This is a genomic window from Streptomyces canus, from assembly GCF_001514145.1.
In the GTDB taxonomy this organism is placed as follows: domain Bacteria; phylum Actinomycetota; class Actinomycetes; order Streptomycetales; family Streptomycetaceae; genus Streptomyces; species Streptomyces canus.
The window spans coordinates 1-115,343 of sequence record NZ_KQ948667.1 but is presented as its reverse complement, the minus strand read 5'-3'; the positions used below and the strand labels follow the sequence as shown (position 1 = coordinate 115,343).

Annotated in this window: 96 protein-coding genes, 1 tRNA gene and 3 pseudogenes (1 of these 100 running past the window's edge); 45 read left to right on the top strand and 55 right to left on the bottom strand. The window is 70.0% G+C overall.

Annotation, left to right across the window (positions count from 1 at the left end):
• The 3 genes from AQJ46_RS32920 to AQJ46_RS32910 form a co-directional block, all read right to left on the bottom strand.
• Positions 1-161 carry the 5' end (the start) of a polyamine aminopropyltransferase gene (locus tag AQJ46_RS32920; RefSeq protein ID WP_059209222.1) on the bottom strand. 1,480 nt of this gene lie to the left of the window's left edge, so the window shows 161 of its 1,641 coding nt (coding positions 1-161); it begins with the start codon at positions 159-161; its stop codon lies beyond the left edge, outside the window.
• 88 nt (positions 162-249) lie between these two features.
• Positions 250-774, bottom strand: coding sequence for a DUF2617 family protein (locus AQJ46_RS32915; protein ID WP_059209031.1), 525 nt, complete (start codon positions 772-774; stop codon positions 250-252).
• A 431-nt stretch (positions 775-1,205) separates the two neighbouring features.
• The gene (locus AQJ46_RS32910; protein WP_059209030.1) at positions 1,206-1,508 is read right to left on the bottom strand and encodes a hypothetical protein; all 303 of its coding nucleotides are present in this window, start codon (positions 1,506-1,508) and stop codon (positions 1,206-1,208) included.
• A gap of 129 nt (positions 1,509-1,637) precedes the next feature.
• On the opposite strand from AQJ46_RS32910, the gene AQJ46_RS32905 reads away from it, so the two are divergent.
• The gene (locus AQJ46_RS32905) at positions 1,638-2,831 is read left to right on the top strand and encodes a pyridoxal phosphate-dependent aminotransferase (protein WP_059209029.1); all 1,194 of its coding nucleotides are present in this window, start codon (positions 1,638-1,640) and stop codon (positions 2,829-2,831) included.
• A gap of 106 nt (positions 2,832-2,937) precedes the next feature.
• Here the strand turns inward: AQJ46_RS32905 and AQJ46_RS57510 are convergent.
• Positions 2,938-3,027 (bottom strand): annotated as a pseudogene (locus tag AQJ46_RS57510) (DNA-binding response regulator); the annotation flags it as partial.
• Positions 3,028-3,388: 361 nt separating this feature from the next.
• Positions 3,389-3,913, bottom strand: coding sequence for a YbjN domain-containing protein (locus AQJ46_RS32900; protein WP_059209028.1), 525 nt, complete (start codon positions 3,911-3,913; stop codon positions 3,389-3,391).
• Positions 3,914-4,053: 140 nt separating this feature from the next.
• Between AQJ46_RS32900 and AQJ46_RS32895 the strand changes: the two genes are divergently transcribed.
• Complete coding sequence (locus tag AQJ46_RS32895; protein WP_059209027.1) at positions 4,054-4,542, top strand: hypothetical protein; 489 nt, start codon at positions 4,054-4,056, stop codon at positions 4,540-4,542.
• Positions 4,543-4,578: 36 nt separating this feature from the next.
• On the opposite strand, the gene clpB is transcribed toward AQJ46_RS32895, so the two are convergent.
• Positions 4,579-7,176, bottom strand: coding sequence for an ATP-dependent chaperone ClpB (clpB, locus tag AQJ46_RS32890; RefSeq protein WP_059209026.1), 2,598 nt, complete (start codon positions 7,174-7,176; stop codon positions 4,579-4,581).
• A gap of 128 nt (positions 7,177-7,304) precedes the next feature.
• Here clpB and AQJ46_RS32885 point away from each other — a divergent pair, with 128 nt between their 5' ends.
• Positions 7,305-7,718 (top strand): pyridoxamine 5'-phosphate oxidase family protein, encoded by a 414-nt coding sequence (locus tag AQJ46_RS32885; RefSeq protein WP_059209025.1) that lies wholly within the window; start codon positions 7,305-7,307, stop codon positions 7,716-7,718.
• A 128-nt stretch (positions 7,719-7,846) separates the two neighbouring features.
• Here AQJ46_RS32885 and AQJ46_RS32880 read toward each other — a convergent pair whose 3' ends face one another.
• Positions 7,847-8,182, bottom strand: coding sequence for a Rieske (2Fe-2S) protein (locus tag AQJ46_RS32880; protein WP_028809089.1), 336 nt, complete (start codon positions 8,180-8,182; stop codon positions 7,847-7,849).
• A 289-nt stretch (positions 8,183-8,471) separates the two neighbouring features.
• On the opposite strand from AQJ46_RS32880, the gene AQJ46_RS32875 reads away from it, so the two are divergent.
• From AQJ46_RS32875 to AQJ46_RS32860, 4 genes are read left to right on the top strand one after another with little or no spacing between them, the layout of a single operon-like run.
• Positions 8,472-9,512, top strand: coding sequence for a helix-turn-helix domain-containing protein (locus AQJ46_RS32875; protein ID WP_079072513.1), 1,041 nt, complete (start codon positions 8,472-8,474; stop codon positions 9,510-9,512).
• The gene (locus AQJ46_RS32870) at positions 9,509-10,492 is read left to right on the top strand and encodes a helix-turn-helix transcriptional regulator (RefSeq protein WP_059209023.1); all 984 of its coding nucleotides are present in this window, start codon (positions 9,509-9,511) and stop codon (positions 10,490-10,492) included. Before AQJ46_RS32875 ends, AQJ46_RS32870 begins: the two co-directional genes overlap by 4 nt.
• Positions 10,489-11,487, top strand: coding sequence for a helix-turn-helix transcriptional regulator (locus AQJ46_RS32865; protein ID WP_059209022.1), 999 nt, complete (start codon positions 10,489-10,491; stop codon positions 11,485-11,487). The genes AQJ46_RS32870 and AQJ46_RS32865 overlap by 4 nt, the downstream gene beginning before the upstream one ends.
• A complete protein-coding gene (locus AQJ46_RS32860; RefSeq protein WP_059209021.1) occupies positions 11,484-12,476 on the top strand; it encodes a helix-turn-helix transcriptional regulator in 993 nt (330 codons plus the stop codon). The genes AQJ46_RS32865 and AQJ46_RS32860 overlap by 4 nt, the downstream gene beginning before the upstream one ends.
• Here AQJ46_RS32860 and AQJ46_RS32855 read toward each other — a convergent pair.
• The gene (locus AQJ46_RS32855) at positions 12,439-13,467 is read right to left on the bottom strand and encodes a helix-turn-helix transcriptional regulator (RefSeq protein WP_059209020.1); all 1,029 of its coding nucleotides are present in this window, start codon (positions 13,465-13,467) and stop codon (positions 12,439-12,441) included. The genes AQJ46_RS32860 and AQJ46_RS32855 overlap by 38 nt on opposite strands.
• A 307-nt stretch (positions 13,468-13,774) precedes the next feature.
• On the opposite strand from AQJ46_RS32855, the gene AQJ46_RS32850 reads away from it, so the two are divergent.
• The 3 genes from AQJ46_RS32850 to AQJ46_RS32840 are packed head-to-tail and all read left to right on the top strand — an operon-like array spanning position 13,775 to position 17,105.
• Positions 13,775-15,316 carry a circularly permuted type 2 ATP-grasp protein gene (locus tag AQJ46_RS32850; protein WP_057614679.1) on the top strand — a complete coding sequence of 514 codons (1,542 nt, stop codon included), beginning with the start codon at positions 13,775-13,777 and terminating at the stop codon, positions 15,314-15,316.
• Positions 15,313-16,245, top strand: a complete 933-nt coding sequence (locus AQJ46_RS32845; protein WP_059209019.1) for an alpha-E domain-containing protein — start codon at positions 15,313-15,315, stop codon at positions 16,243-16,245. Before AQJ46_RS32850 ends, AQJ46_RS32845 begins: the two co-directional genes overlap by 4 nt.
• Positions 16,246-16,247: 2 nt before the next feature.
• Positions 16,248-17,105, top strand: a complete 858-nt coding sequence (locus AQJ46_RS32840; RefSeq protein ID WP_059209018.1) for a transglutaminase family protein — start codon at positions 16,248-16,250, stop codon at positions 17,103-17,105.
• Between the two features lie 39 nt (positions 17,106-17,144).
• On the opposite strand, the gene AQJ46_RS32835 is transcribed toward AQJ46_RS32840, so the two are convergent.
• Positions 17,145-18,248, bottom strand: a complete 1,104-nt coding sequence (locus AQJ46_RS32835) for a sugar ABC transporter substrate-binding protein (RefSeq protein WP_059209017.1) — start codon at positions 18,246-18,248, stop codon at positions 17,145-17,147.
• 240 nt (positions 18,249-18,488) lie between these two features.
• Here AQJ46_RS32835 and AQJ46_RS32830 point away from each other — a divergent pair, with 240 nt between their 5' ends.
• Together AQJ46_RS32830 and AQJ46_RS32825 are read left to right on the top strand one after the other, a co-directional pair.
• Positions 18,489-20,243 (top strand): fibronectin type III domain-containing protein, encoded by a 1,755-nt coding sequence (locus AQJ46_RS32830; RefSeq protein ID WP_059209016.1) that lies wholly within the window; start codon positions 18,489-18,491, stop codon positions 20,241-20,243.
• A gap of 5 nt (positions 20,244-20,248) precedes the next feature.
• Positions 20,249-22,633, top strand: coding sequence for a PA14 domain-containing protein (locus AQJ46_RS32825; protein WP_059209221.1), 2,385 nt, complete (start codon positions 20,249-20,251; stop codon positions 22,631-22,633).
• A gap of 58 nt (positions 22,634-22,691) precedes the next feature.
• Here the strand turns inward: AQJ46_RS32825 and AQJ46_RS32820 are convergent, their stop codons facing one another.
• From AQJ46_RS32820 to AQJ46_RS32800, 5 genes are all read right to left on the bottom strand, one after another.
• Complete coding sequence (locus AQJ46_RS32820; RefSeq protein WP_057608848.1) at positions 22,692-23,138, bottom strand: heat shock protein transcriptional repressor HspR; 447 nt, start codon at positions 23,136-23,138, stop codon at positions 22,692-22,694.
• 5 nt (positions 23,139-23,143) lie between these two features.
• Positions 23,144-24,325, bottom strand: coding sequence for a molecular chaperone DnaJ (gene dnaJ, locus AQJ46_RS32815; RefSeq protein ID WP_059209015.1), 1,182 nt, complete (start codon positions 24,323-24,325; stop codon positions 23,144-23,146).
• 45 nt (positions 24,326-24,370) lie between these two features.
• Positions 24,371-25,018, bottom strand: a complete 648-nt coding sequence (grpE, locus tag AQJ46_RS32810) for a nucleotide exchange factor GrpE (RefSeq protein ID WP_059209014.1) — start codon at positions 25,016-25,018, stop codon at positions 24,371-24,373.
• A complete protein-coding gene (dnaK, locus tag AQJ46_RS32805; RefSeq protein ID WP_057608851.1) occupies positions 25,015-26,862 on the bottom strand; it encodes a molecular chaperone DnaK in 1,848 nt (615 codons plus the stop codon). Before dnaK ends, grpE begins: the two co-directional genes overlap by 4 nt.
• Positions 26,863-26,956: 94 nt before the next feature.
• Positions 26,957-27,988, bottom strand: coding sequence for an MraY family glycosyltransferase (locus AQJ46_RS32800; protein WP_059209013.1), 1,032 nt, complete (start codon positions 27,986-27,988; stop codon positions 26,957-26,959).
• Positions 27,989-28,183: 195 nt separating this feature from the next.
• On the opposite strand from AQJ46_RS32800, the gene AQJ46_RS32795 reads away from it, so the two are divergent.
• Complete coding sequence (locus tag AQJ46_RS32795; protein WP_059209012.1) at positions 28,184-30,466, top strand: (Fe-S)-binding protein; 2,283 nt, start codon at positions 28,184-28,186, stop codon at positions 30,464-30,466.
• A 67-nt stretch (positions 30,467-30,533) separates the two neighbouring features.
• Here AQJ46_RS32795 and AQJ46_RS32790 read toward each other — a convergent pair whose 3' ends face one another.
• Both AQJ46_RS32790 and AQJ46_RS32785 read right to left on the bottom strand, forming a co-directional pair.
• Positions 30,534-31,025, bottom strand: coding sequence for a nucleotidyltransferase domain-containing protein (locus AQJ46_RS32790; protein ID WP_208617023.1), 492 nt, complete (start codon positions 31,023-31,025; stop codon positions 30,534-30,536).
• Positions 31,026-31,033: 8 nt separating this feature from the next.
• A complete protein-coding gene (locus AQJ46_RS32785) occupies positions 31,034-31,990 on the bottom strand; it encodes a hypothetical protein (protein ID WP_159064087.1) in 957 nt (318 codons plus the stop codon).
• 114 nt (positions 31,991-32,104) lie between these two features.
• On the opposite strand from AQJ46_RS32785, the gene AQJ46_RS32780 reads away from it, so the two are divergent.
• The 3 genes from AQJ46_RS32780 to AQJ46_RS32770 all read left to right on the top strand — a co-directional run bounded on the left by AQJ46_RS32780 (position 32,105) and on the right by AQJ46_RS32770 (position 36,034).
• Complete coding sequence (locus AQJ46_RS32780) at positions 32,105-33,454, top strand: FG-GAP repeat domain-containing protein (protein ID WP_059209009.1); 1,350 nt, start codon at positions 32,105-32,107, stop codon at positions 33,452-33,454.
• A gap of 76 nt (positions 33,455-33,530) precedes the next feature.
• On the top strand, positions 33,531-34,964 hold the full coding sequence (locus tag AQJ46_RS32775; protein ID WP_225887449.1) for an FG-GAP repeat domain-containing protein: 1,434 nt from the start codon (positions 33,531-33,533) through the stop codon (positions 34,962-34,964).
• 113 nt (positions 34,965-35,077) lie between these two features.
• Positions 35,078-36,034, top strand: coding sequence for a Yip1 family protein (locus AQJ46_RS32770; protein WP_079072512.1), 957 nt, complete (start codon positions 35,078-35,080; stop codon positions 36,032-36,034).
• A gap of 69 nt (positions 36,035-36,103) precedes the next feature.
• Here the strand turns inward: AQJ46_RS32770 and AQJ46_RS32765 are convergent, their stop codons facing one another.
• The gene (locus tag AQJ46_RS32765) at positions 36,104-36,574 is read right to left on the bottom strand and encodes a hypothetical protein (RefSeq protein ID WP_159064086.1); all 471 of its coding nucleotides are present in this window, start codon (positions 36,572-36,574) and stop codon (positions 36,104-36,106) included.
• The gene (locus AQJ46_RS58520) at positions 36,571-40,476 is read right to left on the bottom strand and encodes a polymorphic toxin-type HINT domain-containing protein (RefSeq protein WP_263972886.1); all 3,906 of its coding nucleotides are present in this window, start codon (positions 40,474-40,476) and stop codon (positions 36,571-36,573) included. Before AQJ46_RS58520 ends, AQJ46_RS32765 begins: the two co-directional genes overlap by 4 nt.
• A 555-nt stretch (positions 40,477-41,031) precedes the next feature.
• Here AQJ46_RS58520 and AQJ46_RS32755 point away from each other — a divergent pair.
• From AQJ46_RS32755 to AQJ46_RS32740, 4 genes are all read left to right on the top strand, one after another.
• Entirely contained in the window at positions 41,032-41,508 is a 477-nt protein-coding gene (locus tag AQJ46_RS32755; RefSeq protein ID WP_225887448.1) for a hypothetical protein, read from the top strand.
• A gap of 55 nt (positions 41,509-41,563) precedes the next feature.
• Entirely contained in the window at positions 41,564-43,780 is a 2,217-nt protein-coding gene (locus AQJ46_RS32750) for a trypsin-like serine protease (protein WP_107117376.1), read from the top strand.
• A gap of 305 nt (positions 43,781-44,085) precedes the next feature.
• Positions 44,086-44,883, top strand: a complete 798-nt coding sequence (locus tag AQJ46_RS32745; RefSeq protein ID WP_059209005.1) for a hypothetical protein — start codon at positions 44,086-44,088, stop codon at positions 44,881-44,883.
• A 183-nt stretch (positions 44,884-45,066) separates the two neighbouring features.
• Positions 45,067-45,300 carry a hypothetical protein gene (locus AQJ46_RS32740; RefSeq protein ID WP_059209004.1) on the top strand — a complete coding sequence of 78 codons (234 nt, stop codon included), beginning with the start codon at positions 45,067-45,069 and terminating at the stop codon, positions 45,298-45,300.
• Here AQJ46_RS32740 and AQJ46_RS32735 read toward each other — a convergent pair.
• Entirely contained in the window at positions 45,272-45,451 is a 180-nt protein-coding gene (locus AQJ46_RS32735) for a hypothetical protein (protein ID WP_059209003.1), read from the bottom strand. The two genes, AQJ46_RS32740 and AQJ46_RS32735, sit on opposite strands and share 29 nt — an antisense overlap.
• A gap of 69 nt (positions 45,452-45,520) precedes the next feature.
• Positions 45,521-45,685: a hypothetical protein gene (locus tag AQJ46_RS55605; protein WP_159064085.1), complete on the bottom strand. Its 165-nt coding sequence runs from the start codon at positions 45,683-45,685 to the stop codon at positions 45,521-45,523.
• A gap of 421 nt (positions 45,686-46,106) precedes the next feature.
• Here AQJ46_RS55605 and AQJ46_RS32730 point away from each other — a divergent pair, with 421 nt between their 5' ends.
• Entirely contained in the window at positions 46,107-46,667 is a 561-nt protein-coding gene (locus AQJ46_RS32730) for a potassium channel family protein (RefSeq protein WP_225887447.1), read from the top strand.
• Between the two features lie 19 nt (positions 46,668-46,686).
• Here the strand turns inward: AQJ46_RS32730 and AQJ46_RS32725 are convergent, their stop codons facing one another.
• From AQJ46_RS32725 to dcd, 3 genes are all read right to left on the bottom strand, one after another.
• On the bottom strand, positions 46,687-47,025 hold the full coding sequence (locus AQJ46_RS32725; protein WP_059209002.1) for a carboxymuconolactone decarboxylase family protein: 339 nt from the start codon (positions 47,023-47,025) through the stop codon (positions 46,687-46,689).
• A 484-nt stretch (positions 47,026-47,509) separates the two neighbouring features.
• Positions 47,510-48,025: a phosphoribosyltransferase gene (locus tag AQJ46_RS32720; protein ID WP_059209001.1), complete on the bottom strand. Its 516-nt coding sequence runs from the start codon at positions 48,023-48,025 to the stop codon at positions 47,510-47,512.
• Positions 48,022-48,597, bottom strand: a complete 576-nt coding sequence (dcd, locus tag AQJ46_RS32715) for a dCTP deaminase (RefSeq protein WP_057608862.1) — start codon at positions 48,595-48,597, stop codon at positions 48,022-48,024. The genes AQJ46_RS32720 and dcd overlap by 4 nt, the downstream gene beginning before the upstream one ends.
• A 498-nt stretch (positions 48,598-49,095) precedes the next feature.
• Here dcd and AQJ46_RS32710 point away from each other — a divergent pair.
• Positions 49,096-49,169, top strand: a tRNA-Gly gene (locus AQJ46_RS32710).
• A 101-nt stretch (positions 49,170-49,270) separates the two neighbouring features.
• Here AQJ46_RS32710 and AQJ46_RS57485 read toward each other — a convergent pair.
• The 6 genes and pseudogenes from AQJ46_RS57485 to AQJ46_RS57480 all read right to left on the bottom strand — a co-directional run.
• Positions 49,271-49,693 (bottom strand): annotated as a pseudogene (locus AQJ46_RS57485) (hypothetical protein); the annotation flags it as partial.
• 78 nt (positions 49,694-49,771) lie between these two features.
• Positions 49,772-50,893 carry an FAD-dependent oxidoreductase gene (locus AQJ46_RS32705; protein WP_059209000.1) on the bottom strand — a complete coding sequence of 374 codons (1,122 nt, stop codon included), beginning with the start codon at positions 50,891-50,893 and terminating at the stop codon, positions 49,772-49,774.
• 293 nt (positions 50,894-51,186) lie between these two features.
• On the bottom strand, positions 51,187-51,630 hold the full coding sequence (locus tag AQJ46_RS32700) for a PIN domain-containing protein (protein WP_059208999.1): 444 nt from the start codon (positions 51,628-51,630) through the stop codon (positions 51,187-51,189).
• On the bottom strand, positions 51,627-51,893 hold the full coding sequence (locus AQJ46_RS32695) for a ribbon-helix-helix domain-containing protein (protein ID WP_059208998.1): 267 nt from the start codon (positions 51,891-51,893) through the stop codon (positions 51,627-51,629). The genes AQJ46_RS32700 and AQJ46_RS32695 overlap by 4 nt, the downstream gene beginning before the upstream one ends.
• Before the next feature lie 541 nt (positions 51,894-52,434).
• Positions 52,435-53,556, bottom strand: coding sequence for a hypothetical protein (locus AQJ46_RS32690; RefSeq protein WP_159064084.1), 1,122 nt, complete (start codon positions 53,554-53,556; stop codon positions 52,435-52,437).
• 226 nt (positions 53,557-53,782) lie between these two features.
• Positions 53,783-54,074 (bottom strand): annotated as a pseudogene (locus AQJ46_RS57480) (IS5/IS1182 family transposase); the annotation flags it as partial.
• Between the two features lie 286 nt (positions 54,075-54,360).
• Between AQJ46_RS57480 and AQJ46_RS32685 the strand changes: the two are divergent.
• Together AQJ46_RS32685 and AQJ46_RS32680 are read left to right on the top strand one after the other, a co-directional pair.
• Positions 54,361-54,570 carry a hypothetical protein gene (locus AQJ46_RS32685; protein ID WP_225887446.1) on the top strand — a complete coding sequence of 70 codons (210 nt, stop codon included), beginning with the start codon at positions 54,361-54,363 and terminating at the stop codon, positions 54,568-54,570.
• A gap of 43 nt (positions 54,571-54,613) precedes the next feature.
• Positions 54,614-55,501, top strand: a complete 888-nt coding sequence (locus tag AQJ46_RS32680) for a ribonuclease BN (protein ID WP_404828490.1) — start codon at positions 54,614-54,616, stop codon at positions 55,499-55,501.
• A gap of 160 nt (positions 55,502-55,661) precedes the next feature.
• Here AQJ46_RS32680 and AQJ46_RS32675 read toward each other — a convergent pair whose 3' ends face one another.
• Positions 55,662-56,930, bottom strand: coding sequence for a hypothetical protein (locus AQJ46_RS32675; RefSeq protein WP_225887456.1), 1,269 nt, complete (start codon positions 56,928-56,930; stop codon positions 55,662-55,664).
• Between the two features lie 1,150 nt (positions 56,931-58,080).
• Complete coding sequence (locus AQJ46_RS32670; RefSeq protein WP_059208995.1) at positions 58,081-58,407, bottom strand: hypothetical protein; 327 nt, start codon at positions 58,405-58,407, stop codon at positions 58,081-58,083.
• Between the two features lie 110 nt (positions 58,408-58,517).
• Here AQJ46_RS32670 and AQJ46_RS57475 point away from each other — a divergent pair, with 110 nt between their 5' ends.
• On the top strand, positions 58,518-60,611 hold the full coding sequence (locus AQJ46_RS57475; RefSeq protein WP_225887444.1) for an AfsR/SARP family transcriptional regulator: 2,094 nt from the start codon (positions 58,518-58,520) through the stop codon (positions 60,609-60,611).
• Positions 60,500-61,816 (top strand): tetratricopeptide repeat protein, encoded by a 1,317-nt coding sequence (locus tag AQJ46_RS57470; RefSeq protein WP_225887443.1) that lies wholly within the window; start codon positions 60,500-60,502, stop codon positions 61,814-61,816. The genes AQJ46_RS57475 and AQJ46_RS57470 overlap by 112 nt, the downstream gene beginning before the upstream one ends.
• Positions 61,817-61,989: 173 nt before the next feature.
• Here the strand turns inward: AQJ46_RS57470 and AQJ46_RS32660 are convergent, their stop codons facing one another.
• The gene (locus tag AQJ46_RS32660; RefSeq protein ID WP_059208994.1) at positions 61,990-62,400 is read right to left on the bottom strand and encodes a PIN domain-containing protein; all 411 of its coding nucleotides are present in this window, start codon (positions 62,398-62,400) and stop codon (positions 61,990-61,992) included.
• On the bottom strand, positions 62,397-62,618 hold the full coding sequence (locus AQJ46_RS32655; protein ID WP_059208993.1) for a type II toxin-antitoxin system VapB family antitoxin: 222 nt from the start codon (positions 62,616-62,618) through the stop codon (positions 62,397-62,399). Before AQJ46_RS32655 ends, AQJ46_RS32660 begins: the two co-directional genes overlap by 4 nt.
• 413 nt (positions 62,619-63,031) lie before the next feature.
• Between AQJ46_RS32655 and AQJ46_RS32650 the strand changes: the two genes are divergently transcribed.
• Positions 63,032-66,298 carry an FG-GAP-like repeat-containing protein gene (locus AQJ46_RS32650; protein ID WP_107117375.1) on the top strand — a complete coding sequence of 1,089 codons (3,267 nt, stop codon included), beginning with the start codon at positions 63,032-63,034 and terminating at the stop codon, positions 66,296-66,298.
• 494 nt (positions 66,299-66,792) lie between these two features.
• On the opposite strand, the gene AQJ46_RS32645 is transcribed toward AQJ46_RS32650, so the two are convergent.
• Positions 66,793-69,861 carry an FG-GAP-like repeat-containing protein gene (locus tag AQJ46_RS32645; protein WP_059208992.1) on the bottom strand — a complete coding sequence of 1,023 codons (3,069 nt, stop codon included), beginning with the start codon at positions 69,859-69,861 and terminating at the stop codon, positions 66,793-66,795.
• A gap of 298 nt (positions 69,862-70,159) precedes the next feature.
• Here AQJ46_RS32645 and AQJ46_RS32640 point away from each other — a divergent pair, with 298 nt between their 5' ends.
• Together AQJ46_RS32640 and AQJ46_RS32635 are read left to right on the top strand one after the other, a co-directional pair.
• Complete coding sequence (locus AQJ46_RS32640; RefSeq protein WP_059209216.1) at positions 70,160-71,536, top strand: MFS transporter; 1,377 nt, start codon at positions 70,160-70,162, stop codon at positions 71,534-71,536.
• A 75-nt stretch (positions 71,537-71,611) separates the two neighbouring features.
• Positions 71,612-72,448 (top strand): class II glutamine amidotransferase, encoded by an 837-nt coding sequence (locus AQJ46_RS32635; protein ID WP_059208991.1) that lies wholly within the window; start codon positions 71,612-71,614, stop codon positions 72,446-72,448.
• Between the two features lie 12 nt (positions 72,449-72,460).
• Here the strand turns inward: AQJ46_RS32635 and AQJ46_RS32630 are convergent, their stop codons facing one another.
• On the bottom strand, positions 72,461-72,763 hold the full coding sequence (locus AQJ46_RS32630) for an amphi-Trp domain-containing protein (protein WP_057608869.1): 303 nt from the start codon (positions 72,761-72,763) through the stop codon (positions 72,461-72,463).
• 183 nt (positions 72,764-72,946) lie between these two features.
• On the opposite strand from AQJ46_RS32630, the gene AQJ46_RS32625 reads away from it, so the two are divergent.
• From AQJ46_RS32625 to AQJ46_RS32600, 6 genes are all read left to right on the top strand, one after another.
• On the top strand, positions 72,947-75,628 hold the full coding sequence (locus tag AQJ46_RS32625; protein WP_079072508.1) for a LuxR C-terminal-related transcriptional regulator: 2,682 nt from the start codon (positions 72,947-72,949) through the stop codon (positions 75,626-75,628).
• A 110-nt stretch (positions 75,629-75,738) separates the two neighbouring features.
• Complete coding sequence (locus AQJ46_RS32620) at positions 75,739-76,266, top strand: hypothetical protein (protein WP_059208990.1); 528 nt, start codon at positions 75,739-75,741, stop codon at positions 76,264-76,266.
• Between the two features lie 141 nt (positions 76,267-76,407).
• Complete coding sequence (locus tag AQJ46_RS32615; protein ID WP_057609413.1) at positions 76,408-76,605, top strand: hypothetical protein; 198 nt, start codon at positions 76,408-76,410, stop codon at positions 76,603-76,605.
• A gap of 173 nt (positions 76,606-76,778) precedes the next feature.
• Positions 76,779-77,441, top strand: coding sequence for an HdeD family acid-resistance protein (locus AQJ46_RS32610; protein ID WP_059208989.1), 663 nt, complete (start codon positions 76,779-76,781; stop codon positions 77,439-77,441).
• A 314-nt stretch (positions 77,442-77,755) separates the two neighbouring features.
• Positions 77,756-78,217, top strand: coding sequence for an SHOCT domain-containing protein (locus AQJ46_RS32605; RefSeq protein WP_059208988.1), 462 nt, complete (start codon positions 77,756-77,758; stop codon positions 78,215-78,217).
• 30 nt (positions 78,218-78,247) lie between these two features.
• Positions 78,248-78,739 carry a DUF7144 family membrane protein gene (locus tag AQJ46_RS32600; protein WP_059208987.1) on the top strand — a complete coding sequence of 164 codons (492 nt, stop codon included), beginning with the start codon at positions 78,248-78,250 and terminating at the stop codon, positions 78,737-78,739.
• 11 nt (positions 78,740-78,750) lie between these two features.
• Here the strand turns inward: AQJ46_RS32600 and AQJ46_RS32595 are convergent, their stop codons facing one another.
• Positions 78,751-80,088, bottom strand: coding sequence for a hypothetical protein (locus AQJ46_RS32595; RefSeq protein ID WP_225887442.1), 1,338 nt, complete (start codon positions 80,086-80,088; stop codon positions 78,751-78,753).
• A gap of 176 nt (positions 80,089-80,264) precedes the next feature.
• Here AQJ46_RS32595 and AQJ46_RS32590 point away from each other — a divergent pair, with 176 nt between their 5' ends.
• Both AQJ46_RS32590 and AQJ46_RS32585 read left to right on the top strand, forming a co-directional pair.
• The gene (locus AQJ46_RS32590) at positions 80,265-80,687 is read left to right on the top strand and encodes a DUF6325 family protein (RefSeq protein WP_057609416.1); all 423 of its coding nucleotides are present in this window, start codon (positions 80,265-80,267) and stop codon (positions 80,685-80,687) included.
• Between the two features lie 37 nt (positions 80,688-80,724).
• Positions 80,725-81,015, top strand: a complete 291-nt coding sequence (locus AQJ46_RS32585; RefSeq protein WP_059208986.1) for an SHOCT domain-containing protein — start codon at positions 80,725-80,727, stop codon at positions 81,013-81,015.
• Between the two features lie 26 nt (positions 81,016-81,041).
• Here the strand turns inward: AQJ46_RS32585 and AQJ46_RS32580 are convergent, their stop codons facing one another.
• Entirely contained in the window at positions 81,042-84,059 is a 3,018-nt protein-coding gene (locus AQJ46_RS32580; protein WP_059208985.1) for a hypothetical protein, read from the bottom strand.
• Positions 84,060-84,259: 200 nt separating this feature from the next.
• Between AQJ46_RS32580 and AQJ46_RS32575 the strand changes: the two genes are divergently transcribed.
• A complete protein-coding gene (locus AQJ46_RS32575; protein WP_225887441.1) occupies positions 84,260-87,112 on the top strand; it encodes a PKD domain-containing protein in 2,853 nt (950 codons plus the stop codon).
• Between the two features lie 26 nt (positions 87,113-87,138).
• Here AQJ46_RS32575 and AQJ46_RS32570 read toward each other — a convergent pair whose 3' ends face one another.
• The 18 genes from AQJ46_RS32570 to AQJ46_RS32485 all read right to left on the bottom strand — a co-directional run bounded on the left by AQJ46_RS32570 (position 87,139) and on the right by AQJ46_RS32485 (position 105,912).
• Entirely contained in the window at positions 87,139-87,768 is a 630-nt protein-coding gene (locus tag AQJ46_RS32570) for a hypothetical protein (RefSeq protein WP_059208983.1), read from the bottom strand.
• Positions 87,765-88,460, bottom strand: coding sequence for a hypothetical protein (locus AQJ46_RS32565; protein ID WP_059208982.1), 696 nt, complete (start codon positions 88,458-88,460; stop codon positions 87,765-87,767). The genes AQJ46_RS32570 and AQJ46_RS32565 overlap by 4 nt, the downstream gene beginning before the upstream one ends.
• Positions 88,457-89,743 carry a WXG100 family type VII secretion target gene (locus tag AQJ46_RS32560; protein WP_059208981.1) on the bottom strand — a complete coding sequence of 429 codons (1,287 nt, stop codon included), beginning with the start codon at positions 89,741-89,743 and terminating at the stop codon, positions 88,457-88,459. Before AQJ46_RS32560 ends, AQJ46_RS32565 begins: the two co-directional genes overlap by 4 nt.
• 3 nt (positions 89,744-89,746) lie before the next feature.
• The gene (locus tag AQJ46_RS32555; RefSeq protein ID WP_057608879.1) at positions 89,747-90,070 is read right to left on the bottom strand and encodes a hypothetical protein; all 324 of its coding nucleotides are present in this window, start codon (positions 90,068-90,070) and stop codon (positions 89,747-89,749) included.
• Between the two features lie 126 nt (positions 90,071-90,196).
• Positions 90,197-90,955, bottom strand: a complete 759-nt coding sequence (locus AQJ46_RS32550) for a 4'-phosphopantetheinyl transferase family protein (RefSeq protein WP_059208980.1) — start codon at positions 90,953-90,955, stop codon at positions 90,197-90,199.
• Positions 90,948-92,108, bottom strand: a complete 1,161-nt coding sequence (locus AQJ46_RS32545; protein WP_059208979.1) for an acyl-CoA dehydrogenase family protein — start codon at positions 92,106-92,108, stop codon at positions 90,948-90,950. Before AQJ46_RS32545 ends, AQJ46_RS32550 begins: the two co-directional genes overlap by 8 nt.
• Positions 92,105-92,749: a hypothetical protein gene (locus AQJ46_RS32540; protein ID WP_059208978.1), complete on the bottom strand. Its 645-nt coding sequence runs from the start codon at positions 92,747-92,749 to the stop codon at positions 92,105-92,107. Before AQJ46_RS32540 ends, AQJ46_RS32545 begins: the two co-directional genes overlap by 4 nt.
• Complete coding sequence (locus AQJ46_RS32535) at positions 92,746-93,642, bottom strand: beta-ketoacyl-[acyl-carrier-protein] synthase family protein (protein ID WP_059208977.1); 897 nt, start codon at positions 93,640-93,642, stop codon at positions 92,746-92,748. Before AQJ46_RS32535 ends, AQJ46_RS32540 begins: the two co-directional genes overlap by 4 nt.
• A gap of 6 nt (positions 93,643-93,648) precedes the next feature.
• Complete coding sequence (locus AQJ46_RS32530) at positions 93,649-93,957, bottom strand: acyl carrier protein (RefSeq protein WP_059208976.1); 309 nt, start codon at positions 93,955-93,957, stop codon at positions 93,649-93,651.
• 34 nt (positions 93,958-93,991) lie between these two features.
• Positions 93,992-95,287: a type III PLP-dependent enzyme gene (locus AQJ46_RS32525; protein WP_059208975.1), complete on the bottom strand. Its 1,296-nt coding sequence runs from the start codon at positions 95,285-95,287 to the stop codon at positions 93,992-93,994.
• Entirely contained in the window at positions 95,284-96,681 is a 1,398-nt protein-coding gene (locus AQJ46_RS32520; RefSeq protein ID WP_059208974.1) for a preATP grasp domain-containing protein, read from the bottom strand. The genes AQJ46_RS32525 and AQJ46_RS32520 overlap by 4 nt, the downstream gene beginning before the upstream one ends.
• Before the next feature lie 16 nt (positions 96,682-96,697).
• Positions 96,698-97,630, bottom strand: coding sequence for a 3-oxoacyl-[acyl-carrier-protein] synthase III C-terminal domain-containing protein (locus AQJ46_RS32515; RefSeq protein ID WP_059208973.1), 933 nt, complete (start codon positions 97,628-97,630; stop codon positions 96,698-96,700).
• The gene (locus AQJ46_RS32510) at positions 97,627-97,914 is read right to left on the bottom strand and encodes an acyl carrier protein (protein WP_059208972.1); all 288 of its coding nucleotides are present in this window, start codon (positions 97,912-97,914) and stop codon (positions 97,627-97,629) included. Before AQJ46_RS32510 ends, AQJ46_RS32515 begins: the two co-directional genes overlap by 4 nt.
• Positions 97,915-97,927: 13 nt before the next feature.
• Positions 97,928-99,649 carry an acyl-CoA dehydrogenase gene (locus AQJ46_RS32505; protein ID WP_225887440.1) on the bottom strand — a complete coding sequence of 574 codons (1,722 nt, stop codon included), beginning with the start codon at positions 99,647-99,649 and terminating at the stop codon, positions 97,928-97,930.
• The gene (locus AQJ46_RS32500; protein WP_059208971.1) at positions 99,646-101,361 is read right to left on the bottom strand and encodes an acyl-CoA dehydrogenase family protein; all 1,716 of its coding nucleotides are present in this window, start codon (positions 101,359-101,361) and stop codon (positions 99,646-99,648) included. The genes AQJ46_RS32505 and AQJ46_RS32500 overlap by 4 nt, the downstream gene beginning before the upstream one ends.
• Before the next feature lie 262 nt (positions 101,362-101,623).
• A complete protein-coding gene (locus AQJ46_RS32495) occupies positions 101,624-103,399 on the bottom strand; it encodes a fatty acyl-AMP ligase (protein ID WP_059208970.1) in 1,776 nt (591 codons plus the stop codon).
• 79 nt (positions 103,400-103,478) lie between these two features.
• On the bottom strand, positions 103,479-104,765 hold the full coding sequence (locus AQJ46_RS32490; RefSeq protein WP_059208969.1) for an alpha/beta hydrolase: 1,287 nt from the start codon (positions 104,763-104,765) through the stop codon (positions 103,479-103,481).
• A gap of 79 nt (positions 104,766-104,844) precedes the next feature.
• Positions 104,845-105,912: a LacI family DNA-binding transcriptional regulator gene (locus tag AQJ46_RS32485; RefSeq protein WP_059208968.1), complete on the bottom strand. Its 1,068-nt coding sequence runs from the start codon at positions 105,910-105,912 to the stop codon at positions 104,845-104,847.
• A 480-nt stretch (positions 105,913-106,392) separates the two neighbouring features.
• Here AQJ46_RS32485 and AQJ46_RS32480 point away from each other — a divergent pair, with 480 nt between their 5' ends.
• From AQJ46_RS32480 to AQJ46_RS54490, 7 genes are all read left to right on the top strand, one after another.
• Positions 106,393-107,748 carry an ABC transporter substrate-binding protein gene (locus AQJ46_RS32480; RefSeq protein ID WP_059208967.1) on the top strand — a complete coding sequence of 452 codons (1,356 nt, stop codon included), beginning with the start codon at positions 106,393-106,395 and terminating at the stop codon, positions 107,746-107,748.
• Positions 107,749-107,841: 93 nt separating this feature from the next.
• Positions 107,842-108,837 (top strand): carbohydrate ABC transporter permease, encoded by a 996-nt coding sequence (locus tag AQJ46_RS32475; protein ID WP_079072506.1) that lies wholly within the window; start codon positions 107,842-107,844, stop codon positions 108,835-108,837.
• Positions 108,834-109,736, top strand: coding sequence for a carbohydrate ABC transporter permease (locus AQJ46_RS32470; RefSeq protein ID WP_059208966.1), 903 nt, complete (start codon positions 108,834-108,836; stop codon positions 109,734-109,736). Before AQJ46_RS32475 ends, AQJ46_RS32470 begins: the two co-directional genes overlap by 4 nt.
• A gap of 54 nt (positions 109,737-109,790) precedes the next feature.
• Positions 109,791-111,296 (top strand): arabinosylfuranosidase ArfA, encoded by a 1,506-nt coding sequence (arfA, locus tag AQJ46_RS32465; protein WP_059208965.1) that lies wholly within the window; start codon positions 109,791-109,793, stop codon positions 111,294-111,296.
• A 104-nt stretch (positions 111,297-111,400) separates the two neighbouring features.
• Positions 111,401-113,446, top strand: a complete 2,046-nt coding sequence (locus AQJ46_RS32460) for an RICIN domain-containing protein (protein ID WP_059208964.1) — start codon at positions 111,401-111,403, stop codon at positions 113,444-113,446.
• A gap of 93 nt (positions 113,447-113,539) precedes the next feature.
• Entirely contained in the window at positions 113,540-115,201 is a 1,662-nt protein-coding gene (gene araB, locus AQJ46_RS32455) for a ribulokinase (protein ID WP_059208963.1), read from the top strand.
• A gap of 13 nt (positions 115,202-115,214) precedes the next feature.
• Positions 115,215-115,343 (top strand): hypothetical protein (locus AQJ46_RS54490; RefSeq protein ID WP_159064083.1); only part of this gene is annotated, 129 nt, incomplete at its 3' end.

Below are 115,343 nucleotides of genomic sequence, written 5' to 3'. Positions count from 1 at the left end.
AGAGCGACCAGTTCGAGCTCGTACACCAGTCCGCAGGCCGCGCAGACGAAGACACAGGCGAGGACGAGGAAGCGGCCCGTGCCGGGATGGACGGGCAGCCGCGCGGGCCCGGCCCAGGACGGCGGAGCGCCGGGCGGAGCGGGGGCGTGCGGCTCGATCACGTTGCGACCGTACGTCACTGATGTGGCACGCTTCGTCACCCACACGTGTGGAACTGAGGAGCAATCGGGAAACAGGTGTTTGTGTCGCTCAGCCCGACGTCCCGACCGGGACCCGGATCCCGACCCGCGTCCGCGTGGCCACCAACTGCCCGTCCTGCGGATACGCGTGCCAGGTCCGCCAGTGCACCTGCCCGTCGTACCGCTGGGCCAGCAGCGCCGTGAACGCGTGCGGGCTGCCCGGAAAAACCCCCGCGAGTCCGTTCGGATGGTCGGACACCAGCGCAAGCAACTCCTGTGCCCGTCCGGCGAACTGACCCGGCGACAGCGCCTCGACGCGTGCGGCGAACTCGTACTCCCAGTCGCCCACCCGCTTGGCCACGCCCAGGGGCAGCGGCGTACTGCTGCCGGCGATGCACGCGACCGTCTCCGAACAGGTGCCGCGGTCCTCCTCCAGGAGTACTTGGTGGGACGCGCCGAGGAGTCTCAACTGAAGCTGCGCCCCGCCGATTTCCAGGTCGAGCGTGGCCAGGGCGGGCAGCGGCTCGCGCCCCAGGGCCCAGGCGAGGTCGGCCGCGCGCGTGTCGGTGTACGAGGTGTTCAGGGTCGTGAGCATGGGTCGGCTCCGCTAGCACGCAAAGAAAGGGTGGTGTGGGGTTCCGGCACGCCCGGGCGACTGTGGGGGGGGGGGATCGGCCCGGTCAGCCCAGTCGGGAGGTCAGGACCTGTCCGTAGGACGTCCGAGGGGCTGCGTTGGTGATTTAGAGGGAATCATGAACAGTGGCGCCACCACAGCGTTTTTACCCAACTTCGTGGGGTTTCCATCCCTCCGTGGGCTCTCCAGCTCATCTGTTCAACTACGGCGTGCGCCACGGCGGCCGGAGCGTGCGCCGGAGCACCGGAGTGAAAAGGCGACAAGCGGGGGCATGCGTCAATACGACAAGCGGGGGCGTGCGCCCCGACCCAGGTCCGGACCCACGCCCCCGCGTTCCCCCGCTCCCCCGTCTCCGGATGCGGTTCCCCCTGCCGGAGCTCAGCTGCCCCGTGTCAGCTGCCTCCCCCGCATCCGCCCCCGCCGCCGCAGGACGACCCGCCACCACAGGACGACCCACCGCCGCAGGAGTGCCCACCGGAGTGACCGCCGGAGTCGCCGCCCGACGAACCGCAGGACGAGCCGGCGCCGCCCGCCCCGCCGCCGGCCCACCAGCTGTCCCGGTGCGCCCGGGACCGCCCGCCGCGGGGCACCCTGACCGGCTTGCCCAGCTGGACGCGCTGCTTCCTGTTCGCGGCAGACACCAGGGCCCCTACGAACAGGACCGCGAACACCGCCAGGATGATGCCGATGACCATGGCTCACCCTCCTTCCGTTACCCCCCGAAGCGACCCCCCGTGGGCGCCTCGCCGGTTGCGTGAGCTGGAGATGCCCTTCTGTCTCACGGGCCAAAGCAGAGTTGAGGAACTCCAGAGCTTGGGCGCAGGATGACCGGCATGACCTCCAGCGCGCGCCCCCTCCTCAACCGCCGTCTCGCCGAGTTCGGGACGACGATCTTCGCCGAGATGTCCGCCCTGGCCCTGCAGACCGGATCGATCAACCTGGGCCAGGGCTTTCCGGACACGGACGGCCCCGACGAGGTCAGGGAGGCGGCCGTGCGGGCGCTGCGGGACGGGCGGGGCAACCAGTACCCGCCGGGCCCGGGCGTCCCGGAGCTGCGCACAGCGGTCGCCGCGCACCAGGAGCGCCGCTACGGCCTGGCCTACGACCCCGACACCGAGGTCCTGGTCACCGCCGGAGCCACGGAGGCCATCGCCGCCGCGCTGCTCGCCCTGGTCGAGCCCGGTGACGAGGTCGTCGCCCTGGAGCCGTACTACGACTCCTACGCCGCCTGCATCGCGATGGCGGGCGGGACCAGGGTCCCGGTCACCCTGCGGCCGCACTTCGAGGGGAGTGCCGGCTTCCGTCTCGACCTCGACGAGCTGCGCGCCGCCGTGACCGACCGGACCCGGCTCCTGCTCATCAACACCCCGCACAACCCCACCGGCACCGTCCTCACCCGCGAGGAGCTGACGGCGATCGCCGAGCTGGCCGTGGAGCGGGATCTGCTGGTGGTCACGGACGAGGTGTACGAGCACCTGGTCTTCGACGAGGCCGAGCACCTGCCCCTCGCGACCTTCCCGGGGATGCGGGAGCGCACGGTCTCCATCGGTTCCGCCGGCAAGACCTTCTCCTTCACCGGCTGGAAGGTCGGCTGGGTGACCGCGGCCCCGGCCCTCACCGCCGCCGTCCGCTCGGCGAAGCAGTTCCTGACCTATGTGGCGTCCGGCCCCTTCCAGTACGCCGTCGCCGAGGCGCTCCGGCTACCGGACTCGTACTTCGACGGCATCCGCGCCGACCTCCAACGCAAGCGCGACCTGCTCGGCGACGGCCTGCGCGCGGCCGGGTTCGAGGTGTACCAGCCCCAGGGCACGTACTTCATCACCACCGACATCACCCCCCTGGGCGAGAAGGACGCCTACACCTTCTGCCGCACACTCCCCGAACGCTGCGGCGTCGTCGCCATCCCCAACTCCGTCTTCTACGACGACCCCGACGCCGGCCGCAGCCAGGTCCGCTTCGCCTTCTGCAAGCGGGACGACGTCCTTCAGGAGGCCTCGGCACGCCTCCAGCGATGGTGATCACCGGGCTGCGACGCGCGGAATGTGACCTCAACCCATCGATGATCGTGCCGCTCGAACCACTCGGTTCCGTGGCCGATCCTCCTGCCGATGGGGAACCTCGCGTCTTGGTGAGGTAGTCGTCGGCCCCCAGGTCCAGGCCGAGGAGCATGTCCTCCTCGGTGCTGCGTGCGGTCAGCAGCAGAATCGGAAAATCCGGATGAGACGAGATTGTTTTTCGTCATCTTCGGCGACCAGGATGCGCGCGCTCAACGATTCTCCTCAGCGGGGCCCTGCACGATTCCAGCACCGTTGATATCAACGCGCCTGCGGAATTCCCACCTCCGGTAAATCCCGGGCCGACCGCATTCGCCGCACAGTATCGCGAGCGGAAGCCGGAAGTTATCCACAGCCTGTGGACGGGCGCCGCACTCGCCCCGGCCTCGAAGCCGCGCTTCCTGGACGGCGACAGCCCGGCCCCGGCACACGGCCGTGGTGGCCGCGTGCCCTGGCCGGGCTGTCGTTCGCCTGCGGTGCGTACCTGGTCGCGCCGGTACGCCCCGGTGGCGGGAGGACGCCTACTCGTCGTCCTCGGGCTTCTCGGCGTCGTTGACGTCCTCCTCGAGGCCGAGCTGTTCGACGAGCCACTTGTCGAACTCGATGGCGGCGCGCACCCAGCTGACGGTCGAGGAGACGAAGTGCTCCAGGCTGACGCCGGTGCCGATGAGCATCTGCGCCTCGCCGATCAGACGGACGGTGCCGTCGTCATGGGTGTGGCTGTAGACCTTGGGCCACAGGGTGCGCCGGTTCCAGTCGTCGATGGACTCCAGAAGCAGCGGCTTCTCGTCGATCTGGTGGGGCCGGTCGTAAAACGTCCGCACCGAGAAGACCTGCTGGTCGCCCTCGCCGCGGAACATGAAATACGTACGGAACTGCTCCCACGGCGCCGCGAGGTCACCCTCGTCGTCGACGACATACTTCAGCTCCATCTGGTCGAGGAGCTGCTTCACAAGATCCTGATCCGGGACGACGGGGCCCGCCGGTCCTTGCTGCGGCTCGGGCTGGCCCCCGAAGTTCGGAATCGAGGACGGGTCGATGGTCACCGTGAATTTCCCTTCGTACGGATTACGCCATCCTCCCCCATCCGGGGAGGGGGGTGGCAAGCCCAGACGGAACCTGTCCTCCCAGGGCTGACATGATCCGGTCAGCCACAGAAAACAGCGGCCGAAGAAACGGGGAACACATGACACAGGCGGAGACCGAAACGGTGCCGGAGCCGGTCCTGCCCGGCAGGACCAGATGGGGCGTTTTCACGGCGATCCTGGCCGTACCGACCCTGGTGGTGGCGGGCCTGATCGCACTGCTGGTCGCCTGGCTGTTCACGGACGACTCGGTCGACACGGGCGTCCGGAAGGTCTCGTGCGCCGAGGCGTTCGCCTACGGCGGGGCGAAGCCGCCGGCCGGGGCGCGCGACCTCGCGTGTGTGCTGGAGGCCGCGCAGGACCCCCGGTACGAGGCCCGCTTCCGGCTGCGGAGCGCCGAGGTGAGCGCCTGGGCGGCGGCGAGCTACCCGGACGGGCCCGGACTGCGGAACGTGCAGTGCGACGGCGCCGACGTCTACGCGTGCATGAACCGGGGTCCGGTCGCCGGGCAGAGCGCCTCCGTGCAGCTGGAGGTCACCCACGACGGGCCGAACTGGTCCGAGGTGCGGTTCGTGGCGTTCACGCTGTGACGAGGGGGCGCCGCCGCCCCCTCGTCACCACCGTGCTCAGAGCGTCTTGCCGGTCGCCGGTCCCACGATCAGGCCGTCGCCGAAGGCGTCCACCCGGACCGTGTCGCCGTCCTTGACCTCGCCGGACAGGATCTCCTTGGCGAGGCGGTCGCCGATGGCGGTCTGGACGAGGCGGCGCAGCGGGCGGGCGCCGTAGGCCGGGTCCATGCCCTCCACGGCGAGCCAGTCCAGCGCCGCGTCGGTGACCTCCAGGGTGAGCCGGCGCTCGGCGAGACGCTGGGCGAGCCGCTCGATCTGGAGCCGCGCGATCCGGCCGAGCTCGTCCTTGCTGAGGGCCGAGAAGACGACCAGGTCGTCGAGCCGGTTGAGGAACTCCGGCTTGAAAGAGGCCCTGACCACCTCAAGGACCTGTTCCTTCTTCTCCGTCTCGCTGGTGATCGGGTCGACCAGGAACTGGCTGCCCAGGTTGGACGTCAGCACCAGGATCGCGTTGCGGAAGTCGACCGTACGGCCCTGCCCGTCCGTCAAGCGCCCATCGTCCAGCACCTGGAGCAGGATGTCGAAGACCTCCGGGTGCGCCTTCTCCACCTCGTCGAGGAGCACGACGCTGTACGGCCGCCTGCGTACCGCCTCGGTCAGCTGACCGCCCTCCTCGTAGCCGACGTAGCCGGGGGGCGCGCCGACCAGGCGGGAGACGGTGTGCTTCTCGCCGTACTCGCTCATGTCGATGCGGACCATCGCCCGCTCGTCGTCGAAGAGGAAGTCGGCGAGGGCCTTGGCGAGTTCGGTCTTGCCGACGCCGGTGGGGCCGAGGAAGAGGAAGGAACCGGTGGGCCGGTCCGGGTCGGAGATCCCGGCCCGGGTGCGCCGCACGGCGTCGGACACGGCCCGCACGGCCTCGCTCTGGCCGATGAGCCGCTTGCCCAGCTCCTCCTCCATGCGCAGCAGTTTCTGCGTCTCGCCCTCCAGCAGACGGCCCGCCGGGATGCCGGTCCAGGCGGCGACGGTGTCGGCGATGTCGTCGGAGCCGACCTCCTCCTTGACCATGGTGTCCTTGGAGACCTCCTCCTCGGCCTCGGACGCGGCCTCCAAGTCCCGTTCCAGGGTGGGGATCTCGCCGTAGAGCAGCTTGCTGGCGGTGTCGAAGTCGCCGTCGCGCTGGGCGCGTTCGGCCTGACCGCGCAACTCGTCCAGCTTTTCCTTCAGTTCACCGACCCGGTTGAGGGACTGCTTCTCCTTCTCCCAGCGGGCGGTCAGGCCCCGCAGCTCCTCCTCCTTGTCGGCGAGGTCGCGACGCAGCCGCTCCAGGCGTTCGAGGGAGGCCGGGTCGGTCTCCTTGACCAGCGCGAGCTCCTCCATCTTCAACCGGTCGACACCGCGCTGGAGTTCGTCGATCTCCAGGGGCGAGGAGTCGATCTCCATACGGAGGCGTGAGGCCGCCTCGTCGACGAGGTCGATGGCCTTGTCGGGCAGGAAGCGGGAGGTGATGTACCGGTCGGAGAGGGCCGCGGCGGCCACCAGCGCGCTGTCGGCGATCTGGACCTTGTGGTGGGCCTCGTAACGCCCCTTGAGCCCGCGCAGGATGGCGATGGTGTCCTCGACCGTCGGCTCGGCCACCAGCACCTGCTGGAAGCGCCGCTCCAGGGCGGGGTCCTTCTCGATCCGCTCGCGGTACTCGTCGAGGGTCGTCGCACCCACCATCCGCAGCTCACCGCGGGCCAGCATGGGCTTGAGCATGTTGCCGGCGTCCATGGAGGAGTCCCCGCCGGCGCCCGCACCCACCACCGTGTGCAGCTCGTCGATGAAGGTGATGATCTGCCCGTCGGAGTCCTTGATCTCGGCGAGGACGGTCTTCAGCCGCTCCTCGAACTCACCGCGGTACTTGGCGCCGGCCACCATGGCGCTCAGGTCGAGCGAGACGAGCCGCTTGTCCTTGAGCGACTCGGGCACGTCCCCCTTCACGATCCGCTGGGCGAGCCCCTCGACGACGGCCGTCTTGCCGACGCCGGGCTCACCGATGAGGACGGGGTTGTTCTTCGTACGGCGGCTGAGCACCTGCACGACCCGGCGGATCTCCTGGTCGCGGCCGATGACGGGGTCGAGCTTGCCCTCCCGTGCGGCGGCGGTGAAGTCGGTCCCGAACTTCTCCAGGGCCTTGTACTGCCCCTCGGGGTCGGCGGTGGTCACCCTGCGCCCTCCTCTGGCCTTCTGGAAGGCGTCGATCAGCTTCTTCGGGGTGGCCCCCTGCTGGGTGAGCACGTCGGCGGCCGGTCCGCCCTTGGCGGCGATGCCGACGAGCAGGTGTTCGGTGGAGAGGTACTCGTCACCGAGGTCGTTGGCGCGGGCCTGCGCGTCGGCGATGACGGAGAGCAGGTCGCGGTTGGGCTGCGGCGGCGCGACGGTGGACCCGGCCACGCTGGGCAGCGAGCCGAGCACCTTCTCCGCCCCGACCCGCACGGCGGCCTGGTCGGCGTCGACGGCGGCGAGCAGATCGACGATGTTCTCGTTGTCCTGCCCCTGGAGCAGAGCGAGGAGCAGGTGGGCGGGGGTGAGGTCCGGGTGTCCCTCGGTCACGGCCCGGTTGCTGGCCGCGTTGATGGCGTCCCGGCTCCGGTTGGTCAGCTCGGCATCCACGTGTCCGTACTCCTCCTCGGTGTCAGCTCCTGTACCGACTCCTGTCACTGACTCAGTCAGCGTACATAAAGTTGAGTCTATTCCACTCAAGGCAGTCTGCGGGAGGAATGGGGGACTAGCTTCCCGGCATGACCTCCTACACCCAGGATCCGGGTGCCCCGGACCCGTCGTTCCTCAGCTTCTGGCGGGAACGGCATCTGTGCACGCTGACGACACCGCGCCCGGACGGGAGCCCGCACGTGGTGCCCGTCGGGGTGACATACGACCCCGAGGCCCGTCTTGCTCGGGTGATCGCGAGCCGGACGAGCGCGAAGGTACGGCACGTGCTGGCGGCCGGCGAGGGCGGGGCGGCGGTGGCGGTGTGCCAGGTGGCGGGGCCGCGGTGGGCGACGCTGGAGGGGCGGGCACGGGTCCGCACGGAGCCGGAACGGGTCGCGGAGGCGGTGCGGCGATACGCCGAACGCTACGAGCGGACCCCGGCGCCGAACCCGCTGCGGGTGGTCATCGAGATCTCGCTGACGGGCGCGATGGGACGTTTTTGAGCCACGGGCCGATCACCGATACCCGGAAATGTCCCCCCAAACTGCAGCGGCGTCACCGTGTTCAGGTCACGGTGACGCCGCTGCGGGGGGAAGCACCTGAGCGATCTTGTTACGACGGGGGAATCGCGTCAGGCACTGCGGGGGGTGGCTGAGATGGTCCGCGGGGTGGGGGTTTCCGGTTCCACCAGCCGATGGTCTCGTTGGTCCAGATTCACAAAGATCATTCCGTACCGGATGGCACACCGAACGGGCTGCGGCGCCCCCCGAGGCCGCCGCAGACACCGGTACGCCCGCACGTCCTCGTCCTCGTCCCGCGTGACCACCACCGGCTCGCCGAAGACGGTCACCATCAACGAGTCACCGGGGTGGGGGATCGCGGTGACGAGGTCGATGAAGTGCCAGCCGGAGCGGTAGGCGGTGGCCATTTCTCTGCGGAAGGAGCGGTCGTCGGGTGGGGTGGTCATCGGCCTCAGTCCCACTTACTGTCGGCCGGGCCCACGACCACGTCATCGTCCGCGACAACGACAGACTGCACACCACCCGTCTCGTGCGCATCGCTCTTCGTACCGGAGAGGCCACTCAGAGCTCCGAAGGCCACAACGGCGGAGAAGGCGGCGACAAGCACCGAGCGAAGCATTCTCTTACGCATAGTCGGCTTCGTCCTCACTTGAAGGTCCCCTCTTCCCCCGTCGAGTAAGACGATGGCTCATTCAGGCACGTCATGGCCACACGATCGGTGCATCATGTTCCTGCATGTTCAGGACCCTGGGGGGTGGAGATTTGGCAACAAATGGGATTAAGGCGACACATCCCCATGCGATGACCGAGTTGTGCGAAGAGGGAAGCCGCCTCTACGCAGATGCTCTGCGCACGGGACGAATCCTTCGGGAGGACACCAAAACCGCCCCCTGCCTGATGGAATTCGCCCTTCTGCACCCCGATCCCGACGACGCGAACTGGCTGCGCCCCGTCTCACCTGCCGTCGCCCTGGCGCAGCGCCTCCACCCCATAGAGCACGAGATCAGCGAGAACCGTCGGCTGTCGATCGCGCTCACCGAAGCCTTCGAGCCGTTCATGGCCCTCAGCGCTCAGGAGACCACCTCCACCCACTCGATCACCGTGCTGGAAGGCCTCGACCGCATCAACGCGGCGCTCGACCTGGCCACCGCCCAGTGCCAGACCGAGATGCTCACGGTCCAGCCGAGCGGTCGCCGCAGCTCCGAGAACAGGCTCATGGAGGCACTGGAACGCGATAAACCGCTCATAGAGCGCGGTGTGCGGATCCGGACCCTCTACCAGCACACGGCCCGGTACAGCCCCGAGAGGCTCGCCTGGGTGGACCACTTCGCCGACGGGAAGGCGGAGTACCGCACCATCGACGAACTGGTCGAGCGCCTCATCATCCTTGACGAGACCGTCGCGTTCATCCCCACCCGTGACGACCGGCAGGTCGCCCTGGAGCTCCGTCATCCCGGCCTGGTCCGGTACCTGATCAAGGTGTTCGAGTTCATGTGGACCCGTGCCGTCCCCCTGAACGCCGGCGCCCCCTATGAAACGGCTCCCGACGGCATCACGGACATCCAGCACTCCATAGCCAAACTGCTCGTGGAGGGCCATGTCGACGAGGCGATAGCCCGCCGCCTGGGCATGAACGTACGCACCTGCCGTGCCCACATCGCCAAGCTCGCGACCGCCCTCGGCAGCGGCAGCCGCGCCCAGCTCGGCTTCCTCATCGCGCAGTCGGGCATCCTGAAGCCCGACCAGCCGATACCGGGGGGAGACGACCACCCGTGACCGGGGCTCACACGCACGGAACGGAGGAACTGTGCGAGGCGGGCCTGGACCTGTACACCCGTGCGCTGCGTGAGGGGCGGGTGTCCTCCGCAGAGGGGCACGCAGCGCCCTGTCCGGTCGATCTGGGGCTCCTGCAACCGGACGTCGCGGACCTGCGGTGGCTGCGGCCCATCGCTCCGGCCTTCGCCCTCCACCGCCTGCTGCGTGGCATGGAGGAGCGCATCGCGGACGAGCGGCGGCGCGAGGAGCGGCTGGCGTCGCTGTTCGAGCCGCTCATGAGGATCGGCAGCGGGCATCCGGCAGCTGCCGGGGGTCCGTCGATCAGCGTCCTCAGCGGATTCGAGCGGATCAACACGGCCATCGCCGAGGCGATGGCCGATGCCGGCCGAGAGGCCCTCACCGTCCAGCCCTACAACGGCAGGGACGTCGGCGCCCGCCTGGCGGCCTCGCTGGGACGCGATCAGGCCCTCCTCGACCGCGGCGGCCGTATCCGCACCCTCTACCAGCACACGGTCCGGCACTCCCCCGCAGTGATCGCCCGCTACGAACAACTGAAGGGTGATGCCGAGGCCCGCACCCTGGACGAGGTCACCAACCGCCTGATCATCCTCGACCGCGAGGCCGCCTTCATCCCCGCCAACCAGGACCGCACCCTCGCCCTGGAGATCCGCCACCCCGCCATCGTCGACTTCCTCGCCACCGCCTTCGACCGGCTGTGGCGGCTGGCCACCCCCATGTACCCCCAAGCCGTCCACCCGCCCTCCCCGGACGGCATCCCGCCCCGCCAACGGGCCATCGCCGGGCTGCTCGTGGAGGGCCACACCGACGCCGTCATCGCCGAGCGCCTCGGCATGAACATCCGCACCGCCCGCGTCCACATCGCCAAACTCGCCGCCACCCTCGGCAGCGAGAGCCGCGCCCAGCTCGGCTACCTCATCGCGGAATCAGGAATCCTCAAGCAGGAGGGAGTGACCGAGTGATCGCGGTGCCACATCCGGAGCACGGCGTGGAGAACCTGTGCGCGGCAGGGACCGAGTTGTACGCACGTGCCCTGCGCGAGGGGTACGTGCTGGGCGTCGACGCCAAGGAAGCGCCCTGTCTGCTCGACTTCGGTCTCCTGCATCCCGCCGTCACGGACCTGGACAGGCTGGAGCCGGTCGCCCCGGCCGTCGCTCTGCACCGCATGCTGCGGATCGCGGAGGAACGCATCGCGGACGAACGACTGCGTGAGGCACAACTGACCGAGACGTTCGAGCCCCTGATGCGGATCGACGGCCGCCGTACGGGAACCGAGGACTCCTCGATGATCAGCGTCCTGAGCGGGCTCGACCTGATCAGCAGGGTCATCGGTCAGGCCGTGGCCGCCGGCTCCGAACTGCTGGCCGTCCAGCCGAACACCAGCGACAGACACGCCCAGCCGCCCCCGCCCGTGCATGTCGAGGCCTTCGACCGCGACCAGGCCCTGCTCGACCGCGGCGGCCGAATCCGCACGCTCTACCAGCACACCCTGCGCCACGCCCCCAGCGTCGTGGCCCGCTACGAACGTTTGAACGGCGACGTGGAGGCCCGCAGCCTGGACGAGGTGACGGAGCGTCTGATCATCGTCGACCGGACCGTGGCCTTCATCCCCGCCAACAAGGACCGCACCCTCGCCCTGGAGATCCGCCACCCCGCCCTGCTCTCCTTCTTCGTCACCGCCTTCGACCGGCTGTGGCGACTGGCCACCCCGATGTACCCCGAAGCGGTGCAGCAGCCCACGCGCAACGGCATCACTCCCCGCCAACGGGCCATCGCCGCGCTCCTCGTCGAGGGCCACACCGACGCCGTCATCGCCGACCGCCTCGGCATGAACATCCGCACCGCCCGCGTCCACATCGCCAAACTCGCCGCCACCCTCGGCAGCGAGAGCCGCGCCCAACTCGGCTATCTCATAGGGCAGTCCGGCATCCTCGGCCAGGAGGACACGGGCGAGTGACGACGGCGGCGGCCCATCCGGAGCACGGCCCGGAAGACCCGTGCCCGGAAGGCATCGAGCTCTACGAACGTGCCCTGCGCGAGGGCGGCATCGGCCGGCCGGAGGCCTCGCCCGCCCCTTGCCTCCTCGACACCGGGCTGCTGCGGCCCGACGCCCGGGACCCGGCCCGCCTCGAAGCCGTACCGCCCGCCCTCGCCCTGCACCGCATGCTCCGCGCCACCACGGACCGTGTGGTGCACGAGCGGCGGCGTACGCAACGGCTGACCGAGGCGTTCGCGCCGCTCATGGGGATCGACGGGCGGAGTGCGGCGGCCGCGGAGAACCCTGCGATCAGAGTGATCAGCGGTACCGGCCCCATCAACGAGGCCATCACCGAGGCCATGGCCGGCGCCGTACGCGAACTCCTGTGTGTGCAGCCCAACGTCCACTACAGCGACCGTCGGGGCGCCGCCGCCCAGGTCGTCGCGATGGACCGGGACCAGGCGCTCCTGGACCGCGGTGCCCGTATCCGCACCCTGTACCAGCACACCCAGCGCCATATGCCGCTCGTCCTCGCCCGCTACGAGCAACTCCGCGGCGACGCCGAGGCCCGCTCCCTGGACGAGGTCACCGACCGGCTCATCGTCGCCGACCGGGACGTGGCGTTCATCCCCGCAGGCGGGGACGGCACGGTCGCACTGGAAGTGAGGCACCCGGCCCTGGTGGAGTTCCTGGCCGTCACCTTCGACCGGCTGTGGTGGCAGGCCACGCCCATGTATCCGCAGACCGTCCACCGGCCGAGCCTCAATGGCATCACACCCCGCCAACGGGCCATCGCCGGACTGCTCGTCGAGGGCCACACCGACGCCGTCATCGCCGACCGCCTCGGCATGAACATCCGCACCGCCCGCGTCCACATCGCCAAACTCGCCGCCACCCTCGGCAGCGAGAGCCGCGCCCAGCTCGGCTACCTCATCGGACGGTCCGGGATTCTTGACCGGGGAGCGTGATCGAGGGCACGGCCGTCGGGCCGTTCAGGCCCACCTGCGCTATCCGGACACCCAGTTGCGTACGACTGGCCGCCCCGAGCGTCTCCGACAGTCGCGCGATATGGGCCCGGCAGGTGCGCACGCTGATCCCCAGCCGTTCCGCGATCACCGCGTCCTGGTGGCCCTCGGCCAGCAGTGCGGCGATGGACTGCTCACGGTGGGAGATGCCCTCGATGCCGGTGTCCGGGAGGGGGGCGGTAAGGGGGATCGCCAGGCGCCACAGGCGCTCGAAGACCGTCAGCAGATACTCCACCAGCGCCGGGTGCCGCAGCTCCAGGGCGAGGGTGCGGTCGGCGTTCGCGGGGATGAAGGCCACCGTACGGTCGAAGAGGATCAGCCGGTCGATGACCTCGTCCAGTGTCCGCGCCTGGACCGAACCGCCCATCAACTCCAAGTAGTTCAGTAGCCCTTGGCCGTGCCGGGCCACATGGGTGTACAGGTCCCGCATCCGCACGCCCCGGCCGCGCAGCGCCAGCGCCCGGTGCAGGCCCTCCGTCAGCTCGTGCTCGGGGCGGATGCCGCCGGGCTGGACCGTGAGGACCTCCGTCGTGCACGCCTCGGTGGCCTCGTCCATCGCGGCCTGGATCCGCGAGAGGCCGTCGAGGACCCGGATCGCGGTCCCCTCACCGGCGCCCGGCACGACACTGGGCCCCAGACCCGCGTACCGCTCCACCGCCGCGACCGCGTCCCCCACCCGCTGCTGGCTCGTGCTGACCTCGTCGTAGACGCCACGCAGCAGCCGGGTCATGACCTCCTGCGGTGCCGTCGGCACCAGCCAGTCCATGTCGTCGGGGTCCGGGTGCAGCAGGGCCAGTTCCAGCAGACAGGGCACCGGCTCGGCGTCGGCGCGCGGCACGCGGCCGCGGCGTACGGCCCGGGAGTACACCCGATCCCCGGCCTCGCACAGCCGTTCGGCACCGTGAGGATGGTCGTCCGCCCTGAGCCCGGCCATTGCCCATCCCACCCCCGGTTCCCGCGTCTACCGCCCTCTTGTGCTGTTTTCCCATCGGGGCGCAGAAGCCCCCAGGCTCCGCAACTATGCGCGGCCCCGACCCGCTCCGCAACACGGCTCCTCGGGCCGACGCCAGGAAAAACGGCCGGTATACCCCGTTACCTCCGGGCCTCCGTCGGTCCGTCTGCAACAAGCTGCTCCCCCGCCCGGCCAGGACCGTCCCGGTGCGGAACAACCCGCTCCGCGCGTCAACTCCCGGAAATCACGCAGTGATCATCCCGTTACGTGCCGCACTTAACGTCAGGTCATGGCGGACATATTTGACGCATACGCGTTGGCCGACGCGTGGGACGAGATGTTCGAGCGGCCGGGTGAGGTCAGGACCGCCTACGAGCCGGTGCTGGCCGCACTCCAGCCGATCGAACCGAGCGAACTCAGGTTCCGGGCCGACCAGATGGCCCGGGCCTTCACCGACCGGGGCGTGACCTACGCCTTCGCGGGCGAGGAGCGGCCCTGGCCGCTGGACCTCGTGCCCAGGATCCTCGACGCCCTCGAATGGGATCTCATACAACGCGGGGTGAGCCAGAGAGTCAGAGCCCTGGAGGCCTACCTCGCCGACGCCTACGGGCCCGCCCGTGCCTTCGAGGACGGTGTCGTGCCCTGGCGGCTGCTGCTGAACTCCCCGCACTTCCACCGCGCCGCCCACGGGCTCGAGCCCACGGGCGGCGTACGCATCCATGTCGCCGGCATCGACCTGGTCCGGGACGAACAAGGGGACTTCCGGGTCCTGGAGGACAACGTCCGGGTTCCCAGCGGCGTGTCGTACGTCATCGAGAACCGGCGCGCCATGACCCGCGTCTTCCCGTCCCTCTTCGCCGAGCAGCATGTGGTTCCCGTCGACGGTTACGCGCAGAAACTGCTCGCCGCCCTGCGCGCCGCCGCGCCCGACGGCGTCCAGGACCCCCGGGTCGTGGTCCTGACCCCCGGGCCCAGCAACGCCGCCTACTTCGAACACGCCCTGCTCGCCCGGCTGATGGGCGTGCAGCTGGTCGAGGGGCACGACCTGGTGTGCCGGAGCAACCGGGTGTGGATGCGCACGACACGCGGAGAAGTGCCCGTCCACGTCGTATACCGGCGCCTGGACGACGACTTCCTCGATCCGCTCCACTTCCGCCCCGACTCGGTGATCGGCTGCCCGGGCATCCTCGGCGCGGCGACGGCGGGCCATGTCACCCTCGCCAACGCGGTCGGCAACGGCATCGCGGACGACAAGCTGCTCTACACCTACGTCCCGGACCTGATCCGTTACTACCTCTCAGAGGAACCGATTCTTCCCAATGTGGAGTCCTTCCGGCCCGACGAACCCGGCCAGTTGGAGGCCGTCCTCGACCAGATCGACCAGCTCGTCGTGAAGCCCGTCGACGGGGCCGGCGGTCAGGGCATCGTCATCGGGCCGAAGGCCGACCGCGAAACCCTGGAGAGGACCCGCGAGGCCGTCCGCAAGGACCCCCGCGGTTTCATCGCCCAGCGCCCCGTCGCCCTGTCCACCTCCCCGACCCTCGCGGGCGAACGCATGGCGCCCCGCCACATCGACCTGCGTCCCTTCGCCGTCAACGACGGCAACGACATCTGGGTCCTGCCCGGCGGTCTGACCCGGGTCGCCCTCCAGGAGGGCAACCTGATCGTCAACTCCAGCCAGGGCGGCGGCTCCAAGGACACCTGGGTGCTCGCCGAGGGCCCCGCGGAACCGCCCACACCCGCGAACGGAACCGCCCTCCTGGACATCGCCCCGCGTCAGCACGGTCCCGACGGCAACCCCACCGTCGTACAGGAAGGGGCCCAGCAGTGAACGACGTGATCCTCTCGCGGATAGCCGAGGCACTGACCTGGACCGGCCGTTACGTCGAGCGGGCGGACAACACCGGCCGCATTCTCGACGCCTACCTCCACCGGCTGCTGGAGGACCCGTGGCGCGACGAGGACGTGGCCTGCCGATCGCTGTACGCGATCCTCGGCGTCGACGCGGGCGGCACCCGGGTCGACATGCAGCAGGTCCTCGACCAGCTCGCCTTCGACGCCCGCTCGACCTGCTCCATCGAGGGCGCCCTCGGCGCGGCCCGGCTGAACGCCCGCAGCGCCCGTGAGGCCGTCTCCTCGGAGATGTGGGAGTGCCTGAACTCCACCTGGCACGCGCTGGCCGACCAGCGGCTCGCGGCCCGCCGTACCGGCCCCTACGCCTATCTGGAACTCGTACGGCGGCGCGCGGCGCTCTTCTTCGGGCTCGCCGACTCCACCATGAGCCGCGACGACAGCTGGCGTTTCGTCGTGCTGGGCCGCAGCCTGGAGCGGGTGGACATGACCGTACGGCTGCTGTCGGTCCGGGTCCTGGACGCGGCCCACGCGCCCGACTGGCCGACCCTGCTGAGCGCTTCGGGCGCCGACGAGGCGTACGCGCGCGTGTACGGCGGTTTCGGCGACACCCCGCGCGTCGCCGAGTTCCTGCTCCTGGACCGCGACTTCCCGCGCTCCGCGCTGCACGCTCTGACGACGGCGGAGGAGTGCCTGACCGCGCTCGGCCGGCCGCGCCAGGACCCCGCGCGCCGCCCGATCGGCCGGATGCGCACCCGTCTGGAATACCTCGACCTGCACGCCCTGGAGGAGCAACTCCCTCTGCTGCTCAGGGACCTGCAAACCGCCTGCATGGCCTCCGCGGAAGCGGTGGCGGAGCGGTTCTTCCCGTACCAGGGGCCCGTCGAGTGGGCCCAGGAAGGAGCGTGAGCATGACCACCACGCCCGCGTCCCGCCGCCTCCGGATCAAGCACACCACGAAGGTCTCGTACGCCCAGCCCGTGGCCTCGTCCCACAACGAGGTCCGCATGACCCCGCTGACGCTGCCCGCCCAGACCACCCTGGACGCCCGGGTCACCGTCAACCCGACCACGCCCACCTGGTCCTACTGGGACTACTGGGGCACCCAGGTCACCGGGTTCGATCTGATGGAACCGCACGGCCATCTCACCATCACGGCCTCCAGCCTGGTCGAGACGTCCCGGCCGGAGCCGCTGCCGGCCGCGCCCACGTGGGACGAGGTGGCCGAACGCATCGCGGGGTCCCGCCTGTTGGAGTTCGCGAGCCCCACGGGCCGTACGACGGTCCCGCCGAAGCTGATCAAGAAGGCCCGGAAGGCGGCGGCCGGTCTCGACCCGCACGGGACGGCGGTCGCGGTGTCGGCGCTGGTCGCCGACCGGGTGTCGTACCTCCCCGGCGCGACCAGCGTGAACACCTCCCCCGCGGAGGCCTGGGAGCAGGGCGCCGGCGTCTGCCAGGACATCACCCATCTCACCGTCGCCCTGCTGCGGGGTGCCGGTCTCCCGGCCCGCTATGTCTCCGGCTACCTCCACCCGGAACGCGACGCCGAACTCCACCGGCCCGTCGCCGGGGAGAGCCACGCCTGGATCGAGTACTGGGCGGGCGACTGGTGCGGCTACGACCCCACCAACCGCGTCCGCGCCGACGAGTCCCACGTGGTGGTGGCACGGGGGCGCGACTACGACGACGTGACGCCCCACAAGGGCATCTACCGGGGCGTGCCCGGCGGTTCGCCGGAGGTCACGGTGGAGTTCACGCGGGTGGCGTGAGCGGACGGGCGGAGGGGAGTTCCCTCCGCCCCGACACGGCTACTTCAGGCCCGCCGCCGCGCAGTCGCTCTTGAACTGCGCGGTGCAGATGTCCTTGATCGTGTAGATGCCGTCCTTGACGACCGTGCTCTTGATGTTGTCCTTCGTCAGGGCGACGACCTGGACGAGCTGGGCCGGGATGTTCTTGTTCGTGGGGCTGTCGACGCTGTCCGTGGCGAGGGCGTCGAACTGGATGCCCTTGCCCTGGACCTTCATGACGGCCATCTCGGCGGCGGCCTCGGCCTCGCCCGGGTACGGCTTGTAGACGCTCATGTACTGCGCGCCCGAGACGATCCGCTGCACCGCGGCCAGCTCCGCGTCCTGGCCGGTGATCGGCGGGATGTTCGTCATGCCCGCGTCCTGCATCGCCTGGATCGCGGCGCCTGCCATGGCGTCGTTGGCGGAGTAGACGGCCTTGATGTTGCCCTTGCCGATCGCGCTGATCGCCTCGGTCATGTCCTTCTGGGCGGTCTCCGGCTTCCAGCCGTCGACGTCGTAGGTCTTGGCGATCGTCACCTTGCCGTTGAGCTCGGACATCGCGCCCGCCTTGAACTGTCCGGCGTTCGGGTCGGAGGGCGAGCCGTTGATCATGACGATCTTGTCGGAGGTGTCGATGCCCGAGCCGATCGCCTCGACGAGGGAGCGCCCCTGCACCTCGCCGACGAGTTCGTTGTCGAAGGAGACGTACGCGTCGATCGGGCCCTCGGCGAGGCGGTCGTAGGCGATGACCGGAATGCCCGCGTCCTTGGCCTTCGTCACCATCCCCGCGATGGCGTGCGAGTCCACGGCGTCCAGCAGGATGACGTCGACCTTCTCGTCGATCATCTGCTGCATCTGGGTGGCCTGCTTCTTGGCGTCGGCCTCGCCGTTGGCGTAGAGGGTCTTGCCCTTCTTGTCCGTGAGCTCGGCGACCTTCCGCTGGATGATCGGGTAGTCGAACTCCTCGTAGCGGGTGTTCGTCTTCTCCGGCATCAGCACACCCACGGTGATGTCGTCGCCCTTGGTCGGGCTCGCCTCGCTCCCGCTCGCGGCGCCGAGCGCCCCGCAGGCGGCCAGCGAGAAGGTCATCGTGGACGCGGCCACGGCTATGGCGATACGACGCATGGGGCTGCTCACTTCTGGTGCTTTCCGGACGCGGGCGCGGCATTGCGGCCCATGTGTCTGAAAAGACAACGCGGGGCCGCCCAACGACGTCAAGCGGAATCACTTAACGAGTGCGCAACGCCACTCTCCGCCGATGGTGTGAAGACTTGGCGCGAACACTAGTACAACCAACTTCACACCTGGCGAGTCATGATCACAGCAGCCGCACAACTGCTGTTCCCCGTACGACCAGAGGATCGAATGAAGTCAGCCAGACGGACGACCGCCACCGCCGTCGTCCTCGCCGGCGCCGGCACCCTCGTCACCCTGACGGCGGGCCCCGCCCCGGCGGCCGTGTCGTGTGCCTCGCCCGTGTTCACGCGGCAGTTCTACGCCAACACAAGCCTGTCCGGCACCCCGAAGAAGACGGACTGCGACACCGCGATCGACCAGAGCTGGAGCGGCGCCCCCGTCACCGGCCTGCCCAAGGACAACTTCGGCGTCCGCTGGACCGTGACCCGCGACTTCGGCTCCGGCGGGCCCTTCGCGCTCGGCGCCACCGGCCTCGACGGGATTCGCGTGTACCTCGACGGCGTCCGCAAGATCGACCTCTGGAAGAACGTCTCCACCACGGTCAAGAAGACCGCCAACGTGACGATCCCGTCCGGCAGGCACACGCTCCGGGTCGACTACGCCAACTGGACCGGCGCCGCCAAGGTCAAGGTCACCTACGCGCCCCGCACCTCCGCCGACGTCGACAAGGTCAAGCCGCTGGTCCCGACCGGCACTTCCGTCACGTACGACAAGGCCACCGGCAAGGCCAAGGTCACCTGGGCGAAGAACAAGGAGATGGACCTCGCCGGCTACCGGGTCTACCGGCGGCTCAAGGGGACCTCCTTCCCGGCCACTCCGCTCGCGACGACCGCCCTCACCTCGTACACCGACAGCACCCTGCCGGTGACCGGCGACACCTACTACTACGAGGTCCGCGCCCACGACAGGGCCGGCAACGAGTCGGGCGGCACCGCCGACCAGGCCGTCACCACCGCCGACCGGGTCGCGCCGGGTGTACCCACCATCACGCGCGCGACCGGCGAGGTGCGGCCGGGTGGCACCGGCACCGGCGGTCTCGAGGTCGGGTGGGACGCCGTCACGGGCGCGACGGCGTACCGCGTCTTCCGGGCGGCGACCGAGAACGGCACGTACAGCGCCGTCGGCCGCACCGGGCAGCCCTCCTACCTGGACACCACGGCCGCCGAGAGCACCGTGTACTACTACCGGGTCTCGGCCCTCGACGCGGCGGGCAACGAGTCCGCCCGGTCCGCGCCGCAACAGGGCAGGATCTGGGACAACGACCCGCCGCCTCTCGTCGCCGGGCTGAAGGTGACGCCCACCGAGTACGGCTTCCGTCTGGACTGGGACAAGAGCCCGGCCACGGACCTCCGGTACTACACCGTCCACCGCGGCGAACTCGTCGACGACGAGGGCGACAAGCTCTGCTACGGCAGCCTGGTGGACTACGTCTCGCCCGACGAGACGTCCTACGCGTACACCACGCTGTCCGACGGGGACGAGGTCTGCTTCTTCCTCGACGCGGTGGACGACGAGTTCAACTCCGCCAACGAGTGGAGCGACGAGCAGGTCCACGCCGTGGTCGCCACCGAGCTCGACATGACGCCGAGCGTGCCGACACCGGAGGGCTCGCCACTTCACCTCTCGGTGCTGGGGGCCAGGGGCGACGAAGGCAACTCGCTCTCGTGGTCGGGGCTCGGGGAGGACGCCGTGAAGGGCTTCCGCGTCTACCGCTGGACCCCCGCCACCTCCTCGTACGAGCGGATCGCCGACCTCGGTGGCGGTGTCTCGCAGTACTTCGACACGAGCGCGCGGCGCGGCACCACCTCCTACTACTGGGTCACCGGCGTCCTTGCGGACGGCGCGGAGACCCTGCCCGCGGACGGCTGGGCAGTGACCGCTCCGGCCACCGGTACAACCCTCTCCTCCACCAGCGAGTCGTGATCTTCATGAAGTCAGCCAGACGGACGACCGCCACCGCCGTCGTTCTCGCCACCGCAGGCACCCTCTTCACCGTCGCCGCGACCCCCGCCTCCGCGGCCGTGAACTGCGCCTCCCCCGTGTTCAAGCGGGAGTTCTACGCCAACACGAGCCTGTCCGGCACCCCGAAGAAGACCGACTGCGACGACGCGATCGACCAGTCCTGGAGCGGCGCCCCCGTCACCGGCCTGCCGAAGGACAACTTCGGCGTCCGCTGGACCGTGACCCGCGACTTCGGCTCCGGCGGACCCTTCGCGCTCGGCGCCACCGGCCTGGACGGCATCCGCGTGTACGTCGACGGCGTCCGCAAGATCGACCTGTGGAAGAACGTCTCCACCACGGTCAAGAAGACCGCCAACGTGACGATCCCGTCCGGCAGGCACACCCTGCGCGTCGACTACGCCAACTGGACCGGCGCCGCCAAGGTCAAGGTCACCTACGCGCCCCGCACCTCCGCCGACGTCGACAAGGTCAAGCCGCTGGTGCCGACGGGCACTTCCGTCACGTACGACAAGGCCACCGGCAAGGCCAAGGTCACCTGGGCGAAGAACAAGGAGATGGACCTCGCCGGGTACCAGGTCTACCGGCGGCTCAGGGGGACGTCGTACGGCACCAAGCCGCTCACGACGACCACCTCGACCTCGTACACGGACACCCCGCCGCCCACTGGCGCCACGTACTACTACGAGGTCCGCGCCCGCGACAGGGCCGGCAACACCTCGGGCGGCACCGCCGACCAGCCCGTCACCACCGTGGACACGACTCCGCCCGCGGCGCCGTTCCTGGAGATGGACGTGTGCCCGGACGACCAGCCCTTCGCGGCTCCGGAGCTCGTCACCACCGCCGAGAACCGGGCCGACATCGCCTGGTACGAGCTCCAGCGGCTCGACCCGGTCACGAACGCCTGGGCCACCGTGTACGCCGGCGCCAAGGGCGCGGTCTGCGACACGGGGCAGCCCGCCGACGGCAGCAAGGTCACCTATCGGGGCCGGGCCCGGGACGCCGTCGGCAACTGGTCCGTGTACTCGGCCGCCACCACCTTCACCACCTTCGACATGACCCCGCCGGCGACCGCCGCCGACGCCCGCGTCGAGTACCGCTCGGGCGTGCCGCACCTGGTGTGGTCGGCCGTCGACGGAGCCGCGCGGTACGAGGTCCTCCAGTACGACCCGAAGACCGGCGGCTGGCTCGACGCGCTGCCCGGCGCGGACGGCACCACCACCCGGACCGACGTCGTACCGCGCCAACTGGCCGCCGTCGCCGACTCCTACCGGTACGCGGTGCGCGCTCAGGACACGAAGGGCAACGCCTCCTCGCCGACGGAGGTCACCCTCGCGATGGCCGACCGCCCGGAGGCGATCGCGCCGTACGAGACCACCGCGACCCGCTCCGGCGCGGGCGTGTACGTCTCCTGGGCCAGTGCCGACCCGTGGACCCATGACAGCGCCCCGCTGCTCACGTACCGGATCGAGCGGACTGACCCGGCGACCGGCGAGACCGTGGTCGTGGACAAGTGCGGACCGGACAGCGCGGATCCGTCGGTGGACTGGTGGTGGGCGGGCGATGGCGCTCCCTCCTACGCCGGGCGCCAGGTCCTGCGTGGCACCTGCCAGGACGTCTCCGGCGCCTCCGAGACGACGTACGAGTACCGGGTCGTGACCGTCGACCCCTACGGGAACGCCTCGCAGCCCGGCCCGGCGGCCACCGCGACCACCCCGGACACCAAGCGCCCGGACCCGGTCCGGGACCTGACCGCCGAACAGATCCCGCTCGGCGTGCGCCTGTCCTGGACGCCGCCCGCCGACGACGACGTCTTCACGTACTACGTCTGGCAGGGCGTCACCGACCCGGACACCGGCGAGACGGTGTGGAAGCGCAACTGCTGGAGGGGGGATTCGCTGGCCGAGACCGAGATCCTCTGCCCGACCGTCCCCGACGGCGCGACCCACGTCTACCGGGTGGCCGCCGTCGACGCCCTCTGGGACGAGGGGCCGCACTTCTGGCACACGGCCGACACCTCGGTCACCCTGCCCGACACCCGGCCGCCGGGCTGGACGGGGACCGAGGTCCATGGGGACAGCTACCCGGAGCTGTACGTCGGCTGCTCGGAGAGCTCCGGCCTCGGCGACTGCGCCCGGTTCACGGGTTACCGCGTGGAGCGCTGGGACCCGGCGGCGAACGCCTACACCACCCTGACCGAGGGCCCGGCGGGCGACGCAGACTCCTACATGGACGAGACGGTCAACGGGGACCGGCTGAACCTGTACTACTACCGTGTCGTCCTCGTGGACTCCGCGGGCACCGAGACCGTGGCCCGCTCGGCGGCGTACGGCATCTGGGAGTCCTGGTTCTGATCCCGTCCGCGCAGGGGAAAGGGCCCGGAGATCCCTCCGGGCCCTTTCTCGCACCTGCCTAGTCCTTCGCCCTCTTCGGCCGCCACACCACCAGCGCGCTGGTCTGCTGGACCTCCTGGTACGGCACCAGGTCACGGCGGTACGACGCGTGCACCGCCGCCTCGCGCTGCTGCATGGCCACCGCGGCCCCCTCGACGGCGGCCTGGAGCTCGGCCACCCTCGACTGGAGCGCGGCGACCTGGTTCTCCAGTTCGATGATGCGCTTGATGCCGGCGAGGTTGATGCCCTCGTCCTGCGACAACTGCTGGACGGTGCGCAGCAGTTCGATGTCGCGGGCCGAGTAGCGCCGGCCCCGGCCCGGGCTGCGGTCCGGGGACACCAGGCCCAGACGGTCGTACTGGCGCAGTGTCTGCGGGTGCAGGCCGGACAGCTGGGCCGCCACCGAGATGACGTAGACCGGGGTCTCCTCGGTCAGTTCATACGGGTTGCGTCGACGGCCGTCCATCTCGATCAAGCTCCCTTCGCGGCCTGGAACAGCTCCGCCCGTGGATCCTCACCCACGGTCGCCTCGCGATACGCCTCGAGCGCGTCACGAGCCTTCCCCGACAGCTCGGTCGGGACACTCACCTCGACGGTGACCAGCAGATCGCCACGGGTGCCGTCCTTGCGGACCGCGCCCTTTCCCCGCGCCCGCATGGTGCGGCCGTTGGGCGTGCCCGGGGGCAGTTTCAGCGTGACGGCGGGGCCGCCCAGCGTCGGCACCCTGACCTCGCCGCCGAGCGCCGCCTCCGAGAAGGTCACCGGGACCGTCACCGTGAGGTTGTCGCCCTTGCGGCCGAAGACGGGGTGCGTGTCGACGTGCACGGTGACGTACAAGTCGCCCGCGGGGCCGCCGCGTTCACCGGGCGCCCCCTTTCCGCGCAACCGGATCCGCTGGCTGTCCGACACCCCGGCCGGGATGCGGACCTGCATGGTGCGGGAGGACTTCGCCCGCCCGGAGCCCTTGCAGATCTCGCAGGGGTTCTCCGCGATCAGCCCGCGGCCCTTGCAGTCCGGGCAGGGGTCCGTGAGGGAGAACCCTCCGCCGGAGCCCCTCGCCACCTGGCCGGTGCCCACGCACGTCGGGCACACGCGCGGGTTGCCGTTGGCGTCGCCGGTGCCCGAGCAGGCCTTGCAGGGGGCCTGCGAGGACATCCTGAGCGGGACCGTCGCGCCCTCGATCGCCTCGGTGAAGCTGAGGGTGACCTCGGTGTCGATGTCCTGGCCGCGCCTGGGCTGGACGCGCGTAGTTCCGGAGCTGCCCCGGTTGAACAGGCCCCCGAAGACGTCTCCGATTCCGCCGCCGAAGCCGCCGGCTCCCTGGCCCCCGCCCTGGGCGCCGCCTCCGAAGAGGTCGCCCAGGTCGAAGTTGAAGGAGCCGCCCGCGCCGCCCGGCCCCGGGCGGAAGCCGCCGTTGCCGAACAGGGCGCGGGCCTCGTCGTACTCCTTGCGCTTCTTGGGGTCACCGAGGACGTCGTTCGCCTCGGAGATCTCCTTGAAGCGCTCCTCGGCCTTGGTGTTGCCCTTGTTGGCGTCCGGGTGGAACTCGCGGGCGAGCTTCCGGTACGCCTTCTTGATCTCGGCCTCGGTGGCGTCCTTGGGGACGCCGAGGACCTTGTAGTAGTCCTTCTCGATGAAGTCCTTGGTGCTCATCCTCGACGCGCCCCCTTTCCGGTGTCCCGATCGTTCTCTTCGACCTCAGCCCTCCTCAGGGCCGTTGTCCTTGTCGTCGCCGGCCTCGGAGCCGTCCTCGGCCTTGACCGTCTGCGCGCCCGGCTGCGGTTCGGCCACGGCCACCCGCGCGGGGCGGATGGTGCGCTCGCCGAAGCGATACCCAGGCTGCAGAATCGCCACGCACGTCGTCTCCGTGACGTCGGGCGCATACGAGTGCATCAGGGCCTCGTGGATCGTCGGGTCGAAGGGCTCGCCCTCCTTGCCGAACTGCTGCAGGCCCATCTTCGCCGCGACGGTCTCCAGGGACTCCGCGACGGACTTGAACCCGCCGAGAAGTTCACCGTGTTCCCGCGCGCGGCCGATGTCGTCGAGCACGGGAAGGAGCTCGGTCAGGAGGTTCGCGATGGCGATCTCCTTGACCGTGATCCGGTCCCGCTCCACACGGCGGCGGTAGTTCTGGAACTCGGCCTGGAGCCGCTGGAGGTCCGCGGTGCGCTCTTCGAGCGCCTTGCGCACCTGGTCCAGCTGGGCCGTCAGGCCGGCGATCTGGGCACTTGCGTCCCCGGCCGGGGCCGCCCCTTCCTGGGGGGCGGCCTTCGGCTCGGCGTCGTCGGGGGTGGCGCCGGAGGGGACGTCGGGCTTCTCGTCGAAGCCCGGGGTCTCCTCCGTCACGCGGCACCGTCCTTGCGCTCGTCGTCCACGATCTCGGCGTCCACGACGTCGTCGTCCGCCTTGGCCTGGGAGGCACCGGCGTCGTCGGCGTCACCCGCGCCCTGGGCGGCCTGGGCGTCGGCGTACATGGCCTGGCCGACCTTCTGGGAGACCGCGGCGACCTTCTCGGTGGCGGTGCGGATCTCCGCGGTGTCCTCGCCCTTGAGCGCGGCCTTCAGCTCCTCGACGGCGGCCTCGACCTCGGTCTTGACCTCGCCGGGGACCTTGTCCTCGTTGTCCTTGAGGAACTTCTCCGTCTGGTAGACGAGCTGCTCGCCCTGGTTGCGGCTCTCGGCGGCCTCGCGGCGGCGGTGGTCCTCCTCCGCGTACTGCTCGGCCTCCTGGCGCATCCGGTCGACCTCGTCCTTCGGCAGCGAGGAGCCGCCGGTGACAGTCATCTTCTGCTCCTTGCCCGTGCCCAGGTCCTTCGCGGTCACGTGCATGATGCCGTTGGCGTCGATGTCGAAGGCGACCTCGATCTGCGGGACACCGCGCGGGGCCGGCGGCAGACCGGTCAGCTCGAACATCCCGAGCTTCTTGTTGTACGCCGCGATCTCGCGCTCGCCCTGGTAGACCTGGATCTGCACGGAGGGCTGGTTGTCCTCGGCGGTGGTGAAGATCTCGGACCGCTTGGTCGGGATCGTCGTGTTCCGCTCGATGAGCTTGGTCATGATGCCGCCCTTGGTCTCGATGCCGAGGGACAGCGGGGTCACGTCGAGGAGCAGGACGTCCTTGACCTCACCCTTGAGGACACCGGCCTGCAGGGCGGCGCCGATGGCGACGACCTCGTCCGGGTTGACGCCCTTGTTGGCGTCCTTGCCGCCGGTGAGCTCCTTGACGAGCTCGGCGACGGCGGGCATACGGGTGGAGCCACCGACGAGGACGACGTGGTCGATCTCGTTGATGGAGACGCCGGCGTCCTTCATGACGTTGAAGAACGGGGTCTTGCAGCGCTCCAGGAGGTCCGCGGTCAGCTGCTGGAACTGAGCCCGGGTGAGCTTCTCGTCCAGGTGCAGCGGGCCCTCGGCGGAGGCCGTGATGTAGGGCAGGTTGATCGAGGTCTCGGTGGAGCTCGACAGCTCGATCTTGGCCTTCTCGGCGGCCTCGCGGAGGCGCTGGAGGGCCATCTTGTCCTTGGCGAGGTCCACGCCGTGACCGGACTTGAACTGCTGCACCAGGTAGTCGACGACGCGCTGGTCCCAGTCGTCACCACCGAGGTGGTTGTCACCGTTGGTGGCCTTCACCTCGACGACGCCGTCGCCGATCTCGAGGAGGGACACGTCGAAGGTGCCGCCACCGAGGTCGAAGACGAGGATCGTCTGGTCGTCCTTGTCGAGGCCGTACGCGAGCGCGGCCGCGGTGGGCTCGTTGACGATACGCAGGACGTTGAGACCCGCGATCTCGCCGGCCTCCTTGGTCGCCTGACGCTCGGAGTCGTTGAAGTACGCCGGGACGGTGATGACCGCGTCGGTCACCTTCTCGCCCAGGTAGGACTCTGCGTCCCGCTTCAGCTTCTGCAGGATGAAGGCGGACATCTGCTGCGGGTTGAAGGGCTTCCCGTCCAGCTCCGTCTTCCAGTCGGTGCCCATGTGACGCTTCACGGACCTGATGGTCCGGTCCACGTTGGTGACCGCCTGGCGCTTGGCCACCTCGCCGACCAGCACTTCGCCGTTCTTCGCGAAGGCGACGACGGACGGCGTGGTCCTGGCACCCTCGGCGTTGGTGATGACGGTGGGCTCGCCGCCTTCGAGAACGCTGACGACGGAGTTAGTCGTGCCCAGGTCGATGCCGACCGCACGTGCCATGGTTGATTCCTCCAGCTGACTTGAGTGGAACGGACTCAAGTGTGCACGACCGCCCCGCCGCGGTCAACAGACCTGAGTCGTGTGGACTCAACTCTTATCCGTTCCTTACACGCAACTGGGTCGTGACCTGCGCCGATACGCCGCGCGGTACCAGGTTGGGCTTCACGTTCGGCTTGACGCGAAGCAGTACGAGCACGACCACCAGGGCGACCGCGGCGACCCACAGGGCCGCCGTCGCGGCGATCCACCCGAGGTGCACGAGGGCCCCGACGAGTACCCCGCCGAAGGCCGCGACACCCAGGACGACGGACGCCCCCTGCGGGGTGAGCCCGAGCCGCCGCAGCCGGTGGGCGAGATGGTCGGGGGCGGCACGCAACAGCGGTCGCCCGGACAGGGCCCGGGCGAGAGCGACCAGTACGACATCGGCGGCCACCACCGCGTTCAGCGCGAACAACACCCCCGCGCCGGAGCCGAGTTCCTGCCCCGCGCGGGTCGTCACGGCGGCGGACGCCAGCACGAACCCGGTGAACAGAGCCCCGCACGCGCCGAATCCCACCCGCGCGGGATGCCAGTTGTGCATCAGGAACCCGGTCAGCGCGGCGGCCAGCACGCTCAGCAGGACGGCGACCGAGTCCATCACCTCGGCCGCCGCACAGGCCCCCGCCCCGAAAGCGGTGACGACCCCGACGGTCCCGGCGAGCCCGTCGGCGTGGTCCAGCGCCTTGAACCCGAGGGCGACGAACACGATCCAGCCGGCCGCGAGAAGCCCGGCGGGCACCCCCGTCTCCTCGTACGGCACGACGCACAGCGCCGCCACCGCCGTACCGCCCACGAGGAACCGCGCCTTGACCCGCCGCACGTCGGCGACGAGCCCGAGGAGGGCGACGGCGGCCCCGGCGAAAAGCAGCCGCTCGACCTCGGGCCCCAGGGGTGTGACGCCCTTCCAGTCCCCGACCGCCGCGACCAGACAGGTTGCGGCGGTCACCGCCACACCGCCGGACAGCGGCATGGGTCGCCGCCATCGCCGGTCGACGATCCCGAGGCGCAGGGCGGGCAGCCGCAGCACGGCGGCGAGCACGGCTGCGAGGAGCAGGGCGGAGGTGGCGGCGAGGATCCCATAGAGCACAAGCCCAAATTAGCGGCGTATGCACCAATTCATCACGAATAACACGATCGGGTTTTAAGGTAACCCTCAGCGATTCAGATCACCCTGTGCCCGGCTACAGTGCGGCAGAAGATGGGGGTAGTCTCAGACGGACTGCATAAGTTACCGCTTAGTAATCTCGCTCGTAGAACCCTCGCAGGCCCGAGGAGCCCCGAAATGCAACTCGCCGCGATCATCGTGTCGCTGGTACTGACCGTGGTCGGCGTGGCACTGCTCGCGCGCGCCATCGGCCAGTTCGTCCGGTACTTCAAGCTGGGCCAGCCCGTGCCCGCCGGAAGCAGGACCGACAACCCCTACGCCCGCAGTGTGACGCTGGTGAAGGAGTTCCTCGGCCACACCCGGATGAACCGGTGGGGCATCGTCGGCTTCGCCCACTGGTTCGTGGCGATCGGCTTCCTGACGCTGCCGCCGACTCTCGCGCAGGCGTTCGGCCAGCTCTTCAAGGCCGACTGGGTGCTGCCGGTCATCGGTGAGTTCCTGCCGTTCGAGATGTACACCGAGTTCATCGGTGTCATGACCGTGCTCGGCATCGCCGCGCTCATCGTGATCCGCCTGCTGAGCCTGCCCTCGCGCCCCGGCCGCAAGTCCCGCTTCGCGGGCTCCAAGGCGGGTCAGGCGTACTTCGTCGAGTACGTCATCCTCACCATCGGCCTCGCCATCTACGTGCTGCGCGGCCTCGAGGGCGCGCTGCACCACGTGGAGGGCTACGAGGCCGGGTACTTCGCCTCGTACCCGCTGGTGCTGGCCTTCAAGGGCCTGAGCGTCTCCGCGCTGCAGAACCTCGTCTACCTGGTCGCGACGATCAAGATCGGCACGTCCTTCGTGTGGATGATCGTCGTCTCGCTCAACACCAACATGGGTGTGGCCTGGCACCGCTTCCTGGCCTTCCCGAACATCTGGTTCAAGCGCAACGCGACCGGTGAGACGGCCCTCGGCGGCCTCCAGCCGATGACGAGCGGCGGCAAGCCGATCGACTTCACCGACCCCGGTGACGACGACGTCTTCGGCGTCTCCCAGGTCGAGCAGTTCTCCTGGAAGGGCCTGCTGGACTTCTCCACCTGCACCGAGTGCGGCCGCTGCCAGTCGCAGTGCCCCGCGTGGAACACCGGCAAGCCGCTCTCCCCCAAGCTCCTGATCATGTCCCTGCGCGACCACGCGCACGCCAAGGCCCCGTACCTGCTGGCCGGCGGCGGCAAGACGATGGAGGGCGAGGAGAAGGCGTCCGAGGAGCAGCTGGCCGGTGTGCCCGCGTCCGCTCTCGCCGAGGCCGAGCGCCCGCTGATCGGCACGGCCGAGGAGAACGGCGTCATCGACCCGGACGTCCTGTGGTCCTGCACCACCTGCGGCGCCTGTGTCGAGCAGTGCCCCGTCGACATCGAGCACGTCGACCACATCGTCGACATGCGCCGCTACCAGGTGATGATCGAGAGCGCGTTCCCGTCCGAGGCGGGCACCATGCTCAAGAACCTGGAGAAGAAGGGCAACCCCTGGGGCCTGGCGAAGAAGCAGCGCCTGGAGTGGCTCAAGGAGGTCGAGTTCGAGGTCCCGGTCGTCGGCCAGGACATCGAGGACCTCACCGAGGTCGAGTACCTGTACTGGGTCGGCTGCGCCGGCGCCCTGGAGGACAGGGCCAAGAAGACCACGAAGGCCTTCGCCGAGCTCCTGCACATCGCGGGTGTCAAGTTCGCGATCATGGGCGGCGACGAGAAGTGCACCGGTGACTCCGCCCGCCGCCTCGGCAACGAGCCCCTGTTCCAGGAGCTCGGCATGGAGAACGTCATGGCACTGAACATGGCGTTCGGCGAGGAGCTCGACGACGACGGCAAGGTGGTCCCGGAGTCCGCCAAGCCCAAGTCGGCCAAGAAGATCGTCGCGACCTGCCCGCACTGCCTCAACACGATCGGCAACGAGTACCCGCAGCTCGGCGGCGACTACGAGGTCATCCACCACACCCAGCTGCTCCAGCACCTGGTGGACGAGGGCAAGCTGGTCCCGGTCACGCCGGTCGAGGGCATCATCACCTACCACGACCCCTGCTACCTGGGCCGCCACAACAAGATCTACACACCGCCGCGCGAGATCATCGCGGGCGTCCCGGGTCTCCGTAACGAGGAGATGCACCGCCACAAGGAGCGCGGCTTCTGCTGTGGCGCCGGTGGCGCGCGGATGTGGATGGAGGAGCGGATCGGCAAGCGCATCAACAACGAGCGTGTCGACGAAGCCCTCTCGCTGAACCCGGACATCGTCTCGACGGCCTGCCCGTTCTGCCTGGTGATGCTCACGGACTCCGTGAACGGCAAGAAGAACGACGGCAAGGCGAAGGAGTCGATCCAGGTCGTCGACGTCGCCCAGCTGCTGCTGCAGTCCGTGAAGGCCCCGGTCGACCCGGCCGGCGAGGAAGCGGCGGAGAGCGAGCCGGAGCCGGAGCCGGTGAAGTAGCGGTCACCGCAGTGCCGTTCGGAGCCCCCAGGTCCTGTCGGACGTGGGGGCTCCGGCGCGTCGGCGGTCAGAAGTGGGTGGCGATCCCGAAGACCCGCCGGAGCTGAGCCATGTCGTGCCGGTCGCGCTCCGTCGGCTCGTACCCCTGGTGGAAGTAGACCTGCTGCTCGGCCGAGAGACACGGGACGGGCGTCCCGCCGACGGTCCCGGTCACGAAGCAGGAGGCCGGGTACGCGAAGGGCCGCTCCGGCACCCCGGACGCCTGAACGGCGGAACCGTCCCCGGCGAAGACCAGCGGGTGCAGATCGACCTCCCGCCCGTCGGGAGCGGTGACCACGAACCGCACGGGCCGCCAGTCGAGGCTCTCCACGAACCCGGCGGCGGCCAGCGCCGCCACGACGGCCGGCTCCTGCTCCTGCCGGTGCATCAGATCCAGGTCCCGATGGTCCCGGCTCTGCTCGCCGACCAGGGCGTCGATCCCCCACCCACCCCCGACCCAGACCTCCGCGCCGGCCCGCCGCAGCAGGTCCAGGATGTGCAACACGTCGTCCGCGTCCATCACTTGGCTCATTTCTCCCCGATGCTCCGGCCCGCCATGAACATGTGGGTCAGCACCAGGAGTCCGAAACCGCACACCCCGAGCAGTCCTTCCGCCGGGCTCGCCCCGCCGCCCAGCAGCAGGGGGCGCCAGCCGACAAGGACCGCGGTGATCAGGGCGGCGTACACCGTCTGGAGCGGCGCGGACCAGGCCAGCCGCTGAAGTGCCCGGGGGCCTGAAGTGAAGATAAACACCAGGGCGAAGACGCCGACGGTGACCATGGTCAGCACGAAGGCGAGCAGCGCGTCCCGGCCGTTCGCCCCGTCCGGGAACGCCTCCCAGCGCCCCGCGGCGAGTGTCCGCAGGCTCTCGCGCTCATGGACGTACCCGCCGAGCTCCGGCGCGGAGCGGGCCCACAGCACCTCGACCTCGGTGCCGATCCGCGGCTCGTCGTGGGTGTACGCGCGCGTGGCGAGCCGTGCGGGTCCGTCCGGTACGGCGACCACCAGACGGGACGTGTATCCCCGTACGACGTCCTCGGACAGGTCCTCCCGGACCGCACGCGGTCGCTCCACCACCGTCGCCGTGCTCACCCGGCCGCCCGCGTCGCGCAGCGCGGCGACCCGCTCGTCGCCCGTCGTGGCCGTCATGAGCCCGACGAAGAGCGCCCCGCACGCGAAGGTCACCAGCAGCCAGAGCGCGCCGTTGCGGGCCCGGATCCAGCCCGCCGAGTCGAAGGAGAACCCGAGGGCCCGGCCGAGAGCACCACCGGACTCACCGGCCTTCTCCAGGACCACCCGCCCGGGTCCGCGCCGCAGCCCCCACAGCGCCCCCGCCCGCACCACCGCGCACCCCGCCGCGACCGTTCCCCACACCAGCGGCCCGGTCCACGGCCGGGGCGTGGCCGCCACCCCGAGCAGCCACCAGCACGCCACCGCCGCGGCGACCCAGCCCACCAGCCCGCTCAGCCGGACCGTCCAGAGCACCTCGCCCTCGCTCCCTTCACGCGGCTTCTCGTACGCGCACACAGGGCTGTCGCCGCCTGTCGAACAAGTGCATCATTGCCGAGGTCGTTGTCAATGATGCTGACGAGGTGAACGGTGCGCGTGCGGAGAGACCTGACGTCCACCACGCCCCCGGGCGGGGCCCTTCTCACCGCCGTCGCCGCAGCCCTTCTCCTCGCCGCCTGCGGCCCCACCCAGCACACCGGGTCCGCAGACCGCACCCCCGCACGGATCGCCGACGCCCCGGCCCGGCTCCCTGTACCGCAGGGCAAGGGCAGCAGGACCCCGGACGACTTCAACGGCGACGGCCACCGCGACCTCGTCCTGGGCGACCTGGTCAAGGCCCGGGCCCACGAGGACGACCCCGGCATCGGCATCGTCTACGGCAGCGCGCGCGGACTCGTCCCGGGCACACGGCAGTTGATCACCCCGCGCGGACAGGGCGCGGCCACCGACGGCCAACTCCCGGCCCTGTTCGACGCGGAGGCCACCTGCGACCTGGACAAGGACGGCTTCTCTGACCTCGTCGTCTCCACCGACCCGCCCTACGACGGCCAGGGCAGACCCCCGGTCCCGATCCAGCTCCTCTTCGGCTCCCCAAAGGGGCTGACCGGCAAGGCCGTTCACCTCACGGTCCCGCCCGCCGCCCGCGTCGGCGACGACTGGCCCGACCAGCCGGTCTGCGGCGACTTCGACGGCGACGGCGCGAAGGACCTCGTCCTGCACGCGACCGGCGGTCATCTCACCTACCTGCGCGGCCCGTTCACCCGCGAGGGCGCCCCGCGCGAGGCCGGCGCCCCGATCGTCTCGCCGGGTGAGGTCCCCACGGGCCCGGCCGCCGACGTCGACCGCGACGGCTACGACGACCTGGTCGTCCGTACGGCCCAGGGCACCGGCCCCTCCGCCGTGGTCCTCGGCGGTCCGGCGGGCCCGACCCGCACCGGAGCGGTCCTGCCGTCCGGCATCGACGTGGCCCTCGGCGCCTTCGGCCGCGGCAAGGCCCTGGACGCGGCGGTCGGCGGTGGGGGTCCCCCCGCGCGAGCGGATTCGAGCGCGGGGGAGGGCGGAACGTCTCTGCGCTACGACCTCCCGACCGCCGTACACGGAAGCCTGGATGCGGCGGGCTCGGTGCTCGACGCGGCGGACTTCGACGGGGACGGCCGGTCCGAACTGGTCTCCAGCGGCTCACGGCTTCGGATCTTCCAGGGCCGTACGGCCGGTCCGTCCCCGAAGGCGACGGTCACCGTCGAACCCCCCGCCACCGGCACCACCCGGGTCGTCGCGGTCGGCGACTTCGACGGCGACGGCCGGGCGGACCTGGCGGTACGGACGTATCGGAGCGAGACGAAGGACGTCGTCGCGGTGTTCTCCGGTGCGGAGAAGGGGCTGGTCACCGCCGAGCCGTCCGTCACCTTCTCCACCTCGGGCTTCCTGACCGATTCATGACACACGCACAACCCTGACGCACCGGAGAGGGTCTTCCGGGGCACCGAAACATCGGCACCCGAGCAGGAGGACCCGCATGCCCCAGCCGCACCCGAGACGGATGCGACTCACCCTCGCCACGGCCACCGCCGCCGCTCTGACCGGCAGTCTGCTCACCTTCGCCGTCACACCTGCGACGGCCGCGGACACCGACCGCCACCAGGCGGACTTCAACGGCGACGGATACGGCGACGTCGCCCTGGCAGCCCCGTACGCGAAGCTCGGCGACAAGGGATCCGCCGGTTACGTGGCCGTAGTCCATGGCGGCCCGACCGGCCTCGATCCCGCCCACCACACCACGGTCAGCCAGGACAGCGCGGGCGTACCCGACACGGTGGAGGCCGACGACACCTTCGGTTCCGCTCTGGCCGTGGACGACTTCAACGACGACGGCTACACCGACCTCGCAGTAGGAGCACCCGGCGAGGACGGCGGCGAGGGCTCGGTGACGGTCCTGTGGGGCTCCGCGAGTGGCCTCGCGAACGGCACCACGGTCGCGGACCCGGCGCCAGACGCACACGGCGAATGGGGAAGGACACTGACCGCCGGAGACTTCGACGGCGACGGCAGAGCCGACCTCGCAGTGGGCAGCGATTCCCCGCACGCGTACGTCATCAGCGGTGGCGTCTCCGGTCCCGCTCAACGGATCGACGTACCTGAGCAGGCGTACGCCCTCGACGCGATGGACGCGGGCGACACGAACGGCGACGGCAAGGCCGACCTGGTCCTCACCTATCGCACGGACCGGACGACGGACCCGTCGGGCAGCTGGTCGAAGGGCGTCGCGTACCTCGGCTCGCCCTCCGGTCTGGACACGTCGGGGCCGCGCCCGCTGAACGGCGGAACCTCCATCGCCCTGGGCGACATCGACGGCGACGGCTATGACGAGATCGCCCTCGGCAACGTCTTCAGCGAGGAGGACGACCACAGCGGCAGCCTGGGCGGCCGGGTCGTCGTCATCCGCGGCTCGGAGGGCGGCCCGGTCAACGGCGACGCCCCGATGGCCGAACTCACCCAGTCATCCACGGGAGTTCCGGGCGCCGACGAAGCCGGCGACGGCTTCGGGAGCGCGGTGTCCATAGCCGACGTCGACGGCGACGGACACGGCGAGCTCGCGATCGGCGTCGTCTTCGAGGACCTGGGCACGACCGAGGACGCCGGCGCGACGATCGTGATGAACGGCGCGGCATCGGGCGTCTCCCGCGAAGGTGCCCGCACGCTCACCCAGAACACGTCCGGCATACCCGGCGCGGCAGAGGCGACGGACTACTTCGGCTCGGACGTGCTCCTGTCGGACGTCACCGGCGACGGCCACGCCGACCTCACGGTCGCGGCCGGGTTCGAGGACGAGGGCATCGGCGCGGTGACCGCCCTGACGGGAGTGACCACGACGGGGGCACGGACGTTCGGGCCGGGGAGCGTGGGCCGACCGCGGGTGTACGGCGGCTTCGGCACGGGGCTCATCGGCTGAAGTGACGTGAGAGAAGGGAGCAGGGATGCCGGGCGACGCCCTGATGACGCCCTGGTGACCGTACGGCACTACCCTGAGCGGCCCCCGGCTCCCCTCTGACTGTCCCTTAGGGGATGTCACAGCTCGGCAGCAAAGCCGTCCCCGAAACGCCCGGCCGCGCCCGTCACTCTCCAGGACCAGGTACGTTCGAAGACGTGGCTGGATTCAGGATCGGACGCGGCCGGGACAACGGCGCTCCTCACGCGCGACCGCAACAACCTCCGTACGGGCAGCAGGCGCCCCAGGGACAGCCGTACGGCTATCCCCCCGCGCCGCAGCCCCACCCGGGCCAGTGGACCCAGGGCGGCGGCGGGGCCTACGACGAGCCGGAGTACTTCGGCGACGGCGGCGGCGCCCCGCACCCGCAGGGCGGCCACGACCCGTACGCGGCGAACAACCCGGGCCACACGCAGGCGTTCTCGGTCGGTGAGGACCCCTACAACCCGGGCGGCACCTACCGTGCGGGCTCGGCCCCTGCGGCCCCCGTGGGACCCCGCCTGCACTGGAAGGAACTCCTGAAGGGCATCCTGCTCTCCCCCAAGCAGACCTTCCTCCAGATGCGGGACTACACGATGTGGGGCCCGGCCCTGATCGTGACCTTCCTCTACGGCCTGCTCGCGGTCTTCGGCTTCGAGGGCGCCCGAGAGGACGCGATCAACGCCACCCTGTCGAACGCGATCCCGATCGTCCTCACGACCGCCGTGGCCATGGTCCTGTTGGCGTTCGTCCTGGGCGTCGTCACCCACGCCCTGGCCCGCCAGCTCGGCGGCGACGGCGCGTGGCAGCCCACGGTCGGCCTCTCCATGCTGATCATGTCCCTGACCGACGCACCCCGTCTGATCGTGGCCATGTTCTTCGGCGGCGACGCGTCCTTCGTCCAGCTCCTGGGCTGGGCCACCTGGGTGGCGGCCGGCGCCCTGCTCACCCTGATGGTGTCCAGGTCCCACGACCTCCCCTGGCCGAAGGCCCTCGGCGCGTCGGCGATCCAGCTGATCGCCCTGCTGTCGATCGTGAAGCTGGGCACGTTCTAGCATTCCGGCGTTTTCGACGAGAAAGGGCTCCCGGTACCGACCGGGAGCCCTTCTCTTTCCTGCCGCCCGCTACGCTGGGAAATCCCGGTCCAGAACCGACCGCACTTCCCTGATCTCACGCTTCCATCGATCGCTCTTCATGATCTCGCGATCCCAGACGACCACGGGCTCCTCGCCCGTCACGCAGTAACCGTAGATCTGGTCCGCGATGTCGTCCGTGAAGAGGTGGTCGAAGTGAAACGCCCCCTCGAATGTCAGCCAGGCGATGCCCTCCGCGTGCACGGACGCCTTCCGCAGGCACTCCCGCAGTAGGCCGGGGAGGTCCGGGTCGTCCAGGCGCCCCTCCTCGAAGGTGAGGTCGTACGCCTGGACGACAGCGTGCCGGTCCCAGGACTCGGTGGAGACCGGGAAGACACCGACGTCGTCCGGACGCGCGAGGTCGAACGCGCCCTCCGCCAGGGGGGATTCGGCCCGTCCGAGGGTGAAGAGGACGACGACGGCCGGGCCGCTCCAGGTGAGGGCCTCCTGGAGGGAACTCACCACAGGCCCCACTTCGTCATGTTCTTGGCACCCGGCACCATCGAACTCAGAATCTTGCCCTGATAGGGCCCTTCCTTCGCCACGAATATCACCACGACCTTTCCGCCGACCTTCTTGGCGAACCCCTTGGCCTGGGTGCCGCCGATCTTCCAGTCGAACGTCTTCTCCGGCGACGTCAGCACGTGCCCGAAATTGTCCTGGAAGTACTTGACCTGTGAGGCGACGCTTCCCTTGTTGGGAATGAGACCGTCCGTGATCAGGTGCCGGATGGCGTGGCCGCCTCCCTTGTTCATCCCGGTGAAGGCATCCGCGACGGTGTCCTCGGTGAAACCGATCGGGCAACTCGCGTTGTGCACCAGAACAGGGGTCGCGCCCGCCAGCACATAGTACGTATTGAAGTCGGCGACCGTCAGGTTGTGGACCCGCTGCTCCGGCACGGCCCACGCCCGCGTCGCGCCCACCGTCGCGACGGCACCGGTGTCGGTGCGCAGCGCGGCGCCCGCCCGGAGGTCCCCGGCGTCGACCCAGGTGCCCTGGTCGCCGCCTGCCCGGAACGGGTGGTTGTCGGTGGCGACCACCGTGCCCGTGGAGCGCCCGTCGGGACCGGTGACAGTGACGTCCACGAGGTTCTTCGGACCGCTGCTGCCGATGGTCGCCCGGACCCGCTTCGCCTCGGTACGGCCGCTCACCGGGTCGGTGGAGAGGACCTGGTCGCCGACCCGGACGTCCTCGATCTCCTCGGTCAGGCCGCCGGCCAGCAGCACCCGGGTGCCCGGCACGAAGCTGCTCTTCCCGCAGTGGATCTTCTTGAGGAACTTGAGCTTGAGGGCGCTGAGGGCGAGGCCCGTGAGACACGAGGGCTTCTTGGTCTGCAGGCACTCCTCGATCTCCTCGGCACCGACGTACCAGGCGATCAGGCGGTCGAGGGTGGTGCTCGTGATGCAGCCCATTCCGCCGGCGCCGTCACCGCCGCAGACGAGCATCGTCTCGCCCGGCCTCAGTTCCCCGTTCTCCCAGAGGATGGAGCGGTAGTCGACCAACCGCCTCTCCAGTGCCGCGCGCAGCTCGTTGTCGGAGAGCGGCTTGCTGGTCTCCAGCTCGGCCTCCTCCTTGATCTGCGCCTTCAGCTCCGCGACCAACAGGTCGGCGGCGGTCTTCATGGCCTCGGTGGACGCCTTGGCGGCAGCGGCGGCGTCCGCGTCCGCCGCCAGCTTGGAAAGACCGGCCTGATAGGCCGAGTTGTTGGCCTCCAGGGAGTAGCCGTAGGCGATGGCGGCGGAGTGCTGGGCACGTTCGGCCGAGCGGGCAGCCGACTGCGCGTCCGCCCGGGCCGAGGCGGCCGCGTCACGGGCCGTCCGCGCGGACGCGGCCGCCTCGGCGGCGGAGTCCTCGGCCTGGTCGGCGGACTTGTCGGCCTGCTCGGCGTACGCGTTCGCCTTCTTGGAGGACTCGTTGGCCGCGTTGGCCCACTCGGTGGCCTTGGCGGCGTCCTTACGGGCCTCCGCGGCGGCCTTCTGCGCCTCGGCGGCGTCTCTCTGCGCGAGCGCCGCCGACTTGTAGGCGGCCTGCAGCAGGATGTTGACCTCGGCGATGTGGGCGGCGGTGTTGGCGTCCCGCTGCCGCGCCTTGTACAGACCGATCTCCAGGAAGGGGCGCAGCCCGGACGCCGGGCCGGACAGCACTGCCTGCGCCGCGGCCCGCACCTCGGGTCCTCCGGTGGCGAGGGCCTCGCTGACCGCGACGCGGTCGTCGTCCTCCTGTGCCTTGTACTGCCCGGTCTCCAGGAACGCCGCCAGGTCGGCCGCGGTGCCGTCCAGCGCCCTGCTCGCGGCGGCCTTCACGCCCGGCCCGCCCTCGGCGGCGAGCTTGCCGACAGCGACCCGGTCGTCGTCCGCCTTGCCGGGATAGTCACGGGTGCGCAGCCAGGCGCGCACCTCGTCGATCGGCTTGTCCAGCACGTTCAGCGCGGCCTGCCGCTGCGCGGGGATCTCGCTGGTCGTGGCGATGTGGCCGACGCCGGCGCGGTCGTCCTGTTCCATCGCGAGAGCCAGCCTGACGCGCACGAACTCGGCCACGTCGTCGTCGCTGCCCGCGAGCGCGTCACCGGCGGCGTCCTTCACCCAGGTCCCGCCGCTGCTCAGCAGGTTGACCGCGGCCTGACGGCCCTTGGCGGCCGTGACCGACAGGTCGGTCGCCGCCGCGGCCTCCGTCAGCAGTTGCTGCGTCTGCGTACCGAGTTCCTGGATGCGGCCGATCTCCCACTGGGAGGCGGCGACCTTCTCGTCGTGGGCCTCGGCGGCCTCCTCGGCCGCCAGGACTGCCTCGTCCTGCTGCTGGGCCAGCCGCTCGGTGTCCGCCTTGCGAGCCAGCTCCACCACGGTCGAGGCCTGTTCGGCCGCCGTCATCGCCCTGTTCGCGGCCGCGGTGGCCGCGTTCGCCGCCTCGGTGGATGCCTTGGCCGCGTCCACCGCCTTGCCCGCCTCGTCGGCGGCCTTGTTCGCCGCGATCGCCGCGGCCTCGGCGTGCGCGGCGGTCTCGTTGGCCGCGTCGCGCGACTGCCGGGCGGCCGTGGCGGCCTGTCGGGCGTTGGACTGCGCCGAGTTGGCCGCGCGCGTGGCCTGGTCGGCGAGCCGCTTGGCCTTGGCGGCGGCCGCGGCAGCCTCCTCGCCCTTGGCACCCGCCTCGCCGGCCCACCGGCCCGCGTCCGCGGCGGCGGCTGCGGCGGCCGCCGCGTTCGCCCCCGCGCTGGCCGCGGCACCGGCAGCGGTCGCCGCCTGTTCGGCGGCGATACCTGCCTGGTCGGCTGCGTCCGCCGCCTTGCGCGCCCCGGCGGCGGCCGCGTTGGCCTTCTCCGCCGCCTTGCGCGCCGCGTCGGCCCGCCCCGCGTCACCGGCCGCCGCACCGGCCGCGGACCTGGCCACGGCCGCCGCGCTGCCGGCCTGGCCGGCGGCGAAGGCCGCCTGTGCCGCCGCCGAGGCAGCCATCCGTGCCGTTGCGTTCGCCGCGGCGGCCGCCGAGACCGCCGTACGCGCCGCCTGTGCCGCCCGATCGGCGGCAGCCGCCGCCCGCGACGCGGCCGCGGCCGCCCGGCCCGCCGATTCCTTGGACTCCTGCGCCTCCGCCGCCGCTTCCAGCGCCGCGGCCTTCGCGGCCTGGGTGGCCTTCGCCGCCTTGGCCGCCTCTTCCTTGGCTGTCTCGGTCAGCTCCTTGGCCCGCTTCTGCGCCGTGTCGGCGAGTTCGGCGAGCTGGGCGACGGTGATCGTCTCCTGGTCCCGCGCTGCCGCGACCGCCCACCCGTCGTCGAGGAACTCCTGCACGTCCTCGTCCGTGCCGTCCAGTGCCTGGCCCGCGAGCAGCTTCACGTTCGTGCCGCCGGTGTACAGCAGCTTGCCGACCTTGACCCGGTTGTCGTCGGCCCGCGCCTTGTACTGCCCGGTCTTGAGGAACGCGTCCACGTCGTCGGCCGTGCCGCTGAGCGCCGTGTTGGCCGCCTTCTTCACGCCCGGACCGCCGAAGGCCATGACCTGCGCCGCCTGGACGCGCTGGTCCTCCTCGTAGGCCGCGATGTAGCCGTCGTCCAGGAATGCCTGGAGCTCCGCCTCACCGCCGCCCAGCGCGGCGTCGGCCCCGGCCCGCACGGCCGGACCGCCCATGGCCATGATCTGCGCGACCTCGACCCGCAGGTCCTCCAGCTGGGCGGCCGCCAGGTCCACGTCCATGAACGTCTGGACGTCGTCCATCGAACCCAGCAGAGCCGCCTCGGCCTCGCGCCGGACGCCCTGACCGCCGTATTCCCACTCCATGAGGACGGCGGCCCGGTCGTACCCGGGCTCCTCGTCCACCGCCGCGGCGGGGCGCGAATCGATGCCCAGGACCATGAACAGGGCTATCAGCGCTGCCACGGAGCCGCGCCATGCCGGCGCGGTCCGCAATCTGACACTCAACGTGTTTCTCCCTCGCCGAGCACAGGGAGCGAATCCCGTGACAGATTTGCGTACGCCATCACATGCCCCCCGTGCAGACCGTCAATCTTTAACGGCACCTTACATATTTCACACCCAATTCACGGCCTGCTTCGATCCGAGGAGCCCTGTTTGCCCAATTTATTACGCCTCGTCCTGGCATTTTCGTTATCTTTTTTCAACCTGTTCCGATACAACCGTTTGCGAACGTGATCGACCTCACATCAACCCTTCTACTCTCGCCCTATTTAGGAGAGTTCACGAAGTGGACAGGGCTCGCGGGAGCGGGGTTGCATAGCCGCTCAAGCAGTTTTCCGGCAGGTGACCAAGGGGCTATTGCATTGCCGGGAGTGGGGGGCTGCGTATGTATTCAGTGTTCCTTCACGCCCGTGCGCGAAATGCGTTCCCTGCTGTTATTCCTCGCCGGAACAATGAGCCAGGAATGTGATGAAGGGACGTTTTCCCATGCCGTCGAGGTCATATCGCAAAAGACTTATGGGCACAGCCACGGCCGCCCTGGCCGCCGGTGCCCTGGCGTGGACCGCCATGGCGGGCGACGGTGCGCCCGACGGCACGGTGGCAGTGGCCGGCGAGGCTCCCGGATACGCGGTGGAGGACTTCGACTACCCACAGGCGGACAAGATCCTCGCTGAGAAGAACATCCTGCTCAAGCGGGGTGACGGTCACATCACGCTGGCCGACTGCGCGACCGGCACGGGCCAGCTGGAAGTCCAGGCGCGGGACAAGAGCAAGGTCTGCTTCGACGTCAAGGGCACCTCGGGCTGGCTGACCCTGGAGCTGCCGTCGGTCTACCTCATCCGGGGCAACGACTACACGACCGAGGCGGACATGACGGTCGGCGCCGAGGAGCAGTCGTACGACATCGCCAAGAACGCCTGGACCCCCGTGGGCGAGAGCGCGGACGAGCAGGCCCGTGAGTGGACGCTTCTCGAGCTGCGGACCTCCAAGTAGCGCCTTGTCGCGCCTTCCTGACCGATCCGCCACCATCCACCAGGGAACCGATTCCATGACCTACGCCAGACCCGTGCGCCTGGCCGCACTGGCCACGACTTTGACCCTCGGCTGTGCCGCGCTGGCGGCCGCTCCGGCCACCGCGGTCACCGGCCCCGCCGTGGCTGCCGCCGACACCACCTACGCCTATACCGCCCAGATCACCGTCGGAGACCACGACCGCGGCTGTTCGGGTGTCCTGGTCGACCGCGAGTGGCTGCTCACGGCGGCCAGCTGCTTCGTCGCCGACCCGACCGCCGGCCTGAACGTGCCCGCGGGCAAGCCGGCCACGAAGACCACCGCGGTCATCGGCCGCTCCGACCTGACCGGCACCGCCGGTGCGGCGCGCGAGATCGTCCAGCTGGTCCCGCGCACCGACCGCGACGCGGTCCTGGCCCGCCTCAACCGCCCAGTCACCAATGTCAGCCCGGTTGCCCTGGCCACCACCGCACCCACCGCCGGCGAATCCCTCACCCTGGCCGGCTACGGCCGCACCGCCACCGAGTGGTCACCGCTGAGCCTGCACACCGGCACCTTCACCGTGGACTCCGCCACCGCGACGAACGCCTCGGTCACCGGCACCAGCGGCACGGCCGCGTGCATGGGTGACACCGGCGGCCCGCTGGTCCGCGTCAGCGGCGGCACCGCCCAACTCGCGGCCCTCGCCAGCCAGTCCTACCAGGGCGGCTGCTACGGCATCGACACCACCGTGACCAGCACCGCCGGCATCACCACCCGCGTCGACGACCTCACCTCCTGGGTGACCACCACCACCGGCGCCGCCCGCGTCACCGACTTCAACTGCGACGGCATCCAGGACATCGCGATCTCCGACCCGCGGGCCACCGTGGGCGGCGACGCCGGCGCGGGTCTGGTGCGCATCGTGTACGGCGGCGGCAAGGGCACCGCTGAGATCAACCAGGACCTGGACTGGGTCAACGGCAGCTCCGAGGCCGGCGACCGCTTCGGTGAGAGCCTCGCCACGGTCGACTACGACGAGGACGGCTGCACCGACCTGGTCGTGGGCGCCCCGGGCGAGGGCCTGGGCACCGCCACCGACGCCGGCATGGTCGACGTCCTGCACGGCGCGACCGGCGGCCTGGGCACCGGCACCGTGAAGGACACCAACTATCAGCAGGGCGCGGGCAACGCCTCGCTCGGTGCCTCCAGCGCCGAGACCGGCGACCGCTTCGGCGCCTCCCTGGCTGCCGACGTCACCCGCTCCGGCGAGCCGTTCCTGCTGATCGGCAGCCCCGGCGAGGATCTCAGCGGGTTCGCCGACGCGGGCATGGCCGTCTACGTCCACGGCACCACCAACGCCACCATCCATCAGGACAGCGTCGACGTCCCCGGTTCCGCGGAGGCGGGCGACGGCTTCGGCGGTGCGGTGGCGGCCGACTCCAACCACCTCGTCATCGCCGCCCCGGACGAGACCATCGGCACCGACGCCGACGCCGGCAACCTCGCCGTCTTCGACCCCAACACCCTCAACTCCGAGAACCGTCCCACCCCGCGCTTCGGTCTCGACCAGGATCTCGACACGGTCTCCGGCGGCGCCGAGGCCGGCGACGGATTCGGTACCTCGGTGGCGCTCGTGCCCTACCGCCCGTCCGGGACGGCCGCCGCCACCGAATCGATACTGGCGGTCGGCTCACCGGGCGAGGCCCTGACCGTCAACGGCGCCTCCAAGGCCGAGACCGGCAACGTGCTGACCTTCCGGATCACCGCGGCCGGCACCTACACCCAGCTCAACGCCTACCAGTCGGGCACCGCAGACGACGACGTCGTCGGCTCGTCCGAGGCCGGTGACCACTTCGGCCAGACCCTGACCGCGGTCAACACCGCGCCGGGAGCGGTCAGCACCACCGCCACCCTCAAGCTCGCCGTCGGCATCCCCGACGAGGTCGTCGGTACCACCGCGAGCGCGGGCGCCATCACCACCTTCTCCCTCCTCGGCACCCCCGGCGCGAACGACCGCTGGCTGGAGGCCGGCGACGGAGACGGCATCCCCGGCACCCCGGGGGCCAACCAGAAGCTCGGCGCCAACATGCACTACACCGGCACCAGCCTGTACGTCGGCATGCCCAACGGCCCGTCGGCCTACGGCACCCTTCACGCCCTGCCGCTGTCCAACGTCACCGCCGGCGGCACAGTCGCCGCGGTGACCACCTACCAGCCCGGCGCGGGCGTCCTCCCGGCAGCCGGCGACACCTTCGGCTACGCGGCGCGGTAGTCCGTCACCGCTGACCAACACGCAGAGGGCCCTCGACGCACGTCGAGGGCCCTCTGCGGCGAACGCGCCGAGGCTCAGGCGTCGAGAACCTGCCCCGTACGCCTCACGACGGGCGGCTGGACCGACCAGGGGTCGTTGACCTTATGACGGATGTCCGGGACAGTGATCTCCGCAGGTCAGGACCCAAGTGCTGGCGGCGCCTTCACCGCGATTCCTCTCCCCCGGCAGCCGGTCGGGTGCGCAGTCGGATCCACGTCTCGGATACTCGGGACGCTCCAAAGGCTTGCTGTCACTCAGGGCGGCACGTGGATCAGGGGGACCAGTTGCTGGCGAATCTGTTGCCGGGCCTTCGCGATGTCCGAGCGCCGCTCTCGACAGGCTGCATCTGGCTTCTGACGCTCTGGCTGATCCTGGAGGACCGCGTGCCGACGCCCCAGAAAGCTCACGGCGTCTGGGGTTCGCTGTATCGCCTCGGTGACTTGATAGGACCCGCCGGAGTGCTCGCCTCCGGGGCCTTCCTCGCCTACCTCATCGGCGCCATGCTCGCCGTCCGGGTAGTGACTGTGAACGCGAGGGAAGCGCCGAAGGCCGCGAGGTTCCGGAGCGGCGGGACAGCCCTCGCGCCTCGTGTGTCACGTCTGGCATACGACGACCTTGTCAGCTTCCTACAGGATCAGGGACGGTTGGCTCGCCCCGTACCCGAGGGCACCGCGGCCGTGAACCCGGAGCGCGAGCGCGGTGAACGCCTCGTGGTCGGCCTGGCGGTACGAGACATCCTCGGCGAGACGCGCCAGCTACGCACCAAGCTGCTGATCGCCAGCTACGACCTGTTCAACGAGTACGACCGAGCGGTAGGTGAAGCAGAGTTCCGCAAGAACGTCGCCTACGCCCTCCTGGGCCTGACGGCCACCCTCAGTTGGCTGCAATCACCTTGGTGGGCTCTCCTTCTGGTTGTTTCCGCCCGGCTCTATGTCGCCGGCGTGGGAAGCGAACGAGCAGCCAACGACGTCATCGTCCAAGCAGTGGTGGCGGGTCTCATCACGCCCCTCTCCATCACCGGGGCCGCAGGAGTGCCGGCTGTTCCTACGGGGCGCAGTCAGTAGAGCGAGAACACTTTCCGGGGCCCGGTTGGGGGCACGGCACCTCGGCAACCGCGCCGAAACGCCCACGGCGGTACCTCAGAAGACTGTGACACCGCACTCGACATCGCCCTGGGTAAGCCGGGGCGACCAAGAGCTTCCGGAGAGCATCCGTTATGCCCAATTCCATGGAGATCCAGCGCCGAGGTGTTCGCGCAGATCTCGAGGCAGCGCGGGATCGAGCCCGCTGACGTACGCGACGTCTGTGCCGCCTGGCGGGCCTTCGGCGAGTTCTGCCAGGTCGAGGTCGAGCCTGATTACGGGAAGGTAGAGCTGGAACTCACCTTCGCCGAGGACCCGGCACGGCAGGAGGGCGAGCGCGGGTCCTGGCAGTGTCGATCGGCGCTGATCGTCACGGCTGCGCAGTCCTGGGAGCGGTGAAGGCGGGCTGGGCAAGTACCCACAGAAGGGCTCGCCCGGTCAGGGGTGTCGTAGCGATGAGGATCAAGTAGATCTCGGCGAGCGAGCCGTCACCGGTGAAGACGTCGTGGTCATCCGTCAGCCGTGACAGCAGGTAGATGACGGAGTCCACGATGAGCCACTAGGCCAGGTTCGCGCCGATCCACCAGGCCCAGCGGCTGGTGACCTTGCGCAGGACGAGTCACTGGGAGAGACCGAGCAGCGGGCCGAGGGCCAGGCTCTGACTCGCGGCCAGGAGGTAGGCCGTCGAGACGTCGCCGTTGAGGTCCTGGGCGCTGATCACCGCAGGCATGATGACCAGGAGCCAGGCCAGCAGCGCCGGGCCGACGTTGGCAGTGATCCACACCTTGCGGGGACAGTCACCCGCTGTCGGACGACCAGCCGCTGCAGAGCTCCCAGGACACCTCCGAACAGCACGGCGCCCAGGGTCGCGATCAACAGCGCGATCACGACGTGGTGGCTGGAGACTTCCAGGTGGAGCGCATTGTCCCCCAGCAGTGCCAACAGGAACCCAGCGGTCTTGTAAGCGATCCACCGCCAGTAAAGGCGGGAGTCCCATCCGCTCGGTGACGTGGTCTCACGGCGGGAGCCAGAAGCAGCCATCGCGTAGTCCTCCGGTTTCCGCGGCCCCGGTGTGATGGCCCGCCATCCCGGTGACCACACCGTGCACCAGGGTGCGTCTGCTGTCCGACGTTCAGTGAATCGGGAAAGTTGATCCAGGAGCCGACGCAGCAGCGCGGCCACGGGATCGGTGCATCGGGGGAACCGTGGGAAGCACACCGCGTAGGAGCCGCCGGGAGTCGAGGCGCGCCGTGGTGCGTTCGCTGCTCAGCGCAGCGCTCCTCGTCACCGTCTACTATCTGCTGCCGCTCGACTCGGCCTTCACTCCTGGCACGGTCCTCGGGCTTGCCGGCGGCATCGTCGCTGTGGGACTGCTCCTTTCCTGGCAGATCAGAAAGATCTCGCTGTCCCAGCGGCCCGAGCTGCGGGCCATGGAAGCCCTGGGGACAACCCTTCCGCTCTATCTGCTTTTGTTCGCGACGACGTACTACCTGATGGAGCAGAGCGCGCCGGACAGCTTCAGCGAGCCGCTGACGAGGTCCGACGCGTTGTACTTCACCGTGACTGTGTTCAGTACCGTCGGCTTCGGCGACATCAGCCCGCGCAGCGAACCGGCCCGGTTGCTGGCCACGGGGCAGATGACGATGAACCTGCTGCTGATCGGTGTCGCGGCCCGGCTCCTGGTGTCGGCGGTCGAGCAGGGCAGGACCCACCAGGACGCCACAGCGGTCGAGGGCCAGAACGGCGGAACGCCGAAGGCACCATGACCGCTGGCGGCTGCTCCCCTCAGCTCCCGGCCTCGACCTCGGCCTCGGTCTCGGCGTCGGCCACAGCGATGGCGATGCCGAGCGCTGCGGCGAGGTTGCCCGCCGCCGTCATCACGCGGGCCGTGCCCACGATGGGAGCGATGGCGACCAGGACGTCCTGCACCTGGGCAGCGGTCAGGTTGGCCCTGAGCGCGGGATCGATGTGGGCGACGTAGGAGATGGGGGGCGCGTCCGAGGCCGCGAGCGCAGCGATGCGGGTCAGGATGAGCGTGTCCAGGGGCAGACCGCATCGCTCGAGGGAATCGATGGTCATGGCGGCGAGGGTGTCCAGGACAGGGGTTTCGGATGCAGTGGACATGCCGAACGGCCTCCTAAGGCGCTGACGACCCCGAGATGGTGTGCGGCGGAGGCGGACAGAAACGGGCATCCGCAGGCGCCACGTCCTTCCTTCAACCGTAGAAGCCTTACGGACATCGCGCGCGGGGGATGCACACTGCCCCGCAGGTACCCGCAGCCTTTCAGCGACCTGGCCGACGTAGGTGGTCTCGTCGCGGCGAGCTGCTACGACACCAAGGAAGTGTCAAGCTCAGCCGGTGCCTGACACCAAGGCCTGACAACAAGAGGCCCGTACGGCTTCTACCAAACTCGACGTTCCAGCGGTCGCGGGACAGGAGGTCGTCCCTCAGGCATGCGGACAGGGCACGGGCAGGGCCCAACGCCTACGACCCGCACAAGAACCAGCGGAGAAGCGCGAATCACGCAACTACAAGGACGGCGCAAGGCAGACCGCTGAGCGCGCTCCCACAGATCACATCACCGATCCACAGAAGCGACTCACCAAGTCAGAGCGCTTCCTTCGACGGAGTGACCGGCTCCCCCGACTTACGTACTACAGGCAAAACACTCCACGGAAAGTTGATCCAGTCGTCCGTGCGCTTCCAGACGTACTCGCACTTCACCAGGGACTGGGACTTCTCGTAGATGACCGCGGAGCGGACCTCGGCGACGGCGTCGAGGCAGAAGTCCCGTACCAGTTTGAGCGTCTTGCCGGTGTCGGCGACGTCGTCGGTGATGAGGACCTTCTTGTCGGAGAAGTCGATGGCGTTGGGGACCGGGGCCAGCATGACCGGCATCTCCAGGGTGGTCCCGACGCCGGTGTAGAACTCGACGTTCACCAGGTGGATGTTCTTGCAGTCGAGGGCGTACGCGAGGCCGCCGGCGACGAAGACTCCGCCGCGGGCGATCGAGAGCACGACGTCGGGCTCGTAGCCGTCGTCGGCGATCGTCTGCGCGAGCTCCCGCACTGCGGTGCCGAACACCTCGTAGGTGAGGTTCTCCCGCGCGTCCGCACCGCTCATACCTGGGTCCGGTGGAAGTTGAGGAAGGAGCGGGAGGCGGTGGGGCCGCGCTGGCCCTGGTAGCGGGAGCCGTAGCGCTCACTGCCGTAGGGGAACTCGGCCGGCGAGGAGAGCTTGAACATGCACAGCTGGCCGATCTTCATGCCCGGCCAGAGCTTGATGGGGAGCGTGGCCAGGTTGGAGAGTTCGAGGGTCACGTGTCCGCTGAAGCCGGGGTCGATGAAGCCGGCCGTGGAGTGGGTGACGAGTCCGAGCCGGCCGAGGGAGGACTTGCCCTCGAGGCGGGAGGCCAGGTCGTCGGGGAGGGTGATGACCTCGTACGTCGAGGCGAGGACGAACTCACCCGGGTGCAGGATGAAGGGCTCGTCGCCCTCCGGCTCCACGAGCCTCGTGAGGTCGGCCTGCTCCACGGAGGGGTCGATGTGGGGGTAGCGGTGGTTCTCGAACACCCGGAAGAAGCGATCGAGGCGCACGTCGACGCTGGACGGCTGCACCATGGATTCGTCGTAGGGATCGATCCGTACCCGCCCGGCGTCGATCTCGGCCCGGATGTCCTTGTCTGAGAGAAGCACGCCCCGAGGATACGCAAGGCGCGCGGACCGACCACCATCGGACGGACCGCGCGCCTGGTACCGATCTCTCAGTGCTTCTCCAAGGCCACCGGAACGACACTCCGAAGCCGCGCACAGCGAGGACAGCGGACGAGCCGTCCGGGGCCGAGTCGCTCGGCCTGCTGCATCGGGAACGAAGCGGTGCTGAACACGTGCCCATCGGCACAACGGACGACGGTGCGCTCCATCAAGTCCAAGAGTCCCTTCCCCAAGAGCCGCGTCGGGCTACTGCTCACCTGACGACAAATGCCACGTTACGGGATGAACGAGACGGCTCTCCAGGCGGCACTCCGGTCCCGCCCGGACCCTCTTCCACCCCTCCACCGTACGCCCCAACTCCCGCTGCCCGCAGCCCTGTCCCACCCCTGAGACGCACTCAGGCCCACGGCTTCGATGCCGTGGGCCTGGGATGAGGTAAGGTAACGTTGCGTTCGACACCGGTTCCGTCCGGCGTGTTACGCGGGTGTAGTTTAATGGTAGAACATCAGCTTCCCAAGCTGAGAGCGCGAGTTCGATTCTCGTCACCCGCTCCATAATGAAACCCCAGGCCAGTAGCCTGGGGTTTGTTTGTCGTCTAGTCCAATTCGAGGGTCACGCGCCCTCCGCGTGCCCTAAGTCCCAGTCGACCGCCCCTTCAGGACGCCCAGGCGCAGGTTGAACCACCAAAGCGCCCGAGCACCTCAGAGGATGAGATGCATTTTCGGTGACCTGGGTCACATCGTGAGCGAATGGCGGACAAGTCGCCTACGCAAACCCGTAGTTCGCAGCGGGTGCGCACACCGACGGGTGCACCCACTCGGCGGATTTCCGGGACGGTCAATGCCGTCGGCTCGCGGCTGCTGGTGGGATGGTGCGGATCGACGCCTCGGTCGGGAGCAGCGCCGACTGCGAGGGCAGCGAGGAAGGCGAGGGCGAGCATGGCGAGTGTGATGTGCCGGTGCCATGAGGTCCAGTTGCGGACCTGGTAGGGGTCGAGTCCGACCTGGCCCTTGGCGGCCTGGAAACACTCCTCGACACTCCAGCGGACACCGGCGACGCGGCCCAGCTCGGACAGGGGCACGTCAGGGTGGCGGTGGCCGCCGGTGCCGCTGCGGACCCAGGGTCCGCGGCAAGATCGCGAACCCGGGCCGGGGTGTCAGGAGTGATCGAACAGAGTGACTACGCTCTGCGGTGCTTCCCGGCCGAAAAAGATTTCCAGGTTCTGCGCCGAGCGGCCTGCGGCGCCGCTACTACGCAGGAACAGCCGCTCTTCGTAGGCGCCGAGCGCGACCTCGATGTCGGGTTGCTCAACCAGCTTGCCAGCCAGGTCCGCGCCGTCGTACATGGCGAGGTTCGCGCCCTCGCCGGCAAAGGGCGACATCAGGTGCGCGGCGTCGCCGATGAGCGTCACTCCGGGCACCCTGTCCCATTCAAGCCCGACGGGAAGGGCGTAGATGGGTCGGAGCCACGGTTCCGCGTCGCTCTCTGTCACAAAGGCGGTGAGCAGCGGCGACCAGCCGTCGAACGCGTCGGCAAGTTGGCGGAGGCCCGCGGACGGGTCGCCGAAGTCGATCGACCTCATCCACGTCTCGGGCTTGTTCAGCGCCACGTATCCGCGCACGTGCCCGTCGGCGTAGCGGTGGGCGATGATGCCTTTGCCCGGCGCGACCGCCATCAGCGTGCCGCTGCCGATCGCAGCCACGCTCGCCCGACGGTTCTGGCCGCCCGACGTGAAGGCGATCTCGATGAAGCAGGTTCCGCTGAAGAGAGGCTCGGCGGGGGTGAGCAGCGGACGCACCTTCGACCAGGCGCCGTCCGCGCCGATGACGATGTCGGCGTGCGTGGCGGAACCTTCCGCGAAGGTGAGGACGTAGCCGCCCTCCGGACGGTGCCGGACCGAGGCGAGCTTGTGACCCCACCTGATCGTCCCGGGCGCGAGCGAGTCGATGAGCAGGCGCCTGAGTTCGCCACGATCCACCTCAGGACGGGCCGAACCGGCGTCCGCGGGCATGTCGAACAGGATCGTGCCGTGGTGGTCGACCACACGCTTGGCGTCCTCGCCCGGGCGGACCAGAGTGAGGAACTCGTCGTACAGACCAGCTGCGCGAAGCGCGACCTGGCCGGTCCCTTCGTGGATGTCCAGCAGGCCGCCCTGTGCACGGGTCGTCGCCGAAGCCTCACCCTCGTAGATCGTCGCGGCGACGCCGTGAGCCTGAAGCACCCGGGCGAGCGTCAGCCCGCCCAGTCCCGCTCCGACGATGGCGATGGTCTTCTGCATGCTGCGCTCCTCTGTAGCGCCGACACGCGTCGGCGATGGTCAGCGCCGTGAGCGGACGGGATGTCCGGTCTCGGCAGGAGACGCTCACCGATCAGAACCATCTGCTTCGATGTATGCGCGATGCCCGGCGGATGGACCCGCGAGACATCGTTTTTCGCGACCCGGTGACTGTAGCCCGGCATCCACCTCGCAGCAGCCGGGGACCATGGCGGACACCCGTCCTGCATGTCTTCGTTGTGGCGGTGCCCAAGTCCCTTGCGGAAGCAGGCAACTTGACCGCTTTGGGTCCTGGGTCAGAGCGGGAGGTCGTCGGGGAGTACCCGGAACGCCTTGTGGCGACCCAGCGGGCGTACGGCCCGGAAGTCTCGTCGGTCGAGGGTGAGGATCGCGTCCGTGTCGTAGTCGGCGGCAAGCGCCACGTTCACCGCGTCGGCGAGGTCGAGGTCCAGGGCGCGGTAGCGGACACGGACGGACTGGGCTGCGCCCAGGTGGTCCTCCGTGATCTCCGGCAGGACGACACGACCCCGGCTCATCCAGCGGCGCAGGTCGTCGACCGCGCTGACGGCGGCCTCCCTGCCGAGCTCACGCGTGGCCACGTGATCCAGTTCGGCCAGCAGGAGCGGCGACATGACCAGCAGGCCCGCCGCCATGATCGCCTCGTTCGCCGCCCCATGTTCCGGATGAGCGGAGTCCAGGGCTGCCAGAAGGCCGGATGTATCGGCGATGACAATGATCACGCGGCGGATCCGGGGCCCGAGCCGGTCTCACGCCGGACGGCATCGGCGACCGTGTCGCGGACCTCCGACTTGGGCAGCGTGCGCCCCGGCCCCTCGAAGGTGCGTGAGAACAGCGGCTCGTCCCAGACCCGGTTCGCCATGGCCGCGAGGTGGATGCCCTGGCGGATGATCTCGGCCTCGCTTATCCCCCGGCGCTTGGCAGCCTCCTTGATGATCGCCAGGTCCTCGGGGTCCGCGTAGACGTTCGTGCGCTTCATGGACATGTACCAAGAGTAGTCCATGTACCGGATTGATGTATCCGGCGCACCTCCCATGCCGTGTTACTGAGGACCAGCCGAGCCGACCTGCGGGTCTCGACTCGTGGAGTGCGCACCTCGGTCGGGCAACGTGCGGCGAGGCTCAGCGGCGGCGGCGGCGGCGGCGGCGGCGGCGGCGGCGGCGGCCCAGGATGCCGGCCGGGTTCGCCCCCTTCTACGCGTCGGGTTCTCTCGGCGCCGGTCAACGGCGCACGAGTACACGGCGCACGACACGCTCTCGTAGCGGTCGCCCCCCTCAACCGCGCAACTGGACCGGGCGCGCAGTTAGGCGGAGCGGGCCCAGCAGGAGGCGGAGCGCGATGCCGCCATCGATCCGTTGCGCGAGTTGAGGCGGCAGATGACCAGCGTTCACCTGGAGTCCTTTCCCGCGGCGCATCCACTGACCTGGTCAGAGCCCTAGGTTTCCTCTGACTCGCTGGTCAGCGAGACCAGCTACTGGTCCATAGTCACCGGCGCGGCCGCCACGCTCGCGGAGAGGGCAGTCCGCTCACCCGGCCGAGCCGGCGACACCGCTCGGCCGCCAGCTGGAAAGATTCGTGGCTCGCTGGACCAGTCCGGCCTTGGACCAAGTGCCGTTGGCGTACCGGATGGTGTGGAACAGAGATCCCTTGTCGTCGTCGGAGGCGAAGACGAGCTGGAGGTTGCCGGAGACATTGACTGCCGTGACCTCTTGCAGGACCGTTCCGACGAAACCAGCGCGATTGAAGTCCACCTGCGCGTTGATGTCGCCCAACCGGCTCCAGGATCCGTCGGCGTGCCGGACCGCATGGTATTGCGCCACTTGTCCATTGGTGAGCACCACCATCTGGAGGCTGGTCCCGAAGCCCGCCATCGCTACACGGATAGGCAGGCCCCAGTAGCGCGGCTTGCCTGTCTGCGACAACACGTTGCCCCACGACGCCCAGGTCCCGTCAGCGTGCCTGACGGTGTGCAGCACCGTCCCATGAGCCTGATCGACGACCGCGATCTGCAGGAGGCCGCCGACCGAAGCGGCCGACACACTGGCGAACTTGTCCTGCTTGTAGGCGCTTCCAGACGCGACCTGGTCGGGGTAGGTCCAGGTGCCGTCGGCGCGTTCGGACGTGTGCATGATCTGGCCGGTGCTTCCGATGTAGACCAGATGAACATGTGTGCCGACGACTGCCGCAGCAAGGAAGTTCCGGGTCGGTAGCGACGTAGTGGCGTCGATCGTCGGCAGTCCGGCCATCGGCGTCGGAGTTGTCCAACTTCCGTCAGCTTTCTGCTCCGCCTGTTCCAACGTCAGAACGGTGCCACTGGGCTGCTCGATGAACAGCCGCAACCGGCCATTCTGGACGACGTCGGTGAAGTCGTAGAAGAATTGGTTCTTGAACAATTGGCGGGTGGGTGCCCAGTGACCGCTGGCATAGCGGGACGTTTGCAGCACTTCGAAGTTGGAGCCCTGGACCAGCAGATCCATCCCTCCGGTGCCAGCTGCCGCGGCATACACGGGCGCCGACGTTGCCGCCATGCCACCTGCGAGCGCGGCACCTGCAACGAGCGCTGCCAGCGTCCACCGCACCCCCCGGCGAATGAACACAGACACCCTGAACATGCCCAAGAGTCCGCCCCCAGCCTGCTTTGCCTTCATTCTGCCGAAGGCCCTTGCGTAAAGCACTGCCAAGCGTCCCAGATCATGAGCGGTGGCAATGTCACCGAGCGGTCAAGTCAAAGCAATCATCGTCCCTTCCCCATCAGCCATCGGAAAATTCGTCCCGCCCAGGGGCGTGACAGGACGACACGCCCTGAGTGGGCGGGACAGCGGCCCGAGTGCTCGCGGTGCTCGACGTTCGGAGGCCGCGCGGACGAGGGTGCGGTCATGGCCGGCGGTTCGGGCGTTCGTCCCAGCGGTGGGGTGTCCGTGCCTGCCGGATCAGGCTGCGCACGGTGATGACCGTGTCGGCGAGGTCGGAGAAAGCGTTGATGCCGGTGGTGCGTCGCTCGAAGCAGCAGGCGAGCCGGTAGCAGGCGTTCTGCAGGGCGTGGGTGCGTTCGACGTGCCACCGGTGGCCGGCCTGGATCGGCGCCTTCTCACGTTTGTACGCGATGCGGCCATGGAAGCCGGGGATCGTTGAGCAGGGCGCGGGTCTTGTCGGAGTCGTAGCCGGCCGACCTGCGCCGCCTGTGTGTCCACGGAGTCATCCGACGCAGCCCGCGCGCACTCACCGCTACGAGCTCACTCCTGTCGGCCACGAACAGGCCCCTTTTCCTCACCCGGGCCCATGACCGACTGATCCGAACCGGGCTGGCCGACCCGCCGACCCCGACCAGCCCATCACGTTCCGGACCGCCACCCGCGCCTAGGACAAGGCCCGGGATGACCACCTCCGACGAGCCGGACTAGCCACCTGAACAGCCAAAACCTGCACCATCACGCAAACTTGGGGATGCGGCTTTGCTGGCCGAGGTCGTCGAACTCCGCGCGAAGAACAAGCAGTTGGAGCAGGCGCTGGTGAGTCGTGCGGTGTCGCAGCACCGCAACGTCAAACTCCGCGACGTGGCTGCGGCCCTGGTCACCACCACGAAGGGCCAGGAACTCCCCGAGGCGATACGGCGCGAGTGGCCTCGCGCGCTGCGGCGCCTTCACGCGCTGGAGCGGCGGTGACCGGATCATGCGTTCACGGCTGTCGGTGATGGCGCCCCACGTGATGGGCGACCTGGATACCAAAGGAGTCTTCCGGTGCCGGGTGTTCCGTGATTCGCCGGCCGGGCGGGGATGGCGGCGGAGCCGGGAGATCGAACTGGGGCCGAGGGCGCTGGGTTTCGCGGCGCTCGGGTTCCTCACGCTGGTGCCCCTGCTGATCGTCGTCTCCGCGGCCGATCCGGCGCACGGGCGGGGGTTCGCGCAGTGGCTGGGGGACGGGCTCGGTGTGTCGAGTGCCGCCAGGGAGGAGGTGGGGAAGTTGTTCGCGCGGCCCGGCCAGGTGCTGCAGACCACGACTGCTTTCGGCCTTGCCGCTCTCGCTGTCTTCGGTCTGAGTTTCGGGGCGGCGGTGCAGACCGGCTACGAGAAGATCTGGGAGTTGCCTCCGGCCCGCTGGTACGCGAGATGGCGGCACGTGCTGTGGCTCGCCGTGCTCGTCGGGTCCCTCTACCTGACCGCCACCACCACACTGTGGCGCCATTCACCGGCCGGCACGCCGGCCGCGACACTGAGCGCCCTCCTGTTCTTCTGGTGGTCGCAGCAGATGCTGCTCGGCGGGCGGATCGCCTGGAACGCCCTCGTTCCCGGCGCGGTGGTATCGGCGATCGGGCTGCTCGGTCTCCGGGTCTTCTCCCGGCTCGTCTACTCACCCCTGATCGCATCCAGTGCCGTCACCTACGGCCCCTTCGGAACCGTCCTGGTCGTCCAGTCCTGGCTGGTCGGTGTGTGCGTCGTAGTCTTCGGCGGTGCTCTGACGGGCCGCCTGCTGCACGAGGAACTCCCGCACGTGGCACAGGCACTGAAACAGCGGGCTCGGCGGCAACGAAGTACAACGCTCGCTTCCGCTGCTCAGCCGCCCGTCAGCCACCGAGAGGCCCCCTCCAGCCCATAGAACCGGTGAACCACGCGCGACAACCCTGCGATCCTGCGCTCCCGGGCGCCGCACCAGAGTACGTACGCCCAGGTCAGCAGGCTTCCGTCAGAGTCCGACAGTTCACGGCGACGTATCACCGGACCATGCCCCATCAGACAAGATCATTTGACAACAAGCCCTAGGCGGACGCCGGCACGAAGACCGTCTGCGATGTCGCCGACTGGAAGTTGTCGTCAGCGTCGAAGACGGCCCGGTAGTAGCCGGCACCGCTCTCGTCGAGGTCCGCGGCGAAATCGTTGCCGCTGCCGCCCCAGGAAGCCTCGACCGTGGTGAGCGTCGACCAGTTCACGCCGTCGGGCGAGGACTGGATGTGCACGTTGATCCGGGCGGGTGTCCATCCGTCGGGAAAGTCGATCAGACCCTCGGCGTGGACCTGCCCCGTGTCGGAGCGGGCGGCCGTGAAGGCCGTGAACTTCGACGCCCGGTGCACGTGGACGACGTCGCTCGTACCGGTACCGGCCTGGAGGAACGGGTCGTCCGAGGTGTCCAGTGCGAGCTGGAAGTAGCCGCCCTGCCACGGCGTGTAGTCCATCGTGAAGGTGCCGTCGTCAGCGGTGGTGAAGCGACCCACGAGGTCGGTCTGCGCGTCGTCGGGGCCGAACAGGACGCCCCCGGAGTGCCCGGCCAGCGGCACCCAGCCGTCCGCGGTCTTTTGTTCGACCTTGACGCTCACCGTGACCGGCTGACCGAAGTCGACGTCGGTCGAACTCACCGTGGACGTGAACCGGGTGGGAATCTGGTCGACACCGATCTGTACCGGCTCGGACTCCCCGTACAGAACCGTCGGTGTGCCACCGTCCATGGCGAACACGGCCTGGACGGGCGCGGCGGTGTCGAGCCGCACCGAGGCGGTGAAGTGACCCCGGGCGTCGGTGGTCACAGTGGCCTGCGTCCAGTAGTCGACATTGATCTCGACCTGGCGTGCCGCGAGGGGCTTCACCTGACGGGTCGGCCAACGCCCGTACAGCGTCCCCTCGACCTGCACGTCACGGTGTTCCCGGTCGATGGCGGTGCGGTCGACGGTGAGCGCACCGAACTGCGCCACGACGTAGTAGGCGAAGTCCCCCGCGGACTGCTGCAGCACGTGCCCGCCGTCGGCGTCCGTCACCTCCACGTCGATGCGGTAGGAGCCGAACTCGGGCAGCTTCAACGGCTTCTTGGTGCGCCAGCTGCCGTCCTGAAGGGTGCCGGAGAAGAGTCGGAAGTCCTTCGTCCCGATCTCGGCGACTTCAGTCTGCGAGCCGTACGAGACCAGGTGCGCCGTGATGCTCTTGATGTCGGCCGCGGATCGGGCATTGATCTGCAGGATCCCGAGGTCGTCCGACACGCTCCCCGCGTACGTGACCTCCGGCGGGTCCGCGGCGTGCGCGGCTGTCACGCCTCCCATGCCGAGTGCGGCAGCCGCGACGGCCACCGTGACCCATCTGCGCACTCTCCACAACAACACTGTCGATCCCCACCCCTGACGCGTTCGAGACGGCGGGAGCCCTCTCCGGACCGCCCGCCCGGCCGTCCGTCTTTATACCGACCGCTCAGCGCGGACGCACAGCAATTACGTAAGAACGGGCACGGGGCCTCGGCGGAACCAAGTGCGCCCGGGCAGTGAGGACTTGGCTGCGCCCTGCGGTCTGCCCGGTCCGGACGCGGGTGTCCATCTGCGGGCTGTCCCCAGCAGCCGAGCTGCTGACCGCCGTCGATGTCCTGGTGCCGCTCCAAGGCTCGGCGCGAATCGAGCCGCTGCAATCGGACCGGACGCCGAAGCGACGCGGTGGTGTCCACCCCGAGGAGGCCCGCGTTGCGGGGCCGCTCCAAGCCACCTCCGCATCGAGGTGGTCGGCCGCCACTGAGCGCTCCACCATGTGCTCTTGCGACGGAGACCTCCCGGCCAACGTTCGCTTCCAGGGCCCGGCCGCTCGCCAGTCACCAAGAGGCGCACTCTGCGCCTCCGAGCCGACGGCGTGCCCATAGCGTGCCCTTGAGACCGGCAAACCGCGGTCAACAACGGTGCGTCCTGCGTTTCCGGGCGCCGCACCAGAGTACGTACGCCCAGGTCAGAAGGCATCCGTCCCCGCAAGCGCCGTCGCTTCCCAAGCTGAGAGCGCGAGTTCGATTCTCGTCACCCGCTCCATGACAAAGGCTCAGGTCATTGACCCGGGCCTTTTTGCTGTCTGTGACGATCACGGTTTTTGTGCCAGATTCGGGCCAGAACGTTGATCGTCTGGATCAACGGTGGCTCCATCTGGCACGGCAGCGGCTTCCTGGCGTGCCTTCCCGTGTGACGAAGATCGTAGAACCGGAAACGCTCGGGGAACCCCGACGACGGTGCGCGAGTCCGTCGGCTCCCTTGTCCGTGCAGAGCTCCATGTGGAGTCGCAACTGCGGTCGGGTCTGCGCCGCCCGCACGGGATGTCGTACGTGTGCCTGCGGGCCTCCCGCCCCAGCTCACGGTGGTGCCTGCGTGCTTCCACCAGTGGCGGGTATCGCCATGGCGATACCCGCGCCCAACAGCATGGCCAGAGAGGTCGCCCACTCCGTCATCAACCGACGACCGCGGTGATGTGCCCTTTCCTCCTTTCCGCGCGGAGCACTGCGCGGGCCGCCCCGAGGATCTCCTCGTCCATCTCCAGCCCGGAGGCCAGCACCTGGAGCAGCCGGGTCCGCCACACATCGGGGTCCGTCTCGTACGCGTAAAGCACCCGTACGCCGTAGCCTCCCCGTACGCCGTCGCCGCCACCGGACAACCGTCGGCGGACCGCCTCCTTCAGCACAGCGTGGAGGTCATGGACGACTCCTCGTGAGGTGTCGGTGAGTTCGGCCGCCGCCCCCGTGGCCAACGCGGTGGCCACCAACTCCACTTCGGTCACGCGGATCCCCTTCGGTTGTGCGGGTTGTGCGATGTCGTGTCCATCACCATGGCCGGGGGTGCTGCAATTCTGATGAAATTCCGATGACGTAGGGAAGCGGAGGCTTCGGGGTGGACGACGGATCTCCTCAGCTGCTGCGGTTCGAAGTGCTCGGACCGTTACGGGCATGGCGGGGCGGGGCGCCGCTGAAGCTGGGGCCCGTCAAGCGGCAGGCCGTGCTGGCCGCTCTGCTGCTGCGCCAAGGGGCCGTGGTGAGTCATGAGCGGCTGCTCGACGCGGTGTGGGGCGAGGAGCCTCCCGCAGGCGGTCACAAGGTCCTGCCCACCCATGTCAACTCGCTGCGCAGGGTGCTCGATCCGGAAGGCACCCCGCCCGCGGAGTCGGTGATCCGCAGCGGCAAGGGCTGGTACTGCTTCGCCGTCGAGGAGGTCAGGCTCGATACGGCGGATCTGGACGAACGGGGCGACGAGGCGCTGCGCACCGTCGCGTCTGGCGACCTGGCCACCGCCGCGGCCCGACTCTCCGCAGCCATCGGGCTGTTCCGGGGCGAGCCCCTGGCCGGGCTGCCGGGACCGTTCGCGCAGGAGGAGCGGCAGCGGTTGGAGGAGCGCCGACGGACGTTCCGGCTGGAGCGGCTCAAGTGCCTGGTCCGTCTGGGCCGGTTCGGCGATGCCCTCGACGACCTGAGCGGGCTGTCCGCGTCTTCGATGGCTGACCGCTACGACGAGTCGCTGACGGCCTTGCGCATGCGGGCCCTGTACGGCTGCGGACGTCAGGCGGAAGCGCTCAGAACTTACGAGGACCTGCGCGTACGACTGCGTGACGAGCTCGGCGCCGATCCCGGTGTGGAACTGCGCCGGGTGCACGAAGCGGTACTGCACCAGGACGACGCCTTCCTCCTGCGTCCGCCCCCGTCGGTACTCTCCACACCGCGCGAGAGGGCCGTGTCCGCCGAACTCCCGCACGACACTCCGGGTTTCGCCGGCCGCACCGGCGAACTCGACCGACTCCACTCGCTGCTTGCGCCCGCGCGGACGCAAGGGACGGCGAACACCGTGGTCATCTCCGCCATCGGCGGCGCCGCGGGCATTGGCAAGACCGCACTGGCCGTGCACTGGGCACACCAGGTCCGCGGCCGCTTCCCGGACGGCCAGCTCTATGTCAACCTGCACGGCTTCGACCACGACCGACAGCCCCTCGAACCCGGCGAGGCCCTTGAACTGCTGCTGCGCAGCCTGGGGCTCGCGGCGTCGGAGATCCCCCCGCACCACGAGGCCCAGGGCCGCGTGTTCCGGACCCTGCTGGCCGACCGGCGCATGCTCGTCCTGCTGGACAACGCGGCCTCGGCCGAGCAGGTACGTCCGCTGCTGCCGTCCGGCCCTACCTGCTGCGTCCTCGTGACCAGCCGCAACCGGCTCGGCGACCTCGTCGCCCACGACGGCGCCCACGCGCTGCCCCTGGATCTCCTCCAGCCGGACGAGGCCCGCGCACTGCTGAGCCGGACCCTCGGCACGGACCGGGTCGACGACGACAAACACGCGGTCGACGAACTGATCCGGCTCTGCGGCAGCCTCCCTCTGGCCCTGCGCGTGGCCGCCGCCAGGCTCGCGGGCGATCCGGCACTGCGGACGGCCGATCTCGTCGCCGAGATGAACGAGGGCAACAAGCTGGAGGCACTGGAGCCGGACAGAGACGCCAACTCTCCTTTGCGTACGGCCTTTTCGGTGTCGTACCGGGTCCTGGCACCCGGCGCACGCCGGCTGTTCCGCCTGCTCGGCCTGTTCCCGGGAGCGGAGTTCACCGCCGAGGCCGCGGCGGCCCTCCTGGATGCGCCACTGTCGCAAGCCCGGCGTCTGATCGGTGCACTGACCTCGGCCCACCTGGTCGAACCCGCGACGGCGGCGCGTTACCGGTTCCACGATCTCCTTCGCGAGTACGCACAGGAGTGTGCGCTGGTGGAGGAGGCGGCGCCGGACCGTGAAGCCGCCCTCGAACGACTCCTGATCTGGTACTCAAAGCCATCCGAACCGCCGCGGGGACCGGGCTCTTTCCGGAGCTGCCCACCAGCCTCCGCCCCGACAGACACCCGGGCATGCCGTCGGCCATCGCCGCCGGACCGTGGCTGGATGCAGAACGGGCGAATCTGCTCGCCGTCATCAACCATGCCGCCCACCACGGCCCCCGCCCCGTCGCCTGGCACCTGACCTCCGCACTGTTCAACCACTTCTGGATCCATCTGCCACGGAAGACCTGGCAGACCACCGCACAGACGGCACTTGACGCGGCCGAGACCGAGAATGACCTGTTCGGCCAGTCAGCGATGCACTCCAGCCTTTCAGCGGCGCGGTGGGACCGGGGGCATGTCCGACAGGCGATGGAACACGCCACACGCGCACTGGAGATCAGCCGGGAGCTCGGTTGGGCGTCGGGCGAGGCGTCGGGTCTCGGCGTCAGAGGCATGGCGTATTGGAGCATGGCTCGCCTCGACAGTGCACACGACGATTTCACCGCCGGCCTGCGCATCTTCCGTGAGACCGGGAATCTCTACTTCGAAGGATTCGGGATGGTCGGCCTCGGTATGGCCTGCCGGGATCTGGGCCGGCTGCACGAGGCCGCCGACCACCTCGAACGTGCCGTCGGCCTTGAGGCAGAGGTCAGCTGGTGGGACGCCGGCTCGGCCCTGCAGCTCCTGGGCGGGGTGTACTGGGAACTCGGCCGTCTCACCGACGGACTCGACCTCCTCGGCCCGGAGGTCGCCTCCGACAAGCGGGCCGGTTACCGCGACGGCCGCGCGATGATGCTCGACGCCATCGCGAAGATCAATATCGAACTCGGCCGCCACGTCGAAGGGCTGGAGCAGGCCGAGCGGGCCTTCGCCCTGGTCGAGGACACGAAACGGCACTGGGTTCAGTCCGGCATCCTCAACACGGTCGCCACCGCCCGCCGACGACTGGGGCAGCTGGACCGGGCTCTTCAGGCCGGCGAGCAGGCTCTCGCCCTGGCCCGCGAGGCGCGATTCCGGCGAGCCGAGGCGGACAGCCTCCTGTGCCTCTCCCCCACCTACAGGGAAGCGGGCCGGTACGACGAGGCCCGCACCCACGCCGAACAGGCGCTGGCTCTGGCCCGCGCCCATTCGTTCCGCGTGGTGGAGGGCCAGGCCCTGACAGCCCTGTGCGAGACGGCGGTGGCCGAGGAAGCACACGGCACAGCCGTCGAGCTCGGCCAGGAAGCCCTCGCCGAACACCGCGGGACCGGCCACCGACTCGGCGAGGCCCGCACGCTCCTGGCACTCGGCCGCGCCCGCTGGAAGACCGACGGCGCCGCCGCCGAACTGATGAGGCGACAGGCGTGGGCCATCTTCTCGGACATCGGCGTGCCCGAGACGAAATACGCGGATCTCGACCGGTGACGTCTCCTCAGCCGAGCCCGTCAGTCCCGTTCCCGACGTAGCCAGGACATGTGCTCCGGCCCACAGCGATAGGCGCGGATGACCGCGTTCTGGGCGCCGCGGGAGTTCTCTTTGATCGCCACCTTCGCCTGACAGCGAGGACAACTCCACAACCTGTCGGGCGGTGAAACGCCTCAGACGATGTCGTGGACGTTGTGCTCGGTCAGGTCGGATGCGTGCCGGGCGACAGTGCCGTAGTCGGCATCGTCGTGGAGGACAACCAGGCCGTGGTGAGCCGCTGTAGCGGCGATGACGAGGTCCACTGCCGAGGCACTGCGATGCTCTCCGGCCTGTGCCATACGGTGTTGCACCGCGCTGATCCAGCGCCCTGCGTTCTTCGGCACGGCGGCGTCGGGATAGAGGTCAGAAAACATTTCCGCGATCTCGTCGTACTCGCGACGATTCCGGGCGCTGTACCGGAACTCGGCGCGTTGCACATAGCAGGACGCGATGGCCCCGGCATCGATCGCGTCGTACCAGGCCGACTGCAGTTTTGGATCGCGGAGCAGCCGGACCAGGCCGGACGTGTCGAGCAGGTAGATCACCGGCTGTCCTTCTCCGCCCGGTGCAGGCGCTCGGCGTCCTCGACGGCACCCCACTCACGCGCACGCTCGAAGTGACGGTTGATGCGCGCCGCGCGTTCCTGCTGCTCGGCGTAGAAGTTCAGAGCGAGATTGACCGCCTCTTTCTTGGTCCGGACGCGAGCCAGAGCCATGGCGCGCTCCAGGGCGTCGTCGTCGATGTCGATCTGGGTCACGGACATACCGTGCCTCCCACGCAATGTTGGTGATGTACATAGAAGAATACGTCACCAACATTCACGGGTCCACCTGTCACCCGTAAGAGCGGACTACCGCGGTCAACAGCGGTGCCACCAAGCACTCACGCCTGCAGCGGCAGAACGAATCCGTGCAGGTCAGAAGCCATGTACCGACCCAAGCGCCGCAGCTTCCCAAGCTGAGAGCGCGAGTTCGATTCTCGTCACCCGCTCCAGATTGAAACCCCAGGTCGAGGACCTGGGGTTTGTTTATTGTCACGTGAGGTCGCCATGGCCGGTCATGAACATGCTGTTACGCTCCCCCCACGCGCGTGGGGGGAGCGGCCGGGGGGCCGGGGGAATGCAAGCGCGTTGCCGTATGTCCCGCCATGCCTTCTGCTTGCCTTTCAGGAGGAACGGTGACCCGACTCGGCCGACACAGACCCAGACCGGCTCTTGCTTCCCACTCGGCACGACTCGGCACACCGGCGGCACGCACGGCGGCCGTCCTGGCCACGGCCCTGACTCTCAGCCTCCCCCTCGCCGCCGTACCGTCCTCGGCGGCAGCCGCTCCGCAGTCGGCCGCCGTGGCAGGGGAGTTCGTATCGCCCGCCGCACCGCGCGCCGTCCCCAGGGCCACGCAGATCCTCAATGCGGGGACCACCGGCTTCCTCTGGGCCCAGGAGGGCGACGACCGGCTGCTGTGGACGGACTACGCCACCGGCGCCGCAACCGCGCTGGAGCAGCGACTGGAGGTTCCGGTCCAGTACGACATCGACAGCGGCTACTTCCAGTCGGCCGCGTCCTTCAAGACCGGCTACTACGGGCGTGGTTCCGACACCGTCGCCCTGTACTCCGAGGAGGACGCGCAGGTCACCCTCCTCCACGGCGGCGGCACGACGGTCGTGCCGGTGCCGGAGTACCACACCTACCAGGGCACCTTCGGCGATACGGTCCTCACCAGCGACAACGGAACGGGCACGTACCAGCTGTGGCGTGTCCAGGACGGGGGCGGGGTCACCGGGACGTCCGTGACCGGGCTGCCGGACGGCGCGGGCAGCTTCCAGATCGAGGACGGCGACGCGCGGTCCGTCATCCTCAAGTACAGCACCGGCGCGAGCGACGAGGGCTGGGGCCGCTGGGGCATCGTCGACCTCGACACCGGCGCCTTCAGCGCGCTGCCCGACCGTGACGGCACAGCGGACGGCTACGAGACGACCGGCTTCCGGCTCGGCGCCGACTCCGTGCTGCGGCTGCGGGCCGGGCGCTCCAAGGCCGACTTGTACGACCGCGACGACCTGTCCGCCGCACCCCGTACCTTCGAGACGAGCGCCCTGAGCTACCAAGCCACCTACGGGATCGTCGGCGACACTCTGCTCGGCGTCGAACCGGTGTCGCCCGGCGACAACAAGTACCGGGGCCAGCCACTGTTCGCGCTCACGTCCGACGGCACGGACACCGACATGACCAAGGTGATGGACCCGGCCGCCCACGGGATCGTGCAGGCGCCGGACGGTTCCGTCCTCGTGGCGGGTGCCGCGCAGTACGTCGAGCAGGGCGACCTCGACTGGGGTGTGTACCGGTTCGCCCGGGCCGCCGACGGCTCGGTCACCCGGAGCCGTGTGACCGATGTGCAGCCGATGCCCGCGCAGGTCCACGGCCTCTCACTGGGCAACGGTGTCCTCACCACGGCCGACAACAGCACGCTGTACGAACCGAACACCATCCTCGGTGCCTATCGCAGCACCTGGCTCACCACGAGCGGCACGCCGGCCGTCGTCAAGACCACCGTGGACGGGCTGGTCAGTGGGCGCGACGGCGACTGCTCCGCCGGCGCCACGCACTGCATCCGCATGTTCGCCGACGGCGCCGGCCACCACGGCCGCCAGGACGCCACCGAGTCCGGCCTGACCATGCTGCGCACCAACGGCGCCACCGACTGGGGCCCGACCCTCGACACGGGCGACGACAGCCCTCGCCTCAAGGACCTCTCCGGGCGGTATGCGGTCGTCGACGGCGCCTCGTCCGGCGACCAGTACGTCGGCGAGTTCGCCGAGGGTTCGGCGGGCAAGGTCCTGCAGAAGCGCGACCGGGTCGCCGCGGCCGTCTGGGGCAACACCCTGTGGAGCGCCGCGGCCACGGGAGGCAAGGTCACGGCCACCCGGCTGCCGTCCGGCACCGCTGTGGAGTCCTTCACCACCCGCAACGGCTGCACTCCGTCCACCCTCCAGGCCGTGGGCCGCTGGGTGTACTGGGTCTGTGAGGACGCCTGGGGCGATGTCCAGGGCTCGGGCGTCTACGACCGTACGGCCAAGCGCACCGCCACCGCGCCGGCGAGCAGGGTCCTCCTCGGCGACGGCTACCTCGTCGAGCGCGTCGGCGGCGTCCAGTCAGGCAGCGGGCTGAACCTCATCGACCTGCACAACGGACTGCCGGCCAGCGGCGATTACGCGGACCTGCCGAGCCGCAAGCTCGCCGACTGGACCGACATCGGCGAGGACAGCCTCAGAGTGGGCCTCAACTGGACCGTGGACCGCTTCGGCGGTGGTGTCGCCTACGCCGACCGCGAGCAGCGCGTCCATGTCGTGCCGACCGGCGTCCCGGCGTCCGCGCTGACGGCGATCGACTCCGTGATCACCCCCAAGTCCGCGAGTTGGTCCGGCACTTGGTGGCTGTCCAAGCCGGCCGCCGCCTGGAAGGTGACCGTCAAGAACACGGCGTCCGGCGCCACCGTGCGAACCCTGACCGGCTCGGCCGCCCGGGGTCTCCTCACCGCCGCCTGGGACGGCAAGGACTCCGCGGGCCGCCTCGTCACCAACGGCACCTACACCTGGACGGTCACCGCCCAGCCCGCCGACGGCCAGGGCGCCGCCCTCACCCTCTCCGGCACCGTGCAGGTGACGGCCGGAGCAGCGGCACCGCACGACTACGCGGGCAAGGACGGCATCGGCGACGTACTCACCCTCAACTCCTCCGGCGCCCTCACCGTCCATCGCGGCACCGGCACGGGCACGTTGGGCAGCAAGCTCTCGGGGGCCGGCTGGCCGACCACCGCGAAGCTCGTGCCGTTCGGCGACCTCAGCGGTGACCGCTGCAACGACGTCCTGGTCCGGCTGAGCAGTGGCGCCCTCCGTGCCTATCGCCCGGCCTGCGGTACGGCGCCGACGCCCTCGACGGCGTACACCACCCTCGCCGCTTCCGGCTGGAACCAGTACGACGCGCTGACCTCGCCGGGTGACGTGTCCGGCGACGGCCGTCCGGACCTGATCGCCCGCAACGCCTCTACCGGCACGGTCTACCTGTACAAGGGGACCGCCACGGGCAAGCTGTCGGCGCGTGTGAAGCTGTACGACAACTGGAAGACGTACAAGAAGCTCGTCGGGGCCGGTGACCTGAACGGCGACGGCATCGGCGATCTACTCGCCCAGGACAAGTCGAACAACCTGTACCGGTACAACGGCACCGGCAGCGGCACGTTCAAGGCCCGCGTGAAGGTGTTCTCGAGTTGGGGCGCTTCCTACAACGCGGTCGTCGGAGTCGGCGACATCACGGGCGACGGCAAGACGGACCTCGTCTCGCGCGACACCAGTGGCAACCTGTGGCGCAACAGCGGTGACGGCAAGGGATCCTTCGGCGGCCGGACGAAGATCGCGACGGGCTGGCAGGGGTACAAGGCCGTCGGCTGAGGAACATCGACCCCTCGGCGCCCGCATGCCGGGCCCACGCATGTCTCGGTCTCGGCCGGGCAGTTCGCCTGTCAGGCGAACTGCCCGGCCTCCGTGTGAGGGGCGGTTTCCGCAGGATCCGCCCTCCGGGCGCACGAAGACGGGGCACGTGGAGGCACGAGTTCTCGGCGGCCGTGGCAGGCTGACCGGCCCTGGCCTCGGACGGACCCGCGGCACCCGGGTGATGCTCCGCGATCTCCGGCATGACGACCCGGGCCGCCACCCTCGCCTGACGCAGGCTCGGCGGAAACCCTCAGCGTCGAACGCTGAGGCGCTGCGATGCTCCCCGGCCCGGGCGAACATCTCCATGATCTCGTCGTACTCGCGACCGTTTCGTCCGCTTGTCCCGCCAGGAGAAGGAGCGCGGCGCAGGGCCCGAAGTTCTGGCGTGCCTTCGGCAGCCCGGCGGCGTCGGATCGACGACTCGCCGGGCCTGTGCGCGCTGCGTCGGGGCCTCAGAACACGCCCTTGTACCCCTGCCACCCTGTGGCGATCTTCACGCGGGAGCCGAACGAGCCCTTTCCGTTTCCGTTGTTGCGCCACAGGTTGCCGGCGGTGTCGCGGGAGATGATGTCCGCCTTGGCGTCGCCGGTGATGTCCCCGACGCCGACGATCGTGTTGTAGGAGCCGCCCCAGGCCGAGAACAGCTTCACTCGGGCCTTGAAGGTGCTGTTGCCCGTGCCGGTGTAGCGGTACAGGTTGTTGGCCTTGTCCTGGGCGATCAGGTCGCCGATGCCGTCGCCGTTGAGGTCCCCGACGCCCACGATCTTCTTGTACGTCTTCCAGTTGTCGTAGAGCTTCACGCGGGACGACAGCTTGCCGGAACTCGTCCCCTTGTAGAGGTAGATGGCTCCCGTGGAGGAGTTGCGGGCGATCAGGTCCGGACGGCCGTCGCCGGACACGTCACCCGGCGAGGTCAGCACGTCGTACTGGTTCCAGCCCTTGCCGAGCGAGGTGCGCGGGGTGCTCGTGTCGAACACCTGCCCCCGCCAGGTGCGGTACACCCGGAGTTCGCCGCTGCTGAAGCGGACGAGGACGTCGTTCTGGCGGTCGCCGTTCAGGTCGCCGAACGGGACCAGGGTCACCGAGGAGGGCCAGCCCGAGGCGGACATGGCCTTGCCGAGGCCTCCCGTCCCGTTGCCCGGACGGTAGCTGATGACACCGGACGGGTTGAGGGTCATCACGTCGCCGATCCCGTCGGGCGTCCAGGTGTCGTAGTTGATGAAGTCGCGGCGTACGACGGCTCCGTGGGACACGCGCACCGTCTGGGCGACCGTCAGCGCGGGCCCCGACCCGTCGGCGGGCTGGGCCGTCAGCCTGAAGGTGTACGTGCCGTTGGGGACGTACGCGCCCCTGCCGTCGCGGTCGTCCCACCGCGCGGTCAGGTTGCCCGACACCTCGCCGCCGGAGAACGTACGGACCACCGTGCCGGTGGCCTTGCCGGTGAGCGTGGCCTTCCAGGAGGCGGCGGGCTTGGAGAGCAGCCCTCGCCACTGCCACCACTCCTCGCCGCCGATGTTGCTCGTCACCTCGGACTCGATCACGCCGAGGGCCTGGGTGGCGGTCCCGCTGGGCACCAGGTGGATCCGCCGGTCCGCGTCGACGTAGGCCACGGGACCGCCGAACTTGTCCACGGTCCAGGTCACCCCGCGCAGGCTGGAGCCGCCCGCCGCGAGGTCGCCGATCTTGCGGGTGGTCGCGGTGCCGTCGGCGAAGGAGGTGAGGAGCAGCGCCCCGGCCGCGGTGTCGTGCCGGACGACATAACCGTCGCCGAGCAGGGCCTCGCCGGACGGGACGGCGATGTTCTTCTTCGCCGTACGGTCGTACACGCCCGCCGTCGCGGTCGGGCCGCAGGACCAGTAGATCCAACGGCTCACCGCCTGAAGCTCCTTGGCCACGCACGGAGCGCCGGTGGCGATCGTGTCGGTGACCTTGCCGGTCTTCAGGTCCTTCGCGGTGACGACACCCGTGCCGGAGCCCGGCGTCCACAACTTGGTGCCCCAGACGGAGGCGGCCGTGACCGAGCGGGTCACGATGGGCTGCAGGTCGGAGTAGACGCCGAGGTCGCCGATGTACTGCTTGGCGGGGGAGGAACCGTTGACGATCGCGTAGCGGCCGGTGACGTCGAGGAGGGCTCCGGAGGCGGAGGGGACCCGAAAGAAACCCGCCTCGTCGTTCTTGGAGACGGACTGGACCGACGAGCCGACGGTGGGGTCGGAGTCGGGGTTGAACGTCACCGCGCGGCCGTCCCCGGTGGCGTACGGGCCCGCGCCACGTCCGTCCCAGTCCTGCCAGGTGGGCGCACCCGGCGTTCCGTCGGCGGCGATCCGCCGGGTGTAGTAGGCGCCCATGAAGCTGGCGTCGGCCTCGTCGGTGGCCAGGGTGCCGTTCTGCAGCGACAGCTGGTCGATCTTCGCGGCCACCGACGGTACGGCGGTCAGCTCCGTCAGCGTCGGGGTGCCGGCCCCTGTGTCGGTGACCCTGCGTACCGCCCAGTGCCCGGCGTCGGTGCCGCCGACGGCCAGCAGACTGCCGTCCGGGGCCGTGACGAGGGAGCTGTTCGCGTGCCGGAGCAGGGTGATCGGGTCGCCGCCGGTGAGCGGGACGGCCATCAGCCGCTCGCCGGACTTGTCGACCCAGTCACTCGGGCTCGACGGCACGGAACGGGCCACCACCAGCCAGCGCCCGGCGATGCCCACCGACGGGGTGCCCTCCGTGCCGGGCAGTGTCACGGTCGTCTCGGCGGCGGAGAGGTCCGATCGGTCCAGGACGTGGGCCGTCTTGAGGTCGGACCACCAGACCAGCCGGTCGGCGCTCAGCGCGACCCCCGTCGGGGCGACGGGGACGGCCACGTCGCCGGTGACTTTCGCGGTGGTGAGGTCCACGAGCGCCAGGTGCCGCTCGCCGGTTCCCAGCCGGTAGCCGATGACGGCAGTACCGCTGTCGCCGCCCAGCACGCTGAAGTTGGCCGTGATTCCGGTCGGCCATCCGCCGACGAGGGTGCCGTCGGCGGGAGCGCCGTCGCCGTAGAGCCACAGCACGCGGTTGCCGTCGGCGTCCTGGGCCTGCGTCAGCACATGGGTGCCGAAAGTGGCCCGGTATGTGCCATGGGTCAGGGCGATGTCCGTGGTGGTACCGGCGGACAGGTCCCTGAGGACCACTTTCTGGGTGGGCGAGACCACCTCGGTGACGACGTCGGACGAGGATCCCAGGTACGCGGGGAGTTCGAGTCGGGCCAGGTCGCCCAGCTCGGTCGTCGTGCCGGTGTCGTACGACGTCCACAGATAGCCGGATCGGCCCTCCTGGACATGCAGATAGCCGCTGGGGCCGGCGGTGTGGATCCGGTCCCCGCGCGGTATGTAGCGGTCCGAGTGGAAGACCTTCTCCGTCGAGAGGGCGGTGTTCGAGACACCGTCGTCCGCGTCGACGGCGACGGCGAGTGGGCCGGGACCGGCGATGACGGCGAGGACCGCCAACGCGGCGATGCCTCGGGCTGTGGTGCGGGCGGTGGTACGACGGGCCATCGTCGCCTCCTGGACCTCTCAACAGAAAAAGGCGTGACGGAACGGCGGCGGCCGATCAGACGCACGTCGACGATGCTGTTGAAAATGCCCAGCCCCCCGAGCTGCCCCCCACGCACAGCGGGCACGAGAGTATCAGCAGGCCCAGGGGCATCAGGAGTAGCGCGGAAAGAGATCTCGGAGTGCGATGGCCTCTGCCGCAGCGCACGCTTGGGACAGCGGAACATGAACGCCCACCCCACCTGCGAAAGGAGCGGCGCCGGTGGCTGAAGCGGGTGCCTCCGAACGCTCGTCGGGTGCGATGCGCGGCGTGCTGGCTCCCCTCGCCCTGGCGCAGTTCATCTGCAGCTTCGCCGGTTCGAACATGAACGTGATGATCAACGACATCAGCGAGGACCTGGACACGAGCGTGCAGGGAGTGCAGCTCGCGATCACGATCTTTCTCCTCGTCATGGCGGCGCTGATGATCCCCGGCGGCAAGCTGACCGACCGCTACGGCCGCAAGCGGTGCTTCCTGGCCGGTCTCGCCGTGTACGCCGTCGGCGCCCTGCTGAGCGCGGCCGCCCCGGGCCTGGGCGTCCTGATCCTCGGCAACTCGATCCTCGAAGGTGTCGGCACGGCGCTGCTCATCCCGCCCGTCTACATCCTCACGACGCTCCTCTTCACCGAAGTGACCTCCCGTGCGCGCGCGTTCGGGGCGGTCATGGCGCTGGGAGGCATCGGCGCCGCCGCCGGGCCGTTGATCGGGGGACTCATCACCTCCGCCATCAGCTGGCGGGCGGCCTTCGTGTTCCAGGCCCTGGTGATCGCGTTGATCCTCATCCTGAGTCGCCGGATCGAGGACCCCCTGCCACCGGATCCCACGAGCCCCTTCGACACCGCCGGAGCGATCCTCTCGGCCGTCGGCCTCGTCCTCCTCGTCACCGGGATCCTGGCAGCGGACAACAACGTCTGGCTGATGATCGGCCTGATCGTCCTCGGTGCGCTCGTGCTGCTGTGGTTCTTCCGGTCGGTACGCGCCAAGGAGCGGGCCGGCGAACAGCCCCTCCTCTCGACGAGTCTGTTCCGCAACCGCACCTCCAATCTCGGTCTCGTCACGCAGAACATCCAGTGGCTCCTGCTCATGGGGACGTCGTTCGTCGTCGCGACCTATCTCCAGGTCGTCCGCGGATACGACGCGATCCAGACCGGCGTGATCTTCACGGCCGCCACGCTCGGCCTGCTCGCGTCCTCGCTGGCCGCCGAACGTCTGGCGAGGCGGTGGGCACAGCGCACCCTCATCGTGACCGGCTTCGTCGTGGCGATCGCCGGAGTCGGCGTCCTGCTGGCCCTGGCAAGCGGCTCTCCGAGTGCCTGGGCCTTCGCGCCCGGACTACTGCTGATCGGCCTGGGCCTCGGCCTGTGTCTGACCCCCTCGGTCAACGTGGTGCAGTCGAGCTTCCCCGACGAGCAGCAGGGCGAGATCTCCGGGCTGTCGCGCAGCGTCTCCAACCTGGGTTCCTCACTCGGCACCGCGATCGCCGGCACCATCCTCGTCGCCGGCCTCACCACGCATGCCTACGGAGCCGCGATGATCACACTGGCGGTCCTCGGACTCGTCGGCCTCGTCACCGCGGTGTTCCTCCCCCGGGGCCTGGTTTCGAGCACCACGACTTCCCTGCCGCACGAACCCGCGTGAGGTGTCTGCGCACGACGCCCGCATGGCGACGCGCGGCGAGGGAGACGAAAATAAGACTGACGGAGGTGACCGCCCATGTGCCGATGGCTCGCCTACTCGGGAACACCCCTGCTGCTCGACACCATCCTCTACAGACCGGCCCACTCGCTGATCGATCAGAGCCTCCACTCCAGAATGGGAGTGGAGACGACGAACGGCGACGGCTTCGGCGTCGGCTGGTACTCACAGGAAGACATCGAGACCCCGGCCCTGCTCAAGGACATCGGCCCCGCCTGGAACAACCGCAACCTGAGGGAGATCGCGGATCATGTCCGCTCTCCGTTGTTCTTCGCCCACATCCGGGCGTCGACCGGTACGGCGGTGCAGCAGACGAACTGCCACCCGTTCCGGCACGGCCGCTGGATGTGGATGCACAACGGTGCCATCGCGGATTTCCACCTCCTGCGCCGCGACCTGTCCCTGCTCGTCGACCCCGGGCTGTTCTCCGACATCGAGGGAACGACGGACTCGGAGATGATGTTCTACCTGGCGATCACCTTCGGCCTGGACGAGGATCCGCCGGGCGCCGTGGCCCGGATGGTGGGAGTGGTGGAGCGCAGCGGCCGTGACCACGGTGTGGAGTTCCCGGTCCAGATGACCGTCGCCGTGTCCGACGGCGAACGCCTGTGGGCCTTCCGCTACTCGAGCCAGGGCGAATCCCGGTCGTTGTTCTACAGCACCCGCGTGGACACGCTGAGAGAGCTGCACCCCGACATGGGCTTCCTGCGGGAAGTGTCCGACGAGACCCGTCTCATCGTGTCCGAGCCCCTCGGTGATCTGCCGGGTGCCTGGAACGAGGTGCCCGAGAGCACCTACGGCGTCGTAGGGGCCGGAGCCGACGCGTTGCATCGCTTCGTCCCGGAACCGGCGTGACGCCTCAGCAGATCACGGGCTCTTCGCGCCTTTGCTTCTGTTGGTGCTCGTACCGCTGCGCCCTCGCTTTGCGGGCACGCTCCTGCGCCCTGCGGTCGGCCACTTGAACTCGAGCTCCAGCTCGATCTCCCCCTCACCGATTTCGACCTCCATCTCGCTGCGGAGGTCGTCGGGGATCCGCAGGCTCAGCGTTCCGGCGCCGAGTTCCAGTTCGGCATCCCCGCCTTCCCTCAACGCGGCCGCGAGTGCCGTGAGCTGGTCAGCCGCCTCGAGGCGGGACAGGGAGCGCTTCTGTTCGAACTTGAGGTCCTTCATGGGTTTCTCCGATCCGGAAACGGCGCGTTCGGCCGGTCGGGGCCACTTCCAATCTCGCCCTCTTGGGTTCGCCCCGCATGTCGGGGTGGACCGGCGTGACGCGCGTCATGGCGGAGAGGCTGGGATGCTGGTGGAGGAAGCGCCGCCCGTGACGTGACCCTGGCAGACAGGGGTTGAGCGACCGTGGCCGAGACCTACGAGAACGCCGGAGGAACGACCGTTCCGATCGTTCCGGCCGTGCCGTACGCCGATCCCCGGGGAGACCCGTTCCTGCGCACCCGGTTCGCGCTGCCCGCGCGGCCCGCCACGTTCCTGTGGCGGCAGCGGCTGGTGCAGCACCTCGGTCAGGCTCTGGTGACGCCGTTGACAATCGTCAACGGCCCGGCCGGGGCCGGCAAAACCCTGCTGGCCGCCGACTGGGCCGCCGGACTGCGGCAGCCGGTCGCCTGGCTCACCGTCGAAGCGGGGGACCGGCGTCCCGGGGTGTTCTGGGCGTACGTCCTTCAGGCACTGCGCGCCTGCGGTGCGTCGGCGTCCGACGCGGTCGGGGCCCCCGCGGACGCCTCCCGGGTGGACCGCAAGCTGCTGGCAGCGCTCGCCGCCGAGCTCAACGATCGCGACCGGCCCGTGGTCCTCGTGCTCGACGAGTACGACCGCATGACCGATCCGGAGGTCACGGAGCAGCTGGAGTTCGTCCTGCACCACGCCGGGTCCGGCCTGCACCTCGTCCTCGTCACCCGCACCGAACCGCTGCTGCCGCTGCACCGCTACCGGGCGGCCGGCGAGCTGACGGAGATCCGCGCCGCCGAGCTGGCGTTCACCCCCGAGGAGGCCGTCGCACTGCTGGAGCTGCACGGTCTGAGCCTTCCGGTCCCTGCCGCGTGCGCCTTGGTGGACCGCACCCGGGGGTGGGCCGCCGGTCTGCGCCTGTCCGCCCTGGCCGCTCTGGAGAGCGCCGACCCGGAGCTGTATCTGAAGGAGTTCGACGCGGACCGCAGTACGGTCGCGGACTTCCTGCTGGCCGAGGTCCTCAGGGGACAGCCGGAGGAGACCCAGGACCTCCTGCTGCGGGTCAGCGTCCTGGAGCGGTTCTCCCCCGAGCTGGCCAACGCGCTGACCCTCCGGACCGATGCCGAGCCCATTCTCGCCGGGCTGCACCGCGACAACGCGTTCGTCGAGTATCTCGGGCACTCCTCGTACCAGCTCCACCCGCTGTTCCGGGAGATACTCCGGGCCCATCTGCGCGTGCGTCTGCCCGGCCTGGAGCCGGAACTCCACCGGCGGGCCGCGCGGTGGCTGCGCCGTTCCGGATTCCTGCCGGAGACACTCGCCCACGGCGCCGCGGCGGGCGACTGGGACTTCGCCGCCGGCGCCCTCGTCGACGACCTGGCGATCGGACAGCTCTTCACCGGCCTGCGCTCGGACGACCTCACCCAGTTGTTCTCCCACATGGGCCCCGAGGCCCGAAGCCCGGCGACGGACGTCGTGCGCGCCGCCCGTGACCTGTCCCGGCACGATCTCGATCATGGTCTGGCACGTCTGCGCCTCGCCGAGGAGCACCTGACCGACGACGTGCCCGACCCGGCGGCCGCCCAGTTGAGCTGTGCACTGCTGGAGGCGCTGGCCGCCCGGCTGACCGGATGTCCCCCACGGGCCGAAAGGGCCGCCGTGACGGCCGACGGCCTACGGCAGGAGGTCCCGGCGCACCTCCTGGACAAGCATCCCGAACTCACCGCTCTCCTGCTGACGCATCTGGGCTCGGCCCGCCTGTGGGCCGGGCGTTTCGAGGACGCGCGCGCTGCCCTGACCACGGCGGCCGCCGCTCCCGGCGGCGCCTCCACGGTGCTGCCGCGAGAGGACGCCCTGGAGCACCTTGCCCTGCTGGACTATCTGGACGGCTGGCTCGGCCGAGCGGAGCGCAAGGCCTTGGCGGCGGTGTCCGAGATGGAGCGGGTCGGCCTTCCCCAGCCCTCCGGCTCCGGCATCGGGCAGCTGGTCCTCGCCGCCGTGGCCGTCGACCGCCATGAGCTGGGCCGGGCCCAGGCCCTCCTCGACGAGACGGCCCAGCTCCCGGCAGGAGCACATGACCCGGTCCCGGCGGCGGGGCGAGCCCTGGCCACGGCTCGCCTGCTGTTGGTCAGGGGCAAGGCACGAGCCGCCGTGGAGGCGGCCGGCCCGGACGTCTCCGCCGCCGTGGCCTCCCCCTGGGCGACGAGCCATGAAGCCCTCGTCACCGCTGCCGCCCACGTGGCCGAAGGGCGGCCGGACGCGGCGGCCGAGGTGCTCCAGGGGGTGTCCGTCGACCAGCCGGCGTGTGCCGTGGAGGCCGCGGCGATCCACCTCGCCACGGGCCGTCCACGGGTGGCCATCGACCTGCTCGACGGCCTCCGCACCGGGAGCCGCGCCGGGCCGGCGGTGACCGTGCGGGCGGCGCTGGTGAGGGCTCGGGCGGCTCAGGAGGCGGGTGACACCGCCACGGCCCGCCGGCTCGTGGCCCACGCGCTCCTCGACGCCCGGCGGGAGCGGCTGCGGCGCCCGTTCCTCGATGCGGGAGCATGGCTCGGTCCCCTCCTGGCCACGCCTCCCCTCCACGAGCTGGCGGCGGGCTGGCTGACGCCCGGCTCGCCGCGACACGGTGAGCAGCCGGAGGAGCCGCCCATGCCGCTCGTCGCGGTGGAGCTGAGCGGACGCGAGCGCGACGTCCTGGAGCGGCTGGCCCGGATGATGTCGACGGAGGAGGTCGCCGCCGACCTCTACGTGTCGGTGAACACGGTGAAGACCCACCTCAAGAGCGTCTACCGGAAGCTGGCGGTGAACCGGCGAGGCGACGCGGTGCGCCGCGCGCGCGACCTCCGGCTGCTGTGAACGGGCGTGGGTGAGCGCGTCCGCCCCCGGGTGCGGTCCTTCCCCCGTGACGGGTGAGGCACGGGGCCCGCGCTTCGGATGCGATGGACTGAGTCCGGAGGGAGTCGCCGGTGTCCAGAACCAGGACCGGCCCGGCCACGGCCCGCGGGGAGCGTCGTGTCGAACGCCGCGCCCACGCGGACTACACGGGCGGCGTCTACGGATCCATGCTCGCGGCCTCCGTGGTGATCGGCGCCGGCACCCTGGGTTCCTTCCCGCGCACCGAGTTGGTGCTGCTGCTGTTGCTCACCGGCCTGGTGTTCTGGATCGCGCATGTGCACGCCCAGTTGTTCGGGGCCCGGCTGGCGCAACAGGCTCTGGACCGCCGTGTCGTACTGCACGTGTGCCGTGACGAGTGGCCGATCGTCAATGCCGCCGTCCCGCCGGCCGTCGCGGTGGCCGTCAGCCCGCTCCTGGGCCTCGACGTGCGAGGCGCTCTGTGGCTGGCTCTGTCCGTCGCGGTGGCCGGGCAGGTGGGCTGGTCCGTGGCCGCGGCACGCCGCGCCGGTGCTTCGCGGCGGCTTCTGGCCGTCACCGCATCGGTCAACCTGCTGTTGGGTCTGCTGATCGTCCTGTTCAAGATCGTTCTGACGCATTGAGAATCTGCCGTACTGAGAATCTGACGCATTGAGAAGGGGACGGTCACCTGTACCGGGTGAGGCCCGACGAGGCACGGAGGCGCAGGATCGCAGGGAAGTGCGCCGTCCACCTGTCCCAGGCAGTCCATGGGAGGACAGCTCGTGCGCTACGAGATCCGCGTCGAGGGACACCTGTCGGAAGCGTTGGCCAAAGCGTTTCCGGAGCTGAGCCACGTCGTGATGTCCGGCCAGACCGTCCTGTTCGGTCCTGTCGTGGACGAAGCGCACCTGTACGGGCTGCTGGCCCGCTGCCAGTCACTGGGACTGCGTGTTCTGGAGATGAGGCAGCTGCCGGAGTAAGGGGGGCGGGACGAGCGCACGATGGCCCGCACCTCCCCCCGGCGGATCACCCGTGGTGGGTGAGCCCGGCACTCGGTGACAGGCGTGACGCTGGACCGGTCCGGCACACCGTTCGCTCGGACACCGCCCCGTCGGCGGTCCGGGAGCGGCGTTCGATCACACGAGGAGGAGCCATGACCATGTCGCGTGATCCGGCGCCGCCTACCGGGCCGGAACCCCCTGCCGCCGGGGCGGCCCCCCTTCCGGTGAGTGACCCCGCGGACGTGCTGGCGCGACTGGGCCGCTCCTGGACCTGGATCCTGTGCTCGGCGGTCGCGACGCTGGTGCCGGGCGTCCTGGTGCTGGTCTGGCCGGACGAAACCCTGCATGTCCTGGCCGTCCTCATCGGGCTGTATCTGCTGGTGACCGGGGCGTTCCGGTTCGTGGCCGTCTTCGGCCGGGAGGAGCACGGTGAACGGCTCCCGGGGCTGCTCCTGGCCGTGCTGTACGTCCTGGCCGGGGTTCTGAGCCTGCGCAACCCGCTGCAGACCATCGCCGCCCTCTCGCTGGTCGTCGGCGTCGTCTGGCTCGTCTCCGGCATCCTCACCCTCTACACGGCCCTCGCCGCCAAGGACCTGCCGCACCGCGGAGTCGTCCTGGGCGCAGCGGTGCTCGCCATCGTCGCGGGAATCGTGGTGCTCGCCCTGCCGACGGAGTCGGCCCGTGCCCTGACCCGGCTACTCGGCCTGTGGCTCGTCCTGCTCGGCCTGGCCGAGGCGGCGGTCGCCCTCGCGTGGCGGGCCGCGCTGCGAAAGGCGCACACCACGGGACGGCACGCCCATGCCGGGCCGGTCTGACACCGCATCCGCCACTCCGGAGGCGACCGCCCGGACCGTGCGGTCGCCTCCGCCCAAAGAGAGCGGATTCATGAACCCGCCCGACGTCGTGCTGTTCATGGCCCGGAAGAAACCCGCGCATCCCGCAGACGGGCCTCGCCCTCGGCGAGTACGTCGCCTCCTGCGACCGGTACCGGACAGCCGCCGCCCCCGCCGTACGCGGGCCGAACCCTTGCAAGGTCACCCGCGTCGGGTGAGGCCACCGGCCCCGGTCGTGGCCACGCTGAGACTGCACGAAACGGCAGCCGGGCGAGTGCCCGGGACGGAGGAGAGACATGAGCGCGCAGACGTACCTCGCGTACGACTATCCCCTGCTGAGCGTCTTCTGGAGCATGCTCTGGTTCTTCCTGTGGATCATGTGGTTCGTCCTGCTCTTCCGCGTCGTCGTCGACATCTTCCGTGACGACGAGATGAGCGGCTGGGGGAAGGCCGGCTGGCTGGCGTTCACCATCCTGCTGCCCTTCCTGGGCGTCTTCGTCTACGTGATCGCACGCGGCAAGAACATGGGCCGCCGGGAGATGTCCCAGGCCCGAGCCCAGCAGGAAGCCTTCGACGCCCGCATCAGGGAGGCCGCGGGCACCCAGACCCGGACCAGCAGCATCGACGAGCTCGCCAAGCTGTCCGACATCCGCGCCCGTGGCGACATCACGGACGAGGAGTTCCGCAGGGCCAAGGAACTGGTCCTGGCCGGCCACGGCCCGGCGGAGCACACCGGCTCCACCACCACCGGTCGCTGAGCGTACGTACACGACGAATCGAGGCACAAGATGACTGCGACACACACTCAGGGGGCACACACGGCGAAGCAGGAATGGGCCACCGGCCTGACCGCCTTCGGTGCCGTGATGCTCTTCCTCGTCGGCCTGCTCGACATCTTCCGGGGCATCATGGCCATCGCCGAGGACGACATCTTCGTCACGACGCGCAACTATGCGTTCGAGTTCGACCTGACCGGCTGGGGCTGGGTCCACCTCGCGCTGGGCGTGGTCGCCGTGCTCGTCAGCATCGGGCTGCTCCGGACGTCGACGTGGGCGCGCGTCCTCGGCGTGGCCATCGCCGGGCTCGTCATCATCGCCAACTTCCTCTCCCTGCCGTACTACCCGGTGTGGTCGGTCGTGATGATCGCGATCTCGGGCTTCATCATCTGGGCCCTGTGCGTGGTCCAGCGCGACAACCTCTTCACCGTGTCCGACGAGCGTCCGCCGTCCGACGACCGTCAGTCGCACAGGATGTCGTCCCCGCCGCACGGACCCGCATGAGCACAGCGGCCTCAGGGAGCCGCGGCGGTCCGGGACTCGGGGGCGGCCGGGGCGGAGCCGGTGTCCAGGAACTCACGGATCGCGAAGCCCACCAGCACGATGACCGTGGTCCACACCACGACCATCGTGGTCGGGTAGGTCCAGGTGAACAGGACGATCGCGGCGACCACGAGGATCGCGACCCCGATCCAGCGCTTGAAGCGGTGCACGAACCGCCCGACCGCCCCGAGTCGAAGTCCTTCGGAGACCGACACGTCGCGCAGGGCGCCGATGCTCCTGCGGCAGCCGTTGCGCACGAGGACGGCGATCCGGGACGGGCCGCTGAGGAAGGCGCCGATGGCGACGATGAGGGCGACGGCACCGAGCGCCCGTACTCCGGCGCGCAGGAACTTGATCAGCGCGTCGTACACCGCTCCGGCGGCGGCCGGGGACGCTCCGGAGGGCAGATGGTCGAGGTAGACGTCCCGGAAGACGGTGAGGGTGATGCCGAGGACCAGCATGGCCAGGAACACCGCCAACCCGGCCCCGATCAGCGCGTGCCGGCGGTTGAACGCGGTGTACACCCCCGCCGCGGCCACCAGCAGGGCGATGAGGGGCAGCCAGCTGCCCATGATCTCCAGGACTCTCATATAGGTCTTGATCTTGCCGATGTCCTTCGACTGGACCACCACGAAGTCCGTGTGGACGTCCGGGATCTTCGCGGCGACTCCGAGGCCGGCGTCGACCAACCGCTCCTTGACCTGGGCCACGATCGGGGCCACGTCGATGGCCACCTGGTCGTTCTTCAGCGAGACCGCGCCGTCGCCCTCGCCCGTCAGGGCCTTGTCGACGGACGAGTGCACCCTGCGGTTGGCCTCCACCCAGACCTTCTCGAAGGCACTGCTGCTGACCACCCGCTCCACGGTGCCGCTGACCAGCTGCTTCAGACCGCTCGTGATCGGCCCGTCCAGGTTGCCGACCAGCTGGGCCGCCTTCGGCGGCACGCCCTTCTCCGACACGGCGTCCTGCAGCTGTTTGACCAGCACGTCCACGTCGATCTTCGCCAGCACCACGTCGGTGACCCGGTTGGTGACGGCCTTCTGCACATCCGGGTTCGAGGCCAGTGGTCCCACCGTGGCGACGTAGCGGTCGGTGTCCCGCACGATGCTGTTCGCCCAGACCGCGATGACGGACAGCAGCGACAGCAGGGCCGCGAAGAGGATCAGCAGGACGGATCCCGTGGACCGGAGGAAGTGATGCCGTGCCGCCTGCGGGTGCCCGCCGCTCTCCAGGGCGCCTACGCGGTGCCGCAGTTCATCCAGTTCGCTGCGCTCCCGGTTCGAGAGCGGCTCGTCGCCGTTGTGGGCCATGGACACCAGAAGATCGGTGCGGCGCCGAAGGCGCGACCCGTGTGCGCCCGACGGGTGAACCGCGCACGACGTGCGGCCGCCCCGATGCGGTGATGCAATGGCATGGGGGAGCAGCCACGAGCCCAGAAGGTGACGCCGTGAGCGACACATTCGATGCAGTCGACACATCCGGCGCGATGGGACCGATCGACTATCTGGTCGTCGAGTTCCCCGGCAACCGAATGACCGGCGAGGGCTTCCCCCTCCTGGTCGATCTGGTGGACCGCGGCCTCATCCGGATCCTCGACCTGACGTTCATCCGGAAGGACGCCGACGGATCCGTGACCGGTCTGGAGATCGGCGATCTCACCGGCGACGGCGAACTCGACCTGGCCGTCTTCGAGGGAGCGTCCTCCGGCCTGCTGGGCCAGGACGACCTCGTGGAGGCAGCCGCCGCCCTGGAACCCGGCAACTCCGCCGGAGTCCTGATCTACGAGAACCTCTGGGCCGCCCCGTTCGCCGCCGCCCTGCGACGCGGCGGTGCCGAACTGGTCGCCTCCGGGAGGATCCCGGTCCCCGCCGTTCTGGCCGCGCTCGACGCGGCGGAAACCTCGCCCTGAAGAGCGAGGGCAAGGGGAAACGAGAAGGGAGATCACCATGCCTGGACTCCTGCGAGGGGTGGCCCGTACAGCCGTCGTCGCCGGAACGGCGACCGCCGTGTCCAACCGCGTATCCCGCCGGCAGCAGGGACGCTGGGCGGCCCAGCAGGGGCCCCAGGAGCCGGCACCGCAGCCGGCACCGGCGCCTCCTGCCGAGCCATCCGCTCCGCCGCCCTCCGACATGACCAGCAAGATCGAACAGCTGAAGCAGCTGGGCGACCTCAAGACCCAGGGCCTGCTCACGGAAGCGGAGTTCGAGGACCAGAAGCGCAGGCTCCTGGCCTCTTGACCCGTACCGGGCGACAGGGCGATGTATCAGCGGGTGACCATCACCGCGTCCAGGGTCACGGTGGATCGTGCGGACGTGCTGCCGGAGAGGATCCGCAACTGCACCTTGTGGGTCCTGATCGTGGTGCCGAGGGTGCGGGTGAACACGACTTGCCGGTACGCGGTCCTGGCCGCGTAGGTGTTCACCGTGCCGACCGTCCTCCCGTCCACCACGACCGCGAAGCGCCCGCCGTTGGACTTCCGGGCCGCCACGACGCGCAGCTGAGTGCCGTCCGCCGTGAAGGAGACGTACGCCCCCTTGGTGGCGGAGACGCGTTCGGTGCCCGACCAGGCGGAGGTCGCCGCCACCGACTTCCAGGTGCCCGTGTAACGGAGGGCCGTCGCACGGTCGTCGACCGGGATGCCGGTGGTGGCCGCCTTGCTCCAGGGGCCGGTCTGGCCGGCGTCGTCATGGGCGCGGACGTAGAAGCGGTAGGTGAGTCCGGCCACCGGCTTCACGGGGCTGCCCGCCTTGCCGAAGACCGCCGATGTGGCCGTGGTGGCCGTGCGCCAGGTCTGGAGCGACCCGAGCCTCCAGACACCCGCGCTGTCGCGCGTGGCGACGCGCCATCCGATGTCGTACGACTTCACACCCGCCGTCCGCGCCGACCAGCCGACCGGCACGGACGCGGTGGTCGCCGCGCTGCTCGCCACGGCCGGCGAGGTGACGGTGGCGGCGGGGACCGTCCGGCGCAGGGTCACCTTGCCGGTGATGTCCGCCGCCGCCCGGCCGGTGACCGTGTCACGCGCGGTCAGCGTCCAGGTGTAGGCGCCCTCGGCGGCCGCGCTGCCCGTCCCGCTCGTGCCGTTCCACACCGGGGCGACCTTGCCCGCGGTGGAGGTGCCGGTCAGCGAACGCACCTGTGTGGTACCGGACTTGAGGGTGAGCGTCCAGCTCACCGGACGGTCGTAGGTCCAGGTGGGGGCCCAGGTGTCGGTCTTTCCGTCGCCGTTGGGACTGAAGCCGGCCGGGACGGCGGACGAGGCGGTGGCAGGGACGCCCGCCCAGACCACGTGGGTGACGCCGGTGCCGTCCATCCAGGCCGCCCAGGGGGCGTCGCGGTCGACCGCCCATCGGTCGGCGGCGCCGGTGTCGGCCTTGTCCGGGAGCGTGAACAGGGGCTGCGTCCCGGTCGAAGTCCCGGTCAGTGACCGGGCGTTCAGCGTGACGGCGGTGCTGTCGGAGGACTTGGTGAACGTGTACAGGACGCCCGTGCCGAGGATGGGCGTGCGGACGGAGGAGTCCACCGTGGTGGTGACCGAGCTGCCCGCCTGAAGCAGCAGGCCGGTGGTGGAGGCGGCGGTCCCGCAGGTGGTCAGCAGGATCCGGGAGCCGCGCACCTGGAGGCCGCCGGGAAGGCAGTTCACGGTGGCGGCGGTGGTGACGGTGCCGGTCGTCAGGTCGGTGCGGTGGATCGCCCAGGTGGACGTGGTGCCGTTGCGCACCGAGGAGTACAGGGCGCCGCCGGACAGCGCGGAGCCGGACGGGACGCGCTGCGTGTGCCCGTCCGCGAAGGTGTAGAGGAGCAGAGTGCCGTTCGACGCGGTCGTCTTGTCCGACACCAGGGCGTGTTCGCCGTCGAAGTCCACGACGTTCACCACCGAGGCGTCGTCGTAGTTCAGCGGCGTGCCGACCAGCTTGCCGTCCGCGTCGTACACCTGGAAGTGGCTCGGCTCGGGTGCGCCGCCCTGTTCGACCAGGACCCGTCCCCCGGCGGCGGCCAGCGTCTGGTGGACCAGTCCGCTGGTGTACGCCAGCACCCGGGACGGCGTGCTCGCCGAGGCCCCGGCCGGGCCGGCCGACAGGTTTGAGCGGAGCAGGACGCCCTGCCGTCGGGAGGAGTCGTCGGCCGTGTAGAGCGCGCCGCCGGACAGCGCCAGGGCGTCCAGCCGGGCGGGCCCCGCGGGGATGGTGGTGGCGTCACCGGCGGCGGTGGAGATCCGGCCGTCGGTGAGGGTCTGGATCGCGGCGTCCACGTCGTCCCGGTAGAGCGCCAGGCGCATCGTGCCGTCGTCGCCGACCGAGAGATCGGTGGCGGTCCCGCCGAGGTCGGTCGCCGGTGTGGATCCGTCCCTGGCCATCGCGAACAGCTCGGCCGCTCCGTCCGCCGCGCTCCACCGGTACCAGGCGAGGGTGTCGTCGCTGATCCAGCGGGCGTCGGCGGAGGGCAGGGTGACCTCGGACGGCCCGTCCCCGGGCGCCGACCGCTGCCACTCGGTCAGGGTCGCCCCGTCGACGACCCCGACGTGGCCGGGGGTGAACTCCAGGCCCTGCGGCAGTTCGTCGGTGGCGGGCTCGGCCACGGTGACCGTCGCACCGGTGGCGAAGTCGACGTACACGATCCGGTGGTCCCAGCCGGGCGCGGTCCGCCGGAGCACCAGAGCGCCGTGCGCGTCCGAGGCGAGGACCTCGTACTGCTCGTCGCCGGAGAGCAGGGTCCGGTCCTCGCCACCGGGGGTGCGCAGCAGCAGGCGCACCAGAGAGGCGGAGGTGTCGTCCTGGTAGCTCTGCTGGACGAGGATGCCGTCGCCGGCCTGTGCGCGGTAGCGCTCGTCGCCCGCGGCGCCCGAACTGTCGTAGGCGACCGGGAGAACGTCCTCGGCACCGGAGTCGAGATCGCGCAGGGTGACATGGTCGGCGAGGGCGCCGTTCGGGTCGGTGGAGGTGGCAGCGGCCACCACACCGTCCTGGACGGACACCGCGTGGACGGTCACCGTCTCGTCGGTGTCGGCGAGCCGGCCGAGGTCCTGCGGGGTGCCTCCGGAGACGGCGAGCCAGCCGTGGGCCCGGGTGTCGGCGGACGTCTTCTGACGCCAGACGACCGCCTGGCCGGAACCGGAGATGTCGCCCGCGGCGGGCACGGAGGTCGTCCGCGCGGCCAGCGTGGTCGACACGTCGGCCGCGGCCGCGGCGCCGGCCGGGCCGGCGGTGACGGCCTGCGTCACGGCGAGCGCGGTGAGGGCGGCTGCCGGGACGGCGAGGAACCGGCGTCTGAGGGGAGGCATGGGCGGCCCTATCTCCTGTGGATCAACAAGCGTGATCGTCAAAGCCTGCCGATGCGCTGGTCTGCGTGGTCCCCGCCCCAGCCAAACCTTGCGCAAACTTTCGAGGTGGGGAGAAGATCTGAGCCTCTCGCCGACATCTGCCGTCCCCGACCTGACCTACGCTCCCGCCAGTTGCGGCGAGTCCGGAGGGGGACGCGATCATGGGCTTGTTCGTGGGGCGGGGACGACCGCTGCGGAGACAACCACTGGTGGCGTCCGCCGCCCTCTCGGTCCTGCTCGTCGGCTGCCTGGGCGCGGGCGTCGCCCACGCGGACACCGCCGCCGGCACGACGCTCTACGTCGACGACGAGGCCGCCGGGTGCAACGACACCGGTCCCGGTTCGGCGGCGGAGCCCTTCTGCCAGATCCAGCCGGCCGCGGACGCCGCGGTGCCCGGCGACACCGTGCGCATCGCGGGCAACAACACGTCCTACGCGCCCGTGACCATCAGGTCCACGGGCACCGCGGACGCCCCCGTCTCGTTCCGCTCCGCGTACGGCGACGGCTCGTCCGTCACCGTCGCGGGCCCGAGCCCGGCCACGGGGATCACCTTCTCGGGTGCCCAGTACGTCGACATGACCGGGATCCGGGCCAGGGCCGCCAGGGCGAGTGCCCTGGCCGTCGAGGACTCGCAGCACATCAGCTACAGCGGCGCCTTCGTACAGAACGCCCTCGCCGACGACACCACCGCGGTGATCGCGGTCGACGGATCCTCCTCGGACATCTCCCTCACCCGGCTCGAAATCGACCGGCTCTCCGGGCTGGACGTCACCAGCGCCGCCGGAGCGCGGAACATCACGCTGGCCGACGACACCTTCGACGGCGGCGGAGTCTCGGCCGTGGGCACCACGGGCATCGACTTCGCGGGCGACACCTTCTGGACGGTCTGCGGCGCGATCGGTCTGACCGACGGCAGTTCCGGGTCGGTGGAGAACACCGTCGCCCGGTCCTACGGCACGACAGCCTGCTCCGGCACCCAGGCCGAGCTCACGGTGGACGCCACCTCCGCCCCTGCGGTCACCGCGGACTACAACGCGCTCAACCCGCCGTCGACCGGGACGGACTACGACTGGGCCGGCACCGGCTACGCCACCGCGCAGGCGTTCCGGACGGCCACCGGCCAGGGCGCCCACGACCTGGACCAGACGGATCTGACGATCCCCGGGGGCGGAGTGCTCGCGGAGCACTCACCCCTCATCGACTCGGCCGACTCCAACGCCCCCGGCGAGCTGTCCACGGACATCGACGGCCGTCCCCGGGTCGACGACCCCCTGGTCCCGGACACCGGCACCGGCCACGTCGACCGGGGCGCCACCGAGTTCCAGGACCCGTTCACGGTGAACGCGCTCGACATGAGCGCCGGGTACGTCGGCGTACCGGTCACCGCCCACGCACAGCTGAGCAACCCGTGGTCGGACTCGCTCGACGGACTCACGTACACCTTCGACTTCGCGGACGGTACGACGGTCACCTCCACCACTGGCTCGGCCACCCACACCTACACGCAGACCACGTCGAGCACCGGCGTCCAGGCCACGGTGGTGGTGAACAGGGCCGACGGCACGCGGGTCGGTGCGGCCGGCTACTGGGAACGGGTCGAGCCGGTGCCGGACCTCACCACGACGATCGGCTGCGCGAGCAGCCCCGTTCAGCCCGACACCGCCGCCTGCGGGCACGAGACCGAGTTCGACCCCTACTCGATCACCAGTGACCGGATCACCTTCGGCGACGGCTCGGCGGCGCTCTCCGTGCCCACCGCCGGTGACCCGGTGCCGCACACCTACAAGGCACCCGGCACGTACACCGTCACGCACACCGTCACGGACTCCGGCGGGCGGACCGCCACCGCGACCGCCAAGGCCACGGTCGGCGCGGCCTTCCTCGCCGCCGGTCCCGTACGGATGCTGGACACCCGCAACGGGACGGGCGCGCCGAAGCGGCCTGTCGGCGCCGGCGGTGTGGTCCGGCTGAAGGTCCTCGGCGTGGGCTACGTCCCGGCGTCCGGGGTGACGGCGGTGACCCTGAACGTCACCGACGCGGGCGCCACGGCGTCCAGTTATGTGTCGGTCTACCCGGACGGCACCGCCCGCCCGAGCGCCTCGAACCTCAACTTCCGTGCCGGGCAGGACAATCCGAACCTGGTCACCGTCCGGGTGGGCGGCGACGGCTACGTCGACCTGTACAACGCGCACGGCAAGGTGAACCTCATCGCGGATCTGGAGGGCTACTACACCACCACCAGGTCCGGTACCGACGACCTCTCCATGTCCGGCCTGGCCACCATGGCCCCGACACGGGTGCTGGACACCCGCAACGGCACTGGCGCCGCCAAGGGAGCGGTCGGTCCGGGCAGCATCACGACCTTCACCCTGCCGAAGTACGCCCGCGGCTGGGCGACGGTCGGCGCCGTCCTCAACGTCACCGTGACCGGGGGCACCAGCGGCGGCTACATCACCGTGAGCTGCAGCAGCCCCACGTCGGCCACGTCGACTCTCAACTACCGGCCCGGACAGACCGCATCCAACCTCGCCGTCCCCTGTGTGAACGCCGGCAAGGTCCAGATCTACAACAGCGCCGGGCACGTCCAGCTGATCGCCGACCTCCAGGGGGTGTACACCAACGAGCAGGCGGAAACGCCCGACGACTGGTTCGCCCTCTCCGGCGGGCCGTTCGTGGCGACCGCGCCCACCCGTTTCCTCGACACCCGCACGGGACTGGGCGCGTCCGCGAAGCCGCTGGGCGCGAACGGGACCCTCACCGTGAAGCTCACCAAGGTCCCGGCGGGAGCCACCGCCGTACTGGTCAACCTCACGGGCGTCGCCCCGACCGCCAACACCTACCTGACCGCCTACGGCGACGGCACCCTGCCGACCGTGTCGAACGACAACCTCACCGCGGGCCAGACCCGCCCGGTCCTCGCTGTGATCCCGGTCGGGGCCGACGGCTCCCTCCGCATCCACAACGCGCACGGCTCGGTCGATGTCGTCGCCGACCTGGAGGGCTACTACGGCTGAGGCACTAGCTGGTCCCGCTCAGCGAACTACTGGCGACGAGCGGGACGCTTGATGCCCGCGCGCCCCGCCTTCTCGGTTCGCTCGGGTCCGGCGTTGGCGCGGTCCTCGTTCCTCGCGGCCCAGTCCCTGGGCTGGAGGAAGAGCAGCTCACCGCTGCCCGGCACGATGATCGCGCCGCCGAAGGGCTCGTCGCCGGCGAACCAGACGCCGTCCGTGATGCCGGCAGGCCACCGACGACGCCCCAACGCGTGCTTCGCACGCAGGGTGAAGGGGGTGCCACCCTGATCTCCGAAGCGCAGGAAGAGCGTGTGGGTCGACTCCATGCCGTACTTCTCGACCGGGGTGCGGAATTCGAGCGGGTAGGTCCGGAACACCTTCGAGCACTTCCGGGTAAAACTCAGGCGGTCGGCAAGAAGGAACAGCGTCCACACCGTGCCGAACATTCCGACAATGGCCACCGGCAGCAAATAGTCGAGGCGGAACACGAACAGCTGGACCCACAGCAGCAGGAACACCGGGAAGAACTTGAGGAACTTCTTCAGCGCGACACCGTAGTGGTAACGCACTGCGCCCCCGAAGTCCGTTCCGTCGGTCGCGTACGGCGCGGGCGGGGTGTCCGACTCCAGACCGTCTTTCCATCGTTCTGGCACTGTCATCCGAACGGGCTCCTTTCGTCTGCCCCTGAGCCGGAATCCGAGAACGGGACCTCGGCAGGGTCCGGCGCCGCCGGGTCGTCGAACGTCACCGTACGCGCGACGCCGAGCAGCACGCCGCGGTAGTCGTCGGCGAGCGCCACCGCCGGGGTGACCAACTGCACGGTGATGATCGACGAGGTGCGAAGAACCGGGATCGCCACCGTGCCCTGCCAGACGGTCCCCTGCGCGGGCTCGTCCTGACCCTCGGGGGGAGCGGTCGGCGCGGGCGTGGTCCGCTCCGTCTCCAGCACGTATCCGGTGCCCACGGGCAGTTCCACGGGCACGATGCCGTCGGCAGGACCGGTCCCGTCCCCCAGCATCTGGAGAAGCACGGCTTCAGGGTGCGCTCCCGACGTGCGGACGGTGGAGACCGTGAGGACGGACAGGTTGGCCCCGCCGTGTTCGTCCGGGTGCATGCCGAGCGCGCACCCCATGACCTCCTGGCTCCGCAGCATCGTCAGGACGCCGGCGTACAGCCGGAACACCTGGTCGGCGCGGTCACGGAGGTCATCGGGGAAGGCGTTGATCTGCCGGGCCACCTCCTGGATGCCCTCAGGTGAAGGCTGGAGGTCCAGCTGGAGGTATCCGTAGGGCAGTCCGTACCAGAATTCCGGCTTCGGCTCGGCCTCCACCGTGCCAGGGAATCCGTTCACAGCCGGATACCCCCCACCAGTTCGCCGATGTCCTGCGCGATTGCCGTCACGCCGCCCTTGAGCCCGGTCGAGGCAGCCACACCCTTGGTGACCTCCGACGCGTCATGTCCGGGACCGTTCTTCGGGAACACGCCCAGGTTTTCCAGGGACGAGGCCATGTTGGCCGCCACGTTGACGCCGTTGATGCCGTACTGGAGCGCTCCGGTCGCGGGGTCGGTGGCCACGTCGAGAGCCTTGAAGTTGAACGCGGGCACGATCTCCCTGCCGAACGCGCCCAGCTTCGAGCCCACCGACAGGGCCTCGCCGCCCTCTCGTGCGACCGCCGCCGCGAGACCCGCCTCGCTGCCGGCCCTGGCGAGGGCGCCGACGCCGGGCACCATGCCGAGGGTGTCACCGGCCATGGAGGCCCAGGCGAAGGCGCCCTCCTTCCAGCCGTACTCGCCCATCAGCGAGTCCCTGAAGTCCTCGCTCGCAAGGTTCTTGGCCATGGAGACCGCGCTCGCCGCGACCGCGATACCGGCGAAGACCGGCGCCAGCGGTGTGGGGAGCAGGGCCAGCAGTCCCGCGATGGCTCCGATGGTTCCGGCGTGCTCCACGAGGAATTCGCCGACCGCCTTGAGGCCCTCCCCGATGGCGTTGAGGGCGCTCTCGAACCACCCCGGCTCCTTGGGGGCCAGCTTGTCGTCGGCCTCGTCGAGGCTGCGGGCGACGGCCTCGGCCGCGTGGGTGTGGGTGCCCTCCAGCTCCTTCGCCTTCGCGATGACGTCGTTGTAGGCGGTGTTGGCGTTGTTGAGCTGGGTGGTGGCCGCGTTCAGTTCGCGCTCGGCGGTACGCAGGCGCTCCGTCGCGGCATCCGCCTCCGCCTGGCTGGGGTATTCCTTGCCGGCGAGCTTGAGGTCCGGGTTCCCCTGGGCCTGGTCGTAGCGGGTCCTGGCCTTGTCGACGTCACCCTTGTTCTCGCGCGCGGCATCGTCGTACTTCTTGGCCAGATCGCGGTGGGAGGTCAGATCGCCTTCCCATGTGCCCAGCGCCGCAGCGGCTTTGCCGAGCGAGTTCCCGGCGTTCATCATGGCGGTCTTGAGGTCGCCGTCCAGCGTGTCCCGGAACGCGCTCGCCGCGTCTCCCTGCCAGCTGGAGCTCGCCCCGAGCAGATACTCGATCTGCCGGTGGCAGTTGTTGAGCGTGTCGGCCGCGGACTTCACCTTGCGGTAGAGGGAGGTGACCTGCTCGGGAATTCCGGGTACCGGGTTCCAACCGAGGCTCGGATACGGATTGTTGCCCACCTGCTACTTCCCCCCGGTATTCGCGGCGTTGGTCTCCTCCATCTTTTTGAGGGCCTTCGAGAGGTTCTCCTCAAACTGCTTGTAGCTCAGCGCGGTCTTCTCCACGCCCTCGTCGACCGCTTTGATCATGTCCTTCAACTGGCCCGTTCCGTACTTCCATCTGTTCTGGAAGGACTCACACGCCTCGTCCAGCCGCGGAGTTCCGATCTGGTCGGCACTGACAGCGGAGAGCGCTGTGCGTGCTTCCTCCAGATCCGTCACGGACTGCTTCAACACCCGGCCAAAAGAGTTCAATTGGCTCAGATCGACCTTGAATTCATCCGCCATGTGGCGACCCCCTTCTTCGACTGCGAGCCGGGCCCATGCCGCCGGCGCGCGCCTCAGACTAAAATACGGGCAAAGTCCGGGACGACGGCACCGAGTCGAACAAGGCACATCTGCTTCGTCAGGTCCTTACAACTCGTCCACGGAGTGGGGGCCCGAGATGCTGGGGGCCACCGCTCCCGCGACGGCCAGCGCCGCCAGACAGCCGTCCGGCACCGGCAGATCGCGCACCGACCAGGCGCCCGGGATCTGCCCGGACGGATCGCGGACGACGTCGGCGTCGGCGTCGGACTCGGACTCGGCGTCGGACTCGGCGTCGGACTCGGCGTCGGACTCGGCGTCGGTGAGCACCTTTAGGCTCAGGCCCTGGGCGAGGCGCGCGCCGGCGGCCTTGACCACGGCCTCCTTGCGGGTCCACAACCGCAGGAAGCGTTCGGCGCGTTCCGTGGGTCCGGCGGCCGCGGCCACGAAACGGGCGTCGGCGGCGGGGAAGAAACGCTCGGCGAACGGCTCGACCGGCAGGCCCGGCCGCAGCCGGTCCACATCGACCCCGACCTCCCGGTGCCGGGTCACCGCCACCAGAGCGAGCTCACCGGAGTGGGAGAGGCTGAACCGCAGATCGGAGCTGCCCGCGAGCCGTGGTTTGCCATGGCGTCCCCGCTCCAGGCGCAGTTCCTCGGGCGGAACGTCGAGACAGCCGGCCAGGATCAGCCTCAGTGCTCCATGCGCGACGATGAAACGCCTGCGGTCGTTCTCGAAACGGCAGCGGTCGCCGCGCTCGGCCTCACGCTCCGACAGGATCCGGGACAGGGCCGCCACCGTGGCCGGCGGCCGGTCCAGCGGCACCGTCCAGACCTGCACCCCCGGGGAGTCGATGTCGTCAGTCACGGCGGAGATGTCCCTGGACCAGTCCGGTGAACAGGTTCAGCTTCTGGATGTTGCCGGTCCCCTCCATGAACTCCACACCACGGGCGTCCCGGGCGAGCTTGTCCAGCAGGGGATGGTCCAGGCGGGCGCCGGGCCCGAAGCAGCCGAGCGCTTCGAGTGTCGCCTCCTCGGCGAGGCGCGAGGCGCGTGCCTTCGCCGCCGACGCCAGGGAGCCCGCGGCCGGATCGTTGTCGTCCACCGCGATCGCCGACCGCCAGATGAGCTGCCGGAGCTCCGTCAGGCGCAGGCCGAGCCGGTCGAGCCGGTGGCGTTCGGCCGTGTTCAGGGTGCGCCGGTTGTCCAGGACGTACTCGTACGCGGCCCGCGCGATGCCCAGACCGAACGCGGCGACGCCGGGGCGCAGCCGGTTCAGTCCCTGCACCGCGCTCCACATGCCCCGCTGGGTGGCCCGCAGATGCCTGCCGAGGACCTGGCCCGCGGGCACGCGTACGTCGTCGAGGGTGACGGCGGTGATGCGCAGGCCGCGCAGCCCGATGGTCTCCAGGGGCTCGGCGGTGAACCCGGCGGCCGAGGTCTCGGTGAGGACCGCGGTCACCCCGAGCGGCCCCGGACGCGTGCGGGCGAAGACGATGCCCAGGTCGGCGCGGGCCGCGTTGCCGATGTAGCGCTTGGCCCCCCGGAGCACGAAGTGGTCCTCGCCGTCCGGGGTCAGCGTGGTGTTCATCGCCCCCGCGTCCGAGCCGCGGTCCGGCTCGGTCAGCGCGAAGAAGGTCCAGGTGGGCTTCTCCATGATCCGGCTGTAGAACCACTTCTTCTGCTGCTCGTCGCCCATGGCGTCGACCAGCACACCCGACATCACCGGCCCGGGCGCCGCGAGCAGCATGCCGGCGTCGCCGACCGCCACCTCCTCGGCGAAGACGACCCGTTCCAGGGTCCCGGTGCCGTAGAAGGGACGCCCGTCGATGACCACCGGGTCGGGATTGAACTCGGGCGGCACCGTCATCCTCGTCAGGTACGACACGATGGCCACGTCCAGATGGCGGTGGATCGCGTCCGGGTCCTGGTCGAGTTCCAGGGCGAGGGGCTTGAGCTCCTGCGCCCATGCGCGGGCCTGGCGCTGGATCGCCCGTGTCCTGTCGTCCAGCTCGATCATGCCGCTCCCCCGTACTCCCCTGTGCCGGCCGACCCGAAGTGGACGTCGGCGATCAGCTCGGACACCCGGGCGACCTGGCCCGGCCCGTCGACCAGGAAGCTCACGGCGCCGAGCAGCCGCAGCAGCATCCGGTCGGTCCCGGTGATCTGGGCGTTCAGGCCGGCCAGCGTCCCGCCGTCGAGGTCGCCCGGCGTGGCGCCGGCCAGCATGGTCTCGATCTCCAACTGCTCGATCACCGCCTCCGCCACGCCGCCCTTGACCATCTGCTGGTGGAGCAGTTTCGCGTCGCCGACGGTACGGCCGCCGAGATGGGCGAGCACGGCGTCGAGCAGCCGCTCCGAGAGGCCGAAGCGCAGGCAGGTCACGCCCAGCGCCCATGCCGCCCACGGAGTGGACCCACCGGGTGGTTCGGCCCGGCTCCGCAGCACGACGACGGTGCCGTCCTCCACCGTCAAGGTCGTCACGACGTCCCCGGCGTCGGCACCGGCGACACCGGCGGGCACCACCATGTGCCCGCCCGGACCGCGGGGCGGCCCGCCGTCGGTCTCGCACAGCAGGGTCAACGCCGGGACGAGGCCGTCCTGTCGGGCGGTCCGCCGGTACCGGATCCATGCGTCGGCGGCGGCCGCACGGCCGGTCATGTCCCCTCCCCGACATCCAGGGTGCTGATGCACAGGTACCGCAGCGTGCTGTCGTAGTCGGCGACGACCAGGCGGCGGGGCCCGGCCCCCTCGCACTCGGGGAGCACGTCGGCCAGGGCCGACCAGGGGCCGGTGCACGGACGGCCGGGCGGCGCGGGGCGCACGTCGACGGCCGGCCCGAACCGTTCGGCGTCGAGGCCCTGGCCGGTGACCAGGGTGACGGGCCGGCCGCCGCCGTCGGGCTCGTTCAGCACCGCCTCGATCGTCGGGCGGACGTCGTCCGGCGCGACGCCGGCGAGTTGCCGCGTCACCGGTTCGCCCGCGCGGCCCTCGGGGCCGAGGAGCAGCGCCACCGCGCAGTCCTGAAGAGGCACGTCCCGGGCCCCTGTGGTGTCGTACAGGAAAGTCCGCTGGTCGAGGAGGACGACCAGGGCGCGCCGGAAGGCGTCGGCGGCGGCGTACTCCGAGACCAGACGCAGGGCCGTGAACCCGGCGGCGGTCCCCTGGTCCGAGAGGTTGAAGGCCAGTGGGTCGCCGGGCAGTACGTCGGCCAGATGGCAGGACGGGGAGCGGCGCGGATCGGCGTCCGGGACGCTGTGGGCCACGAGCACCAGATCCAGGGGCTCCTGAAGCGGGGGCAGGTCCGCGAGCAGTTCCTGGGTCATCTCGAGGAAGGTGTTGCGCTCGCCCCGCTCCAGGAGCTCAGGGCGGAACTCCACCGGGTACGGGCGTACGAGGTCGGCCTGCATCTGGGCCAGGCTCGGCTCCACCGGATCGGGCAGGAAGGGCCTGCCACCGGAGAAGGTCCGGACGACCGGCCGTGACAGGCGCAGCGGGGCCCGCCGGGCGGGCCCCGCTGCGTCGGCCGGGCCGGGAGACGTGGTGAGGTACATCGGCGGTCAGGCCCCGGCCTGCGCGTCGGCCTGTTCGGCGGCCTGCTCCTGGACGAAGGTGGCCAGCGTCCCCACGGTCTTGAAGTGGTGCTGCTCGAGGATGTCGGTGTCGAACTCCATCTCGAGCTCCTCCTCTATCGTCATCAGCAGCTCCAGCACGGTCGTGGAGTCCAGGCCGAGTTCGTCGAACAACCGGCTGTCTTCAGCGATGGTGTCGGGGTCGACTTTCATCGACTTGGCGAGCGAGCCGGTGATCGTGGCGACGGCCCGGCCGTACAGGTCGGCGGTGTCGGCGTCCGGTGTGGTGTGCTGCATCGTTCACCTCTCGTGTGTCGTGTTGTCCTGGGGGTCAGTGGGGGACATCGGCTTCGTCGTGCGCGGTCGGGTCGTAGAGTCGCTGCCGCTGCAGGAGGTCGTCGGGACTGTCCCGTTCCCGGACCAGATGGCACCGCCCCTCGTGGACCAGCACCTCGGCCGGGTAGCCATGGCTGAGGAACAGCCCCGGTGAGGCGGTCGGGCCGTAGGCACCGGAGCGGTGCACGCCGATCAGGTCGCCGGGTCGCACCGGCGGCAGCGGGACCTTCTTGCCGATCGTGTCGCCCGGGGTGCAGAGCAGCCCGGTGACGTTCCACTCCTCGGTCGCGGGTTCGTCGAGCCGGTTGAGCACCGCCATCGGGAAGTTGCGCTTGACGAACGAGCCGAGGCCGACGGCCGCCATGTGGTGGTGGGTCCCGCCGTCGGCGACCGCGAACCGCTCCCCCATCGAGGTCTTGGTGTAGCGGACGCCCATGACGTACGTGCCGGCCTCGGCGGTGAGGTAGCGGCCCAGCTCCATGATCATCCTGGTGCCGGGGTGCCGGGCCGTGAAGTCCTCGATGACGGGGTTGAGCCCGTCGGTCAGCACCTGGACGTCCAGGTCTCTCTCGCCGTCGAAATAGGAGACGCCCAGGCCGCCGCCCACGTCGACCATCCGCAAGTCGAGGCTCAGCGCGGCCGACAGCCGCTCGGCCAGGTCGAGGATGCGGGTGGTGTTCTCGACGATGACGGCCTCATGGAGAATCCGGGTGCCCATGTACACCTGCACCCCCATCAGGTCGACGTCGGGGAACCGTTTCACCAGGTCGGTCTGTCCGAACAACTCCTCCTCGTCGATGCCGAACTGGCGCGGCTTGCCTCCCATCGCCAGCCCGGAGCGCTTGACCGCGAAGCGCGGGTTGACGCGCAGTGCGACCGGCGCCTTCACGCCCCGCTCCCGGGCCAGCTCGTCCACCAGGGCCACCTCGGGGATCGACTCGCATACGACAGCGTGGATCCCGGTGTCCAGGCAGGCGGCCAGCTCCTGGCGGCTCTTGCCGGGGCCGAGGAAGATCACTTGCTGCGGTGGCACGCCGGCCCGGAGCGCGGTCGTCAGTTCCACCAGTGAGGAGACCTCGGCCCGCGCGCCGAACGAGTGCAGCAGCGCGCAGACTGAGATGTTCGGGTTGGCCTTGAGCGAGTAGAAGATCTCCATGGCCGGGTGCAGCCGGTCGCGCAGCCCGTGGAACCGGTCCCGCAGCGCGGTCCCGTCGTAGACGAACAACGGGGTGCCGTATCGCCGGGCCAGCTCGGACACCCGCACGCCCTGCACCTGGAACTCGCGTGTCATCGTCGTACCTCTCCCCTGGTGCTCTCCGCGAGAGCGGCCAGCCTGCGGCCGACCTCGTCGTCCAGTGCCGCCGTCCGGTCCGCCGAGTCGGCGACGACGACCCCGTGGAGACGCCCGGCGAATTCCTCACCCGGGGCCCGTTCGCCGGGCGGCGCGGCCGCGTTGACGGTGGCGTGGTTGTTGATCAGCAGGCCCGTGCCCCGGGCGGGGTCGAACAGCAGGTCCGAAAGAGCGCGGTGGAGCGACCCGAACGGCAGTGGCGCGCCGAGCCGCAGGGGATACCTGCGCACCAGCGCCATGCTGCCGGACCCGATGAAGGCCTCCTGGATCGAGGCCTGGTAGGTGGACATGTTGTGGCGCGCGTTGATCTCGACGACCGGGTAGAGGCCGCCGTCGGGATCGACCATCGCGTCGACGCCGACGACGCCGAAGTAGCCGTCGTCCGCCAGCCGCCCGCCCAGCAGCCGGGAGACCTCCGTCAGTTGGGCCGTCTGCCGCTCGGTGAGCCGCGCCGGGATCCGGTGGCCCAGGTGCACCCCGCCCTCGGTCAGGGCCTCCTTGACGAAGTCGACGTGCACATGGCCGTCCCGGCCGACGGTGAACTGGTAGTTGAGGTCGGCGTGCTTGGCCACCCACTCCTCCACCACCAGGCCGGCCCGGTCGTCCCCGGCCTTCCGCGCCCGGCTGCGGATCATGCGGTGCAGCCGGTCCAGGCGGCGTTCGTCCGCGACCACCTCGATGCCCTTGCCGGAGACGCCGAAGGCGTCCTTGAACACGACCGGGCGGCCGTCGGCGAGCAGCGCGCGGGCGGCCTCGACCGCCGCGTCGAGCTCGGCCAGGCTCGTGCAACTCCAGCCGCGGGCCCGCCGGATGCCCAGCTCACCGGCCAGCCGCCGGCTGTAGATCTTGCTGTTGACCGCCTTGCAGACCGCCGCCGGCGGGGCGGCCAGTGGGATCCCGGCCCGTTCGGCCAGCCGTTCCTCCAGCTCGCTGACCCCGTGCGCGCAGACGACGCCACCGCGCGCACCGATCCTGCCCAGCTCGCGCAGCACCGGCCGGTCCTCCAGCGCGTCCTGGGTGACGGTGCTGCCCGGGTCCTGGCGCTCCACCACGAGCAACCCCGGCAGGTCGAAGCCGAGTTCCTCCAGATGGCTCAGGTAGTCGGGGTCGGGTTCGCCCTTCAGCACGACGTGGTCGCCCTTGCCCGCGAGCAGCAGGGCGAACTCGTCCATCCGGTTGACGATGACGCTGCCGGAGCCGAACGTCAGCCTCGGCAGCCCGGGTTCGCCCCGGGCCCACTGGTCCTCGACCTCGAAGTTGCCGAGGAACACCAGCTCTGCGTCAGGGTTGCCGGTCACGGCCGCCTTCAGGCGGCCGGTGAAATTCCCGGTCATCTCGCCCGTGCCCCTTTCAGTGCTCGAAGAGCATCGCCGAGAAGGTCGAGCCGAGACCGACCGTGGCGAGCAGATAGCGGTCCCCCGGGCGCAGCCGGCCGAGGTCGAGGGCCGTGCGGTAGTTGATGAAGGGGTCGGCGCAGAAGCAGTGCCCGGTGACCGGCACGTTGTCCAGGAAGACGCGCTCCAGCGGGAGCCCGAGATGTCTGGCGAGCCGCGCCCACGACAGCCGGTTGACGTTGTGCGGGAAGACCACGGCGACGTCGTCCAGTCCCAGGCCCGCCTTCGCGACGGCCGCCAGCATGACCTCGGCCAGCGCCTCGGTGTAGATCTGCTGGTATTCACCGGCCAGTTCGTCGTCGAGCGACAGGCACTCGTAGAAGCGGCCGTGGGTGCGGGCGGCGTAGCTCAGCATCCGGTCCCGGTCGTCGCGGGTACCGACGAGCACCGCGGCCGCGCCCTCACTGTTGGCGGCCGTACCCGGCACCGTCTGTGCGGCCAGGGTGAAGGTCTTCTCGCCGGTGAGGACCAGGGCCAGCGCGTCCGGATCACCGTCGCTCGCCAGCAGTTTGCCGACCATGTCCACCGCCAGCAGCCCCGAGGCGCAGGCGTGGTGGGTCACCGCGAAGGCCGTGGCGTGTCCGAGCCCGAGCGCGTCACGCACCTCGTGCACGGGGTTGACCGGATGGGGGACGACCACCGGCATGGTCCGCGCCTGGACCACGTACCGCACCCTCTCCTCCCTGCCGCGCAGTCCGTCGAGTTTGCCCGCGGCGGCCAGCAGCAGATCGGTGAGCGTGCCGCCGGGCTCGCGGCAGACCTCCGCCAGGCCGTAGAAGCGCCGGTACACCTTCATCTCCGCGGCGCTGAGGCCCAGTTCGTCGCTCAGCTCGCCGATGGGTATGCGTGCCGACGGCAGGTGGGCCGCCACCTCCTCCAGCGAGGTCATCGGCTCTCCCCCGACGGGGACGTCTGGGCGAGCGTCTCCTCCAGGTGCCCCGCCAGGGCGTCGATCGTCGGGTGGTCCCAGGCCACCGTCGGCTCCAGGGCCAGGCCGAGGTGGTCCTCGATGTCGCCGCAGAGGATCAGCGCGTAGACCGAGTCGAGACCGTACGTCGTCAGCGTCGCGGTGGTGTCGATGGCGGCGGCGTCGAGTTGCGCGTAGTGAGCGACCCGCGCGCGCAGCCAACTCCGCAGTTCGGTGTCCGACGGGGCCGGTTCGGGGGTGTTCATCGCCTTCTCCTTGTCATTGCAGGGGCCGGTTCGACAGGCCGAACCCGCGGCGGTCGCGGTGCCGGACGAGGACCTCCGCCGACAGCCGTTCGGTGATGTGCGGGGACCGCTGCCCGGGGTCGCGGCCCACCCGTTCGGCGATCCGGCCCAGCGCCGCGACGGCCCAGTGGGGTTCGCCGAGGAACGCGTCGTGCCGATCCCGGTTGTGGAGCCAGACGTTCACGCAGGCGACCGCCGCGAGCACCGCGGCGTACCGTGCCGCCAGCCGCAGGGCCTCGGGCCGGGCGGCGACGGAGAGGTCCACGGGGGTCAGCGCGGCGCATTCGCGTCGTAGGTCGGCCTGCTCGGCCGCGATGACGGAGACCAAGTGGCGCAGCTCGCCGTCCAGTTCGGGGGAGCCGAGGGCCGCCGTGAGCGAGGCGCTGAGGCTGTCCCGCCCGCCCGAGCCGACCGACAGCCGCTCGAAGGGCAGCGGTGGCAGGTCCGCGCCGAGGCGGAACGCCTCGGCGGGCGGCTGGGTGTCGTCCAGCCACCCCTTGCGGGCCAGCCGGGGCAGCTGCGGCAGCACCGTGCTGAGGCAGGCCACGCGCGCGGTGTGGCCGAAGCCCGCAGGCGCCAGGTCGCGCAGGTGCTTCTGGAAGATCCCGTAGCCGCCGTCGCGGAGGTAGAACTGCGCGCCCAGCACCCGCGACAGCGCGTCCATGGCGTCCATCAGGAGGGTGGCCACGAAGTACTTGGCGGCCGAGGCGTACAGGCTGGTCTCGCCGGGGAGCAGATGCACCGAGCGCGCAGTCACGGTGGCCAGGCAGTCGCAGATCAGCAGGTCGGTGAAGGCGTCGGCGAGGATCGAGCGGATGTACGGCATCTCGGCCAGCGACCGCCCGTACAGGACGCGCTCCTCCGCGAACCTGGCGGTGACCTCCAGGCCGGTCTCCAGGATGCCCGCGGTCATCGCCGGCAGCGCGGTGCGGGTGATCTGAAAGGAGCGCAGCGCCGTCTCCACGCCGAGCCCGGGCGCCCCCAGCACCGCGTCCGCCGGGACCGGGCAGTCCCGGAACTCCAGCCCGCCGAGCTGGACCCCGCGCATTCCCGCGCTGTGGAAGCGCGGCAGGTGGATGGGCGCGCCCGGGGGCAGGTCCGCCTTCTCCACGAACAGCTGCGAGTGGCTGCGGCTGCCCGGAGCGGGCGACGTGCGCGCGAAGAGCACCATGGCCTCGGCGCGCCGGGCGTTGGCGATCACTTCCTTGCGCCCGTTGAGCCGTAACCGCCCGTCGTCGCCCGGCAGCGCCGAGAACTCGGCCCGCGCGAAGTCGTTGCCGTGTGCCAGCTCGTGGTAGCCGGAGACGGCCCGGCCACCCGCCAGCAGCACATCGGCCATCCGGCGGCGCTGCCGTTCGTCGCCCGCGGTCCAGACGTTGACCGCGGGGATGAGGCTGCTCGCTCCGTATCCGAGACCCAGGCAGGGGTCGTGCCGGAAGACCACCCGCAGCACCTCGATGAGGTGGTCGAGCCGGGTCAGGCGCCCGCCCAGTTCGGGCGGGACGAATTCGGCGTTCAACCCGTAGTCGTCCAGCAACCGTTCGCCCGCGGCGAGCATCTCACCGGCCTCGTCGGCCGCCAGCACAGCGGCGTGGCCGGTTGGATTGCCCGGATCCCAAGGGTCGCCGAACCGGCGTTCGAGGTCGGCGATGGCGGCGGCCGCGGGGGCGTCGCGCGACCCGGTGCTGTCGATCACGAGGTGACCACCGAGGTCGGAGGAACGCTGGGACGGCCGGCCCTACGGGCGTCGAAGAGCCGGTCGAACACCTCGCCGTCGGTCGGCCGTCCCGGCGGGCGCAGCGACCGCAGCACATAGGTGAGGACGGCCTCCAGCCACAGTGGGTCCTCGCCGGGGGTGCGGTGGTGCAGCCACACCCTCAGGGCGGCCGCACCCGCGAAGCAGTCCTCGTAGCGGCGCGCCAGCGCGAAGGCCTCCGGCCGCGCGTACTGGGAGGCGGGCGGGCTCAGCGCCAGCTCGTGGTGGAGCCGGATGCAGCTGTCGGTGAGCTCCTCGGCGAGCTCGGCCACGCGTGCGGGCGCCTGCCCCGCGGATGCCAGCGCACGCAGGTCACCGCTCGCGGTGTGCAGGCTCTGCGTGAGGCTGCACCCGCCGCGCGCCAGCAGGCTCAGCCGGTCGAGCCGGGCCGGGGGCAGCGGGGCCGACAGGTCGGCGGTACGGCGTACGGCCTCCTCGTCGGCGGTGCCCTCCCGATGGCCGCGGACCAGCACCGGAAAGTGGTTGATCAGGACGTGCTGGTTGACGAAGGTGCTCCCGTCGAAGATGCCGACCACCCGGTGGTCGCGTTCCAGCTTCTGGAACGCGCCTTGCTCGTGGACCTCGGTGAGGAAGGCGCGGGCGCCCAGCAACTCGCCGCAGGCGGCGATCAGTTCGTCGGCGCGGGTCGGGACGTACGACTTGGCCACCGCGGAGATGACGGTCATCTCCTGCGGCAGGGTGTGCACGCTGCGGGCCGCCAGCACGCTCACGATCTCGGCGGCGTGGAGCGCGGCGTACGCCTCTCCGAGTACGCGGCGTACGTGCGGCAGATCGATCAGCCGACGGCCGTAGAGCTCGCGCCCGGCGGCGAACTCCTCGGCGAGCCGCACCGCCTGGTCGGCGGCGCCCAGCGACAGGGCCGTGCAGGCGGTCCGGGTGAGCTGCAACGCCTTGAGCACGATCTCCAGACCGGCGCCCTGCTCGCCGATCAGCGCGTCGGCCGGGAACGGGCAGTCCTCCAGCGCGATCCCGCTGATGTCGGCGCCCCGGATGCCGTGCGTGGGCACCTTGGGCAGGGGCCGCCAGCGGTCCGCCGGGAGGCGCCGTTTGTCGGCCAGCAGCAGGGTGAAGCCGCGCGGGCCGCCCTCGGGCCGGGTGCGTACGAGAAGGCAGAGCAGCGTGCCCCGGGTGGCGTTGTTGATCAGCCACTTCTCGCCGTTCACGCGAAACCCGCCGGGTTCCGGAGTGGCTGTCATCTCACCGGCGAGCAGGTCGCTGCCGTGGCCGCGCTCGGTCAGTCCCCACGACACCGGTGCCCCGGCGATGATGTCGGCGCCGAGCTCGCGCGCCTGCTCCGCGCGGCCCGCCAGCCACATGCAGACGCCCCCGAGAAACGTTTTGCCGTGCCCGATCGCGACGGTCAGGTCGCGCCGCGCGACCGCCCGCAGCGCCGCGACGAGCTCGTCGTAGCGGGTCAGCGCGCCGCCGAACTCGGCCGGTACGTACAGGCGTGGCAGCCCCATCCGGTCGAGCTCCCGGCAGATGTCGGCGGGGAACGACTCACCGCGGTCCAGCTCGGCGCTGCGGGCGTAGGAGAGGAGCGCCGCGGGGTCGGCGGGATCGCCGAGCGCCCGGTCGAATCCGTCGAGGTCGACGCGGTCGGTGTCGATGAGCGGGTCAGTGACTTTCACGAGACGTCACCGCCCGCGACGAAGCCGCCGAGACAGACACGGCCCGAGGCGATCAGCAGATCCGTCACCCTCACCAGGCGTCACCGCCCGCGCCGAAACCACCCAGACAGACACGGCCGGTAGCGATCAACAGATCCGTCACCCTCACCAGACATCACCGCCCACGGCGATCAACCGCTCGATGACCTTCACGAGACGTCACCGCCCCCACCGAAACCGCCGAGGCGGACACGGCCCGCATCGCCCAGCAGGTCGGTCACCGTCACGAGACGTCACCGCCCGCCACCTCGCCCAGTCTGGCGCGCACGGCCGGTGACAGTTCCGCGTGCAGGATCGGAAGCTCGCCGCCGAGGAACCGCCGACGCAGCAGCCGTCGCTGGATCTTGCCGCTGGTGGTCCGCGCCACCGTGCCGGGAGGCACGAGGACGACGTTGTGGGCGGGCACCCCGACGTCCCGGGTGAGGCGGTCGCGGACGCGCGCGGCGACGTGGGCCAGCTCGTCCGGCGCGACCCGGTCGGCCCGGCACTCGCGGACCACCACGACCTCCTCCTCGGGCACCGGGACGGAGAAGGCCGCCCCGACCCCGCGTTCCAGAGCCGGGTGGGCCTCCCGCGTCGCCGCCTCCAGGTCCTGCGGGTAGAGGTTGCGGCCGCGGACGATGATCAGCTCCTTGGTGCGGCCCGTGACGTACAGCTCGCCCTCGTGCAGGATCCCCAGGTCCCCGGTGCGCAGAAAGCCGCTCTCCCCGTCGGGTGTGACGGCGTCGAAGACCCGCCGGGTCTCGTCGGGCCGCCCCCAGTAGCCCCGGGCGACGTTCGGGCCGCGCACCCAGATCTCGCCGACCCGGCCGTCCGGCAGCGTCTTGCCCCCGTCGGCGTCGATGATCCGGACGTCAAGGTGCTCGGCGGGGCCGCTGCTGACGATGCGGTGCACGGGTGCGCCGGGGGCCGGGGCCAGCAGCTCACCGCCCTCGAACGCGGCGGCGTCCACCTCGGTGATCACTGCACGGCGGGCAGGACGGTCGCCGGAGACGACCAGCGTCGTCTCGGCCATGCCGTAGCCGGGGAGCATCGCCTCGGGGCGCAGCCCGGCGGCGGCGAACCGCCGGGTGAACGCCTCGACGGTGGCTGCCTGGACGGGCTCGGCGCCGTTGACCGCGCACCGCCAGCGCGAGAGGTCCAGGCCGGCCAGCTGCTCGTCGGTGATCCGCGTCAGGCACAGGTCGTAGGCGAAGTTCGGAGCGGGCGAGAAGTCGATGCCGTGCCGGTCGATCAACGTCAGCCACGTGTGCGGGCGCTTGAGGAAGGCCGTCGGCGGCATCAGCACGCTGCGACCACCCAGGACCAGCGGCGTGAGCAGCAGCCCGATCAGCCCGAAGTCGTGGTAGAGCGGCAGCCAGCCGCCCACCGGCCGGCCGGCGCGCATGTCGGCGATCGCCGCGAGGATCCGGGCGTTGGCCAGCAGGTTGGCGTGGTCGACCATGACGCCCTTGGGGTCGTCGGTGGACCCTGACGTGTACTGGAGGAAGGCCGGCGCGTGCGGGTCGGCCGGAGGCGGCCGCCACCGGTTCGGCGGGGGCAGCTCGTCCGTGACGGAGTGAGGCGCGAGCACGGTCACGCCCCCGAGCTCCTGCTCCTTGGTCCAGGACACGAGCGCTTCCCGATCCGTGCCGTCGGCCAGGGCGCCGGCCGCTCCCGCGTCCCGGGCGATCGCGGCGAGCCGGTCGGCCAGCCGCCGCTGACGGCCGTCGGGCGGCGGCGCGGGCACCGGGATCATGCCCGCGTACATGCAGCCCAGGAGGGAGCGTGCGAACCCCGTCCCGGAGGGATGCAGGACGAGCAGACGGTCACCGATGGAGAACCGATCCTGCAGCAGCGCGGCGACCTGGCGGGCGGACCGGTCGAGTTCCCCGTACGTCACGGTCTCGTCGGCCTCGGCGCGGAGCGGATCCGCGCTGAAGATCAGGGCGGTCCGGTCACCGTGCTCCGCCGCCCTCGCACCCATGAGTTCGACGAAGCTTCTGTGCTCGTGCTCCATCGCCCCACCCTAAACGGCACTCCGGCGCCGCCGGATGAGTAATTGGCAAGACTTGTAGGCGAGTTGAGGCTCGCACCACTCACCTGCGGGTCGTCGCGGTGCGCGTGGGCTCCGGGCCGTCGGCACGCAGGGGGTCGGGACCGTGCCTCGGCGGATCGGCCACCACTGCCCCCTTTTTGTGGTGACGGGGCACGACGTCCTGAGGGAACGTCAACTGCTGGTTCATCCACGTCAGGGCGGGAGGCATCTCCTGAACCCAGGTAGGGAAGTTGTGGCTGCCGTGCTCGGGCAGGATCGACGCGACCCGCATGGGCGCCTTCACCGCCTTGATGAAGGCCTGCGTCTGCGGATAACCGCGCTCCCCGTGCTTGCTCTCGGCCACCAGCACGGAGACCTGGGGGACGGGCAGGTGCTTGAGCCGCCACATCAGATCGTGGCCGTTCATCCGCTCGGTGCGGTCCGGTCCGCTGCCGAAGAGACTGCCGGTCGTCGGATCGTCCTTGACCCGGTAGTCGGGCGACAGAGCGGCGGCCGTCGTGTACAAGTGCGGATCGCGCATCGCCAGCTGGAGGGCGCAGCTGCCTCCGGAGGAGTAGCCCATGACACCCCAGGCACTGGCGTCGTGGCCCACCCGGTAGGCGGACTTCAGGGCGTCGGGGAGATCCTTGGCCAGGAAGGTCTCGGTCTGCGGGCCGCCCGGTACGTTCACGCACTCGGTGTCGCGCGGCGGGGCGATCGTCGGCCGGATCATCACCATGACGGTCGGCTGCATCCGACCGCTCTTCTGCAGTTCACCGGCGGTCTGCGACACCCGCAGATGCTGCGCGAGGTTGAAGATGCTGCCCGGGTAGCCGCTGAGCGCGACGATCACCGGGAAGCGCTGGCGCTGGTACGCCTTCTGGAAGTACTGCGGCGGCAGGTAGACGAAAGCCGGGTCGACCACGCCCGTGCGGCGGCCGATGACCTTCACGGACTCCACCCGCCCGTTCACCGCCGCGGGGCCGGTGGGCAGTCCGCTGACCCGGCTCAGCTGCTCGTCGCCGGCGGGCTGTACCGGCGCCCCCTTCACGGCGACGCCGTTCACCGGTCCGGTGCCGCCCCCGCCCGCCTGTGTCACCCCGACGGGGGCCGTCTCGACCCGGCCGAAGAGCTCGCCCCACGATCCGAAGAACTGGTACGACGAGTTCAGCCAGCAGGCGAACGCCGCGATCATCACCACCTGGGTCGTCCCGATGGCCAGCAGGCGTCCGAACACCTGCCGCAGTCCCTGCCGGGCGAACCGTGGCCACGACCAGACCAGCAGTCCCACACACACGGCCGCGAGGGCCGCCATCACATACACGGTCGTCTCGCTGGTCAGACCCATCCGGTTGATCCCCGATTTCCCTACCTGCGCGGTTTCCTTCACACAGAGGGAGGGGTGGGGAATCCTCCGCGTTCCCCAATTAGTGCAAATGGGGTGGTGAAACCGCCCACTCGGCGGCGTCCGTCGCCTGCCGCCCCATGGTGCTCGCTCGCGGGATGAGCCGGTGCGGGGCACGGATCTCCATGCCGGGGACAGGGGTTGAACTGCCGATCCGCTTGAGCAGCCGCTCCACCGCCGTCTCGGCGATCATCTTCTTGTCCGGCGAGACCGTCGTGACGGGTGGGTTGGAGTAGCGGGCGTCCTCTATGTCGTCGTAGCCGACGACGGCGACGTCCTCGGGGACGCGCAGCCCGCGGGCGGCCAGCGTGTGCAGGGCGCCCAGGGCCACCAGGTCGCTGTAGCAGAAGACCGCGTCGGGCGGTTCCTCCAGGTCGAGCAGGTGGGCCATGGCGCTCGCGCCGTCGGAGCGGTTGAAGCGCGGAGTGGAGATGACGAGTTCCTCGCGGACCGGTATGCCGGCCCGCTCGTGGGCCAACCGGTAGCCCTGGGTGCGCAGTTGGGCCGCCTCACCGGTGCGGTAGGGCTGGTCGCCGATCGCGGCGACGCGACGCCGGCCGAGGCCGAGCAGATGCTCCGTGGCCTCCCGTGAGGCGGTGACGTCGTCGATGCCGATGTGGTCGAAGCCGCCGTCGCTGACCCGCTCTCCGAGCACGACCAGCGGGAGGTCCGCGTCGCGCTCGCCCAGGTCGGACTGGGCCAGCCCCAGCGGGCTGAAGATGACGCCGTCGAACAGCAGCTGCTGGGAGCGGCGGCTGAGGAACAGCTTCTCGTGCTCCGCGTCGCCGTCGGTCTGGTCGATCAGGACGTTGTACCCCTGCACCCGGGCCGCCCGGATGATGCCCTGCGACAGCTCGGCGAAGTAGGGCGTGTCCAGATACGGCACCACCACCGCGATCTGACCCGACCGGCCGGAGGCGAGATTGCGGGCCAGGACGTTCGGCTGGTAGCCGAGTTCGTCGACCGCCTTCTGCACCCGGGCCCGCATGGCCTCGGAGACCGGTGCGTAGCCGTTGACCACGTTGGACACGGTCCGGCTGGAGACGCCGGCGAGCGCCGCGACGTCGCGGAGTGTGACGCCTCTAGTCATATGTCACCTTTGTCCCGGATGACGGTTTCAGCGCTGAAAGTTTCTTCCCGGTTACCTCTTGCAGCGCGGCAAGTTCTCGGTTAACACTTTTGCAGCGCTGCAGAGCGTAGCAGAAGGGGGCCTGATCCAGTCGGGTCGGGAACCCAGGGACCGTGACGTCACCGCGTCGCGGACCGGACAGTAGGAGCCGCAGTGGGAACAGCCACCACTCACGGGCCGGGAGCCGCACCGGCCATGACAGGGCTTCACTCTTTACTCGTGGTGGTCTGACAGCGCCCGTGCGCTGATCACCGAGCTCCCTCTCACCTTCACCGACGTCACGTGCGCCCACCCTCCCGCGCCAGTTGACGTTCGTCCCCTCAACGAGCCGCAGTGCCCGCATGCCCTCGGCCCGTCCGCGCCGTACCCCCGTGTGTCCGGCGTACCTCCGCCTTGCCTCCCGCTCCCCTGCCCTCGGGCACCACACCCAGGAGATTGCTCATGTCCTCCACCAGAAGGCCCACGTCCCGTTCCGTCCGGCGCACCGCGGTCGCGGCGACCTCCGCCGCCCTCGCCGGGGTGCTCCTCGCGGCCTGCGGGTCGGGCGGCGGCAGCGGCAGCGGCACCACGGGCAGCGGCCCGGTGCACATCAAGGTGTGGGCCTGGTACCCGCAGTTCAAGCAGGTCGTGGCCGAGTTCAACAAGACCCACAAGGACGTCCAGGTCGACTGGGTGCAGGCGGGCGTCGGCCAGGACGAGTACACCAAGCTGAAGACCGCGCTCAAGGCGGGCCAGGGCGCCCCCGACGTCGTCATGCTGGAGTTCCAGGAGCTGCCCACCATCCAGCTCACCAAGGGCCTGCTCGACATGGGCAAGTACGGCGCGAACGCGGACAAGGGCAACTACGTCGACTGGGCCTGGAAGCAGGCCTCCGACGGCGAGCACGTCTACGCGATCCCGGTCGACGGCGGTCCGATGGCGATGATGTACCGCGCCGACCTCTTCAAGAAGTACAACCTGAAGGTCCCGACCACCTGGGCGGAGTACAAGGAGGAGGCCGCCAAGCTGCACAAGGCCGACCCCAACGCGTACATGACCGACTTCGGCAGCGACGAGACGGCCGCCGGCTGGCGCCAGGGCCTGACGTGGCAGGCCGGCTCCCGCCCCTACACCTACTCGGCGAGCAAGCTGCCGGACATCGGGGTCAAGCTCAACGACGACAACGCCAAGAAGGTGTACGAGTACTGGGGCGACCTGGTCAAGAACAAGCTGGTCGACACCCAGTCGTACGCCACCACGGACTTCTACAACGGCCTCAGCACCGGCAAGTACGCCACCTACATCGCGGCCGGCTGGGGTCCGGGCTACCTCTCCAGCGTCGCCAAGAAGACTGCGGGCAAGTGGCGGGTCGCCCCGCTGCCGCAGTGGACGGCGGGTGGCAACGACCAGGGTGACTGGGGCGGTTCGAGCTTCTCGGTGACCTCGCAGACCCAGCACCCCAAGGAGGCCACCGAGGTCGCCCGGGAGCTGTTCGGCACCTCCGACGCGGCCTGGAAGATCGGCATCGACCAGGCCTACCTCTTCCCGCTGGCCACCCCGACCCTCAACAGCGAGTACTTCAAGGACAAGAAGTACGACTTCTTCGGCGGCCAGCAGATCAACAAGGTCTTCGTGCCCGCGGCGAACGGCATCGGGGCCTTCGACTGGAGCCCGTTCCAGGACTTCGCCTACAACACCGACACCAGTGAGGTGGGCAAGGCCCTCCAGGGTCAGACCGCCTGGTCCGCCGTGAACGACAACGTCCAGGACCAGATCACCTCCTACGCGGCCAAGCAGGGATTCAAGGTCAGCAAGTAACGGGCCCGAGTCCCGACCCCCACTGCCCCCGCCGGCGCCCGCGCGTCGCACCGCCCGCCGGCGGGGGTTCCGCAAGACGCGCAAGGAGATGTGATGAGCCTGCTCCGACAGCAGGGACCCGCGACGGCCGCGCCCCCGAGTACCGTCCGCACCAAGGGTCTTCGCGCCCCCATGACCGGATCGGGCGCGGGCCGCCGGAACGGACGGCAGTCCGCCCACACCCGCCACCAGGCCATGGGCCTGCTGCTGATCACCCCGTTCGGGCTGCTCTTCGCGGCCTTCCTGGTGGCACCTCTGGCGTACGCCTTCTGGCTGAGCCTCAGGACCTCCACCCTGGTGGGCGGTGACCACTTCAGCTGGTTCGCCAACTACAAGCAGACCTTCACCGACCCGCACTTCACGTCCGGCGTGCGCCGCGTGGTGGTCTTCGGCCTGGTGCAAATCCCGGTCATGCTCGGTCTCGCGCTGCTCGGCGCCCTCATCATCGACGAGGTCTCCAGCAAGCTCGCCAAGGTCTTCCGGATGACGCTGTTCATGCCGTACGCCGTCCCCGCGGTCATCGGCGCCCTGATGTGGGGCTTCCTGTACAGCCCCACCTTCGGCCCGGTGAACTCCCTCAGCCACGCCCTGGGCACGGGGAAGGTCGACCTGCTCGGCCACAGCCTGATGCTGACCTCGCTCGGCAACATCGTGACCTGGCAGTGGACCGGCTACAACATGATCGTCCTGTACGCGGCCCTGCAGGGGCTGCCCCGCGAGGTCTACGAGGCGGCCAAGCTCGACGGCGCCGGCCAGATCCAGACGGCCGTGCGCATCAAGATCCCGATGATCTCCTCGGCCATGGTGCTCACGCTGATGTTCACCATCATCGGCACGCTCCAGTTCTTCACCGAGCCGCGCGTGCTGGAGCCGACGGCGTCCTCGGTGATCACCCCGGACTACACGCCCAACCTCTACGCGTACAACCTCGCCTTCCAGTACTCGGAGTTCAACTACTCCGCCGCCATCTCCTTCTCCCTGGGAGCGGTGGTCTTCATCGGCTCCTACCTCTTCCTGTTCGCCGCGCGCAAAAGGAGCGGACTGAAGTGACCACCGCCGCCGTCCCCGCCCCCACCGCCGCCGTCCCGGCGCCCCGCCGTACGTCCTCCGCCCGAGGACGCGTCACCGTCAACGCGGTGATGGTGGCGATGATCCTGTACTTCCTGATGCCGTTCTGGTGGCTGGTCGTCGCCGCCACCAAGGACAACGACGCCCTGTTCTCCACCGCGGCCCTGTGGTTCCACTCGCCGGGCGCCTTCTTCACCAACCTCCAGCAGCTGTTCACCTACAACGACGGCGAGTACCTGCGCTGGATGGGCAACACCGCGATCTACGCGGGTGTCAGCGGTGTCGGCGCCACCGCCGTGGCCACCTTCGCGGGGTACGCGTTCGCCAAGTACCGCTTCCCCGGCCGCAACCTGCTCTTCTCCAGCCTGCTCGGCGCCATCATGGTCCCGGCGACCGCGCTGGCCATCCCCACCTATCTGCTGCTGAGCAAGGTGGCGCTGACCAACACCATGTGGGCGGTCATCCTGCCCTCGCTGCTCAACCCGTTCGGCGTCTACCTGGTCCGGGTGTACGTGCAGGAATCCCTGCCGGACGAGCTGCTCGAGGCGGCCCGGGTCGACGGCGCCGGAGAGATGCGCGTGCTGTGGTCCGTGGCGCTGCCGACGCTGAAGCCGGCCCTGGTGACCGTGCTGCTGTTCTCCATGGTCGGCACCTGGAACAACTTCTTCCTGCCGTTGGTGATGCTGAACAACGACAAGCTGTTCCCGCTGACCGTCGGCCTGCAGTCCTGGTACCAGGGCGCACTGATCCAGTCGGGCGCCAACGCGCTGTTCACCCTCGTGATCGCGGGCTCCCTGGTGGCGATCATCCCGCTGATCGTGGCCTTCCTCCTTCTCCAGCGGTACTGGCGCGGCGGTCTGACCGTCGGAAGCCTCAAGTAGCCCTCTTCACAGGCGACCCCCCTCCCCTTTCGCGCACCTCCCGGAGCGACCTCCATGCTGCACGCCTCCCTGACCGTCGACCCCGCCTTCCGTGTCGCCGACGTGAGCCCCCGGACCTTCGGCTCGTTCGTCGAGCACATGGGCCGCTGCGTCTACACCGGCATCTACGAGCCCGGCCACTCGTCCGCCGACGAGGACGGCCTGCGCCGTGACGTCCTGGACCTGGTGCGCGAGCTGGGTGTGACCGCCGTGCGCTATCCCGGCGGCAACTTCGTCTCCGGCTTCCGCTGGGAGGACAGCGTCGGCCCGGTCGCCGACCGCCCCACCCGCCTGGACCTCGCCTGGCACAGCACCGAGACCAACGCGTTTGGCCTGCACGAGTTCCAGCGCTGGGCCGAGAAGGCCGGCGTCGAGTCGATGATGGCCGTCAACCTCGGCACCCGCGGTGTCGCCGAGGCACTGGACCTGCTGGAGTACTGCAACCACCCGGGCGGGACCGCCTGGTCCGACCAGCGGATCAAGAACGGCGCCCAGGACCCCTTCGGCATCCGCATGTGGTGCCTGGGCAACGAGATGGACGGCCCCTGGCAGACCGGCCACAAGACCGCCCAGGAGTACGGCCGTATCGCCGCCGAGACCGCGCGGGCCATGCGCATGGTCGACCCCAAGCTGGAGCTGGTGGCCTGCGGCAGTTCGAGCTCCTCGATGCCGACCTTCGGCTCCTGGGAGGCCACCGTCCTGGAGGAGGCGTACGACCAGGTCGACTACATCTCCTGCCACGCCTATTACGAGGAGCTCGACGGCGACCTCGGCAGCTTCCTGGCCTCCGGGGTCGACATGGACCACTTCGTCGAGTCGGTGGTCGCCACCGCCGACCACATCCGGGCGAAGCTGGGCAGGAAGAAGCGGATCAACCTCTCCTTCGACGAGTGGAACGTCTGGTACAACACCCGTTTCGAGGCGCAGGACAAGCCCACCGACTGGGCCGTGGCCCCCCGGGTGATCGAGGACGAGTACAACGTCGCCGACGCCGTGGTGGTCGGCGGACTGCTGATCAGCCTGCTGCGCAACAGCGACCGGGTCACCGCCGCCTGCCTCGCCCAGCTCGTCAACGTCATCGCCCCCATCCGCAGCGAGGCCGGCGGCCCGAGCTGGCGCCAGACCACCTTCCACCCCTTCGCCCAGGCGGCCCGGCACGCCCGCGGCACGGTCCTGCGCGTTGAGCCGGTCGCGCCGACGTACGAGACGAATCGTTTCGGCGAGGTCTCCGTCGTGGACGCCGTGGCCACCCACGACGGCGACGAGCTCACCGTCTTCGCCATCAACCGGCACCAGGGCGACAACGTCGAACTCGCCCTGGACCTGAGGGCGTTCCCCGGTTACGTCCCGGTGGAGCACACGGTGCTGAGCGACCCCGACATCCGCGCCACCAACACCCAGGACGACCCCGACCGCATCCGCCCGTACGCCGCCGACACCGGTGCCGTCACCGACGGACGGCTCACCGTGAGCCTGCCGCCCGTCTCCTGGAACGTCGTCCGGCTGCGCCGCGCCGGCTGACCACCTCCCCTCAGACACCCGCCGTTCCCGTCTCCCCCCGTCTTTCCCGGGAGCGGCGGGTCCCGCACCATCCCCTCTTCCCGGACATCCCTTGGGAGCCGCACATGTCCACCACCAGGGAAAGCGCGAGACACCGCGCCGCACCCCGCGCCCAGGCGATCACCCTGCTGCTGGCCCTGCTCGCAGCCGCCGTCGCCCTCGTCCTCCCCGCCTCCGGCCAGGCGCACGCGATCTCCCGCGCCTCGCAGACGATGTACACCCCGCCGTCGAACGCCCCGTCACCCGGCTCGCTCTACCCGCGCGCCATCCGCCTGCAGAACAGCGGCTCGTCCAACGGCACCCTGCTCGCCACGTTCGAGCAGTACAGCTCGGGCACCCCTGTCTTCCCGATCTACCGCAGCACGGACAACGGCAACAGCTGGAGCCAGATCTCCAGCATCAGCGACACCCACAACGGCTTCGGCAACCGCTACCAGCCGTTCCTGTACGAACTGCCCACCCAGATCGGCACCTTCCCGGCCAGCACGATCCTCGCCGCCGGCAACTCCATCCCGAACGACCTGTCCTCGACCGAGCTGGACCTGTACGCGAGCACCGACCACGGCGTCAGCTGGTCGTACGTCAGCTCCATCGCCCAGGGCGGCAGGGCCGACGTCACCAACGGCGAGACCCCGGTGTGGGAGCCGTTCCTGATGGTGTCCGGCTCCAAGCTGATCGTGTACTACTCCGACCAGCGTGACCCCAACCACGCCCAGAAGATCGTCCACCAGACCACCACCGACGGCATCACCTGGTCCTCCGTCGTGGACGACGTGGCCATGCCGACCTACACCAACCGCCCCGGCATGCCGGTGGTCGCGCAACTGCCCAACGGCAACTACGTGATGACGTACGAGTACGGGGGCGCATCCGAAGCCGACTTCGCGGTCTACTACAAGATCTCCTCCGACCCCGAGGCGTTCGGCTCCGTCACCGGCACCGTCCTGAGGTCCACCGACGGGTACGTGCCCACCAGCGCGCCGTACATCACCTGGCTTCCCACCGGCGGTCCCAACGGCACCCTGGCGGTCAGTGCCCAGAGCACCACCGACCTCTTCCTGAACACGCAGAACGGCGCGTCGGGCGCCTGGACGCGCATCGCCTCCACCGTCCCCCGCGGCTACAGCCGCGGCATGGTACCTCTCGCCGACGGCCACAGCCTGGCAATCCTGAGCGCGGGCGTGGTCATCAGCACCGGTGAGAACCCGGTCACCTACGGCACGATCGACCTGGGCGGCGGCATCTCCGACGGCGCCACCTACACGATGTCCAACGCCAACAGCCACCTGATGCTGGCCATCGCGGGCGGCTCGACCACCAACGGCATCAACGCCACCCAGCAGAACGCCGACAACGCCACCGACCAGCAGTGGAAGTTCGTCCAGCAGACCTCCGGCTACTTCAAGATCTTCAACGTGGCCAGCGGCAAGGTGCTGGGCGTGCAGAACCAGTCCACCGCCAACGGTGCCAAGGTGCTGCAGTGGGACGACAACGGCACCCTCGACCACGAGTGGGCCATCGCGCCGAACCAGGCGGGCGGCTTCACCGCCACCAACCGGATCAGCGGCAAGTACCTGGAGATCCCCAGCGCCTCCACCACGGTCGGCACCGCCGCCGGGCAGTGGTCCAACACGGGCTGCGCCTGCCAGCGCTGGAACCTCACCCAGACCGCCCTGCCGACTCTGTCCACCGGCCAGTACCGGCTGGTCAACAAGAACAGCGGCAAGTTCCTGGAGATCCCCGGCGCCTCCACCGCCACGGGCAAGCAGGCGGGCCAGTGGGTGAACACCGCCAACAACTGCCAGCTGTGGACCTTCCAGTCCCAGAGCGGCGGGGCCTGGACCGTGAAGAACGTCAACAGCGGTCTGTTCCTCGACAACAACGGCTCGACCTCGGCCGGCGCGGCCGTCGTCCAGAACGCCTCCTCCACCGCGAGCTCCCAGAAGTGGACGCTCACGGACGCGGGCGGCGGCTACTACAAGCTCGTCAACTCCGGCAGCGGCCTGGTGGCGGACGTCGCCTCGGCCTCCACCGCCAACGGCGCGCTGATCGTCCAGTCGGCGGACAACGGCGCCGATGACGAACTGTGGCAGGTCGTGCGGGTCAACTGACCCACCCGGGGGCCCGGTTGGAGCCGGGCCCCCGATCTTCTGCCCAAGATCCCGAACAGTGATCGCACTACCGAACAAGAGAGGTGGGCCGCCATGCCCGAGGAACCCTGCGTCGTAGGCGTCGACTACGGAACGCTCTCCGGCCGTGCCGTCGTCGTCCGCGTCCGCGACGGCGCGGAACTCGCGTCGGCGGAGCACGTCTACCCACACGCGGTCCTGGACCGCGAGCTGCCGGACGGCACCCGGCTGCCCCCGGACTGGGCCCTGCAGATGCCGTCGGACTACATCGACGTCCTGCGCATCGCCGTACCCGAGGCCCTGGCCCGTGCCGGAGTGGCGCCCGAGCAGGTCATCGGCATCGGCACCGACTTCACCGCCTGCACAGTGCTGCCGACGCTCGCCGACGGCACGCCCCTGTGCGAGCTGCCCGAGTACACCGCCCGCCCGCACGCCTACGTCAAGCTGTGGCGCCACCACGCCGCGCAGGGCCAGGCCGACCGGATCAACGCGTTGGCGGAGGAGCGGAAGGAGCCGTGGCTGCCGCGCTACGGCGGGAAGATCTCCTCGGAGTGGGAGTTCGCCAAGGCACTTCAGGTCCTGGAGGAGGATCCGGAGGTCTACGGCCGCACGGAGCGGTGGGTGGAGGCGGCGGACTGGATCGTGTGGCGGCTGAGCGGGACGTACGTCCGCAACGCCTGCACCGCCGGTTACAAGGGCCAGTACCAGGACGGCGTCTACCCGTCACCCGCCTATCTGGCCGCCCTGCACCCGGACTTCGCCGGTTTCGTCACCGACAAGCTGGATCAGCCCATCGGCCAACTCGGCGCCCCGGCAGGGACGCTGACCGCCGAAGCCGCCGCCTGGACGGGGCTCCCCGAGGGCATCACGGTCTGCGTCGGCAACGTCGACGCGCATGTCACCGCTCCGGCGGCAGCGGCCGTGGAGCCCGGCCAGATGGTCGCCATCATGGGCACCTCCACCTGCCATGTGATGAGCTCCGACCAGCTCGGCACCGTGCCCGGCATGTGCGGGGTCGTCGACGGCGGCATCCTGCCCGGGCTGTGGGGCTACGAGGCGGGCCAGAGCGGCGTCGGCGACATCTTCGCCTGGTTCGTCCGCACCGGCTTCCCCGCCGACTACGCCGAGAAGGCCGCGGCGGCCGGGCAGACCGCGCACGAATACCTGACCGAACTGGCCGCCCGGCAGAAGGTCGGCGAGCACGGACTGGTGGCCCTGGACTGGCACAGCGGCAACCGCTCGGTGCTGGTCGACCACGACCTCAGCGGCCTGCTGATCGGCCAGACGCTGTCCACCCGCCCCGAGGACGTCTACCGCGCCCTGCTGGAGGCCACCGCCTTCGGCACCCGCACCATCATCGACGCCTTCGAGTCCGCGGCCGTACCGGTGCGGGAACTGATCGTCGCGGGCGGCCTGACGAAGAACGCCCTGCTCATGCAGATCTACGCCGACGTCACCGGCCGCCCGCTGGGCGTCATCGGCTCCGCCCAGGGCCCGGCGCTCGGCGCCGCGATGCACGCCGCGGTCGCCGCCGGGGCGTACCCCGACATCCGCGCCGCCGCCCACGCCATGGGCAAGGTCCACCGCGGCCTCTATCTGCCGGACCCGCAGCGGGCGGCGGCCTACGAGCGCCTGTACGCGGAGTACCGGGTGCTGCACGACTACTTCGGCCGCGGCACCAACGACGTCATGCGCCGTCTGCGCCGCATCCGCGCCGAAGTCTCCGCGTCCTCCTGAAAGGAAAACCCTCATGGACACCAACGCCACCACCCACCCCGATCACGAGATCTGGTTTCTCACCGGAAGTCAGGGCCTGTACGGCGACGACGTCCTGCGCCAGGTCGCCAAGCAGTCCAGGAACATCGCCGAGATCCTCGGC

Coding starts and splice junctions, on each gene's coding strand:
- AQJ46_RS32635 (WP_059208991.1), top strand. CDS start 71,612: ATGTGCCGATGGCTCGCCTACTCGGGAACACCCCTGCTGCTCGACACC.
- AQJ46_RS32490 (WP_059208969.1), bottom strand. CDS start 104,765: ATGGGTCTGACCAGCGAGACGACCGTGTATGTGATGGCGGCCCTCGCG.
- AQJ46_RS32540 (WP_059208978.1), bottom strand. CDS start 92,749: ATGACCGGCCGTGCGGCCGCCGCCGACGCATGGATCCGGTACCGGCGG.
- AQJ46_RS32580 (WP_059208985.1), bottom strand. CDS start 84,059: ATGCCTCCCCTCAGACGCCGGTTCCTCGCCGTCCCGGCAGCCGCCCTC.
- AQJ46_RS32830 (WP_059209016.1), top strand. CDS start 18,489: ATGAAGTCAGCCAGACGGACGACCGCCACCGCCGTCGTCCTCGCCGGC.
- AQJ46_RS32485 (WP_059208968.1), bottom strand. CDS start 105,912: ATGACTAGAGGCGTCACACTCCGCGACGTCGCGGCGCTCGCCGGCGTC.
- AQJ46_RS32915 (WP_059209031.1), bottom strand. CDS start 774: ATGCTCACGACCCTGAACACCTCGTACACCGACACGCGCGCGGCCGAC.
- AQJ46_RS32825 (WP_059209221.1), top strand. CDS start 20,249: ATGAAGTCAGCCAGACGGACGACCGCCACCGCCGTCGTTCTCGCCACC.
- dnaK (WP_057608851.1), bottom strand. CDS start 26,862: ATGGCACGTGCGGTCGGCATCGACCTGGGCACGACTAACTCCGTCGTC.
- AQJ46_RS32750 (WP_107117376.1), top strand. CDS start 41,564: ATGACCTACGCCAGACCCGTGCGCCTGGCCGCACTGGCCACGACTTTG.
- AQJ46_RS32755 (WP_225887448.1), top strand. CDS start 41,032: ATGGGCACAGCCACGGCCGCCCTGGCCGCCGGTGCCCTGGCGTGGACC.
- AQJ46_RS32705 (WP_059209000.1), bottom strand. CDS start 50,893: ATGCAGAAGACCATCGCCATCGTCGGAGCGGGACTGGGCGGGCTGACG.
- AQJ46_RS32510 (WP_059208972.1), bottom strand. CDS start 97,914: ATGAACACCCCCGAACCGGCCCCGTCGGACACCGAACTGCGGAGTTGG.
- araB (WP_059208963.1), top strand. CDS start 113,540: ATGCCCGAGGAACCCTGCGTCGTAGGCGTCGACTACGGAACGCTCTCC.
- AQJ46_RS32495 (WP_059208970.1), bottom strand. CDS start 103,399: ATGGAGCACGAGCACAGAAGCTTCGTCGAACTCATGGGTGCGAGGGCG.
- AQJ46_RS32910 (WP_059209030.1), bottom strand. CDS start 1,508: ATGGTCATCGGCATCATCCTGGCGGTGTTCGCGGTCCTGTTCGTAGGG.
- AQJ46_RS32855 (WP_059209020.1), bottom strand. CDS start 13,467: ATGGCCGGGCTCAGGGCGGACGACCATCCTCACGGTGCCGAACGGCTG.
- AQJ46_RS32850 (WP_057614679.1), top strand. CDS start 13,775: ATGGCGGACATATTTGACGCATACGCGTTGGCCGACGCGTGGGACGAG.
- AQJ46_RS32585 (WP_059208986.1), top strand. CDS start 80,725: ATGCCTGGACTCCTGCGAGGGGTGGCCCGTACAGCCGTCGTCGCCGGA.
- AQJ46_RS32680 (WP_404828490.1), top strand. CDS start 54,614: ATGGGCGACCTGGATACCAAAGGAGTCTTCCGGTGCCGGGTGTTCCGT.
- AQJ46_RS57470 (WP_225887443.1), top strand. CDS start 60,500: ATGCCGTCGGCCATCGCCGCCGGACCGTGGCTGGATGCAGAACGGGCG.
- AQJ46_RS32875 (WP_079072513.1), top strand. CDS start 8,472: ATGTTCAGGACCCTGGGGGGTGGAGATTTGGCAACAAATGGGATTAAG.
- AQJ46_RS32570 (WP_059208983.1), bottom strand. CDS start 87,768: ATGACAGTGCCAGAACGATGGAAAGACGGTCTGGAGTCGGACACCCCG.
- AQJ46_RS32835 (WP_059209017.1), bottom strand. CDS start 18,248: ATGCGTCGTATCGCCATAGCCGTGGCCGCGTCCACGATGACCTTCTCG.
- AQJ46_RS32525 (WP_059208975.1), bottom strand. CDS start 95,287: ATGACACGCGAGTTCCAGGTGCAGGGCGTGCGGGTGTCCGAGCTGGCC.
- AQJ46_RS32655 (WP_059208993.1), bottom strand. CDS start 62,618: ATGTCCGTGACCCAGATCGACATCGACGACGACGCCCTGGAGCGCGCC.
- AQJ46_RS32595 (WP_225887442.1), bottom strand. CDS start 80,088: ATGGCCCACAACGGCGACGAGCCGCTCTCGAACCGGGAGCGCAGCGAA.
- arfA (WP_059208965.1), top strand. CDS start 109,791: ATGCTGCACGCCTCCCTGACCGTCGACCCCGCCTTCCGTGTCGCCGAC.
- AQJ46_RS32840 (WP_059209018.1), top strand. CDS start 16,248: ATGACCACCACGCCCGCGTCCCGCCGCCTCCGGATCAAGCACACCACG.
- AQJ46_RS32695 (WP_059208998.1), bottom strand. CDS start 51,893: ATGTCCATGAAGCGCACGAACGTCTACGCGGACCCCGAGGACCTGGCG.
- AQJ46_RS32880 (WP_028809089.1), bottom strand. CDS start 8,182: ATGACCACCCCACCCGACGACCGCTCCTTCCGCAGAGAAATGGCCACC.
- AQJ46_RS32605 (WP_059208988.1), top strand. CDS start 77,756: ATGAGCGCGCAGACGTACCTCGCGTACGACTATCCCCTGCTGAGCGTC.
- AQJ46_RS32790 (WP_208617023.1), bottom strand. CDS start 31,025: ATGGACGCGGACGACGTGTTGCACATCCTGGACCTGCTGCGGCGGGCC.
- AQJ46_RS32895 (WP_059209027.1), top strand. CDS start 4,054: ATGACACAGGCGGAGACCGAAACGGTGCCGGAGCCGGTCCTGCCCGGC.
- AQJ46_RS32575 (WP_225887441.1), top strand. CDS start 84,260: ATGGGCTTGTTCGTGGGGCGGGGACGACCGCTGCGGAGACAACCACTG.
- dnaJ (WP_059209015.1), bottom strand. CDS start 24,325: ATGAGCACCAAGGACTTCATCGAGAAGGACTACTACAAGGTCCTCGGC.
- AQJ46_RS32725 (WP_059209002.1), bottom strand. CDS start 47,025: ATGTCCACTGCATCCGAAACCCCTGTCCTGGACACCCTCGCCGCCATG.
- AQJ46_RS32720 (WP_059209001.1), bottom strand. CDS start 48,025: ATGAGCGGTGCGGACGCGCGGGAGAACCTCACCTACGAGGTGTTCGGC.
- AQJ46_RS32795 (WP_059209012.1), top strand. CDS start 28,184: ATGCAACTCGCCGCGATCATCGTGTCGCTGGTACTGACCGTGGTCGGC.
- AQJ46_RS32535 (WP_059208977.1), bottom strand. CDS start 93,642: ATGTACCTCACCACGTCTCCCGGCCCGGCCGACGCAGCGGGGCCCGCC.
- AQJ46_RS32645 (WP_059208992.1), bottom strand. CDS start 69,861: ATGGCCCGTCGTACCACCGCCCGCACCACAGCCCGAGGCATCGCCGCG.
- AQJ46_RS32770 (WP_079072512.1), top strand. CDS start 35,078: ATGTCACAGCTCGGCAGCAAAGCCGTCCCCGAAACGCCCGGCCGCGCC.
- AQJ46_RS32480 (WP_059208967.1), top strand. CDS start 106,393: ATGTCCTCCACCAGAAGGCCCACGTCCCGTTCCGTCCGGCGCACCGCG.
- AQJ46_RS32675 (WP_225887456.1), bottom strand. CDS start 56,930: ATGGGAGGCGTGACAGCCGCGCACGCCGCGGACCCGCCGGAGGTCACG.
- AQJ46_RS32460 (WP_059208964.1), top strand. CDS start 111,401: ATGTCCACCACCAGGGAAAGCGCGAGACACCGCGCCGCACCCCGCGCC.
- AQJ46_RS32475 (WP_079072506.1), top strand. CDS start 107,842: ATGAGCCTGCTCCGACAGCAGGGACCCGCGACGGCCGCGCCCCCGAGT.
- AQJ46_RS32690 (WP_159064084.1), bottom strand. CDS start 53,556: ATGAAGGCAAAGCAGGCTGGGGGCGGACTCTTGGGCATGTTCAGGGTG.
- AQJ46_RS32820 (WP_057608848.1), bottom strand. CDS start 23,138: ATGGACGGCCGTCGACGCAACCCGTATGAACTGACCGAGGAGACCCCG.
- AQJ46_RS32610 (WP_059208989.1), top strand. CDS start 76,779: ATGACCATGTCGCGTGATCCGGCGCCGCCTACCGGGCCGGAACCCCCT.
- AQJ46_RS32520 (WP_059208974.1), bottom strand. CDS start 96,681: ATGACCGGGAATTTCACCGGCCGCCTGAAGGCGGCCGTGACCGGCAAC.
- AQJ46_RS32775 (WP_225887449.1), top strand. CDS start 33,531: ATGCCCCAGCCGCACCCGAGACGGATGCGACTCACCCTCGCCACGGCC.
- AQJ46_RS32590 (WP_057609416.1), top strand. CDS start 80,265: ATGGGACCGATCGACTATCTGGTCGTCGAGTTCCCCGGCAACCGAATG.
- AQJ46_RS32515 (WP_059208973.1), bottom strand. CDS start 97,630: ATGACCTCGCTGGAGGAGGTGGCGGCCCACCTGCCGTCGGCACGCATA.
- AQJ46_RS32555 (WP_057608879.1), bottom strand. CDS start 90,070: ATGGCGGATGAATTCAAGGTCGATCTGAGCCAATTGAACTCTTTTGGC.
- AQJ46_RS32885 (WP_059209025.1), top strand. CDS start 7,305: ATGACCTCCTACACCCAGGATCCGGGTGCCCCGGACCCGTCGTTCCTC.
- AQJ46_RS32630 (WP_057608869.1), bottom strand. CDS start 72,763: ATGAAGGACCTCAAGTTCGAACAGAAGCGCTCCCTGTCCCGCCTCGAG.
- AQJ46_RS32530 (WP_059208976.1), bottom strand. CDS start 93,957: ATGCAGCACACCACACCGGACGCCGACACCGCCGACCTGTACGGCCGG.
- AQJ46_RS32905 (WP_059209029.1), top strand. CDS start 1,638: ATGACCGGCATGACCTCCAGCGCGCGCCCCCTCCTCAACCGCCGTCTC.
- AQJ46_RS32545 (WP_059208979.1), bottom strand. CDS start 92,108: ATGATCGAGCTGGACGACAGGACACGGGCGATCCAGCGCCAGGCCCGC.
- AQJ46_RS32640 (WP_059209216.1), top strand. CDS start 70,160: ATGCGCGGCGTGCTGGCTCCCCTCGCCCTGGCGCAGTTCATCTGCAGC.
- AQJ46_RS32600 (WP_059208987.1), top strand. CDS start 78,248: ATGACTGCGACACACACTCAGGGGGCACACACGGCGAAGCAGGAATGG.